Genomic DNA, 101,119 nt, shown 5'->3' with positions numbered 1-101,119 from the left:
GTACAGAATTCGGTTCGGTCAAACTAACTTCTAAAAGCCGAAACGCCCTATTTTTCGTTCTCACTCTTCCTTGTCTACTGGTCTACCTGTCTTCCTTGTCTTGCCTAAACCCCCATCTTAAAAAACCTACCCTTGTGAGCTGGGGGTGAGGGGGTTGTGGCTTAAGTTGATACAGATACACGTTGGTAAAGGGCGCACGTCGGTGCGCCCCTACGGAAGACCACTGATTTTCAACACGTCACTCAGGGTGGGACAGTACGTGGGTAAACCGAATGTTTGGGGATTCACTGGGTTTTGATAGGTAAAATGGCGATAGTTGAGGCAAAATCGATCCCACGCCGCCATCTGAATCCGGAATAAGATAATTAATAGATTCGCTAGTCCAATCGATAAGGGGACGCGAACATAAATTTTTTTACCTAAATACGCACAGACTTCTGCTACCGCTTGGTTAACAGTGAGGCGCGGATTGCCTAAGACTAAACGATTCGTCGATAATCCTTCACCCGTTTTAGTGGTCAACTCGTGACTAGGAGGATGATCAACCAGATAGCGCACCACTTGAGCGATATCCTGGGCGTGCATAAAGTGGAAACTGCCATCGGCTTTGAACCAACGAATCAAGTCCATCCATTTGACTACATCCTTAATCCCTGATGAAATATGGGAGTAAGGTTTGCGCTCATCTCCCCCCAATACCAACGTGGGAAACACTGTAGTAATTTTAGGCGCGATCGCGAGTTTTGAGATTTGCCGCAAACAGTCATATTTGGAACGGATATAGTCAGTTCCCAGTTGACCAGCTTCCTTGAGTAATTGGTTCTGTTGATTTAGAATGCTAGCGGTGGAAAAGTAAATCACTTGTTCACAACGTTGAGTATCCAGCAAATCCAGCAATCGCAGGGTTTTGACCACATTAATATCAAAAACTTCCTGGACTCCTCCCCAAGCTGTTGCTGCCAAAATTGCTACATCTACCGTTTTGAGTAAATCACCAAACTGATCAATCTGCCGTAAATCGGCTTGACAAATCGTAATACCCGAACGAGCATGATAGTCAAATCCTAATTTATCGGGATTTCTGACCAATAAATACAACTCGTGATCCGTGTGTTGAATTAAACTTTCGGCGACATACTGACCGATGCAACCACTAGCACCAGTCATGAAGATTCGCTTGGGAGTCATTTGATTTTAGATTTCTTGGTAATCTGATCCTAACTCAACCGATATTACATTATGTAAATATTAGGCTTGTAGTAAGGGCTTTAGCCCTAGATTCCGTTGGGTAACATGAGTCAACCCAACCTAAAATCTATTCCACGATTTTATCTGTATGATCCACCTGAATTTGTGTCCGGGGCGGATTGAGTCACATCTGGGTGATGGACGAAACGACAATAGTGAAATCCCACCTCTACATTGGGAAAGGGCGGGTTTTGAATAAACGTTATCATCAATAGCCACACGAAAACCCATAAACCCGCCCCTACAGACGCGCAATGTCCGACAGACGTAGGGGTTCTCGCATTCGTTTCCAGATGTATCGGTTTTCTGTCAACATACCAGCACGAAGGCTTCACCCAATCTCCTGTTTCCCAATCTCTTACGCATGAACGGTCAACAATTGATCAACCTGTTTCGCTGTTTCAAAGAAGAACCTAACATTATCTTCTGGGGTTCCCGGTAAGACACCATGACCCAAATTAAAGATATGACCTCGGTTCCCAGCTTTACGAATTGTATCCAAAATGCGATCGCGGATAAAATCCTGTGACCCAAATAACACCCCTGGGTCCATATTCCCCTGAACGTTCATTTTATAGCCTAACCGCTGTCGCGCTTCTGCCATATCTACTGTCCAGTCTACGCTGATAATATCCACACCGGATTTACCCATACGCTCTAAGATACCCGCACTCCCACTGATATATAAAATCAGAGGGGTATCAGGATGCGTGGCTTTCACCTGCTCAACCACGCGCTGCTGATAGGGTAAGGCAAAGGTATCGTAGTCTTGGGGACTCAGTTGACCCGCCCAAGAATCGAACAGTTGCACGACTTGGGCACCATTATCAATTTGATAGCGTACATAAACCGCGATCGCATCAGCGATTTTCCCCAAAAACTCATGTAGCATGGCGGGTTGGGAAAATGCCATCCCTTTAATAATCGAGTAATTCTTGGAACTTTTGCCTTCAATCGCATAAGCGGCTAACGTCCAAGGCGCACCGACAAAGCCTAAGACAGCGGCTTCGTTCCCGACTTCCCGCCGCAGCGCTTGTAATATCTCCCCGACAAATGTTAATTTTTCTAACTCTAAGGGATGAAGCCCGTCAATTTGTGCTTGAGAGCGAATCGGCGGATCTATAATCGGACCTTTGCTTTCAACAATATCAAAGGGAATACCGACTCCGGGTAGAGGCGTGAGGATATCCGAAAATAGAATCACCCCATCTGGACGAAACGCCTTCCAGGGTTGGAGAGAAATTTCAATAGCAATTTCGGGAATTTCGGAGCGTTCCCGGAAACTGGGATACTTATCGCGTAAATCCCGATAGGCTTTCATATATCGACCCGCCTGTCGCATCATCCACACCGGCGGACGTTCTAATTTTTCACCACGAGCGGCTCGTAATAAATAAGGAACCTGGGTTAACCCAGCCATACTAGACCTACCCTATATAAAGTTTTCAGCGCACTTGTTAGCTTACCATTCCGGATTGACAATTATTTATGAAGTTTTCCAACATAATGTTCCCTGATCCCCATCCAGTTCAACCCAACTTCCCACAGGCAAAGCGGCGTTGACCCCATCGTGACCAAAGGGCAACTCGGATACAATCGGGATATCAAGATCGGTTAAGCGATCGCTTAATACCTCTTCAACCGTCCAACTTGGAACATTTTGGGGAGGATGGCAGCGACTAAACCGTCCCAAGGCAATCCCCTTAACCTTTTGTAACATGCCACTCATCCGCCACTGGGTCAACAGGCGGTCAATCCGATAAGGCGCTTCTGTCACATCCTCTAACGCCAGAATTGCCCCATCTAGCGGTGGTAGAATCGGCGTACCCAGTAAATGAGTTGCCACAGTCAGATTCCCTGGCAAAAGCCACCCCCTAACCTTACCCCCGCCCCAACCCTTCCCGGTTAAGGGGGACAGAGGACGCCCTTCTACACAGTCAAATAAGCGATTGAGTGACCATTCCGGTTCATTGGCTAATGTGGTTAAGACTGGAGCATGAACACTGCTAATTCCCACCCCAGCTAGACTCCAGAGGAGACAGGTAATATCAGAAAACCCAATCAGCCACTTGGGGATAGGGGATTTTGGCTCAAGACTCCTTTGATCAATTTGATTGACCTGTGCGCCGCTGCGCCCCTGTTCCCCAAGCAGGGCGGGTTTAGTCAAGTTATCGGTTTCTGGGGTAGCGTTATCGGTCAAACCCGCCCCTACAACCTGGGGCGATATTACTGGAGAATTCCACGTCCAGTCTTCCAGAAGACGGGCGCTACCATAGCCGCCTCGGATACAAAGAATTCCCCGACAGTCTGGGTCATACCAAGCGGCGGCTAACTGCTGACGTCGTTGGTTATCTGTACCCGCTAGGTAACCCTCTCTAGCATCCCAATTGGCTGGCAATTCAACCCGATAGCCTCGGCGACGCCAAATTTCTACTCCCTGATGGAATGCGTCAACCTCTCTTAACGCCCCACTCGGAGCAATCACCCGGAGCAAATTACCTGGTTGTAAGGGACTAGGTTGATTTATGTTCACCAAATTTACCTCCCTGTAGAGACGTAGCATGCTACGTCTCTACACATCCCCATCATCCCCATCATCCCCATCATCCCCATCTTCCCCATCTGTTAATACCCCCTAACTCAACCGCGCCGTGCATTCAAGAATAAACTTTTGATTAATTAAAGAATAGGGTTGAATGTCCAACGCCCTGCGAAAGGCTGTAATTGCCGCTTGATAATCTCCTAACGCCATATAACACAATCCCAAACCATGCAGCGCCCCAAAATGAATGGGATTGAGTCGGACAACCTGCTGACAATCGTCCCTTGACTTTTGATACTGTTTAAGTAGGTAGTAAAGAACGGCTCGTCGATTCCACGCTTCGGCAAAATCAGGTTGCTCTCTAATAATCTGGGTCAGCAGTGCTTCAGCTTGAGCGGTTTCCCCACGTTCTAATAAAATCTGTGTCCGCCCTAGCCGTTCCATGCCGGAGATGCCCTTTTGATAGAACCAGATACGCCAGAGTTCTTCGGTTGCCTGCTTGCGGACGTTTTCATCAGGGTTTTTTAGGTTCTCCAGTAAGGAATTGATGGATGATTCACTCATCTCTTGTCCTCTTAACTATTGTGTAACGGATTACTCAAATTTATCGGCACTCCCCTATTTTCCCGCCAAATTTGAATAGAGTGCAGATTGCTGCGAGTAAAGATTCCATAAACTTTGCGGATGTACCAGTCTTATGACTGCATTTTGTAAAATGGGCAGACTGATACTGAGTTTCCTTACGTTGTTAATTTTCGGTGAAAACATAGCTAGGAGAGTCATTCTAGCTATTGCACCACTCCAGTAAGGATGTTGAACAAACTAAAATTCAAGCAGTCAGTCCAAATCTCCCACAAGGGAATGTGTCTCCGCCGCTAGGAGGTTATATGAGTCCTTCTGTGAATCGGTCTACCGACTCACCCCAGTCTTCTGGTGAAAATCTGCCAGAAGCATCCAGTGTGCAACCGCCACACTCAGCCCCACCCAATGGCAATTCTCAAAACGTGACTAACTCATCTACTACAACGGATTCAACCGGGACAATGCCATCAGATGTCCAACGACAACAACCTATTCCTCCGCCCAGTGAACCCATGCAGTACCGAGCAATCGGGCTGATTCGGGGAAAATATATGCCCTCTCAAGAGCAATTGACAAGGGGTACTCTACTGGCAGATGACGGTACCTTAATTGATGCCGTCTTACTGGGTCGGGTGATGAGTTTGGTGAAAAACCATCTCGATTTAGCTCTATCCCATCTTTGGGTAGTTTACCCTCGCACGAGACAACAAGACGGAAATTTGCACGTCCAAATTGTCGGTGTTTGGGAACCGGAAACACTCAATCAAGATCAAACGACGGCTTCAGAATCAACCGACTCGCCACCGGAAGAGTCAACCCCTGAGGCACAAACGTCTCCAGATCATCCTCAACCTAAACCAACCGAGCAATTACCAGAAGGTTATTTTTCAATTCGGGGTCAAGTCATTTACCAGTCGCGGGAGAATGAAGACGTTATTGTCAAAATCAAGCAGTCTCCCCGCAGAGAATCAGAGAAAACCAAATTTTTCAAGCTTCAGCTCAAGGGATTGCTGGGGGAAAAGGTGATTAATCACTTTTGGGATTTGCACGTCAAACTGCATACCAATACCCTGATGATTGAGGAAGGCAATGATATTGGTATCGTTCATGCACCCAAAAGGCGATCCAATAAGTTTCGTCCACGCAAAGGGTCAAGACCTAAAAAGAGTTTTCCCCATCGTGGTTCGGGCGAAGATCGTTCGACAACAGGAAAAAGAACCTCACCCAAGCGTTCAGAACCCTTATCCAAACCAGTTCAACGTAAGGACAAGCCGGGTAAAGATAATTCCTAAGAGAGATTCTTGATTAGGACTTGAGCCTGATTCCGCCGCCCATCCTGCGCTTCACCGATGAGGTAGAAGCGGTAGTTAGGGGCGGCTATGAGGAATTACCAATAAAGTGTTAATATAACAAAGGACAAATGACAGATGACAGATGACTGCTAATCCCACGACCTAAAGTTGTGGGATTAGTTTACTCTATACTCAGTTGAGAACCCCAGCGGTCTTGAGGCAGAAAGGAACGATCCATGGGAATGGATGCTACGGGTTCGGTGAGCGTAAACTCGCCCCGTTCAATCCATTGCTTTAATTCCAAAGCAACTTGCCGTGAACGAAATACACTTGCCAAAGGTGCTGTCCGCACAGAGTTGCCGTCAATAGTAATCCGCCCCTGCTTTAGCTGGGCATAGCTGACTAATCCGAAGGTGGGACGAACGCGACGGGGAATCGAGAAATCAACCACTGGGGCGACAATATCCTGATCCGATACAGCACAATGCTGAACCACCTCTTCACTCAAAACAGGTAAGGGTACACCAACGCCCAACATCAGAGACGGACCATAATTTTTAAAGTAGCAACCCCGTACCCACTTGGGATTCATCTGCTTGGCATCTCCAATTAACGCCAATGTAGCGGCTGGACCAATGGGGGTATGATTGGGTAGGCGTTTCTGGAGGGGAAAATGTTGAGTCCCTTCCCAAGCGATGTACCCAATACCCCCACCCAAGAAAATTTGCGTACCAATCCCAATCAGCTTAAGTTCGGGATCGTTAAGTAGCGGGGAAATTGCTCCCGGATTGGAGTAGACTGCATTGCCTAATCTGGGCTGGAGCGGACCAAGATAAGTGTACAAGAGGCGATCGCCCCCATTGACGCCGACGATAAAATTTTGATAGAGATTGCGCGGATTGTAGAGATAGAACTGGTTAATCGTTTCGCGAGTAATCGTCGTATCACAAGAGGCTCTAGGATAACAGTCAGTCATCTGTCCAATCGCCCGCAACTGCACGGGTTTACCAGCAATCAAGTCTTCAATTACATGAGAACCACCCCGTTCCCTAGATTCCTCGATCTCTAGCAGATCTCCCATATCGGTAGAGTCCACAACTTGAGTCGCGCCTAAATACAAATCCACCGCACCAAAGCCAGCATAAGCAGGTACACCATCTAACCAGCATTTACGAATCTTAATCGGGGGGTCTGTGTGACCTAAATTAATAATCGCGCCCGATGACTCCATTGGCTCAAATGTACCTGTGGTAATCACATCGACGTTCTTAGCCGCCTGGGTGACACCGATATCGGCGACTCGCGCTTTTAATTCCTCGACCGTCCAGACGACTGCACGACGATGGTGAATTTTATCATTGATATCAGCTAAGGTTCGCACAATCAAAAAGGGAACAGGGAACAGGGAACAGGGAACAGGGAACACCTCGACTTCGCTCGGTGTGTCACAGGAAAGAGGAAACAAGGTAGAGTTTTTAGTTAACTCACAACTCCCCCATCTCCCTCATCTCCCTCATCTTCCTCATCCCTTACCATATCAGCAGTGGGAGAGACAGCAAATGTTGTTGCCACAGATTGAGCATCCTTGTGACTCGGATGATGCCATTGGTCAAGAATATCGTTAACCAGAACCTCCTTGAGCCAAACCTGAGCCACCACTGTTAGGGGAAGGGCTAATAATAATCCTATAAATCCAAAGAAGGTGACGAAAAATAACTGGGCGAGCAATGTTATAGCGGGTAAAAGGGATACCTGTTGCGCCATGACTAACGGTGTGAGTAAATTACTTTCAACCTGCTGAATCACAATATATAGAATCAATACAGCAATGGCTTTCCAGGGCGAATCCAGCAGCGCGATCGCAATAGGTGGGATCACACTCACCACGGGTCCAAGATTGGGAATAAATGTTAAAATACCCGCTAACGTAGCCTGTGCCAGTGCCAGGGGAATTCCCAACAGCAGCAAGCCGAAAAAACTTAACAACGCAATGACTGCCATGTTAAACAGAATACCGGCTAGCCATCCCCGTAACGATTCATTACACCGCTGCAAAATTTCATCAACTCGACGCCGATAGAATGACGGAAAAAGGCGAACAAAGCTTTTTTGGTAAGGGTGAGGATCGGCAAGGAGCATCAATGTTAATACCAGGACAAGTAAACTATTCAGGAGGACACCCAAAGCATTATTGAAAAACGTGAATCCGCCCCCTAACACCCGATTGATTAAGGGAGGAAGCTGTTGCAGCAACTGGTTAATATCTGGGATATACTGATCGAGCAATCCCGATGAAAAATCTGCTTCTAAAGCTTCTATCCACTCGCTTAATTGTTCTATACCCTGAGGAACTAACTCACTTAGTTGTAAAAATTGTTCGGCAAAAGGAGGGACGATTAAGAAGTAAAATCCGACCAAAATGCACAGTAGGAGAAAAAGCGACAGCAGAACTGCAAAAAATCGCTGCATTCCAGATCGCTGGAATCGCTCTACCAGAATATTTAAGGCATTAGATATCACAATTGCGGCAAATATAAGCATGAGAATCTGCCGAATTTGCCACAAAACAAATAGTGAAATGATAAAAACCAGTATGCCAATCCATTTACCCAGACTCACTGCCCAGCCTCCAAGCTACTCGGGTTTGATCCTGCTGCAAAATGGGAAAGGTAAAGTTTTGACCCTGGGGTTCGCTCCAGGAAACCTGGTTGTATGGAGGGGTTATTTTCACTATTATCGTGGTCTCACCAGGAATGCGACTCAACTCGCTCCGACTCCCCATCTCTCTCATCTACCCTATCTTCCCCATCTCCCCTATTATCAATACAGACTGAAACAACAAAACTATTTTTGCCATGCTGCACTAGAACACCAGTTCCCTAAATGTAATACAAATGTCTGTAAAGTACTTTTTTCTATCCGATGGCTGGACTGTGGGACGAGTTTGGGAGTTTGGAGGACTTTGGAATGTCAATGCTTGGCGACGGGAACCCGAAATCATCCGCCTCAACCTTTGCATCTTGGAACAGGGGGAAAAGTTATGGCTATATCGGGTTGAGGATGCGGTATTGATGGTAGAAGTTAAACCGACACCGGATGCTTCACCCCAATCCGCCAAAACTATTGGTCAAGTTGTCCTCAAACGCTTAATGAGTGCAGAACAAGTGGTTGAGCGATTGACCACAGCGCCGAGTGTTTTGAATCTCTCCTCAGAAACTAGCGATGGGTGATCAGCGATTGGGTAGAGACGTAGCATGGTACGTCTCTACGTTACGTTGGGTCAAAACGTCCCCTGTGCTTGCAATCGTTTCTAACAAAAGTTACACTTCTTTAAAGTCAAGACTAACCCGCCTAGCTGTTTGGAACATGAAGAATAACCGGAAAAGGTCATCGGTTCACGCTTTTAGGCGGGTAAGATCAATTTCTAACATCTTTAGCAAAAGAAGCGTCAAAGTAGAAACTCTATCTCTAGGAGGAGCGTAGTCGATGGGACTACCGTGGTATCGAGTACATACAGTCGTCCTGAATGATCCAGGGCGTCTGATTGCTGTGCATTTGATGCACACTGCCCTTGTGGCAGGCTGGGCTGGTTCGATGGCTCTATACGAACTAGCCACATTTGATCCGAGTGATCCAGTCCTCAATCCCATGTGGCGTCAAGGGATGTTCGTGATGCCGTTCATGGCGCGTTTAGGGGTCACTGAATCCTGGCGGGGTTGGAGTATTAGTGGCGAAACAGCGACAGATGTCGGCTTTTGGTCATTTGAAGGCGTCGCCGCTGCTCACATTGTTCTGGCAGGTCTGTTGTTCTTAGCCGCCTGCTGGCATTGGGTTTACTGGGATTTAGAACTGTTTAGAGATCCTCGCACGGGTGAACCGGCGCTGGATTTGCCAAAAATGTTTGGCATTCACCTGTTCTTGTCTGGTCTTCTCTGCTTTGGCTTTGGGGCGTTTCACCAGACTGGGCTTTTTGGTCCGGGAATGTGGGTATCTGATCCCTATGGTCTAACAGGTAGCGTTCAACCTGTAGCCCCAGCCTGGGGTCCAGAAGGATTTAACCCCTTTAACCCAGGCGGTATCGTTGCTCATCATATCGCTGCGGGTATTGTCGGAATTATTGCTGGGTTATTCCACTTGACGGTTCGACCCCCAGAGCGACTGTTTAAAGCGCTGCGGATGGGGAATATCGAAACAGTACTCTCTAGCAGTATTGCCGCCGTATTCTTTGCGGCGTTCGTGGTGGCGGGTACAATGTGGTACGGTTCTGCGGCTACGCCGATTGAACTGTTTGGTCCAACCCGGTATCAATGGGATCAAGGCTATTTCCATGAAGAAATTGATCGCCGTGTGGAAATGGCGATGGCAGACGGAGCCAGCCCCTCAGAGGCGTGGAATCAGATTCCAGAGAAGCTAGCGTTCTACGACTATATTGGCAACTCTCCGGCTAAGGGCGGTTTGTTCCGCACTGGTCCCATGGATAAGGGTGATGGTATTGCCGAAGCTTGGTTAGGTCATCCAGTATTTACTGATGGCGAAGGTCGAGAATTGACGGTGCGCCGTATGCCCAACTTCTTTGAAACCTTCCCCGTTGTCTTAACCGATGCCAATGGTGTTGTTCGGGCGGACATCCCCTTCCGACGGGCTGAGTCGAAATATAGCTTTGAGCAAACTGGTGTTACAGCGACATTCTACGGCGGTCTTTTGGATGGTAAAACCATTGAAGATCCTGCTGTTGTTAAGCAGTATGCCCGTAAAGCTCAATTGGGTGAACCGTTTGAATTTGATCGTGAAACCTTAAACTCCGACGGGGTATTCCGTACAAGTCCACGGGGTTGGTTCACCTTCGGTCATGCGGTATTTGCGCTGTTGTTCTTCTTTGGTCATATCTGGCATGGTTCCCGGACTCTGTTCCGAGATGTATTTGCTGGGGTTGATCCTGACCTAGACGAACAAGTCGAATTCGGTCTGTTCCAGAAAGTGGGTGATAAGACCACTCGGAAAAAAGAAGCGGTCTAAATATTGCAGTAGAGACGTAGCATGCTACGTCTCTACCATAATCATGGAGGGCAAGAGAAAACTTTATTTTTCTTTTGCCTCTTTCGCTATTGTGGTTGACTGAGCAAGGTAAACTGGTAGTACAGCAGATAATTGGGTAAGTTGTGATATGGAAAGCCTCATTTATATCTTTGTTTTGATTGGCGCTCTAGGCGTTCTGTTTTTTGCGATCGCGTTCCGGGAACCGCCTCGGATTGAAAAGTAGATCCCTGTGGCGCTGTCTTCTCTCCTGGAGAGCGCCATCGTTTAGATTGATCGTGAATTTGATCAGCTCTCTAGGATACTCTGAGCCTACATGAGTCTATCTGATTACTTTTGCCGACAGGGATTCGAGCAGGAAGACATTAGATAGACTTGTATCGGCTCAATTTTCTGTATTTAACCAGTCGGAAAAAACTTGCTATTATGCGATGCCCCTATTGTCAGCACACCGACAGCCGCGTTTTGGAGTCCCGTTCAACAGAAGCAGGACAAAGTGTTCGGCGTCGTCGGGAGTGTTTGCTTTGTAAACATCGCTTCACGACTTATGAGCGGATTGAATTTGTGCCGATTACTGTCCTGAAGCGGGATGGTAAGCGAGAATCCTTCGACCGTTCTAAGTTATTACGGGGAATGGTGCGAGCTTGTGAGAAAACAGGAGTTTCCCAACGACGTCTAGAAGCGATAGTCGATGAGATTGAAGCTGAAGTTCAGCAGCACTATGGGCGGGAGGTTACCAGTGATGAAGTGGGTGAGTTAGTCCTGCGCTACCTACGACACGAGAGTGAAGTAGCGTATGTCCGGTTTGCCTCAGTTTATCGGAAGTTTCAGGGCATTCGCGATTTTATCGAAACCCTAGAGCATCTCAGAAATAATACTGAACTCGATAATCCAGAGATATCCCCGATACCACCAGCTATCCCCAACGAGTCGGATGATTCGGAGACATCAGCCTCCTTAATCACTCCTGCTTCAGAGGAGCAACAGGTTTTACAGTAAGGGACGCCCAATCCTTAGCAGACAGCAGTTTGATCAGTTCGCGATTTAGGATAATCTATCTTTATAAAGTTTTGTGTAATTCTCGATCTCAACAGGGGTTAGAAGCTGTTCGGTAATTTCTACCCAGAACTAGACCAAACTCCCAGAACGTCTATATATTGAGGTAAGTCATTAACTTGGTAGGCATTATGGATGATTTATCTCAATAAAATGAATGGTTATGAAGACTTACGCAACCGATCAATTCCCTGTCATTCTGCAAAATTTCATAGCTGATTACAGCGAGGTTTATCGGTTTGCGTTGATCTTCACTGTCAATCAGCGTCTTAAAGGTTCCAGCAACAAATCAAAGCTAAACACACTAATTCAACAGACTTTCAAAATCAACAAGCGTCAAGCCGGCGCGGTTATTGCAGATGCAGATGGGAAAATTAACTCTGCTAAGAAATGCCATGTCAACCACATTAAGCAACTCGAAGGCAAGCTCAAATCGGCTAAAGACTGGTTACGCAAGGCTGAAAAGTCGTTAAAAGACTCTCGTAAGCATTACTCTGGCAAGTGGCAAAACAAAAAGCAATCGACAAATCTAAAACTGTTCTGTTACCTTGATACGCACAGAACCTCATGGCAAAGTAAGCGATTTGCTATTCATCACAAAAAGCGATACATCACGCACCTAGAAAGTCAAATATCAGCATTAAAAACAGCTCCGATTCAAGTCACTATCAGTAAACAACCTGACTGCCTCTTTCTCGGTTCCAAAGGTGAAACCTGTGGTAATCAGGTTTTTCAATTCGATGGTGCTACCCTCAAGCTCCGTGTTCCAGAATGCCTAAAAACAAAGTATGGTGAGATATTAGAATGTTCGGTTGATCCGTTTCCTTATGGTCAGGACAAACTAGAACAAGCATTGTCAACGCCTGGATTCACCACGAATAAGAAGACCGGATATCAAGCGCCAATCCGCTACGGCGTGGCAATGACGCACCGATTCTACACCAAGGATTTGCGCTGGTTTTGGGCAGTCACAGTTGACCTGAGTATACCTAAGCGAGTCACCAAACCTCGGCAATATGGTTGTATTGGGATTGACATCAATCCAAAATCTATTGGCTATGCTGCGGTAGATCATGACGGGAATTTGGTTACTAAAGGACGTTTATCGTTTGATGTCAGTTCTAAACGGCGCGGTCAAACCATCGCCATTATTGCGGATGTTTGCAATTCATTGGTAAATCTGGCTTTGTACTTTGGAGTGCCAATTTGCTTTGAGAATCTCGACTTCAACACTAAAAAAACACAATTACGTGAGCGTGGTAAAAAGTATTCTCGAATGTTGTCAAACTTTGCCTACAGTCGATTTATAGAGCAATTAGTGTTGCAATGTGGGAATGCAGGAATTGAAGTCATTCGCCGTAATCCAGCATGGTCTAGCTTCTTAGCTTTGGTGAAATATGCTCGAATGTATGGTATGGGGAGCAATGAAGCTGCCGCATTAGTATTGGCACGTAGAGCCATGAATTTGTCTGAACGATTACCCCGCTCCATAACCGCCTTGCTCGGAGTGAATCCGCGTAAGCACGTATGGAGCGGGATCAACCAACTGAATAAAGTCCTCACTGGGATGTCACGCCATAACTTCTACAGTGTCTCTAACTGGGAGTTCAAGGTCAAGCCTCTGATTGAGTCTGTAACTCAGATCGAGTCAGAGGCAAGCCGTCAGGCACTTTGAACAGGCAATAGCATCTAGCCGCTAGGATGCGATATGGTCAAATTATCTAGCTTCGGGTAGTTTTGTCTATACACGAATGAGCGGTAATCCAGATTGAGTTATAATTACCTGTCTGGACTTTATTAAATCTTTTAAAATAAGGTTGAGACAAAGCAATGTAGGTGTAGGTGGCACAATACCGACGTGCGAGTACATCGACAGGAGGCATAGTCATTACGGAGATTAAACAAGGAAACACAACGCACATGCTCAGTCAGAACACAAATACAATAGATATTGGCTTCACTCACGACGATTTTGCCGCCCTCCTCGACAAGTATGATTATCACTTTAGCCCTGGTGATATTGTCGCAGGTACAGTATTCAGTCTGGAGCCAAGAGGCGCTCTGATTGACATTGGTGCTAAAACCGCCGCTTATATTCCCATACAGGAGATGTCAATTAATCGGGTTGACGCTCCCGAAGAAGTATTGCAGTCAAATGAAACGCGAGAATTTTTCATTTTGACAGACGAGAATGAAGATGGACAGCTTACCCTTTCCATTCGGCGTATTGAGTATATGCGGGCTTGGGAGCGGGTGCGCCAGCTTCAAACTGAAGACGCGACCGTTCGTTCTTTGGTTTTTGCCACAAACCGAGGTGGGGCGTTGGTTCGCATTGAAGGGCTACGAGGTTTTATTCCCGGTTCCCACATTAGTACTCGCAAACCGAAAGAAGATTTAGTCGGCGAAGAACTGCCCCTGAAATTCTTAGAGGTAGACGAAGACAGAAACCGTTTGGTTCTCTCTCACCGTCGCGCTTTGGTTGAGCGCAAGATGAACCGCTTAGAAGTCGGTGAAGTGGTCGTTGGTTCGGTACGGGGTATTAAGCCTTACGGTGCGTTCATTGATATTGGTGGTGTGAGCGGATTGCTACACATTTCAGAAATTTCTCATGATCATATTGACACGCCTCATAGTGTGTTTAATGTCAATGATGAATTGAAAGTGATGATCATTGACTTGGATGCCGAACGCGGTCGGATTTCTCTGTCAACGAAGCAGTTGGAACCTGAACCGGGAGATATGATCAACAATCGGGATCAAGTCTACGATAAGGCAGAAGAAATGGCTCAGAAGTATCGGGAGAAGATGCTGGCACAACAGGAAGGCGTTAATCCTGAATCTCAAGAAGAGGGGATTGAAGAAGAAGAGTTTGTGTCAGCGACGGAAGAGTAATTCCGGTGTCAGGACAGGTTTATACATCCAAAAATTTTTTGGGTTTGAACAGAGGGTAAATCCCTCTTTTTTTTTAAAGATAGTTTTGTAGAACTTCAACCGTTTTCTGTCCAGTTTTTGCCCAGCTAAATTGACGGGCGCGTTGGAGTCCGAGGGTGCTAAGGCGCGATCGCAGTTGGCTGTCGGTGGCGATAGAGTGCATCGCTGCGGAGAGTTCTGAGGTGTTGTAAGGGTTCACTAGGATAGCCGCGTCGCCTGCTACTTCCGGGAGGGCGGAGAGGTTGGAGGTGATGACGGGAGTCCCACAAGCCATGGCTTCCAGAACCGGGAGTCCAAAGCCTTCCCAGAGACTGGGAAAGATGAGTGCGATCGCGTTATTGAGAAGTATGGGTAGTTGGTTGTAGGGAACATAGTTGAGAAATTTAACCTGATGGCTTAAAGCGAGGTGGTTGGCTTGGAATTGAAGTTTAGGGGTGTATCGTTTGTCACTTGACCCGGCGATCCACAGTTCATAGTCGCCACAGTTAGGCAAATTAGCAAAGGCGTCGATCAGTCGGTGTAGGTTTTTATAGGGATCATGGCGTCCGATGTAGAGGAAGTAGGGATTATGGTTAGCTGGAGTTGCTTCATTGGGCTTTTTGAGAAACGCAGAGGGGCGCAGAGGTTGGCGCAGAGGGGCGCAGAGGGGGCGAAAGTGGTTGGCGTCGTAAGCTAGGGGAATGGGCGTGATTTTGGCGGCGGGGATAGGGTAAAAGTCGGTAATGTCTCTGGCGGTGGCGATGGAGTTACAGAGGATATGTTGGGCTTGGGTAAGAACTTGGGGGATATAGTAACGGAAGTAAGGGGTGAGAGGGGAGTTAGGTTTGGGAAAGCGTAGCGGGATTAGGTCATGAACCATTACGACATAGCGACACTTGCTATTAAGGGGGGCTTCAGGGATGGGAGAAAAGAGGAGGGAAGATTTTAAGCTGTGGTAGAGGCGGGGAAGTTGGAGTTGAGTCCATAACAAGCGACGGAAGTGACCTTTTGTTCCGTGGGCGGGGCTAAGATTGGCGGGAACAGGGTAACCGATAAAGTCAGAGGCGAGGGGGAAGTGGTTCGACGCGACGGGTGAAATGAGCAGAGTGGGATTCAGGGGTTTTAAGTAGGGGAATACGTTGGCAGCATACGTGGCGATGCCAGTGGGTTTGGAAAATAGAATGGAGAGGTTGATTAATAGGGGAGAAGACAAGGTTGAATAAGCGATTGAATAATTTATTAACTGAGTAGAGATTTATAGGCGTTTAGGGTTTCTTGCGCCGTTCTTTCCCAAGAGAATAGTTTAGCTCTTGCTTTGCCCTTTTGAATTAAGTCCTGGCGGAATTGGGTGTCACTGATAATTTTTAAGATAGCCTCAGCTAATTGGATTGGGTCATTAGGGTCAATGAGAAGGGCTGCATCGCCAGCGACTTCCGGGAGAGAGGAGGTATTTGAGGTAACAACAGGTGCGCCTAGGGTCATCGCTTCGAGAACTGGAAGACCAAAGCCTTCGTAGTGGGAGGGATAGACAAAAACATCCGCCTGTTTATAAAACCAAGCTACATAACTGTCACTGAGATAATCGAGATGATAAATTTCCTCGTGCCAGGGCGAATGCGCGATCGCACTCAAAATCGGCTTATATTTCCAGCCTTTCTGACCGATTAACACTAATTGATGCTCAATCTTATATTTTGCTTTGAGATAGTTAAATGCCTCAACAATTGCAATAATATTTTTACGCGGCTCTAGCGTACTTACAAACAACAGATAAGGTCGCGAAAAATCATAAGCGACTTGGGGATGTTCGAGTGACGCTATTCCCTCATCTTTTCCAGAATAGCGGCTCGCCAAGGGTGTTATCCAGATGCGCTCAGGCTTGACTTTCAAGTAATCAACAATATCTTGTTTAGCACTCTCGGAAATAGTTAATACTAGATCTGTCCACTGAAGACATTGTTTAATACGTTTGAAATATGTTTTCACCACAGAGTTAATATACTGAGGATACTTAACACAGGTAAGATCGTAGATAGTCATTACCTTTAAAGGCTGTCTATAAGGAAAAACATTATAGTTAGTTCCATGAACAATATCGATAGAGCGTACATAATTATCTAAATAGATAGGGAATAAATTAGGAAAGTAATCAAGTAAAACGTTAGATATTCTGACAGGTATAGGGAGTAAATGATAGTTAGAATACTGATCAAGAAAGTCAGGGATATCTAGTCTGCCTTGCAGCCAAGTTTTAAAGCCAGGTTGATAAATTATACCTAACTGAAAACTTTCTCGCGTTTGTTGGGAAACAAGAAAGTGGATTAAATTCGCTACATAGAGACCTACTCCACTAGGTTTGGGAGCGAGGGGAGTTGCATCAATCAAAATTTTTAGCATTAATTGAATTTAAATTTGCTTAAAGTCCTCTCATAAATTGAATATCTTGCCAATCCCATAGTCTTTCTGGAAATTGGTCAACACTCACTGGAATAGCATTCCAGTAATTAACCTGATAATGTGTAGCTCCTCTGTAGTGAATAAAGAGGCTAACTATGGTAAAAAGGACAAAAATACTAACTATAACTCTTTTGTTTATATTATGATAAATTGTCTCTATTCCTTGCATCATTCGTACTAAGAAATACATGAAGTAAGGTATCATATCTGAGAAAAATCTTGGACCAAATGAATATCCAGCCCACCAATGAGGAAAAGAAGAAATAGAAAGCCAATGTAAAATTAAAATCGCAAGTAAGCAATAGTCCAAGGCACTGATTCGCTTGACTTTAAAAAGCCAAATCACGCCTCCTAGAGAAAAAAGGAATATGGGAGTGAAGATAAATAACCCTCTAGATGGACTAATGAGATTTCCAAGGAGCGCTTCCAGAAAATAAGGACTAGAAGCAAGCCGAGAAGGTTGATAATACGGAGATAGAATGTGGTGATATATAGACAAATTGTACATTAGGAAAGGAATACCGATGGTTAACCCCCACGCAACAAAATGTAAAAAGTACCGCCTATACTTAATGAATATAAAAACTGAGATCGCTATGATAGATAAACTATTGGTTGGTCTAACTACATAGGAAAATGCTAGAGGTATACCAACGAATTGAATTATCCAAGGTTTATTTTTTGCCACCAGTAGCAGGTATAGACAAATAGATAACATCAACATTGATGGTCCGTGTTGCCAAAGAGCGCGACTAGCTGTTGACCAAGACGAGGTGCAAAAAGCAAAGATAAAAGTTACAGCCAAAGAAGACCAACTATCGAGAAAAAAATTGGATATTAAATAAATAAATAGAGCTGTAACCGTTACAAAAAAAGACGCAACAAATATTTGAAGTTCGGGATTGAAGGCTAAAATACCAAGTTTTTCTGAATTAATAATCTCATGATGGGCTTCATAATGATCTCTAATTGATGGAAAAATTACAGAAATAAAATTGGATTCTACAAGTAAATCTATATTCTTATCAAAAAGATAAACTATAGGAAAAATAACAGGAACAGATAAAAGTGAAGTGCCGATTGGAAATATTGTATATTGATGTCCATTAATATTTTCAATAGCATATTGACCTCTGGCTAATTCACCACTATACTCATCTAAGTTAGTATTGCCTTCTTTAATAATACTTACTGATGTATGAGCAGCCCACCTTGAATCACCGACCTGATTTACAGGGCTGCAAAGATGAACTGTGAATACAAGAAACAAAAGTAGTCCTAATACCAAATAACGGATAGTTTTGCTTTTGAATGATTTCATAATCTCATACAACTAAGGGTGAATTAAAAAGGTTCTTGTGAGTCGTTAGGCTAAGGATTCTAAGTCGCTTAACCAAGCCTCAAGGAGATTAAGTTCTTCTGGAGCTATGACAGAAAGATTTACCAGACTCTCATAGCAAGTCCGCATATTATCCATCAATTTATCTGTGCCAGGTTCTAGTTGCAATTTTGCCAGGGTTTGGCAGATTTCGCGATTTTTTAGATACCCATCTATTTCTTGGCTAAAATCTTTCATTAAGTTATGGTGATTTCTATCCTGCCACACAGTTGGTTCGTGAAATAAAACTGACCAACCATTTACCCAAGCAATTGCCTGAGCAATGAAACTACGCCAAATATCAGTCATACGAAAGGAACAGTATGCTGGTAGATACAATAATGGGTAGGCATCAAACCACCAAGTTGTATTCTGGCTATTAAATGGACACCAAGAACCCTGTGCTAGTGCTAAGCGTCTATCTTTCCTGAAGTATTGTGGCAAGGGTAGTGTTAAACGATATATTGCGTCAACGTCAGGATTGCCATCTGCAAGCCCTTGTTGGATGGGACAATCTACCTGTGAAATTTCAAAGGAATCCCAATCAAGTTGGTTACCCAGAATAGAATCTAGTGGAAAACCTCTTGGCCAAATGTTAGCTTCTGTGAAATAACTGTAGGCATTTATCCATCCCATGTTGCTCGCGGTAATAACATTTTGTTTTCTTGTCCGATATTGCCAGAATTCTTCACGAGGCATATTGTCATCATCTGTCTCGATAATGATTGATGCTTTATTTTTTATGGCGAGAAGATAGCCAATGTTTTTCCGAGCATAATGTCGGGTAGGACATTGTTGAGCAAACTTAAATTCACTGGCTAGCTGACGTTCGAGGCTATAAAAATCACATCCTTTAAGATTAAAATCGGACGGGCTATCTAAATCTCCAATAAGGAGAAAATCCCATTTATTTTTATTACTTTCTGAAGCAAGTCTGGATAAAACTTTATTGGGTTTTCCAATAGATGTAACAACAACAGCTACTTTTTCTTTATTAGATATATACATGGATCTATTTACTCAATTATTATTGGATTGAATTTTTAATTTTTTAGCCCCTTTAAACTGTCTTTCTAAAAAGAGGCGTCCCAGATTTTTAAACGCATCATGAATAGCTGCCCTATGGACGCTGGGACTAGCAGCTTGGTAATGAATAGGCGCTTCAGCAATTTTTAATTGACGACAGTGGAATTTTATTTCTGTTTGAAAGAAATGATATCTAGATTTAATACCTTGACTCAGAATATACTTGAGACTTTGTTGGGTAAACATTTGAAATCCACTGGTCATATCAGTAAGTTTTGTTCCTAGGAGTAGGTTGGTTATGATAGTTCCTCCTCGGCTAATCAAACGACGACTTAGGGGACTGTTTTTTATGCTTCCTCCCTGACAAAATCGACTTCCAAAAACACAGTCAAAACCTTGAAGCATTTTGGGAAAAAATTTTTGGATATCTGAGGGCTGGTGACTAAAGCCAGCATCAATTTCTAAAATCCAATCACATCCAGCATATATCGCTTCTTTGTATCCTCTAACATAAGCATCAACAACACAACGATTTTCTGGCGCCCAAACTACATTCAATCGAGATTCCGACTCCGCCAAAATTAGTAAAATATCTAGAGTATCATCAGTACTAGCACAATCAATAACGGCGAAAAAGGTAACAGAGGCAAATCCTTCACATTGTCCTAAAGTTTTTTTGACAAACGTCATCGCTAAATCAGCTTCATTCGCCATTGGGCAAACTATACCTAAATTGAGTTTTGCAATACTACTATCAATCAATTCCTTCATAATCATTTAATTTTTCATTAATAAGCTGTTATGCATTTAAATTGGGAATGGGCAGTGACCAAGATGGTTGCACCACAAGGATTTCGCAGTTCCTAACATTATGGTTTAAATGCCGAACAGCTTAATAAATTGAATCTATTATATCTCACAAAACTTGTTTGTATTACCTACTTTTAATAATACACAAGTATTTACTTTCTATCGCTTCCCCAATATACTCATTTTTCACGAAATTTTGTCCTTGAACTCCTAATTGGTTCATAACCCGTTCATCCATTATGTCCAGAGCAACTTGGAACTCATCTGCACTACCGTACCACAATCCACCGTTTGCCCTCCTACACTGTCCCACCAATACATCACAGTTACCATTAACTAAAGCAGGTTTTTGCACTGCCCATGCCTCTAATAAAGCGATAGATAGACTTTCATATGGCGATGGCATAACTAAAATATCACAAGCAGCTAGTGTATTCCACTTGGTTTGCTCATCCACAAACCCTAAAGCGAGGATATCTGGATGTTGGGGAATCGGCATGGTAGGCTTTCCCAGCAAGACTAACTTTCTGGGTTTTGTTTCCTGCGATCGCAACTCGATGAAATAGCGAAACAACTCCTCGCATCCCTTAGACGGATCGATTCTGCCAATATACAACAAAAATGGCTCATCAATCTTATATTGACGCCGAAACGCTGTTGCACTATAAACATCGGGGGGTTCCACCGCCACTCCCACAATTGGTCCTTCACAGTTAGCATTGGGAAAGCGTGCTTGTATCAAATCCCGTTCTTCCGGTGCATTAAAGATAAAACCGCGAGGTTTCTCAAATAACCTATCCCACATACTCAGATATAGCGTCCACTCATTATGAGCTAAAGGCGCTAAATATGCTTTTTCAGCGACCCAGGGTAAGATAAAGTAAGTCGTCGCGTATAAATACGTGAAAAAAATAAAGGCATCATAATCACCTTGATACTGTTTGACATAGTTTATCAGATCAGGTGACCAAGGTCCCTGAGCTTGCATCCACGCTTCCTGTTCTTCGAGAGATACAGTTCTGATCTGAGAATAAATTTTATCCGATAATCTATTGAAACTAGCGACGTCTCTCGGTTGTGCCACCTCAAAACGCCTAATTTTCACTCCCAAGATTTCGGAAACTCCTGGTGAATAGTAATTCTGCCAAGTCATATACTCCAAAGCACAAGTTGTCAGGATTTCTAAATCCCAATACTTAGACATCCTTTGGGCAATCTGAAGACAGAGCGATTCTGCACCCCCATTAACCTCCAATCCGCAGCGCTGAACAACAAAGGCAATTTTAGGCATTACTCTAGCTGATCGTCAGGATAACTTCGGTATAAAAAAGCAGGCTTTTTCTTCCCGGCTTTTTCCTGGTTGAGCGCCCGCACAAAAATATATTGTCCCAAATCGAGTTCTCGATGCTTTAACAAAGATTCTAGCTGAGCGATTGAGCAGTAATGATTGGCATGATTTTCATGGACATCAGCCGTAAACATCGATTCGATTGTAAACCCCATATAATTGAGTAACAACTGTAACTCGTGCTTATTATATTCTCGGTTGTGTCTGCCATAATATCCGTAACCCGAATAGGGATCATAAATGTTAGCTCCAGCAATCATTTTACTAACGTTTTCTAATCGGCTGACATTGGGCGTTGTCACGATTAGCACACCATTTGGCTTTAATACTCGTTTTATTTCCTGGATAACGGCGACAGGGTCTATCAGCAAGTGTTCGATGATTTCACAAAATAAAACAACGTCAAATTCTTCATCTTTAAAGGGAAATAGATCTCCTTCTATGTTAAAGTGAAATGATTTAAGTTCTGTTGAATATTGTTTGCCCGTGTAAAAATCTTTGTAGTTTACGTTTTGAACAATGTGATCGGTAATATGAGAACCAAAATAGTTAGCTAAAACTAATTCAAGTTGAGTGAATTCTTTGAGTAGCAGAGTTGTGAAATAGGGATTAGCACCTAATTCTAAGCACTTACCCGATATATCTTGGGCTAACCCGTATGTATAGACAAATCGTCGAAAATCTTGGTCGCAATAATTCGCCATTTCTTGAGGAGGAGCATCAGCAACTAAGACCGATTTTAAATATTTACGAAGTTCATCTTCACTCACCCCTTTTGGGAGCGGTAATTCTGGGGTTAAAGAAAAAAAATAACTTGGCGTTTCCTGCCCTTTATTTTTAAGTTTATGCTTTATTGTTTTAGCCGCTTTAATAATTATATTCATGGGTTAATGTTTGTTTTTTTAAAATTTGGCACAGATATTAAGTATATTTTTATTAACTATAGTCTGTAGAAAACTATCTCGTCTTTTCTGTTGAGCTTTAAGTACAGTCCTGCGTAATCTCCAATCTTTGACCAGTAACTTGGCTAAAGCAGCGACTTGAACCAGATCGTCCTTACAGGTAAATAGAATACCTGCTTCGCCCAATGTTTCAGGGACAGCACTGCTTTTATATGCCAAAACCGGAATATCAAACCATAGTGCTTCAACTAATGGCACACCAAATCCTTCATGCTCACTCATTGACCAGAATAAATGTGATGTACGATAAAAGGCAAGCAATTGAGGTTCGCTCACGAGTCCTGACACTAAAACATAATCCTTTAAACCGAGTTCTTGTATTCTATCCAGGAGGTGACAGTAATAGGGATCATTGGCATCTCCCCATCCAGCCAGAATTAACCTTGCTTCCTGATCCATCGTCAGGTAATGGTAGAATGCTTCTATCAGATGAGTCTGGCATTTGTTTGGAGAAATACGACCAACAAAGAGTAAATTTGATTTTCCATCCTGTAATTGATCCATCAATGTAGCATCGGCAGGCATATCCCATTTGCTGGGGTCTACGATTATCGGCAACACCCCTGGCTGATGAAACCCAACGGCTGCGAGTTCTGCGGCATTATAGGCAGAATCACCTACGGATAAGGGAAAGTATTGAGCTAATTGCTTGAGTTCAGCACGTCCTTTTTCCAGCAGTTGTGCAAATTCAGGTCTATAGGGGCGAAAAAACTCCGCTGGTGTGATATTATGATAAATTAAGCACTTAGAACCGGAATGGGCGATCGTATAGTCGGTAAGTTCTGAGCCAATTGAATGGTGGTAGATGATCCCAGCTTGCTCGCTAATAGTATTTGGCTTAAATATTTTTGCTTCATGGGCAACTCGCTCATCGATATAGCGAACAAAAATATCGGATTGATAACCACAGCGACGCAGATAATCTCGAATGGCTAGTGCCTGATTCGAGATAGCATCACCATAAGCTAAATTTGGCAGAAGTTGATGGATTTCCTTAAGCTTTCCTCGTCTTGTTGGCGGGTTTAAACCTTTGACTGGCTTAGATAATCCTAGAGCGACTTGATAACGTTCAATAACTTTATCCCATACTGCATGTTCTTTCGCATAAGCTTGACCCCTAGCCCCATAGCTTAACAATTCTTCCTCTGCCATTTGATCAACTTTGGCAAATAATTCTGCCCATTCTACCTCACTTCCTGCTAACCAACCCCCTTGACTGGCTTCCACCGCCATCGCCGTTGCTAAACAGTCTCGATTCGCCGCCACCGGTTTCCCGTAAAACCAGGCTTCCATGATTACACGGGAGAAGCTTTCGTTACGGCTGGGTTGAAATAAGGCGATACAGTTGGTGAGTAATGCTGCTTTTTCCGGTTCATCGACTAAACCCAAATCAATCACACCCTGTTCTAAGTAATCATAGGATTGATTACCTGAACCAGCCAGAACTAATTTCAGGAGCGAATTCGGATAATTCTGTTTGAACCTGAGATAAGACTTGACTAAAAAATGTGTGTTTTTTGTGGGATCACGACGCCCTAGGTAAAGAATAAAGCGTTCTGGGTATTCTTTGTCTTTCCTATTGGTTAAATGCTCATCCTGACTAACTTCTATCCCTTCCCCAACGACTACACTTTTGGGAATAATCCCGGAACCATATAACCGTCTCGCCAGTTGAGATTCACCGTCGCTATTGAATAATAAACCCTTTGCCTGATGAAAAATAGTCGCAATTTCTGGCAGATAAGCATAAACCTCATCATGCAAACAGGGCTGCAAAAACGCTTTACTGGCAACAAGAGGCAACCCGTTTAAGATTACTCCATAAAGATAAGGAATAAATAGAAACGCTTGATAGAGTTGGGATTTTTTGGACAAATAATTCAGCAACTTGGGAGAATTAATATTTTCCGAGCAGAAAATAGCCGATTCCCAGGATTTAACCGGATTAACACCCGGTTTAAGCCCAGAAGCAGGTAAACTTAGCATAACCCGATTCACCTGATCAAACGCCGCGCGATCGCGACGAGTCACTGGAAACCGCCGAATGAGTAACCCAGACTCCCGACTAACTCCTGCTTTAAGATGGTTCACAGCCCAGTCGTCATGAAAGGAACGACAGCAGGTGGTTAGCACTTCAACTTTGTAACCACGACTCGCCAAACGGGTAGCCACTTGCCACGCTTGTTGCTCTGCCCCTCCTGTTAGATTCTTACCAAACCAAGGTGTTACGATGGCTAAAGGTTTCAGGGGTTTCATGGTTTGTACCCAATCACTGCATAATCTTGTGAACCATAGAAATACTCATTAAAACGTTCTGCTACTGGAGAACCACTCAGTTTAAACGATTTGTCATAAGGATGAAGATTGATAATATCCACTTGCTCAAATCCACTGTGTTCTAGCATAAATTTTACCAATGCACTAGGTAAGGGTTTCAGATGGCTGGGATCAATGTAAAAATTATGCGTTCCCACTAAGGCATTCTGAGGATTTGGAGTTTCAAAGATTACTAACCCTCCTTGCTTTAATACTCTGACACTTTCCTCAATCAAGTTTATTAAAACAGAAAAAGGCAAATGTTCAATCAAGTGAAATCCTGTCACCGCACCCAGGCTCGCATCGGGTTGAGATTTCAGATAAGTCAATGCATCAGATTCAATAACGTCTAGATATTTAGTATTACATTGATCTAGCATTAGCTGATTAATATCTAACCCGCGTGCCACGTATCCCTCATCTCGCAACAACTCCAACCATTCTCCCCGCCCACAGCCTAGATCGAGAATAGGCAAGTTTTTGGTGTCAATTTCAGCTTGTGCAATTCGGGGCAAGTAAACCTTTAATCGTTCAATGATTTCCTCTCGACTCCCCCGAAACTTGTCTTCTAGGGCAACATAAAAAGCATCAACTAATCCTGTCTTTTGATTGATCAATTTTTGCAGTTGCTCTGACTTCAAGAGTTCAGGCAATCGGCATTTAACCTCATCTAAAATACAATCAACAAGTTGCTGCTGTTGAGCCAAATCATTTTTGATGTCGATGTGATTTTTGACATAACGCTCATCAATCGACTTGAGTTGAGATTGAAGATCCGCGATTTGCTCACTCAACTGCTGATTTAGTGCAAAAGACTCTCTTAGCGCTTGAATTAAAGAGAAGTTAACAGCGCGTTGTTCCTTAAAAAGAAAGGCATATAGTCTTAAAACAAACTTCTGGAATCGTCTACTGAGTGTAAACGGAAAACGATTCAGCTTTTCGGGAAACTCTGTGCGAACTTGAGACTTGGATTCCGCGTTATTGAGAAAGGCTTGTATCTGGTGAGCAAGAAGAGGATTAATGCCAATGCTAGGTTGCCGATTGGAATTTTCTTTCGTGAACGGTTTAGCTTGACGTTTAGCTACCTCTTCCCGAACTTTCTCCATTAAATCATCAACATCAATTTCTGGGTTATTTGCTTCAATCATACTTACGAGCTAGAAAAATTGAGGGATCTTTAGGAGATTTTCTTGAACTTATGGAGTTAGACAAAAAACGGCATCAGCTTTGATTTGGACATCAGCTTGCAAATCAACAACACCTTCACAATGACTGCCATTAATTACTTCAAACACGACTAAATCATCAATCCAATCATAACTTAATCCTTCTTGTGAATGAACTCCTATGGTTACAGTATAAATACCCTTATGTAAGTTACAGGGAAGTTGAAATTCTACAGTCAATTTTTGTTCCCTGTCAAGCTGGGGTAATTTACAGTTCAATAGTTGAGTATTCGTGCCATAGATAACCAACCCCATTAAATTCCTAATGGAAATGCCGATAACTAGATCGGACAGTTTGGTATGAGCGGCTAACTTGACCTGAATGTTGAACTGAGACCCCGTTTCTATTGTTTCTACCTTACTGTTATCATTCTTGGTAATATTGACCTCATCGATTACGGCAATTCGGTTACCATGTCTGTATTCATGTAATCTAGGTAGGGTTCGGTTTGATGAAGTTTCCGGTTGGCAATGATTGAACTCTAGCCTTTCTCTAGGCGAAAGAACCTCTTGATAATTACGGGGGTTGTCTGAACTCAATAGCGCTGTATAATGATTAATAACTTCTTTTGGCTGACCCACCTCACTGAGGGAACCATAATTCATCAGGGCAGCACGAGTACAAAGCATTTTAACGCTGGCTGAATCATGGGAGACAAAAAGGATAGTCACCCCTTGCTCTTTAAGCTGGCGAATTCGTTTCATACAACGTGCTTGGAACCGGGCATCACCAACGGCTAAGGCTTCGTCTACGATTAATATCGTGGGATCGATATTCGCTACCACGGCAAAGGCGAGGCGAACTACCATGCCACTAGAATAGGTTTTGACTGGTTGATCGAGGAAATCACCGATATCAGCAAAAGCGGCAATGTTATCAAACTTCGCTGCTATTTCTTCCCGACTTAATCCCAGAATTTGACCATTAAAAAAGACATTTTGCCGTCCGGTAAACTCTGGGTTGAACCCACTTCCAAGTTCCAGCAAGGCGGAAACTCGACCATTAACCCACACCTCACCTGTCGTTGGTGTCAGGGTTCCGGCAATGATCTGTAGCAGGGTACTTTTCCCTGAACCATTCTGTCCCACAATGCCCAGAGTCTCCCCTGGGGCGACTTCCAAGTTGATATCACGCAATGCCCAAAACGCTTGGGCGCGGCTCTTTCCTGGCAGTACTATTTCTTTGAGTCTATCGAGGGGACGGTTATAGCGCCTATAGCACTTGGAGACATTTGTCAATGAAATCGCTATCTCACTCATCACACCAGTACGGTTTTAGTAACCTCTAGAGGACATCAGCTCACGCTAATCGCGTCGCTGTTCAATTCACACACCACACTAAAACAGTATCAAATAAATCACAGTTGCTACACGCGACTGCTTCACCGATTGACCTTTCTGGGTAATATCAGGTTCCGACAAGGCGAGATAAGTTGCCGAAGTGAACAAAACATCCGGTTTCAGAGGTTCTCTTAGGGTAGGATAAACTAAACTAGCACTGTCTTAACGAATACACGGTATATCAAGTGAGTCAGCCTAGATTACGATGGCAGCTGCTTAGCATGGGATTGATATTAGGAATCGTTATCGTATTCCATTTGCTTGTTCCCATCAATCCCGACCATACTCTCCCCGCGATACCTGAGCTGGTGGGAATAGCGCTGTTGAGTGGTATTCTTTCTGGTAGCTTGAGTTTTGGCAAAACACTCCAGCGACGCGATTGGTCATTTCGACGGGGTGAGAGCGTTGTCTTGAGTTTCGTGTGGCTAAGTGTAGTGGGTGTGATGGGATTACGGGCAGTTTGGTCTATCTTTCACACACCCAATCAATCTTGGATACCCTGTCGAATTGTTCCGGGTATAGCTACCAAACTGGAGTGTCTGTTGCAGGCGAGTATCACTCAGCACTATGGGTTACGGACATTTTTTATGCTGTTGACGGCGGCGATGATAGGAACCCTAGCGTTTCTGATTGCCCGGATTGTGCGTCGGGGTTGGCCGTTACTCTTCGGGGCTGTAGTTTTTGGTCCGGTGCTGGTTACGGGGGTTGGGTTTTTGTGTATCGGGTGGGGAATTGAACAGGTGTTGCCCAAGAGCTTACTGCATAATGCTTATGGGTTTGAACGGCTGACTCAAATTTTTGGCAATCCCGGTTGGGTGTGGCCCTATTTCACACCCGGACTTGCCATTACTTTATGGGCAACGATTGCAGCATCGACTTGGGCAAGTCGGCTGATTGGGGCGGGAATCTCTACTTTATTGATTCTAGGCGTTCTGGCTACACAGCAACGGGGCGGACTGTTGCTCTGTATGGTTTATGTGACCATCTGCCTCTTTTATTGTTTAGCTTGTGGTTTGAAACGCAGAAGCCTTTCTATCTTGGCACTTGGGGGAATCTTGTTGGCGGTTTTAGGTAATGTTCTTTACTCTCTTTTTAACCATCAGGAGGGTTTACAGGACATCGCTCAGTCCATTGGCTATAACTGGAGAGCCAATCCTTTATCTTTGGATACAGCAAGACTGGACATCTGGAAAGCGGGGTGGGAGATATTCAAAGAAGCACCGATTTGGGGACATGGATACGCGAGTTGGTTCCAAGTGATTTCAGACTATGGGTCAAAACACAACATGACGTATGTGTTGGATACGGCTCACAACTTATTCATGCAAATGCTGGTAGAACTTGGGTTACTACACAGCTTAATTGTTCTGGGTATTTTGAGTCTGATTGCTGTAACAGTCTGGCAAAATTCCTGTTTGCTCCCTAGAGGCAAATTACTGTTCCTCTTGGCACTAAGTTCTTTTATTATCCCGTCACTGGTACAAGAAATTGACTATATCCGCCCGGTTTTTTACCTGCACGCTCTTTTCTGGGGAACTCTAGCTGGTTTACCGTTTTGCCCCGATTACTCGCAATCAAACTACTTACCAGTGATTCACCACTCTGAATTAAATGTTTGTCATGAGCGTTTAAGCGCTGGTGGCACTAAAGTGCCGACTACAAACCCAAATTATGTCGATACCATTCAACCTAACTTTGATGGTGAGGTAGGGAGTAGATTAGCAAAAAAGGCTCAACATCAGTGGCGTGAAAGACTGGATCAATTCTGGTGGCAAAAAGAAGGGTTAGTGAATCAAACAGGTTTTATTTTTAGAGGGACTTTTCCGGGGTTAGCAGGGATTTGCCTATTTTTAATTTTCTTTTGTACGTTGACCTTTAGCTTTGGCGGATTTCCGTTTGAAGCTAATTTGACACAGCCTAGTTCAAGTCTAATCCGTTGGTTAGCCCCCTCTGTCAAGCTGGCAGCTTTCGCCACGCCAGAGGGAAAAACCTATTCAGTTTTTACCACACATCCCGTCGAGAAACCCATAAGCGTAGATTTTATGGAGTCTGACAATCAATTCCGGATTACGGTGAATGAAAAGGCTGAACTCGGATTGCCCCTGGCAAATGGGAATCGGTATTTGCCTAGGAAACATAAATTATCCTTCTCAACGGCTCAACCTGATGGCACTCGTTGGATCAGTACCCAAGTCTTTTATCCCCCTGTACAATCTAATCTGGGTATAGGGTGGTCGAGAAATATGTATGATTGGGAAACAAATTCAGGGCGGGCTGGACGGTGGTGTGATAAAAATTGTACATTTCTCGCCAAGAGTTGTGAACGGCGCGATCGCTTAGACTTTACGGTTCAAGCTTCTAGACCTGACTATTCTCAGGATCAGCCTCTATCTTTCCAGATATCTGTCTACAGTTTGACAGACACAAGTGAGTTTTCAGCCCAAGTTTTACAGAATTTACCTAAGCCCCTGGCAACTGTTAAAGCACAGTTAGAGACGCCGGATGAGGAACAGCATTTTCAGTTCCACAGTACACCACAAAGCGTTTGGTCTTTGGTACAGATTCAAGCCAACTCAGTGTTCAATCCCAAGTCAAAAGGCTTTTCCCAAGATGATCGGAATCTGAGCATATTTGTTGGTGAAGCTGATTGTTCCTAATACAAAAATTCAGACGGCAGATGGCTGCCAAGACGGACTATTTCCATTTATATTTTTTTATTTATTATGAATTATTAATGTTTTGGATGATTCTAGAATCGAGACAACATCTTGTGCCAATAACCATAATTTATCAGCAGGTAGGTGATTATTTTTTGTCTCTGAGAGGGTTTTAATAACTGTTAGGAAACCTTCAGTTGATGGCAAGGTACTGGATACTTGCAAAATTTTAGGATGATCGGTCGGCGTCACTTTTTCATGAGAATTCACTAACGATTCATGCAGTTTCTCGCCGGGACGCAATCCGGTAATCTTAACCGGAATATCCAGTTCTGGCATGAAACCCGCCAACTGAATCATTTGTTGTGCCAAGTCTAAGATTTTTACAGGTTGACCCATATCTAAAATTAAAGTTTGACCGGATTGTCCAACCGCAAGGCTCTGAATCACAAGCTGAGAGGCTTCAGGAGTGGTCATGAAATAACGGGTCATATTGGGGTCAGTGACGGTGACAGGACCGCCTCTGGCAATTTGTGCCTGGAAAATTGGGATCACACTACCGCGACTCCCTAAGACATTGCCAAAGCGTACCACAAGAAAGCGGGTTTGGCTTTTGGCGGCGCAGGCTTTAACCAAGAGTTCAGCTAAGCGCTTGCTTAAACCCATAAAGTTACAGGGATCAACGGCTTTGTCGGTAGAAATGAGGACAAAGGTATCTACACCCTGTTGTTCCGCCAGTTGTGCCAGGTGAGCCGAAGCCAAAGCATTGTTTTCTAGGGCTTCAGTGGGGTTATGCTGCATTAAGGGGACATGTTTATGAGCCGCCGCATGGAAAACAATTTGAGGTTGCCAGGTTTGGAAGATGCTCTGGATACGACGTTGATGGCGAATATCGGCAATAATTGGCGTCGCTTTCAGGTTGGGGAAATCGCGGCGTAGTTCTTGCTCTATGTTGAAAATACTATTTTCCCCGCGTCCCAGTAATAGGAGATGTTGGGGTTCGAGACGAGCAAGCTGGCGACAGATTTCTGAACCAATCGTACCGCCTGCACCCGTAACTAGAACCGTGCGCTGATAGACTTGCGATCGCGCGGAGGGAAATTGCTGATTAAATTCATCGGCAAAGTCCAGTTTAATCTCCGGGCGTCCCAAGATATCCTGGATTTGGATGGGTCTAGCTTGGGGGGTCAGAGAGCGATCGCACAAGAGTTCGGCTTGTCCGGGTAACACTTTCAGCTTCAAGGCACTACCCTGGGCGAGATCCACCAATTTACGGATTTGGGATGCCTTAGCCGAGGGCATAGAAATTAGTACTTCATCGGCGTTGAGGCGTTTGGCAATGGGTACAAGCTGGGATGTCGCACCGAGAACCGGTATACCTTCCACTTTACGTCCCATCTTCGTCGGATCATCATCCAGAAAGCCGAGAATTTCCAGGTTAAGCTGGCGATTTTGGTTGACTTCCTGGACAATTTGTGATCCAGCCCGCCCTGCACCCACTAATAGTACCCGCTTGGGATCTCTAGGTGAAGCCGTGCGATCGCGTGGATGGTAACGGACAAACCGACGACGGGCGTAGCGCAGGGCGATCATCCCCATCACACAAAAACTCCAGTCAATCACCGCCACACCCAAGGGAAGACCCGAAAAGGAGGTAAAACGGGGAATCAGTAAGCGAGTGATGACTAGAATTAGTAAGGAATAGAGGGTGATCGACTGACAAAGGGTAGTGGCATCTTTAAGTCCAAACAGACGCCAGACTTGCTTATACAGACCAAAACTGGCGTGAAACAGCAAACGCCCTGGAATCGCCAAGAGGGGAAGCATCCAAGCTAGGGTTTGGTGAGAAGCGGGAATATGACCATCAAAACGGAACCAAAAAGCAAGGCTACAAGCTGACCAAGCTACAAATCCATCGAGTCCGAGTTGTCCCAATCGATATGCGGAAGGAAAGAGCCTTTTTTGGGGCATGAACGGCACCTCTAAGGCAATACTGGCTGCAACAAGGTATGATACATTGGCTTTAACGTCCTGGCTAGGATCACTTTTGTTCCCCACAGATAAGCATATCAGTGGCACAAAAGGTTGGCGGTGGCGATCGCTCCGGGAATTGAACCTCTACCCTATTGGTAGGGAACATGTCCATGGGTATCAACTTAAGCTCAAACATTTGTTGTAATACCTTGATCTGACCCCTCCCTAACCCTCCCCTTATCAAGGGGAGGGAACCGAGTTCGTAGCGAGAACTTTAGTTCCAGCCTGCTAGCTACTTTTTCTGAGATAACTCATCCTTGAGGCGTCTGGCTTGATCGCGGATAATCGCAGCGAGGATGGCAACCATGAAACTAGCGATCGCAGCCAGTACGGCGATTTGTACTAGGGAGCGCGTTGGTTCAACTTTGGATTCGCTTAAGAGTTGGATAGAGATGATTTGAGAGGTAAACTCGGCTAGATTTTCCTGAGCGGGTTCGAGATACTGTTTGTCAAATTCTAGGCTAGCAATGCGAGCTATAACGGCTGCTCGTTGTGTCTCTAGCGCCTCCAGCCTGAGAGTCGTTCTAATCCGTTCGGGATCGATACCATTGGAGTCACGAACTTGAGCAATTTGTTGTTCGAGCTGTTCCAGAACCTGTTGCTGTTTCTGGATTTCCATGTCAGTGCTGAATAGACTGTTGGCGATCGCTTGACCAAATATGGCTTGAAACTCCTGCTGGAGCAGGGTAGAGACTTGAGTTCCAGCTTCAGCTAAGAAACCAGTATCAGGCGATCGCACGGTGATGTCGAGCTGCTGGGTTTCCGTGTTATAGGTAGGCTTAACCTCAGTTTCGTCGATTTTATCGTAGTGATTCTCTAACAGTTTCACCGTTTTGTTACTGGCTTGCTGGATATCAACGCCAGGGATACCGGATACAGAGATAGGAACCGGGGTGACTGAGAGGGTGAGCTGTTTCTGGTATTGTTTGGGCATTAGTAGGGAGAGCGCGATCGCGACGGCTGAGAGTCCCAGCGTTCCCCATGCCATAAACCGCCAGTTGCGGCGGAAAAACTGAATAATATCGAGTAAGGAAATTTCATCTTCATCCTCAACCGTTCTCAGTTCTGTGTTTTGTATCAATTCCGTTGCCTCCTACACCGATAAGCATGATTACAATTAGCATACAGCGTCAAACTGTAGCGTCATGAGATTGAACTCAATGACTGATGTCAATCAAACCTTTCTAGACTGACAAGGGAAAATCCGTAACCCTGGTGTCATTGTTGATGGGGTAGGATATGAGGTTCTACTGGACTGGCACAGCTAAAATGGTGGAATAGATTTTACCATTGAATCGGGCGCAAAGCTTTGCGCCCCTAAGGTTTCGGGGCGTAATTCTATTTCATCAAATAAGGTGTGCTACGCCACTACTGGCGTGACCCAGCTAAAATGGTGGTGTCAACTTGAGGATGCTTCGCTTTTTTTGCACGGAAGGGGGAGCATCAAAGCCCCTTCAAATAAAAAAATATATTCCGCTTCCCTCTCCTTTTCCCTCTCCTTGTAGGAGAGGGCTAGGGGAAATGCCACTGACTTAAAGATGGTGGGCAATGCCCACCCTACGGTATATCAAAGGTTTAGATTAATCCATCAAATCTAGATTAGGCAAGCCAATGGAAGAATTACTAGAGTTGAAAGGTTTACTCCTCAAAGGTGATATTTCTGGGGCATTGGTCATTGTTGAAGAATTGGAGGAAATGAGCAAAGACGACAAAATCAATAATATTCGTAGCTACGCCAAGATTTTGCTTGTCCATTTAATCAAACAACAAGCTGAAAACCGCACCACCCGCTCTTGGGATGTCTCTATTCGGAATTGTGCCCTAGAGATACAGAGCAAAAATAAACGACGCAAAGCAGGTGGTTATTATCTTAAACCGGAGGAATTGCGCCTCGCCCTAGAAGAAGCCTATGAACAAGCCCTCAATGGCGCATCTCTCGAAGTCGCTGAAGGACTTTATGCTCCAGAAACGTTAGAGAATATGATTGACCGCAACAGGATTATTGATAGCGCCATGACCCTCATTTTACCTAACAAAGTCTAAGAAACACAAAAATCAGGTTTTCATGGCACATCAGATGGGTAATCGTGGCTAAAACCATAGAATTATTGCTGGGGTTTTTATCGATTTTTAGGTAATTTTATATAATGGGAAAATGTGCTGTCCTATATGTCCTATAGAACCAAATCAAGCGTGACCCGTAGGGTGGGTTAGGCGGTATTAAATTTAGGAAATAAACTGTTCAATGATACATCCGCCGTAACCCACCAAGTTATCATTGATTCCCGATGAAAATTAAAATACCTACGTTGAGGTCATTCAGATGCCTTCTCCCTTTCCAGGCATGGACCCTTATTTAGAACATTCCGAATTATGGGCGGAGGTTCATAGTCGGTTAATCGTGAACCTAGCCGATTTTTTGGGTCCGCAACTGCGCCCTAAATACCGAGTCGCTGTCGAAAAACGAACCTACACTGATCTGTCAGACGCCGCGTTAGTCGGGCTTCCTGATGTGGCTGTTGTGTCTAGACGTTCAACTACAAATCAGAACTCATCAACGACTTCATCAACGGCGACCGTGTTGACTCAAAGTGAACCTGTAACGGTTAGAATACCGATGCCGGAAGAAGTCAGGGAGAGTTATTTAGAAATTCGAGAAATTGGCACGGGGGCGGTGGTGACAGCCATAGAAATCCTGTCTCCGAAAAATAAGCGTGCGGGTGTGGGGCGTCAGGCTTATTCTCGCAAACGCCTGGAGGTTTTAGGCAGTTTTACCCATTTAGTCGAAATTGATTTGTTGAGGCGGGGAAAGCCGATGCTGATTTGGGGAGAAAGACCACGCGGTGACTATAATATCTTAATCAGTCGTAGCGACAAACGACCCCTAGCTCAGTTGTATCGGTTTGGGGTTCGTGAGAAAATTCCGGTTTTTCCGCTACCTTTGACGTCAACTGATGTGGAACCCATCGTGGATTTACAGGAGTTATTCACCCAAGTCTATGACAGAGCCAGCTTTGACTTAGCTGTGGATTATGGGAGTGAACCTGTACCCCCTCTCAAGGCAGATGACGCCGCTTGGGCAGCTACCCTGTTGCAAGAGAGTGGATGGCGATAATTGTCAACAAGAGTGTAAGCTGTCACGCATTTAAATTGGGAATGGGTAGCGAACAAGATGCTCGCACTACAAGGATGAGAGCCATTGTTCTATATCATGGGAAAATGTACCATCCTATAGACGCTAATCAACCGTGACTCGTAGGGTGGGTTAGGCGGTATTAAATTTAGGAAATGAACCGTTCAATAATAAATCCGCCGTAACCCACCAAGTTATCATTGATTCCAGAGGAAAATAAAATACCCAGTCGGATTTATACCAGCTAAAATAGTATTTTATACAGCCTGATCGACAATTTGAATTGTGCCGATTAGACGACGGCTAGAAAATAGATTTATATTGATTGGAGCATGAGAACGATGAATATAGAGGCTGAATACGATCTGGACTTCTATGCTTGGATTCGTAAAAATGTAGAATTACTGCGGCGAGGCTGTTTGTCCGAAATTGATGTGGAGCATATTGCTGAAGAGCTAGAAAGTATGGGCAAGCGTGACCTCCGTCAACTTCGCAGCCGCTTACAGGTTTTAGTCATGCACCTGCTCAAGTGGCAATATCAACCCGACAAACAAAGCAAAAGTTGGCTAGTGACGATTGATCATCAGCGTGATGAAATTGAAGCCCTATTGCTAGATAGTCCGAGTTTAAGAGGCGAGTTGGAGCAGGGATTGGCAAGGGTGTATCCGAAAGCTGTGCGAGATGCCTGTCGAGAAACGGGTCTTCCTGAGACGACATTTCCCTTATCCTGTCCTTTTGAGATAGAAGAGATTTTGGCTCAAAATTTTCTGCCGGATTGTGGTTAGTTTTCGTAACTACTGTGATGAGGGGGAGGAGAAAATGGAAATTAGAACAGAGCGTGTAAATGGAAACTCCGATTGGCTACTTAAAATACCTAAGTTGAGGTAATTCAGACCTACACTGATCTGTCAGACGCCGCGTTAGTGCGTCCTATAGACCCCAATCAAGCGTGACCCGTAGGGTGGGTTAGGCGGTATTAAATATAGGAAATCAACCATTCAATAATAAATCCGCCGTAACCCACCAAGTTATCATTGATTCGGGGTTAACAAAAGATTCGGGTTCCTCAATAAAATTAATGGATTTGCCCGTAGTATTGGCAAGGAGGAACCAACAAGGATAAAAAGGCACTTGGGTCAGATAGGAGTCTCCCCTACAGACGGTCGGGTCGCCCGCTGATTGTGGAAATCCAAATAGATAGTCGAGGAAAGAGGGGAATAAACACGAAAATGGAAGAGCTAAAAATCAAATACCCAGCCGGATTTGAAAATGCTGTGCAAATGACAAAAGATGAGATGGAGCAGCATATCCGTTTAATGGCTGCCCTGAAAATGTTTGAACTGGGAAAGGTTTCGGCGGGAAAAGCGGCTGAGTTAGCGGGAATGTCAAGACTCGATTTTTTTGAGACTTGCAGCCGATATCGAGTCAGTGTTTTTAATTATCCACCAGAAGAGCTGGAATTAGAACTGGAACAGGATTTAGAACGGCTTAGGAACGCCAGCTAACGATGAAACTTGTTGTCAATACAGGTCCGATTATTGCCTTAGCCAAAATTGGAAAATTGGTTTTACTCAAAGAGCTGGCTCCAGAAGTATTTATTCCCCCTACCGTTTACCGAGAATTATTGGCGAAATTTGGAGCCGAATCGGAGCAGATTGAGCAAGCTGTTACTGATTTTATTCGTGTTCAGATGGGTAATCGCGGCTAAAAAAATAGAATTAGGGATTGACTTTTTCTCGGATTTTAGGTAATTTTATATCATGGAAAAATATGCCGTCCTATAGACCCAAATCAAGCGTGACCCGTAGGGTGGGTTAGGCGGTATTAAATTTAGACAGTGAGCCATTCAATAATAAATCCGCCGTAACCCACCAAGTTATCATTGATTTCTGGTTAAAAAAAGATTCGGGTTCCTCAAAAAATTAATGGATTTCCCAGTCGTATTGGCAAGGAGGAACCAACAAGGATAAAAAGACACTTTGGTCAGATAGGAGTCTCCGATCGCACCCATTTAGGGATGATCCGAAACACCTGTAGTCAGGTAGAGGCGATCCGCTGGCACGAATGAACAACTCCAGAAACAGGGCGGGTTTACATAAGTTACCAGTTTTGAAGAGAATGTTATCAAACCTGCCCCTACAGACGGTCGGATCGCCCGCCCTCTCCTCTACTGGCTGGAGCAGAGGATTGATTGGTGCGACCAAGATATCCTGAAGGTGTGACGCTTACGGGAGGGAGCATGAATCCGGCTAGTCTTGACCAACAATTAATTCCTGCTTTGGAGAATGGCGATCGCTTGAGTCGTGCTGAGTTTGAGCGACGCTATAATCTGATGCCTGATCTGAAAAAAGCGGAGTTAATCGAAGGAGTCGTTTACGTGCCATCACCTCTGGGCTACAACCGACATGGTAAACCCCATAGTAAAATTATTGCTTGGCTGGAAGTTTATGCGGCTTTGACACCAGGGGTTGAGGTGGCTGATAATGCGACGGTACGCCTGGATTTAGACAATGAACCGCAGCCGGATGCTTTGCTGCGTTTAGATGAAGAGAGTGGGGGGCGATCGCGAATTAGTGAGGATGACTATGTTGAAGGAGCGCCAGAGCTAATTGTTGAAATTGCCGCCAGTAGTGCGTCTTACGATCTGCATGATAAATTACGGGCTTATCGGCGCAATGGGGTGCGGGAGTATTTGGTGTGGTTGGTGCAGGATAGAGTGTTTCGCTGGTATATTCTGGAGCAGGGGGAGTATCGACAGCAGCAACCGGATTCGTTGGGGATGTTGACGCTTCGGCTCCGCTCAGCGTCAACACCGAGCGGAGCCGAGGTGTTGAGTAGTCCGTTTTTGCCAGGGTTACGGTTGGATGTGCAGGCACTTTTGCGGGGAGAGATGTCGCGAGTTCTGACTGTGCTACAGGAGGGACTGGGTTCCCCAGAGCATCAGGCATTTGTGGAGGAATTATCTAGAGCGTCGCTCTAGTAACCGTTAAACTGAATGCCGTCCTATAGACCCCGATCAACCGTGACCCGTAGGGTGGGTTAGGCGGTATTAAATTTAGGCAATGAACCGTTCAATAATAAATCCGCCGTAACCCACCAAGTTATCTAACAACTGGGCGGTTGAAACCGCAGCTACACAAACCAAACCCGCCTGCGCGGGTTTCATAACCCCTAGAGTGTCGGCTCGTGAAACCCAACAGGAGGTTCGTAGTGGGAACTTTAGTTCCAGCCCGCTCTACTGGCTACTTTTTAGGCAAAAATTCATCCTTGAAGCGTCTGGCTTGGTCGCGGGTAATGGCAGTGAGGATGGCAACTATGAAACTGGCGATCGCATCCAGTACTACTATTTGTACTAGGGAGTGGTTCTAATCCGTTGGGGATCGATGCTGTTGGAGTCGCGAACTTGAGCAATTAGTTGGTCTAGCTGTTCGAGAACCTGTTGCGGCTGGTTGATTTATAGCTCGATGGGGCATAGACTATTAGCGATCGCGTGACCTAATGGGGCTGGAAACTTCTACAGGAGGAGGGTAGAGACTTGGGAGGCGGCTTAAGCGAGAAAACGGGTATCGGGCGATCGCATGGTGATGTTGATCTGCTGCGTTTGGGTGTTATAGTTGGATTTGACCTCAATCTCGTCAATTTTGTCGTAATGATTCTCCAACAGTTTTACCGTTTTGTGACTGGCTTGCTGGATATGGATACCAGAGATACCGGAGACGGAGATGGGAACCGGGGTGACGGGGTGACTGACAGGGTGACCTGTTTCTGGTATGGTGTGGGTTGGAGTAGGGACACAGCAATCACGCTCGCCGAGATTCCCAGAGTTTCTAATGCCATAAACGTCCAGTTGCGGCGGAAAAAGTGAATCATATCGAGTAAGCAAATTCCATCCTTATCCTCAATCGTGCTCAATTCTGGATTTTGCATAAAGTCCGTTTTTCTCCTACACCGATTAACATGATTAAAACTAGCATACCGATCCTAGCTGTAGCGCTATATTCTTGAATTCAATGGTTGATGTCCATCAAAGATTTATAGACCTGCAAGGAAAAATCAGAAACCATAAATTTTTGTCAACTAATAGTAGATGATCAAGAAAGTAAGTTGATCGGTAGACGTAAGTGCTAAAAAATGGATTTTACAATGTATTAGGCGGGACTATTCGTATGGGACTGTCCGTACTGACTATTCCCCTACTCATACGTTTCATTGGTGTTAAGGAGTATGGTTTGTGGACGCTTGCTTCATCTACAGTTGGGATTGTCACTTTAGCAGAGGCTGGTCTTTCTGTATCTACCACTGTTTTCCTATCACGAGACTTAGCCAATAATGATGCTGATAGTCTCTCTCAAACGCTAACGGTGACAGTGGGAACTATGTTGCTATTAGCAACTACAGCAGCAATTACTTTGTGGATAGGTGCTCCAAAGTTAGTTGAATTATTTGGCTTGCTAGAGCGATCACAGTATATAAAAGCAGTGCAGGCATTGCGAATTGGTGGGGTAGTAATCTGGGCGCAACTGCTTCAAAAAGTTATTGTTGGTGTTGAACAAGCCTATCAACAATACGGAGTGATGAATGTTCTCAGTACACTCCAGCTAGCACTGATTAACCTAGGTCTATTGCTGGTAGCGTGGTTTGGTGGAAAGACAGCAGAACTAATGCAGTGGCAAGCTGTTATTAGTGTAGGCATGTTAGTTGCTCATTGCTGGGCTGGATGGATTTTACTGGGTCAATCAAAAGTGCATATAGCTTGGGAAGTTGGTAGAGGATTAGCCATAGCACACTATAGTTTAATGACATGGATGACATCAATTGGCAGTGTAATTTTCGGCCAAGTAGATCGATTGGTTGTAGGAGCTTTACTAGGTACAGAAAAACTTGGAATATATGCAGCAATTACCACCATCGCAAGACAAATTAATACTTTTTCTGCATTACCAGTGCAGCCTATTTTACCCTCTCTAAGCAGTGAGATAGAAAAAAAAGGAAACAGTCATAAAAAAATTAAAAACCAAGTAATAAAAGCACTCCAAATTAATGGAATAATTGCTTATAGTTTAGGTGCTATATTCCTTGCATTTGCTCCATTTATTATGGAAGTGATGATTCCAGATGTTAAAGACAACAATTATATAAGAGAATTTAATATTGCCGTTATTATTTATACTCTATACTCTACTAATGCAGTAGGCTATTATACATTGCTCAGTGCCAAAGCGGTGAAATCGTGTATGTTGATAGTATTAGCTAGTGGAACCATTTCACTACTTTCAATTAGTGCAGGTGGATGGCACTTTGGTTTAATAGGAGCTATTCTAGGCAATGCTGGATACGTTTTTTCATTTTCTCTAACACTATTTGCTTTAAATAAAATAGATGTTACTATAAGTGAATATGCAAATTCTATTAAGTATCCCATGGCATTTTTCCTGTTGGTTCTTACCTGGTCTATAATGAATTTTTTATAATGTACAAAACAATGATAAAATTAATAGCAAAGGAATTAATAAACGTATATTCATCAATTGGTTATCCCCTACTGCCAATTACCAAACATATTCGTGAAGCCCTGCGATGGTATTACCACCAAAATCCATTACTAAGGCATGACAGCAGATTTTATTTAAAGCCTGCATTACTGAAACTATTTCACCGTCTACTTGTTGTTGAACATCCTCAGGACTTTACAATTTATCAAGATAAAATAAAATTTCGTTCCTTTGGTAGTTTAATGTCAGTACATGGATATTATGTAGGTGAAATAGAATACCATCTTGTACAATACATTGTTAGTCAAATTTGTCCAGGATTTGTCATGCTCGATATTGGTGCTCATCATGGACTATATACGTTAATTGTTGCTTATGAATTGAAAATGCGTGGCTGGAATGGTGTGATTCATAGCTTTGAGCCAGATCCCAGAAATTACAAACTTCTTGAGTATAATATTTGCCAGAACGAATTAGACAACTATGTCGTAATTCATAAAGAAGCAGTGACTAATATAGAAAGTGAACAAACATTATTAATTTTTGATCAAGAGAATAGTGGAAATGTATTGGAGACTTGTAGTTATGTGTATAATTATAAAACTATAGAAACAGCCTTGCCTCAGTCCATAAAAACTGTGTCATTAGATAGTATTTCAAGCCAATTGCCTAAAATAGACTTAATTAAGATGGATATTCAAGGAGGTGAACACTTAGCCCTTGTTGGAGCTGAAAAAATAATTATGAGAGATAGACCGACGATAGTGGTTGAAGCAGTTCCAAAATGGGAAACAACTAATGCTGTTAGCGAATTTTTGATTAATCATAATTATGAAATATATGGTGTTAATGCACAAGGAAAAATTTGCGAGCTTAGTAGTTCTGATATTTTTGTTTCTTGGGATTGGATTGGCTTGCCCGTAGTAAATTTATAGCATTACTCCCTTCCCACTATAAGATTAGGTAACGTTAATGGCTGAAATCCTTATCAGTGCTAGATTTTAGTTCCATAGTTTTATGCCGGAATGGGAGTAGCTCAGAAAACTAAAACTCATGGCTAATTTATTAAATTATGATTCCTGTCTCCTGTCTGCTAAATGATTGTCTCGTGTGAATTACACAACTCAAACAAAAATGCTATATCGACAGTTGTTGAAATTAATTTATATAATATGACATGACCAGTAAACTAGCTAAAAAATACCCATTAGTATCTGTAACAACAGTGACATTAAATGCCGCAAATTTTATTAAAAAAACAATTAAATCTGTAATTAATCAATCTTATCCTAGTATTGAATATATTATTGTAGACGGTGGATCTAGCGATGGCACATTAGACATTGTTAAAGAATATAGTAAATTTATAGCTACTTGGCAAAGTGAACCTGATAATAGTCTATTTTATGCTATAAATAAAGCATTGTTTGTTTCAGGGGACTGGATTGGAGTACCTGCCTGTATGAATAGCCAAAATTTATTTGCTCTTCGTCTACACTCTCTTGTAAATTACCTTGCCAATCCTAGGCTTTTGAACTTGCGTTTACGTGGAGGTTCAACTACAGCTATGTTATATCTGTCACTTAACAAAACTTGGTTGCATAGCCTCCAGATAGCAACGATTTTTGATATTGGTGCACATACTGGACAGTTTTCTATCGCTATTAATGCGCTCTTTCCAAATGCTCGTATTTATTCTTTTGAGCCACTACCCGATTGCTTCAATAAGCTTCAAAAAAGAATGGAAAATAAAAGAAACTTTGATGGGTTTAATTTTGCTATTGGTGATCAATCCCATGAAGTAGAATTAAAATGCAGTTCTTTTACCGCATCTTCTTCATTTTTAAAAATGACTGATGTGCATAAAGCAGCATTTCCTCATACTCGTAAAAATGTTCCATTAAAAGTCAAAGTAGAATCCTTAGATTCTATAGTAGCAAAAGAGAAAATTTCCATAATAGAGCCTTGTTTGATAAAAATAGATGTACAAGGTTATGAAGAATATGTTTTACGTGGAGGTGAAAATACAATTAAACAGGCTACAGTGATTATTATTGAAACTTCATTTGAAGAGCTTTACCAAGGACAACCATTATTTAATGATATATACTCTTGGTTGAGACAATGGGGATTTACTTACAAAGGGTCACTTTCTCAACTCTTAAACCCACAGAATGGGGAGGTGTTACAAGCCGATAGTGTTTTTGTCAAACATTCATGATAATTTAGAACAAGCAAGTGTTATTTTCCTGTATGCTACTGATGTCTCAATCGAATAAAATAGTCAAGACATCCCTATACTTACCGTTTCAAGGTGAGCCGAGACAAGAGGGGGGTTTAAGAACTCAAGGATTATTCAAGCAAGCGAGTAAAAATCAAGCATTAATTTCAATTATCACAGTAGTTTTAGATGGAGGAAAATATATTGAACAAACTATTAAATCAGTTATTAGTCAATCTTATAAAAATATAGAGTATATTGTTATAGATGGAGGATCTCAGGATAACACTTTAGATATCATAAAAAAGTATGATCATCAGATTGATTACTGGATAAGTGAGGCCGACAAGGGAATATATGATGCCATGAACAGAGGCATTGGATTAGCTACAGGTGAACTCGTAGGAATCCTGAACAGTGATGATTGGTATGTCCAAAATGCTATTGACAAAGTTATAGATATCTATACAAAGAATCGCTCAAATGATTTACTAATTATTACGGGTGCAATGTATCGAGTTAATGTAGAGCAAAAAATTAAATTTAAGTTGCTAAAAAATGAAGCGGATTTAAAAAATAGAATAAATCTAGGTATGCCAATTAATCATCCAGCTACTTTTGTAACCAAGGCTACATACCAAAAAATTGGTAAATTTGATCCAAAGTATCGTGTTTGTGGTGACTATGAATTTATTGTTCGAGCCTATTATAGTAATGAAGTAAGATTTATTTTTACAAATGATGTACTGACTTACATGAGGTTAGATGGGATGTCAGAAAAATTCAATATTTTGTTTATTAGAGCTAAAGAACAATTTTATATCAGACGGGATAAAATACCAATTATTTCTAATTTTAAGCTTTTTTGTAAATTTATACTAATACAAATTTTCAAGCATTTGTTGAAAACATTTACAGGGAAATTTTTGTTAAAGAAATACTATAAATGTCGCCATCATGAATAAGGTTATATTCGCCAACAAAAGTTGCCCAGCATATATGTTTTCTAGAAAACTGAAATTTAGAATTACATCAATATTTACACTAGCCATATCCTTATTTGCTTTTCTTATTATAAATACCCCGAGTGCAAAAATTATTTACTCAAGTGAACTCATCAATATAATAGGTGTCATTGGAGTCTATAGTCTAGGCATCTATGATACTTTGTTAGTTAATAAAAGTCCAATGACGAGAGGGTGTTATACAAAGTCTTTCTTTTTTCTATGGACTATTCTATGGATAGTTCTTTTGTACTATGGTGTAATCGGGTCAGAAGTTACCTTATCAAACCGACTCATATTGAGATATGTCGGTGTCTATTTGACAGTAATCGGCGTACTTGCTTTTGTATCAATTAAACATTTGTACCCGATTCTATTCTTACAAATTATCTGGGGTACTGGTCTAGCTGCTGTAGAAGTTATACATGGTGTGCCGCTAAGCGAGGATTTAGGACAACATTACATAACATTAGGAGTTCCTATTGGAGCGAGCCTTGTAGCTGCCTTTGGGTTGATTATTTTTTCCTCTTCAAAGTTTTTTTTGTGCAAAAGAATAAAATCAATGTTATTATTTAAACTAATTCTATATATATGTATTGTTCTGGATTTAATTGCGATATGCAGTCTATTTGGTAGATCTCCTGTATTAGCTTCCAGTCTTACTATTTTAATGTTTATAATTTTGAAAATAGGGTTTATGGAATCGAAAATAGTTACGAAATCAAAGCAGTTTATATGGTATTTATTCGTGATAATGTTATTATCTATTGTTGCTACTCAAGTATTATCGGATTATTGGCTAAATCGTCTACTTAGATTTTTTAATAATTATGAAGAAGAGCCAAGAATGCTTCTGATAAAGCCAGCTATGGAGTTTATATCTGAAAACTGGTTGGGTTATGGTTTAAACTCATCTGATTTTTTGGTTGGTTATCACCCACACAATATTTTTATAGAGGTTACGTTGTCGGCTGGAATTATTGGTTTGTCATTTATGCTTTTATTAGTTTTGCTTTATGCTATATGTATGATGAAAAGTATAAACTTAAATCCATCGATTACCTCTATGTCGATGGTTGCATTATTTCTGTTCTTGGTTTGGATGACCTCCTATAGCCTTGCTCACTCTTATATTTTATTTAGCGCAATAGCTATGGTTATCAAGACTGTAGATGAAGGATTTGTACCACAAGAATCAATAGATTGACTAAACTGTTATCTAATAGAGAAAGAATTATGAAAATTTCTGTAATTATACCTACTCAAAATAGACAATTAGATCTAAAGCGTGCTCTGAGGAGTGTGTGTTCACAAACTAGACAGCCAGACGAAATTATTGTTGTCGATGATGCATCGGAGATACCTATTGATATTAAAATAGCAGGAGAAATTGAATGTGATATACCCTTGAAAGTAAAACGCCTTAATATGTCAGTCAGGCAAGGTAGAGCACGCAATATAGGTGCAAATATTGCAAAAGGTGATATTTTAATGTTTTTGGATGATGATGATACTTGGGAGCCAACAAAGGTAAGCGATCAGTTAGTTATATTTGAGCAAGAGCCAGATACGGGATTGGTGTACTCTGGAAGGTTAGTAGTCAATGAATTAGATCGAGAAAAAATAGTTTATAGGATTAAACCCCAGAAGTCAGGCTATCTGTATCCAGATATTCTCTATAAAAATTTTATTGGAAGTTCTTCTTCAGTCGCTATCCGAAAAAGTATATTCAAAGAAGTGGGTTGCTTTGAAGAATGTATGGCTTGGGAAGACTATGAACTATGGATAAGGTGTTGTAAAAAAACAATTGTAAAACATGATAATTGTTGCAATGTAAGATATACAATTTCAAATAACTATCATAAGCAGAGTAGTAGAAAATCGTATAATAGACACTTAGAAGCAGTACATATATTACAAGAAAAATACAGTTATGAAATAAATTCTCAAGGTTTATGGAATGCACGAAAAATTTATGCAGAAAGGTTATTTGCACTTGCAAAATCAATGCGATATCAAGGATTAAATCATTCTTTGCCTTGGATACTACGAAGTCTATGGCAGTTTCCTAAATTGAAAACAATTGTCCTGTTGTTGCCGCCAAATATGATACAATTAACTCAAAGTATTTTGCACAAGGAATAGATGTAAATATCAGACACTTTGAAAATATTAACCTATAATGTGAGACATATAAAATAAATGGATTTTTCTAAACAACCAGATTTCAATAACCCTAGACAAGTCGGTATGAATTGGTTAATTACAGGAGGTTGTGGTTTTATTGGCACTAATCTAATTAAATATTTAGTACATCAAGGGAATCATTGCATTCGCATAGTTGATAATCTTTCGGTCGGTACAACTGATGATCTAGAAAAAGTTTGTGCTTTCAAATATAAGAAAGTAGAGGATTTAAGTAACAGTTTTGGAGAAGGTGAATATTTGGTTGAATTTATCAAAGGCGACCTGTTAGACGAGCAGCTATCTCTTAAGGCAGCTCAAGGAGCTGACGTTATCATTCATCTCGCTGCCAATACTGGCGTTGCTCCCTCGGTCAAAGATCCTCGCTTTGATTGTATTACCAATGTAATTGGCACTCTAAACTATCTAGAAGCGTCCAGACATAACCAGGTTAAGCGTTTTGTTTTAGCGTCTAGTGGTGGTACTGTAATTGGCGAATGCAAGCCTCCAATCCATGAAGAGATGGTACCTCATCCTGTATCGCCCTATGGTGCCAGCAAGTTAGCCGCCGAGGGTTACTGTTCAGCCTATTTCGGCACCTTTGGTATTGAGACAGTTGCCTTGCGTTTTAGTAACGTCTATGGTCCAGGTTCCAGTCACAAAAATAGTGTTGTTGCCAAGTTTATTCGGCGAGTCTTAGCAGGAAATTCTTTAGAAATCTACGGCGATGGAACGCAGAGTCGCGACTTCATTTTCATTGACGATCTGGTGAAAGCAATTTACAATGCCGCTACGGTTCCTAATATAGGTGGAGAAGTATTTCAGATTGCAACTAACCAGGAAACAACAGTTAATGAATTAGCCAAAAAACTAAAATCCGTTTTTACTGCTCTGAAGATTGAGAACATTAAAATAGATTATACAGATTCAAAACCTGGAGAAATTAAGCGAAACTTTTCTGATACTTCTAAGGCGCAGGAAATTCTGAACTGGCATCATGAGGTAGAACTTGATGATGGGTTGAAACAAACAGTTATTTGGTTTTTAGAAGAAATCAATAAATTCAGATCAAGTAATTTGATTAATAATGGATAATAAAAATACTTACTATCCTGGAGTAACTGTTGGTATTCCTTTCTACGCTGGAGTAGAAATAGAACACCTACGTATAGCAGTTGATTCAATTTTTTCTCAGAGTTTACCTGCCAAAGAAATACATTTAATTCAAGATGGTTCAGTATCCAAAGAAGTCGAAGAATTAATTAGTATCTATATCCAATCCCATAAAAATGTAAAACATTTAATGATTGAATGCAATAGAGGTTTACCTTATGCACTTAATCTATCAATTTTATCTACTTCAACAAATTACTATGCACGAATGGATGCAGATGATGTTTCACACCCCGATCGATTAAAAAAACAAGTAGAGTTTTTAGAAAAAAATCCTGATGTTGATATACTAGGCACTTGGGCTTTAGAATTTGAGCATGATTATAAAAACGAAACTGGTTTTCTGAAAAAAGTGCCAACTGAGTCAAATCAGATTCAGGAATGGCTTCATTACCGCAACCCATTAATCCATCCATCTGTCATGTTCAGACGGAATGTTTTTGCAAAAATTGGTCTGTACGATGCAAATTCTAGTACGGGAGCAAAAGATTTACAACTTTGGATCAGAGCAGTTAAAAGGCAAGTGGTTATCAAAAACTTATCTGAACCATTGCTTTACTATCGCTGTAGTGGTGCAATAAACAGACGATCCAGGCTAGATCGAGTATTACGGCAAGCTAAGGTTCGTTATCAGTACCATACTTTGTCTCCTAAACTTAATCTTTTAAAAACTTCAGCTATCCTTTTTAGACTTATGCCCCAAGTTATAAGGGAGTGGGGTTATAAGAATTTAAGACGTTAGGAAATTAATTAGGCGTTGTGTAAAAAATTAACATCCACAGAGTTGGTTATTTATTAATCTATGAAATCTATTTTAATTACTGGTGCTACAGGCTTTATCGCCAGCCATCTGCTTCCCGATATCACCCAAAAGTCTTACCAATTAACTGCTGCTATTCGTCATTCTTATCAAGAATTTACTCCCAATATCAAAACTATTAAAATTGCTAATATCGACAGAAGCACTAACTGGGAAAAAGCACTGCAAAACATTGGATTTGTTATTCATCTTGCTGCTCGCGCCCACATGTTGCAAGACAACACTCCTAACCCTGAAGCAGAATTCCTTAAGGTAAATGTAGAGGGAACTGCCAATCTAGTAAGGCAATCAATTGCCGCAGGTGTAAAACACTTCATATTCATCAGCTCCATCGGTGCTATGGCAACCCTCAGCGACCATCCCCTCACGGAAACCTCCCCTTGCCAACCGGATACTCCTTACGGACACAGCAAACTCCAAGCCGAACAAGCCCTAATCGAACTTGCCAGCCAAAGCAGCATGACCTGGACTATTCTACGCCCTACCTTAGTCTACGGTTCTGGCAACCCTGGCAACATGGAACGCCTAATTAAACTCATCAATCGAGGCTTACCCTTACCCTTCGGTCTAGTTAACAACCGCCGCAGCCTTCTCTACGTCGGTAATCTCGTTGATGCGATCGCGACTTGTCTAACTCACCCCAACGCCAAAAACCAAACGTTCCTGGTTAGCGATGGTCAAGATCTCTCCACACCTGAACTAATCCGCAAGATAGCCTACCACTTAGAACGCCCTTGTCACCTCCTCCCCGTACCACCCAGCATGCTCAAACTAGCAGGTCATCTAGGAGATACCATCGAGCAATTCACCAAACGCCCCCTACCGCTCAATACTTCAACCATTGACCGCCTGCTAGGTTCCCTCGTTGTAGATAGCAGCCACATCCGAAACACCCTCAACTGGGAACCTCCCTACACCATTGACGAAGGACTCTCAAAAACCTTGCGCTGAGACACCCCTATACCGGAACTCACCAGAAACCAATAGGTCATATAGTAGGAAAAGTGTGTGTGAGAAGTGTAATAGACAAGCATGTTAACTGTTCTTGCGGCTGCCAGTGTTCTGGCGAGTATCCTCCTGACTAATATCATTAAACGACGCTTCAGCAACCACTTACTAGACATCCCCAACGATCGCAGTTCCCATACCCAACCCACTCCCCGTGGTGGTGGCTTGGGTTTCATCCTAGCGTTTGCCATAACGGGATTAATTGCCTCTCTATTCGCCAGTTATTTCCCTCAACTCCTATCCCACCCCCTAATTAACCCCAACCCAACCTTCCTGTGGCTGATCCTCACCCCCCTAGCCATCATTGGTATCATTGATGACCGCCAAGGGCTTCCCGCCAGAATACGCTACCTAGTGCATCTGTCCGTCGCCAGCCTCGCGATCGCGTGTTTCGGTTCCTTCCCCCTACCCTGGCTCCCTAACTTTGGTCTAGTCGGTCAAATAATCGCGATCGCACTTACCCTAATTGGCATCACCGCCCTAATTAACTTCTACAACTTCATGGATGGTTTAGACGGTCTAGTTGCCAGCGTCACCGCCCTCCAGATGGCATTCCTAGCACTTTACCTCAACCAACCTCTATTCTGGCTGCTTACCGCCGCCCTCCTGGGTTTTCTCTGGTGGAATTGGTCTCCGGCAAAAATCTTTATGGGCGATGCAGGTAGCACCGTCCTGGGAGCCAGTGTCGCCATCGCCCTGCTCAATACCAATAACCCCGTACAAGCCTGGTCTGCTTTGGCTGTCACCCTCCCACTCACCGCTGATGCCATCTACACTATTATCCGTCGCCTCATCCGCCAGGAAAACATCTTTAAAGGGCATCGTAGTCACATTTACCAGCGGCTTCAAAAATCCGGTTGGACTCATCGCCAAGTCGCTCTCACCTACCTGATTGCCACCAGTATAATTGTCCTATTCATCACCACTCTCGGCACTCTGGGGAGTTGGTTCAGTTTAGGCGGGATACTAATGGCGATCGCGATCGCGGAAATTTATCTCCAGGCGACAAGCGCGATCGTTTAAAATGTCGCGGCTAACATTCCCCTTAATCCCAGCCTCCTTTGCTAACCGACGAATAACCCGATTCACGATCGAACGGTGTAAATGCCCATAGCCATGAACAGCGGGAAACACCCAACTATCATCGGGCTTACCCTTGCGCCATGCCAACAGTTCATTCCCAATAGAACCCGACTGTCTTAGTACCGCTATAAAATGTAAAAACCCCAAGAGTGCGATCGCATTTTGCTAATATATTCGGGATGCTAGTGAGATTGTCTCACTAGCATCTACCCAAGGGTGCGATCGCGTCCTAACACTAGCCAACAGATGCGGAGCAAATCCGGCTATACACCGGATGGTTCAAATCAAATCCGACCCGCGATCGCCAACCATGTTCACTTTTTAAAAACCGATTAAGGACACTCCCTTGGTTTGTCCGCTTCCGGTTTTTTTTAAGTGAAAGCCCCAAAATATGGGGATAGAGCGTTTGTAAATGACAGCAAAACAGAGTGAAGTCATTCGTCTGACCCAGGAGCAAATGGGTCAGGCTCAAGAGGAAATAATGGGGACAAGAGCCAAATTTTGGTTTGACCATCCTCAATTAGGTCGTTGTCTGTTCAAATATATTCGCCCAGGTACAGGAGAAGATTGGTCAGAAAAAATTGCCTTTGAGTTGTGTCAGATTCTAGATTTACCCTCGGCTCGATATGAGTTGGCAGAAACGGCGGATAAAAAGAGAGGGGTTATTGGAGTCAATTTTTTAAGGAGGGGTGAATCTCTAGTACATGGTAATGAAATCCTTAGTGGCATGATTTCCAACTATCGGGCTTCTGGTAGCTATAAAGTCTACCAGTACACAATTAAAGTTGTTATGGAGGCAATTCAAAAAAAATCTGTCGGTTTCCCCCCTAATTGGACAGTACCTCGCAGCTTTAGAGATGCTAGAGACTTGTTTGTTGGTTACTTGCTGCTAGATGCTTGGATTGGCAACGGTGATCGCCATCATGAAAATTGGGGATTTATACGTGATCAAAACTTTCAATCAAGCATTTATCTAGCTCCGACTTACGATCACGCCTCTTGTCTTGGTCGCGAACTCTCTGATGCTCAACGTCAGAATAAGTCTGTGGAGTCTTACGTAAATCGGTGTCGGTCAGCTTTTTATCTGAACGAAAACGACAGCAAGACCCTGAAGACCCTAGATCTGTTTAAATATACTGTTAACCAATATCAGATAGCTTCTCAGGAGTGGCTCAGTCGTCTTGAGGCAATCTCGGAGCAACAGATAAACTTGATTTTACAAGCACTCCCAGCCGATCGCTTCTCCGAGGTAGCATCTGACTTTGTAAAAAAAATTTTGCTCACTAATAAAGAACGATTACTCTCTCTCTAAAATTCATGAACACTACTCCCCGAAAAATCTTATTTCTAGCTTGGCAAGATTATCAAAGTCGGTCGTGGTTCCCGGTGGGTCGGTTGACGTTTGACGGAGAATTTTACACTTTTATTTATATAAAAGGGGCGATTGCGGCTCAACAAAAATGCGGGTTTGAACCTTTAATGTCTTTCCCTGAGTGGAGTCGAGTTTACCGTTCGACGGAGTTGTTTGCGTTTTTTGCCAACCGGGTTATGCCGCGATCGCGTCCAGATTACCAGAGTTACCTAAGTCGGTTCAATTTATCAACCCAGACTTTTGATTTAATGGAGTTTTTGGGACGCACTGAGGGAGAGCGGCAAACAGATAATTTTAAGGTTTTTCCTTGCCCACAGTCCGATAACAATGGGCAATACCACATTTTTTTCGTAGCGCATGGTCTGCGGTATTTACCGGAGTGTTCCCTGCAACGTATGGAGCAACTAGAGGTGGGCGAACCTCTGTGGTTAGCTCACGAGTTTCATAATCGTTATGATACTAAAGCTTTAACGCTCAATACAGAGGATCATCATATTCTAGGATATTGCCCTCGCTACTTAGTGACGAATGTGTTTGATATTTTGATGCGCGATCCGAAATTGGTAGAGGTGAAAGTAGCAAAGATAAATTTGCCTCCTTCACCGATCAAGTCTCGGTTATTGTGTAAGATGACCTATTCAGGATTTGAGGGATATGAGCCGTTTAGTCAGGAAGAGTATCAGCCGTTGACGGAAGAAGATGAGGCGATTGGTTTTGCCACAAGCGTTGGCGATCGCACCTACGGCAGATAAAGACTGCTGTTATCGTTAGCGAGAGGCACACCTTAATTGGCGGATGAGAATTGTAGGGACGCACCGACGTGCTTATGTGTCAACTTAAGGTGCAAACTAATACTGACAAGGTTTTAAGCTGTGTCTGTCTACTCCTCGACATTTCCCCCTCATCCCCTAACCCCAACTCCGGACCGTGGGGAGAAGGGGAACCGGATCTCTTGCTCCCCTCTCCCCGGCGTGGGAGAGGGGCTGGGGGAGAGGGGTTGAGCTTAAGTTGACACGGATGACCGACGTGCGCCCAATTTCACCGTCAAATCTATGCCACCATTTTAGCTGTGTCAGTCCAGTAGGCTACGATAGCAGCTCTGACAAGGGTGTTGTCTGGTTCTCCCCAGGTGGTGCGATCGCCAATCCCAGCTTAGATCGAAGCACAAAGCAAGGTGTATGAGCGAGATTTTCAAGCGTCCTCTTGCTCAGACAGATTTAGATGATCTCTGGGACTATCTGATTTTTTACTTACCCCTGACGAATGGAATTGAGGTGGTGCGTGTGCTTTATGGGAGACGGGATATAGAGCGTATTTTCGCCGAAGAAGGGGAAGAGGAAGAAATGTGAAGATCTAATCGTAGACTAGGCGGCGTTCCGTCACCGTAGGTTAATGTTGGCACAATCCAATCATTGTCCTCAGTCGAATCGCACCCTGATTAAGACTGGTGGGCAATGGCAAACATACGGTATATCTCGCTATCCGCTCAACACAGGACAACTGTGGACAAGATAGCCATGACTGAGGCTTAAAAGCCTACGTTAAAGAGGTCAAGACACCTACGAATGCTTTCCAGTTTGTAGCCCTGTCGTCAAGGATTAAACAGGTTTATTGAGCTAAGCCAGTGTCTTTGACAGAACTTGCCTCTTTAACTTTGTCGAGGAACACGTTACCGGAGCAATCCGAGATTAAAACTTATGCGAAACCTTGCTCCCCAGTATACTGTCGGCAACATCATTGTCCTAGGTCATTCTCACTCAAAGCATCTGGATCAATCCCCAAAGCCCGCAACCGTTCTGCCAACCGCTCACTTCGCTGACGCTCCTGCTCTAACTGGATTTCCAATTGCTCCGCCCGTTGTTGTTCCTGCTCAGCTTGCTCTACAGGTTTAGGTATCCACCGATTAGTCCGATCATACCAACGTAACCATAATCCCGTAGTCTCCTCAAACACCCCTTGCCAAATGCCTAACCCTAGCTGTAATTCTTCCAACCACAGCCGCTGATTTTGTAGTGATAACTCCTGATAACGAGTACCCGATAAACAAAAAGCCCTAAACTGATTAATATACCGATCAAACACCACATAATAAGGAATACGCAAAATTCGCTCGTAGACCTCCCACTTCGTCGGCGGTTGGTTCACCTCCCGCAATGTTTGCCCCAAATCTTCCGGTGTTGTACCGGGGGAGAGCAACTCAACCACGAGCAAAGGCGTAACCCCCTCTTGCCAAATCACATAACTCCAGCGCAAATCCTGTTGCTGGGTAAATCGGCGCACCCCAAGAACAACAAACCAATCAGGACGCTTGTACCAACGGGGATGACGCGGATCATAGTAAAGGTTCAAGTCACTGGCGACAAACACTTGATCCATAGGCTGATTCGGGGGTTGGCAAGTTTGGCTCAGCAAGTCAGCCTGCAGTCGGTGAAACTCATCGGGCAAACCTGGTTCCTCCACCATTTCACTGGGTAGATCATACATGGTGGGTAGGGTTTCCTGAGGAGGGCGGGGGGGATCGGTTTGATACATAAACGGTGGTGCGTTCAAACGTTTTGGCAAGGAAACAGGTCGTACCAATTCTCTATGGTATGATGCTGCGCCCTATCCGACGGGAGCCTGTCATCTTAAGTCAAATGTCACTGACTTAAACTGGGTTCGTAGTAGGCACTTTAGTGCCAGAAGCGCTAAAGCGCTTACTACAAACTCTAAAGTCAGTGTCAGTGGCATTCATCTTAAGTCAAAAGACACACTCCTTAAGGTTGGTGGGCAATGCCCACCCTACGGTATATCCTGACTTTTCACTTTTTTTTGCACAGAAGGGGGAGAATTCAAAGCCTCTCTCCTTGCAGGAGAGAGGTTGTCCAGATCCCGTGAAAAGTAAGGCGGTATATCAAGGGTGGAGGCGATCCCGAACAGTTCGTGTAGGGGCGACCCGCACGGCACCAATCAACGCCTGTATCCACTCAATGGGATCGGGTCGCCCTTTACTCAACCAAAAATTCCAAAATTGCCCACGCTACCCATTAGGATGAGCAATGGGATAATTGATCCTGACATCCAGATTAACTGCCATGCCATCTCAAACCCTAAAATACGCTTACTTTCCCGGTTGTGTCGCCCAAGGCGCTTGCCGAGAATTGTACCAATCCACCGCCGCCCTGACTCAAGCCTTGGGCATTGAACTGATTGAACTGAAAAAAGCTTCCTGTTGCGGTTCTGGCACCTTTAAGGAAGATTCCCGATTACTGGAAGATACCGTAAATGCCCGTAATATTGCCTTGGCGGAGGAACTGAATCTACCCCTGTTGACCCATTGCAGCACCTGTCAGGGGGTTATTGGTCATGTTGATGAGCGCTTGAAGGACTTTCAACAGACTGATCCGGGCTATATTGATCAAATTAATGGCTTACTGAAAAAAGAGGGTTGTTCTCCTTATAAAGGAAACAGTGAGGTCAAGCATTTGCTGTGGGCGTTAGTCACCGATTATGGACTAGACGCCATACAAGAACAGGTTACCCGAAAATTAAGCGGGTTAAAATGTGCCGCGTTCTATGGCTGTTATTTGCTCCGAGGACAAACCACAATCCCTTATGACAACCCGTTTCACCCCGAATCAATGGAAAATGTATTCCGATCCGTTGGCGCAACTCCGGTCTATTATCGGGGACGAACCCAATGTTGTGGTTGGCCCATTGCCAGTTATGCGACCGAGCAATCCTTCCAAATGGCAGGAAAACATATCCAAGAAGCCATTGACGCCGGAGCAGATTGTATGGTAACACCTTGCCCATTGTGCCACCTGAATCTTGACTCTCGTCAACCGGAAGTGGAAAAGGTAATTGAGCGTAAGCTGGGATTACCTGTATTGCATTTACCGCAATTGGTGGCTTTGGCGCTAGGGATTCCGCCCAAGCAGTTGGGGTTGAGTAAGCATATTGTATCTACGCGACCTGTTTTAGAGAAATTGGGCTTCTAATCCATTCCCCTACCCGATCCCCGACTTCTTGAAGGTTGGGGATCTAAATTGAATGTCACTGACTGGTATGCTGGTGGGCCCTTGCGAAGTCGAAACCCACCCTACGGTATATCAAAGGTTTTGGCGATATCACAATGCTTATTTGAGTGCCATTCGATCTAAATTCGCGATCGCATCCGCAACGGATGAACGAAACATTTATAATTCTCCTGTAGGGGCGACCCGCTTGACCTAATTCACAACACCAGTCCATTCAATGGGGTCGGGTCGCCCTTTACTCAACCTTAGCGATCGCGCCTCAACTGCTGCACCACCTCAAGACTCAGCCCTGTCGTTTGACTAACCGTTTCTTCATCCAACACATCCAGTAGTCGCCGCGCAATTTCTACTTGTTTCTGCTTAACCGCTTGATTAACCGCCTTGGTAATCGCATTCCGCTGATCATGTATCCACATTTCCCGCTTTTGCAAATCTTCCAACTCTTCCCGACTCAGATTCGCTTGATTCGCTACCGCAAAGGCTTGCTTCATCTCCGGGACTTCCTCCATGGTTTCCGGTACACTATCCAAACTCCTGGCATTCTTGATGAAATAAATCCATTTATCGGTCAGCGTCTCTAATTCCTCCAATCTCTTATTAAATTTAGGTAATTCCACAAAGACCAACTCGATATCATAACTTAAATAATCAACCAGAAATTCTTTTTCCTTCAAAACAAACCGCGAAATCGCTGACTCCAGACTATCAAACATCTCAAAATCCGTAATCGTCAAAGCAATCACTGGCTCTAAAAGCTTGTAATCCTCTCCACTATCCAGTTGAATTGAATAAGCCTTGGCAGCATTGTACAAAATCCGCTTCTCAAATCCCTCCACATTCAACACCTGCATCTCGATAATCACAGTCGTGCCGTCTTTGAGCTTAGCTTTAACATCTAGGTAAGTATCTTTGACACCACGTATTCTGGGCGCTAGATAAGGATTAAGGATTTGTAAATCTTTAATGACAGGACGCGCTTCATAAAGGAGAGCATTTAAAAAACTAATTAAAATATCTTTACTTTGGTCAGAACCAAATATTTTTTTAAAGGCAAAATCGGTCTTAGGATTAATAAAAATCATGGCATTCCCACCTAAACAACAATTTTGTTGAACCCGATTTAGATAAAAATATAATAAGCTGAACAAATCAGCCCTGATCCTATTCGTTTTGTATTGACAAAAACAACGATTTATGCATTCAGCTTGGGCTTCCTCGCTGTCGTCTGATGAATGGGGATGAGGTATGGTAGAAATAAGCACAGGCAAAAGCCATCCCAATCCGGCGTCTAAGCCTAAATCCGGGTTGACTACCCCCCTTTATAATCTAGTCCCCGTAGACGGACTTTATGGGAGCATGTCAGTTGGGTTTCGTTTTGTTGGGTTACTCTTTGAGAAGGCTCCGCCTACGTTCCTCAACCCACCTACAGCTTTATAATTCAGTCCGCGCAGGCGGACGCAAGTTTGTGTAGCTGTGACTTCCAGTCGCCAGGATACTTCCTCCTCGCCAGGATACTGTATGGATATTTTAATCGTTGAAGACGAAGCGGAAATCGCCAAACTCATCCAACTTACCCTAGAACGGGAAGGATTCACCTGCTACTCCTGTCGCGATGGACTAGCTGCCATGCAAGCCTTCCAAACTCAGCAACCGGATGTAATTATTCTCGACTTAATGCTACCCGGATTGGATGGACTGGAAGTTTGCGCCCGAATTCGCCAAAAACCGGGACCCAAAGACCCCTATATTCTAATGCTGACGGCGAAGGGAGAGGAAATTGACCGCGTAATTGGGCTATCAACAGGTGCCGATGATTACCTGGTCAAACCCTTTAGCCCTACCGAACTGGTGGCTAGAGTCCGGGCGTTATTGCGGCGTAGTTTGCGTCACGGTGGACAGTCCCTCGTCTATCGTACCCAACATTTTACAGTGGATGTAGATCAACATACTGCCAGTCGCCAACTCGATTCTGAGGAATCAGAACCCCTAGATTTAACCACATTAGAATTTAATCTGTTAGCAACCTTTACCAGTCAACCGGGTCGAGTTTGGAATCGCACGCAACTGATTGATAAACTGTGGGGGAATGACTTCTTTGGCGATGAACGGGTGGTTGATACCCATGTCGCCCGATTGCGGAAAAAAATAGAACCAGACCCCAGTAATCCGACCTTTGTTAAAACCGTTATTGGTGTTGGTTATAAATTTGAAGATAGCCCCAGCCTGTAAAGAAACACCAAAGCAGGCGATCCGACCGTCTGTAAGGGACTCTTCATGAAGAATTACCTACTAGGCTAGGGTCTTTCAACCCGTTTTAACGGGTTTTAGCTTTTAGCCCGAACTTTAGTTCAAGGCTTCACTAGAGTCTTTCAACCCGTTTTAACGGGTTTTAGCTTTTAGCCCGAACTTTAGTTCAGGGCTTCACTTAAGCCTTAAGCCAAGCCAGCAAAGCCCACATTTTATCGAACCCCATGAGTAAAACTGGTTTACGCCGCCGCAAATCCTTACCCTTAGTCTCGCGCCTGTTTCTCTCCCATTTGTTGGTGATGATTGTCGGCGTGGGTTCCCTGTTAGTTATTAGTAAAGTGTCTTCGCCGCGCTTCTTTATTTTGCATCTGCAACAATTAGAAGGCAAAGGCGTTATCTTTCGCGTTGCCCGTACCTCCCTATTACAAGGATTTCAAAGGGCTTGGAATCGCGGCACATTTTGGTCGGTTATTGTTGGCACGACGGCGGCTGGGGGACTCAGTTATTGGTTATCTCGTCGCATCGTCAAACCCCTGACTCAAATCGAAGACATTACTCAACAATTTGCAGCAGGTAAGCTGGATGAACGACTTCCGCCCAGTGAAATCCCCGAAATTAATCAACTCGCCACCAGTTTTAACCAAATGGCAGTGAGTTTAGAAGATGTGGAACAGCGACGACGAGATTTAGTCAGTGATTTGACTCATGAACTGCGAACGCCTTTGACGGTACTAAGGGGTTATTTAGAAGAACTGGCTACAGAACGGATGGACGCAACGCCTGCGATGTATCAGCAATTGGCAAAAGAAACGCGGCGGTTGGAACGGTTAATTAACGATTTACAGGAACTCTCCAAAGCCGAAGCGGGTTATCTGCCGATTAAAGTGGAACCCGTAAATGTGCGTCCCCTGTTAGAATCACTGGTGCAAAAATTTGCGGATCAGGTGTTGGAAGAAGGTCCTGTCTTGCAGTTAGATTGTCCGGATAAATTGCCACAAGTTTTGGCAGATAGTGACCGATTAGAACAGGTATTGGTAAATCTTTTAGGCAATGCGATTCGACATACTCAAACAGGTGCGATTACGGTTAGGGTATGGGTAGAACGGGATGGACGAAAAGGTATTATTCCTCGGTTATGGATTGCGGTAACTGATACGGGTATGGGTATTGCCCCAGAGGATCTCCCTCATGTGTTTGAACGGTTCTGGCGGGCGGAAAAGTCACGCAATCCGCACACTGGGGGAACAGGAATCGGGTTAGCGATCTCGAAGCGATTGGTGGAATTGCAAGGGGGTGAGATTGAGGTGGAAAGTCAGTTAGGGGTAGGCAGTACGTTTCGGTTTTATCTGCCTTTAGCATAAGTTGTCAAAAAAAGCAATACTCGGGTCGCGATCGCGAAGGGGCGGGTGATCCTCTGATCCGCTTGCATCCGGGCTGTTTGATGCTGGGAACCATTGGGAAACAACAGCCCAGGGAAAGTGCGGGGATTTATACTCCAATCCTGAGAAAATCATTTTATCTTGACAAAAGATTAATCAAAACACTATCATCTGGGCTAGGACGAATCAGTTAGCGAATTTTTCCCATTGGGCAAGGCTACATAAAACCAAATTATACCGGAAATAAAAAAATGAAAATAAGCAAGAGTTTTCTAGAAAACTGGCAACAAGTAAAGGGACAAAAAAAAGAAAATATATCTCATCCGAGTGAGCCGTTTATCTATCAATTGATGAAACAAGGCAAACAACTCTCCCAACTTGTTGCCCGATCATGGATGGGAGATGAGATAGCGCTACACCTCAAGAACATTTTTATTGATCCTCGAGGAGATGATGGTTCGGCTGACGGTAAATTAAAACAGTTGTTAGGCGATGACGGAACGGGAGAGTTCGGAAAACTCATGCTGGCGATTTTTCATGACTATGAGTTACCGATATTTGATGAGTATGAATTAACGAAAGTTTATAGCTTCTCGATAAGCTGGGAAACTTGGGAAGGTTCTCTCGATGATATAAAACAGCCGTGGATCGATCAAGGACAAGGCAACAACTTTTACTTTAATATCGTTATCCCCTATCCGCCACGACCAGAGTTAGGGGAATCAACAGTTACTTTAGGACAATTAGAAGATTGGGTGGCGCAAGATGTTACAGACCAACAGGGTCACTTGCTAATCGGCGAACATGACGGTAAAACCTATACCGTCTTTCCTCCTTATCCTTATATCCCACCAACATGTTGCTAGAGCGTAACTTGGTTGAATCTAATTAACGGAAGGAGTCTGTAAAGAGGTGGCACTCTACCTCTTTACGAAGTCTAAATTTAAGGGATTTGTGGAGAAAACATAATTGGCTTAAATCGAACAAAAATATGTTAAAAAAGCCGAAGTTTAAAGCTCATTATTTAGTTAGAAACGGCGAGAAAGAAACTGTATTTTTTTTATCAGAAAGAGGCTCTTTTTGGCTTCACGACAACCTCATTCAACAGCTAACACCTTGGCTAGATGGAAATCATACGACCGAGGATATTATTGAGAAAATTCAACTCCAGCTATTACCAGAGGAAGCATCTCTAGCAGAAGCGGCAACCTTTTTTCAAGATACTCTCAATGCCAGCGTCAAAAGTCGCTATGTCTTGATGCAGATGGCTGAGAAGGGTTACATTGTAGACAATGATCAGTCCCTACCATCTGATTTTACGATCTTCTGCGAACATTTGCATATCGATCCCAAAGCAGCCTACCGTCGGTTACAAACGACGAAAGTAGCGGTAAAAAGCTTTGGGGATAATCTGCCAACATCGGAATTCATTTCCACTCTGGAATCCCTAGATATTAAAGTAGCTGAAGACGGCGATATCGAAGTCATTTTAACCAATGACTACCTCCAAGAAGGACTAGAGAGTTTCAATCAAAAAGCCTTAGAGCGATCGCGCCCTTGGATGCTAGTCAAACCAGTAGGAACAATCCTTTTGGTCGGTCCTATATTTTATCCGGGAAAAACTGGGTGCTGGGACTGTCTAGCGCAACGATTGCGAGGGAATAGACCCGTTGCTGAATTTATCCGAAGACACAACGATATTTCTCATCGCTTAATCCCCCCACTTGGTTCTCTTCCCGCTACCTTACAAACTGGGTTGGGAATGGCAGCCACTGAACTGTTTAAATGGATTGTCCAGGGAGAGAATAAACGATTAGAAGGCGTATTAGTCACCCATGATCCTCTCTCTCTGGAAACCAAAAATCATATTCTAGTTAAGCGTCCCCAATGTCCCAGTTGTGGTGTAATCTTAAATCGGTTTAAGGGTAAACCCTTGCCCATTGTCCTGGGACACCGCAAAAAAACATTCACCACAGACGGCGGACATCGTTGTTTTTCTCCCGAAGAAACCCTGAGAAACCATCAACATCAGATGAGTCCCCTGACAGGAGTGGTACGAGAACTCCGTAAACTCTACCAAGGGTCAGAGGGTTTAACCCATACGTATTTGGCGCGGCATCATTTTGCCACAATGTTTGATGATTTGAACAACTTACGCCAAAATATTGGAGGTAGAAGTGCGGGGAAAGGTCGAACCGATATCCAAGCCCGGGCAAGTGCGTTTGGCGAAGCGATTGAACGGTATTCTGGTGTCTTTCAAGGAGACGAAATTCGGCAAACATCCAGTTACCAAAAACTGGGGGATAAAGCGATTCATCCCAATGCCTGTATGAATTTTAGCCAACAGCAATACGACAACCGCCAGGAATGGAATCAACGCTGTTCAGGTTGGTTTCAAAAGGTTCCAGAACCCTTTGACGAGGAACGAGAAATTGAGTGGACTCCAGTTTGGTCATTAACCAATCAAGGGTTTAAATATCTGCCCACGGCTTACTGTTATTATGGCTATCCCAAACCTGAAAAACCCGATTGTTGGGCAGACTCTAATGGTTGTGCGGCTGGCAATACGATAGAAGAAGCAATTTTGCAAGGGTTTATGGAGTTGGTGGAGCGGGATTGTGTTGCCTTGTGGTGGTACAACCAGATCAATAGACCCCAGGTTGATTTGGACAGTTTCAGCGAGCCTTATTTTAAACAGCTTCAGGACTATTACCAAACCCTGAATCGTGAACTCTGGGTTCTGGATATTACCAATGATTTGGGTATTCCCGCTTTTGCCGCCATTACTCGCCGTACCGATAGAGACGTGGAAGATATTGTTTTAGGGTACGGCGCTCATTTTGATCCGAAGTTGGCAATTCAAAGAGCCTTAACCGAACTTAACCAAATCCTGCCTGGGGTTTTATCGGCAAATGCAGATGGCAGTACCCAATATCCGGCGGCGGCTGATCCTTTGGCTCTAAACTGGTGGAAAACCGCGACAGTGAAAAATCAGTTTTATTTAGCGCCTGATGAGCAGGTTGCGACAAAAGTATGGGCGGATTATCCCCAAGTTAGCAATGATGATCTGTTAGAGGATATCATCACCTGTCAGAAAATTGTTGAGCAACAGGGGATGGAAATGCTGGTACTGGATCAAACTCGTCCTGATATTGGACTCAAAGTAGTCAAAGTGATTGTTCCGGGAATGCGCCACTGGTGGAAACGCTTAGGTTCAGGACGACTTGATCAGGTTCCTGTGCAATTGGGTTGGTTATCAGAACCGCTTCTGGAAAATCAGTTTAACCCGTTTCCGATGTGGATGTAATGCAAATTACCTAAGGTAGAGGCTTATGTTTAACGGATATCAAATCGTTGATGTTGATTCTCATATAACCGAACCCCCCGATATGTGGGCGAAGTACCTGGAACCGGCATTTAAAAGTTTTGCACCATCGCCGGACATGAAAATTAAAGGTGAAGCCATTATTAATAAAATACCGGATCACTTTCGCCAGGAAGCCACACAGCAAATGATGGAGATGCATCCGATGGCTGTACTCAATGGTTTTGACTCAGAATCTCATGTCCGAGCCATGAAACAGATGGGGGTTGATGTCTCGTTTGTGTACCCAAACTCCGGACTGTGGGTTTTTGGGGTTGATACGATGCAACCGCAATTGGCTGGCGCATTGACCCGCGCTTATAATAATTGGTTACGAGATTTTTGTAGTTATGATCCGCAACTTCTTCAAGGTGTGGGAGCGATTAATCTTCATGCTCCTGAAGCCATGGTATCAGAACTGGATCGCATCGCTGAGTTTGGCTGGAAAGCTGTCTTTTTGCACCCTACCCCAATTAAGGGGCGACTGTTAAGTGATCCCGCCTACGAACCGTTTTGGACAAAGTGTGAACAATTAGGAATAGCTGTCGGTTTACATGCGGCGGCTCATAGTCGCCTGTCGGTTACTGGAGTGGATCGATTTAACACGGAATTTGGTATACACGCCTGCTCTCATCCCATGGAACAGATGATGGCAATGTTGGCTCTGATTGAAGGCGGCGTGTTAGAGCGTCATCCCCATCTCAAAGTAGGGTTTCTGGAGTCTGGTTGTGGTTGGCTCCCCTACTGGCTATGGCGACTGGATGAAGAATATGAGAATCTGCACTGGGAGGTACAAGATAATGTGAAGATGAAGCCATCGGAGTATTTTCGTCGCCAGTGCTTTGTCGCGATTGAACCTTCTGAACCTTATCTGGATTGGGTGATTCAGTCTATCGGCTGCGATAACCTCCTGTTTGGTACAGATTACCCTCATATTGATCATCAGATGAATATTGTGGAGAAAATGCTGGCGCTGGAGGAGCGACTATCTCAGAAAACCCTAAAACAGATCCTCTGGGATAACCCCGTTCGTTTTTACGGACTAGAATAAGACAATCTGTATAACTACAGGTGAGGGTGCGTTAAGCTGTTGCTGACGCACCTTGTTTTATCTTAGCAGGGGGTTTGGGGGAGTTGTAAGACCCACGCTGTAATTTTAATTCAGCGTTGGGATACACAACTCCCCCAAGTGAATTTTAGGGATTCAATATCCCTGAAATTAACATTTAATAGTACGCCACTAACTAATAAATGTTATATAATAGAGGTATGCTGACATTTAACTATTGTTACCGAATCTATCCAGATACCTCTCAAGAACAACAGTTGATTGAGTGGATGGAAACTTGCCGCAGTGCCTATAACTATGCATTGAGGGAAATAAAGGATTGGTGCAATAGTCGCAAATGTTTGATTGATAGATGTTCCCTGGTGCATGAGTATATCATCCCAGCAGATACCCCATTTCCCGGTGAACTAAGGGAACTTAACAATTTGCCAAAGGCTAAGAAGGAATACCCCAAATTGAAAGAGGTTCCCTCTCAAGTCCTGCAACAGGCAATAAAGCAACTGCATAAAGCTTGGGACTACTTTAAATCTCGTGAATTTGGCTTTCCTCGGTTTAAGAAGGTTGGGCAGTTTAAGTCATTGCTATTCCCTCAATTTAAGGAGAACCCAGTAACGAACCTTCATATCAAGCTGCCAAAACTAGGGACAATCCCAATCAACCTGCACCGTCCTATTCCATCTGGGTTTACAGTAAAACAGGTGCGAATTATACGCAAAGCCGATAAATGGTATGCGTCAATCAACATTCAATGTAATGTCAATGTCCCTGACCCAAAACCTCACGGACACCCAATTGGGGTAGATGTGGGACTAGAGAAGTTTTTGGCGACCAGCGACGGCGTTGTTGTCAAACCACCTAAGTTTTTTAAGACACTACAAAGCAAGCTTAGATTGCTGCAACGTAGACTGTCTAGGAAACAGAAGCGGTCAAAAAATCACGAGAAACAACGGCTCAAGGTTGCTCGACTTCACCACCACATTGGCAACATTAGAAAAGACTTTCATTTCAAACAAGCTCACACCCTTTGTGATGCTGGCGATATGGTTTTCATGGAAGATTTAGACTATAGAGTTAGTGCCAAAGGGATGTTGGGCAAGCAGATGCTTGATGCTGGTTTTGGTCAATTCCGCACCATTACCCAATATGTGTGTTGGAAACGAGGGAAGTTTTTTGGTGTTGTTAATGCCAGAGGCACTTCTCAGGAGTGTCCTGAATGTAAAGGTGAAGTCAAAAAAAACCTAAGTGTCCGGGTACATGATTGCCCTCACTGCGGCTACAAAACCGATAGGGATATTGCTAGTGGTCAGATAATTAGAAACCGAGGAATAGAGCAAATTAGTACCGCAGGACTTGCGGGAAAGGAAACTGCCTGTGCAGTCGATCTACCGGGGGTTGAGGCAACTCAATCTAGGCAAGTGGCGAAATCCCAAAAGGGAGTAACCAGGAAATCTTCAAAGTGATTTGAGGAAGCCTACACCATAATCTTTGATTTGGTGTAGGAGGATGTCACAACATCTATAACCACACATCTGCTGCAACTCCCACGATGAATACCCTTACTGGTTATCAAATTAGCGCCCAACTCTACGAAAGTGCAAATTCCTTAGTCTATCGAGCTATCCGCGATCGCGATCGCCAACCCCTGATTCTTAAGATTCTTAAAGCCGATTATCCTACTCCAGAAGAATTGACCCGATATAAACAAGAATATGAAATTACCCGTTCTCTGAATCAGGAGGGTGTGGTGAAAGCCTATCACTTACAACGATATCAGAATAGTCTCGTCATGCTGTTGGAGGATTTTGGCGGTGACTCCTTAAAGTTCTTGACGAGAGAGCGCCAGTTTCCACTGGACGAATTCTTGACTATTGCCATTAAGATAGCTGAGAGTTTGGGCGCGATTCATGCGGCTAATATCATCCACAAGGATATTAACCCATCTAATATTGTCTATAACCCCAAAACGGGACAGCTTAAAATTATCGATTTTGGGATTTCTACGATTTTATCGCAAGAGAACCCCACCAACCGCAATATCGATCACTTAGAGGGAACGTTAACCTATATTTCTCCGGAGCAAACCGGAAGAATGAATCGATCCATTGATTACCGCACAGATTTTTATTCCCTGGGTGTTACATTCTATGAACTGCTGACTCACCAACTCCCCTTTGAAACAAAGGATGCTATGGAATTGGTACATTGTCATATTGCTAAGAAACCTGTGCCACCCGATCTTCTGGACAGGGGTACAGGGAAAATACCGAAAGCGGTTTCAGATATTGTCATGAAACTGATGGCAAAAACGGCAGAGGATCGCTACCAAAGCGCTTGGGGACTAAAGGCAGATTTAGAAACCTGTTGGCATCAACTATGCACTAGCGGTGAAATTTCCCAGTTTTCTCTCGGTCAACAGGATATTTCCGATAAGTTTCAAATCCCGCAAAAACTCTATGGTCGGGAGGCGGAAATTCACCAACTTTTAGATACCTTTGAGCGAGTTAGTGAAGGGGCAACTGAGTTGATCTTAGTGGCGGGTTATTCAGGTATCGGTAAGTCAGTGTTAGTGAATGAAGTGCAAAAGCCGATTGTCCGACAGCGAGGCTATTTTATTTCCGGTAAGTTTGACCAATTTAAACGCAATATTCCTTATGCGTCTTTAATTCAAGCCTTCCAGGAATTAATTCGCCAGCTTTTGACAGAAAGTGACACCCAAATAAAAACTTGGAAGCAGAAGTTGTTAGATGCCCTAGGGCGTAATGGTCAAGTGATCATTGATGTCATTCCTGAAGTCGAACGGATTATTGGCAAACAACCGCCAGTGCCTCAGTTGGGGGCAACTGAGTCCCAAACCCGTTTTAACTTAGTTTTTCAAAATTTTATTGGTGTTTTTACGAAGAAAGAACACCCCCTGGTTATTTTTCTCGATGATTTACAGTGGGCAGATTCAGCATCGTTGAAGCTAATTGAGTTACTGATCACTGACCCGGATAGCCAATATTTATTGATGATTGGTGCCTATCGCGATAATGAAGTGAGTGCCACTCATCCGCTGATGGTGACCTGGGAACAAATCAATAAAATGGGGGCAAAAACAAGCACTATTACCCTTTCTCCTTTACAGGTTAATCATGTCAACCAGTTGATTAGCGACACCCTTAACTGCTTGCCGGAACGGTCAACACCTCTGGCTGAGATACTGGCAAATAAAACCAACGGCAATCCATTTTTCTTGACGCAGTTACTTAAGTCTCTGCATCATAAAAAACTCTTTCTGTTTAATTCAACGTTGGGGTGCTGGCAGTGGGATATTGAACAAATTCGCGGGATTGGAATAACGGATAACGTTGTTGAATTAATGATTGATAAAATTAAAACGTTTGATAATCATACGCAAACAACATTGAAGTTAGCCGCCTGCATTGGTAATAAATTTAATTTAGGGGTTCTCTCTATTGTCCATAAAAAATCATGGTCAGACACGGCAAAAGACCTTTGGACTGCCGTTCAGGAAGGCTTGATTGTGCCTCTAAGTAAGGATTATAAAATTCCTCTGCTTTGGCAAGACAATCATGAGTCGAATAGAGAGTATGAATACTTATCGGCTATCCGCGACCAGGATATATCCTCCACTGCTTATAAATTTTTGCATGACCGAGTTCAACAAGCCGCTTATGCATTGATTCCAGAAGCCCAGAAAAAAGAAGTTCACCTAGAAGTGGGCAAATTATTACTGGAAAATACAAATCCAGAGAATTTAGAAGAAAATATTTTTGATATCGTTAATTCACTGAATATCGGTGCTGAATTAATTAGTCATCAGGCAGAACGGAATAATTTAGCGCAATTAAATCTAATAGCTGGAAAAAAAGCAAAGGCGGCGGCGGCTTATGAACCTGCCCTAAGTTACTTAGAGATGGGTCTAGGACTTCTGGCATCCGATAGCTGGACAAATCACTATGACTTGACTTTAGAACTTTATGTAGAAACTGTGGAGGCGAAGGTCGTAAATACCCAATTCAAAGCCGCGCAAAATATTGCTAATATTGTCCTAGAACAAGCCAAAACAATTCTCGATCAAGTTAAGGTATATGAGCTAAAAATTCAATCCTATCATGCTCAACTTCAGTTTCAGTCGGAGATAAATACAGCCCTTGATGTCTTGGCAAAGCTTGGCATATTTTTTCCCAAAAAAACAAGTCACAAAATAATTAAATATGAACAGAAATCCATAGAGTTACTGTTGGGTGATAGACAGATTGAAGACTTAATAAATCTACCAGAGATGACCGATCCCTATAAACTTGCAGCCATAAGAATTTTAATCGTTGTCACCGATGCTGTAATTGTTACCAATCCTCTATTGTATCCGCTGATAACCTTAACATCAGTCAAGCTCTGTATCGAATATGGCAATCCTCATTTAGCGGCTGGCGTCTATATTTTTTATGCTCAGCTTCTGTGTGGCGCGATGAGAGATATTGAGACTGGATATCGGTTTGGTCAATTGTCCTTAAGATTGTTGGACAAATTTAATGTTCGAGAACTTAAAGCACTAACCACCCATTATAATAACGCATTTGTTCGGCATTGGAAAGAGCCGTATAGGGCGATAAAACTTGAACAAATACAGGAAGGTGTTCACATCGCCCTAGAAGTTGGTGACCTACCAACTGCTTGTTATCATGCCGTGAGCTGTTGCCTATTTCCCATATTTTCTGGTTACAATTTGGCAGAGTTTGAGTCTAACTACATAGAGTATCATGATTTGATTGTGCGACTCAAGCAAGATTATTCTATCTATTACATAAAAGCATCGATAAAAATTGGCTTGGGTTTCTTAGAAGAAGACCCAAGTAAATGGGGAACCATTTTCAGCAATTCCCATCAAGACGATGATACTCTATTGCAAGAATGGATTCAGAGTGAAAACCACTGGCTAATTTTTATTACCTGTTTAGCCAAAACAGTTTTATTTTATGGCTTCAATCAGTACAATCAGGCATTTAAAGCAGCAGAACAGGGGGACCCGTATGGCGAAAGTTCATCCGCCTATCTTATTTATCCCCAACACAATTTCTACTATTCTCTTACCCTTTTGGCTCTTTGTCTTCAATCTGACGAACAGAAAAAACAAGAAAAGCTAAAGAAAGTTTTATCCAATCAAGCACAGCTAAAAAAATGGGCTGAATATGCTCCAGCTAACTATCACAATAAATACCAACTCGTGGAAGCGGAAAAAGCGCGAGTTTTGGGTCAACAAATTCCCGCAATGGAACGTTACGATCGCGCGATTCGTGGTGCTAGGGAACAAGGGTTCATCCATGAAGAAGCCATCGCTTATGAACGTGCGGCGGAGTTCTATTTCTCCCTAGGGAGAGACGAAATCGGTCAATTCTACCTAAAAAACGCCCACCATTGCTACACGCGCTGGGGTGCTAAAGCTAAAGTCAAAGCCTTGGAAGCAGACTATCCGCAAATTTTAGTCGGTGCAACCCATCGAACTGAAAGTAAAGGGATTAGCACCCGAACTTCTACATCGGGGGGTAATGCTCAAGCCTTAGATTTGTCAACGGTGATGAAAGCTTCGCAAACCCTTACCAGTGAAATTGTGCTGGATAAGTTACTGGCTAAACTGATGAACATTGCCATAGAAAATGCAGGCGCACAGAAAGGGTTTCTGATTTTACACTCCCAAATTGAGCCAGAGAGTGAGCCAGGGAAATGGGTAATTGAAGCCGAAGGTATCGTCGATTCAGAAGCCATTAATATCTTGCGATCGCGTCCTGTAGATGCTGTTGATCCTGACACCCAATTGCCCCTGCTGTCAACCGCTATCATCAACTACGTCATCCACACCAAGGAGAATGTTGTCCTCAATGACGCCACCCATGAAGGACAATTTACCCGCGATTCCTATATTGTCACCACTCACCCCAAATCCATCCTCTGCACCCCCCTCCTCAATCAAGGCAAACTGACAGGTATTCTTTACTTAGAAAATAACCTCACCACCGACGCCTTTACACCCGAACGAGTCGAAACCTTAAAAATTCTGTCCGCCCAAGCCGCCATCTCCATCGAAAATTCTCGCCTCTACCAACAACTCGAAGCCTATAGCCGTAACCTGGAAATTAAAGTCGATGAAAGAACCCAGGAACTCCAAGACAAAAATCAGGAACTCTCCGTCACATTGAAAAAACTAAAAGCCACCCAAGTTCAAATTATCGCCCAAGAGAAACTCGCCTCCCTCGGTGCATTAACCGCCGGGATTGCCCATGAAATTAAAAATCCCTTAAACTTTGTTAATAACTTCGCCGAACTCTCTGCCGAGTTAACTGAAGAACTCTTAGAAGAACTTGATAGTCAAAAAGAACGATTAGATCCGGAAAGCACAGAATACATCGAAGAAATTCTCAGTGACTTAGAACAAAACGTGAAAAAAATTAACGAACATGGCAAACGCGCCGACAATATTGTGCGCGGGATGCTGATGCATTCACGGGGTCAAGGGAACGAACGACAACTTACTGATATCAACACACTTCTAGCCGAATATGTTAATCTAGCCTATCACGGAATGCGTGCCAAAGACTCCTCATTCAACATCACCATTGAAACCCACTATGACCCTACCATTGGTCAAGTTAATATTGTGCCACAGAATATTAGTCGAGTCTTTCTCAATGTCATCAATAATGCCTGTTATGCTGCCCATGACAAGAAAAAAGCTGTTGACACAGACTTTACCCCTACACTCTCCGTGACTACCAAAAATCTAGGCGATAAAATCGAAATTCGGATTCGAGATAATGGCAATGGCATCCCAGCGGAAATCCGAGATAAAATATTCAACCCCTTCTTTACCACCAAACCCACAGGTCAAGGCACAGGTTTGGGATTATCCATTAGTCACGATATCATTGTGGGAGAGCATCAAGGGGAGATTAAAGTAGCAACCGAATTGGGCGAGTATACCGAGTTTAAGCTGATTTTGCCGCGATAAGTCTAGCCATGGCGCGTCTTGAAGGGCTAAAGCCCTGACTACGAACCCAAACTACCCTATAATTAATTCAGGTTGTCCTTTACTCTCAGCCTTTAAGCTGTTATGTATTTAAAGTGGGTAGAGGTCGTGAGCAAGATGCTTAGTAACGATCAAGATGCTCCCACGACAGACAAAAATTTCGCAATTCTTGAGATTAAGGGTTTAATGCCGAACAGCTTATCTTAATCCATATTGATTGAGAGGTAAAAATGATGAAAGTCATGGTAGTCGATGATGAAAAAGATGTTTTATTGTTGTTTCGACAACGATTTAGAAAAGAGATCAGACAAGGCAAAATTGAATTTCACTTTGCTTTCTCAGCCAAGGAAGCCCTCTACTATCTTGAAATGGAAAGTAAAAAACAAAATTGTGTTGTCTTGATTCTTTCAGATATTAATATGCCAGAGATAAACGGCTTAGAATTACTTAAAACAATCAAAAACAAATTCCCAAACTTAAAAATTTTCATGATTACGGCTTACGGCGACGACGAAAACTATCGCCTTTCCCAAGAATACGGAGCCGATGATTATATTCATAAACCCGTTGACTTTGACCAACTTAAGGAAAAAATCTTTAATTTATCCACAAATTAGCAGACTGAAAACCAATGCCAGCCAAAATACTGGTTGTCGATGATGAACCCGACATAGAACCCCTAATCCGTCAAAAATTTAGAAAAAAGATTCGGCGACAAGAACTCCAGTTTAGTTTTGCCTGTAATGGTTTGCACGCCCTGGAAAAGCTACAGGCTGACTCTGATATTGATATGGTTTTAACCGATATTAATATGCCCAACATGGATGGGTTAGCTTTGCTCATGAAACTGGCGGCGGACTATCCTATGATTAAAGCCGTGATTTTGTCCGCCTATGGAGATATGGACAATATTCGAGCGGCGATGAATTTAGGGGCATTTGACTTTCTCACCAAACCCATTGATTTTCAAGACTTAGAAATTACCACCTACAAAACCCTTCAGCACGTTCAGCAAATCAAACAAGCATTAGCCCAAGAAAATTATCTCAAGCGTTTAGAAGCCGAAAACCTCCGCCTTAGCACCGAACTCGATATTACCCGACGACTGCAACAAATGCTGTTGCCTACAGAGACAGAACTGCGTCAAATTCAGGGACTCGATATCGCTGGGTATATGCAACCAGCAGATGAAGTCGGGGGAGACTATTACGACGTACTGCAACACAATGGCAGGGTGAAAATTGGCATCGGCGATATCACGGGTCATGGGTTAGCCAGTGGTGTCCTGATGCTGATGGTACAAACAGCGGTGCGGACATTGCTGGTGAATAATGAGACAAACGCGGTTAATTTTTTAAGTACCCTCAACCAAACGATTTACCACAACCTGCACCGAATGCGCTGCGATAAGACCTTAAGCCTCGCCTTAATTGACTATCATCAGGGGACTCTAACGGTGAGTGGACAACATGAACAAATGATTGTGCTACGCTCTGAGGGTAGGATTGAGCGAATTGATACGATTGATTTGGGGTTCCCGATTGGTTTGGCAGAGGCGATTGCCGACTTTGTGGCGGAAGCAACCGTAAAATTGTATCCCGGTGATGGAGTTGTCCTTTACACCGACGGGATTACTGAAGCCGAAGATATCAATGGGGTGCAATATGGACTAGAACGGCTGTGTCAAGTCTTAAGCAACAACTGGCACAAGTCAGCCTGTGAGATTAAACAGGCAGTGATTGACCAAGTGTGGCAGCATATTGGAAACCAGAAAGTTCATGATGATATTACCTTACTTATTCTTAAGCAGCAGTGATTGGTTATTGGTCAGGGAACAGGGAACAGGGAACAGGGAACAGGGAATCGGGAATTGGGAACAGGGAACAGGAAATGGGCAATGGGCAATGGGCAATAGGTAAGGTAGAGTTTTGAGTTAACTTACTCATCTCCCCCATCTCCCCCATCTCCCCAGACGCGCCATGGCGCGTCTCTACAGTCAATCCTTATCAGGCAAAAACAATGCCAGCAAAAATACTGGTTGTCGATGATGAACCTGATTTAAAACTCCTAATCCGCCAGAAGTTTAGAAAAAAAATTCGGCGTCAGGAACTCCTGTTTATTTTCGCCCAGAATGGTGTAGATGCTTTGGAAAAACTGCACGCCCAACCGGATATTGATATGGTTTTAACCGATATCAATATGCCCGAAATGGATGGGTTAACCTTGCTGACACACCTCGCCCAAGATTATCCCACCACTAAAGCTGTGATTCTTTCTGCCTATGGGGATATGGAAAATATCCGCAAAGCCATGAATCTGGGCGCCTTTGACTTCCTGACTAAACCCATTGATTTCCAAGATTTAGACATTACCACCCATAAAACCCTAAACCATGTGCAACAGCTCAAAGCCGCGCAACAGCAGGAGTATTTGGCACAGCAGGCACAAGCCGACTTATTAGAAAATCTACGCCAAGAAGTCATTGAGCGCAAGCGCATCCAAGAGGCGTTACGGGCGAGTGAAAGACAGTTGGCACAATTTCTAGAAGCTGTACCCGTAGGCTTATTTGTCGTTGATGCTGAGGGTCAATCCCACTATGCAAACCAACGGGCGCAACAACTTGTCGGAAAAGGGATGATACCTGGTATAACGGTTGAAGAGTTGTCCCAAGCTTATAAAATCTACGTCGCGGGAACCAATCAACTCTACCCCACCGAGGAAAACCCCATCGTGCGAGCCTTACAGGGGGAACAAGTCACCGTGGAGAATCTGGAAATTCATCGCGGGGATCAAGTGATTCCCTTGGAAGTCTGGGCAACTCCCATCTATAATGAACAGGGTGAAATTGTTTATGCGATCGCGGCGTTTCAAGATATCAGTCTCCACAAGCAAGCTGAAGCAGAACGGCTTCAGTTTACCCAAGCCTTAGAACAACAAAATGCGGCGTTGCAGCGCCTAGACCAACTCAAAGATGAGTTTTTAGCCAATACCTCCCACGAACTACGGACTCCCCTGAATGGCATTATTGGTATTACTGAATCCCTCATCGACGGGGCGGCGGGTTCCCTGTCTCCAGTGCAAATCGCGAATCTGGCAATGGTTGTTTCTAGTGGGAAGCGCCTGCAAAGCCTCATTAATGATATTTTGGATTTCGCCAAACTGAAAAACCACGATATCGAATTACACCGCAAATCGGTGGACTTTCGCCAAATCACGGAAGTGGTACTTACCCTATCTCGCCCCCTGATTCAGGGTAAATCTCTTGAATTAAACAATGAAATCTCCACAGATTTCCCTGGCATTGATGGTGACGAGAATCGGTTGCAACAAATCATGTACAATCTAGTGGGAAATGCGATTAAGTTTACCGAATCAGGTTCCATTACCGTGTCAGCCACCCAGCAACAAAATATGGCAGAAATAACGGTGGCGGATACGGGGATTGGTATTGCCCCGGATAAATTCGAGGATATTTTTAAATCCTTTGAACAACTTAATGCCTCGGTTTCCCATCCCTCTAGGGGAACAGGATTAGGATTAAGTATTACCAAACAACTGATTGAACTTCACGGCGGTAGGATTCGAGTTGAGTCAGAATTGGGTCAAGGGTCGCGATTTGTTTTCATGCTTCCCCTCAGTTCCCAACCGATTGCATCTTCATTAGAATACAAGACGGACATCACTAAAGTGCGGGACTATAGCAATCCTTTTCCCAGTGAACCGTTGCCCCTGATGTCTAAAACTGGTGAGTTCACGATTTTAGTGGTGGACGATGAACCGATTAATTTGCAGGTGGTGACTAATCACTTATCTGTACACAATTATGCCATTGTTCAAGCTACCAGTGGGATGGAGGCTTTAGCCAAAATTGAGCAGGGATTTAAACCAGATCTGGTGATTCTAGATATTATGATGCCCAAAATGTCAGGCTACGAAGTCTGCCAAAAAATCCGCCAACGCTTCCCAGCCACTGAAGTACCAATTATTATGTTGACGGCGAAGGAACAAGTCTCAGATTTAGTGGAAGGGTTGAGTTTGGGAGCGAATGATTATTTAACTAAACCGATTTCCAAGCATGAACTGATTGCCCGGATTAAGACTCACCTACATCTATCGAATATCAATAGAGCCTATGGGCGCTTTGTTCCCCAGGAATTTCTCCGCTTTTTGGGCTATGAAAGCATTGTGGATGTGCGGTTGGGGGATCAGGTGCAGCAGGATATGTCGATTATGTTTGCGGATATTCGCAACTTTACGACTCTATCAGAAAGTATGTCTCCCCAGGAGAATTTTAACTTTCTCAATTCTTATTTAAAACAAGTGGGACCAATTATCCGTAAGCATCAGGGATTTATTGATAAATACATTGGCGACGCAATCATGGCACTGTTTCCCCAGACTGCTGATGATGGCTTAAAAGCGGCGATTGAAATTCAAAAACAAGTGACACGCTATAACCGCGATCGCGAAAAAGCAGGGTATCCCTCGATTACCATTGGCATTGGCTTACATACAGGCAGTTTGATGTTAGGAACCATTGGGGAACAGCAGCGCATGGAAACTACAGTCATTTCTGATACGGTTAACCTAGCATCACGCTTAGAAGATTTGACCAAAATCTACGGGGCATCAATTTTAATTAGTGGTTATACTTTGTTTTGTTTAGAGGATCAAAGTCAATATCACTATCGATTTATCGGTCAGGTACAGGTTAAAGGCAAAAAACGTTTGGTTCCAGTCTTTGAAATTTTTGATGCAGAACCGGAGTATATTATCCAATTCAAAGAAAATACTAAAACCACATTTGAAGCAGGAATCGTTAATTTTAATCAAAATAAAATTGATGTAGCCTTGAAAATATTTGAACATATTGTAGCAATTAATTGGCGCGATAGAGCGGCGCTTAATTACATTAAACTTTGTAAAAGGACACGACCACAATAGCGTTAATACCAAGTTGCAGTCTAAGGTTGAATCTGTTATTCTGAGTAGAACCCTTTACGACCTTCGAGGGCATGGCGCGTGAGTTTTGAATGTAGGGGCAGGTTTAGGGACAATTGTAGGGGCGGGTTTAGGGACTGTAGGGGCGGGTTTAGGGACAATTGTAGGGGCGGGTTTAGGGACAATTGTAGGGGCGGGTTTAGGGACAATCGTAGGGGCGGGTTTAGGGACAATCGTAGGGGCGGGTTTAGGGACTAAAGACAGCTATCCACCAATAACGGAAAAACAAAACCCGCCCTGCCTCACCAATAACGGAAAAACAAAACCCGCCCTGCCTCACCAATAACGGAAAAACAAAACCCGCCCTGCCTCACCAATAACGGAACAACAAAACCCGCCCTGCCTCACCAATAACGGAAAAACAAAACCCGCCCTGCCTCACCAATAACGGAAAAACAAAACCCGCCCTGCCCACCAATAACGGAAAAACAAAACCCGCCCTGCCCACCAATAACGGAACAACAAAACCCGCCCTGCCTCACCAATAACGGAAAAACAAAACCCGCCCTGCCTCACCAATAACGGAACAACAAAACCCGCCTTTATGTATAATCTAATCTCAACCGTTAAATTTAATTTTGTCCACCCACTTAAAAGAAACAGAGAACCGATTTCAGCCTTACAGCGGAATCAGTTCTGGAAAATTAACCAACAGTTGTTCATCGGTCAATTGATCGCCAAATTGAGCCGGAGAAAAGTGAACTTGGATCGCTCGCAAGCGTCCCTGGTAATGGAGATTAATTAACGCTTTGAGACCCTCTTCTAGTGCCTCTATATCTGCCAAATTGGTTTCCAGTTCCGGCACTTCTCCCTCAAACGCAACAGTAATCATCACAATTAAATTACGAGTGACGGGTAAAGATAGCGCTTCATTCTCCGATGAACACCCATTGAAATCAGGCTCACTCAAATACCGTTGGGCAGAGTCAGTAAATAATTCACTCACAAAATCTCCCGCCTCCCCTTCATCCCAAAACACATCCCCTTCATTCGCCGCCGATTGCCAATAGGTATTGTACTGTAAGAGGTTCTGGCAAATATCCACCAGTCCTTCACCGAGAACGCCTAAGTCTCCGTCGGATTCAACCGCATCTCGCGCCGCCCGATTCAGCACTCCCAATAACGGTGCGACTTCTGTACCACTTAAATGAACAAACAACCGACAGACAACAAGTCGGGTTTTGCCACTTAGTTTATTGAAGCGATCGCGCCAAGAACTCATAGACTGCTCCTCTACCAACTTCACAGGAAATTACATGTAACATTTATCGATTAAGATGGTAACATAAACTGCCCACTGTTCCATTTTTAACGTATTATTTATTAAGCCTCTTTTGTTTTAACGTTATGACACCGAGTCTACTCTTTACCATCGCGAATCTATTCGTTTTACCCTTCTGGTTACTGATGATTCTGCTTCCTAACTGGGGGATTACCCGAAAAGTTATGGAATCCTATCTGCCGTTTGTCCCATTAGTGGGGTTGTACATCTACTTCTTTGCCAACAGCCTTACACCCGAATCTGCCCAAGCCTTATCCAATCCCCAGCTTGCTGATATTGCCCGCTTCTTTGGAGACGAAATCATCGCCGCCGCCGGATGGACTCACTTTTTAGTCTTGGATTTGTTTGTGGGGCGGTGGATTTACTGGGAAGGGCAACGGACTGGGTTGTGGACTATTCATTCTCTGGTTCTCTGTTTATTTGCTGGACCCATTGGATTGTTGTCTCATATTTTGACAGTTTGGATTACCCAGAAATTATCGACGGGTTCGGAAACAGAATCGACGACTGCCTCAACGCCTAGTTCATAGATTAAGTAGTCGTACATCAATTTAACTGTATTAAGTTTCATGAACATGCCCAATCGGTGCGCTTTCAGCGATCGCTGACTTTTGCAAAAGTTGCCACAGCGCACCGTTTACTTTTGTCGGACTACTTCAGAGAGACCTAATCCCTATCAGAGAGACATAATCCCATTTTCATTGCATCATGCAATTAATGAGGTGATGAAGAGATGAGGGAAACGGAGCAATGAAGCGAATGATAGGTGACGTGCTTTCTTGAAAATCGTCTAATTCTTCCATTCATATCCCAATTCTTACCTGGCTTCAACCTCCTAAGGTCGTATTTTTTCTTTATTCTTGAACCAATAGGTTTGTAACTTATTGTATATTTTTCGTCTATATGCCACTAAAGTTGGATCACTTATGCCGAAGATTTAGATTAAATCGAATTAGTACAACGCGGCGGAACTATATCAAAATAAATGAAATATCGGTAAGACAAGCATTTTAAAAATTGAATTCCGTGCAGCGGTATGAGTTGATAATTTTTCAAAATCTCATGAAGCAGCAAAAAATGAATAGATACCTTATTCCTAGTTTTGCACTTGGGACATTCGTGTTTGGTGTGGGTCAAGCTCAAGCCGCCCAGGTGACAATTGACGATTTTAACACGTTTGATCAAAGTGTCGAAGTCCTGGGTAGTCCTGATACTATGGCTATGAACACTATGATGAATGGAGACAACAACATAATTGGTGAAGAGCGCAAGATCAAATTAACAATAGATGAGAATGAGTTTGACGACCCGGAGCTGGGTGCGATTGTAAGCATAGTAGACGGTTTTGCAACCATTAGTAACGATGCTGGAATTGAAAGTACGACGGTGTTTACATGGGATGGAACCGACACTAGTCCTCTGAATATTGATCTAACTGGGGGAGGTATGAATCAGTTCTTCCGTTTAGATATTGACAGTGTCGATTTGACGGCAAAGCTAGCATTAGACGTGACAGACAGTGACGGTGATATGGCAAGCCTGACGAAGACAGGACTGAGTGAAGGGAGTGCTATCTTCAATTTCAATGCGTTTAACAATTTTGCGGCTACAGATTTCAGTAGGGCAGAATCAGTATCCTTGACGGTTGGAGGACCCCAAGAGGTTGATTTTGCGGCAGATTCTCTTGTCGCTACCGTCCCCGAACCGCTGACTATCCTGGGTTCAGGTTTAGCCCTAGGATTTGGCGCCTTGTTTAAAAAAGAGTCTTCCAGAAAGCGCCAAAAAGCCCAGTCCAAGAATTAAGGCATAGACCAATCAAGTAACGTACTGGTTTTCTTGTCCTTAAGTTCCCCCATCTTCAACATAAGTTGTCCTAGCGCCAAAAACCGCGATCGCAACGCCTCCTAATAGAACGGCTGCACCCACTAGCACAAAGCGTCCGGGGAGTTCCTGAAAAACGAGATACCCCAAAAAACTAGAGACAACGGGTTCCCATAAAATCGCTAGGGTAACCAAGGTGGGAGACACCCAGCGCACTGCCCAGTTAAAGCTAGTATGCCCAACTAATTGAGGCAATACTGCCATTAGCAAAACATAAAGATAAACGGCACGCGGATAGCCAAGGTAGCCAACACCAAAGATTAAGGGTAGGGGCAATAAAACCAGTGCGCCAGTGCTATAGGCGATGGCTATATAACTACCAATTCCCAAACCACGCCGCTGTGCTTCTCGACCTAACAATAAATATAAACTAACGATTACAGCACCAATTAAGGCAAGACTATTGCCCAAGGCGGGATTAGAACTCATGTTAACCGTTTCTTGATCCCCTAATGCAATGAGGACACCGCCGATAAAGGCAATACCAATTCCCAGTAGGGTTAACCGAGAAGGTTTTTCCTTAAACCATAGCCAAGATAGCAAAGCTACCCAAATGGGATTGGTGGTGACTAGAGTCGTAGAAGCGGCAATTGACGTGAAGGATAGAGACGTAATCCAGGCGGCAAAATGCAGGGCAAGACAAATCCCAGCCCCCACAGCATAATGGAAGGCACCGGGACTAAGCTGATTAGATCCTAGGTTTCGCCAAGCGGGTACTATTAATAAAGATGCCAGAGTTAGGCGAGAAGCCGACAGAAACAGGCTAAATCCAACGCCACTCAAGCCAGCCGCCGTATTCGCTAAACGAATAAAAATGGCGGCACTGGAAACTGCCAAGACACCAGCGACTAACACCAGTCCCACCTGCCACGGTAACGGTTGCTTGGACGTTTTCACAATTTGATGCTCCCGATTCCATACTTGGAGTTTAGAGCAAGAGTGACGCTTTTTTGGCATCTACGGCAAAAGGCAGAAGGCGTCAGGGCAGCAATAAGCTGTTCGGCATTTAAACCTTAATATCAATAATGGCGAAATCCTTGTAGTGCGAGCATCTTGCTCGCTACCTATTCCTAAACTTGTGTTATACCGTTGAATGAGTGTGAGTAATCTATCTGAACTCAAGTGACAAGCGACGTTTATCGGCATAAGCAAAAGCTCTTTGATCGGTGGGCACCAAACTACGACCTGCTGTTTACCACAATTTTCTACCAAGCCGTTCACCAACGGTTGTTGGAGTACGTCGAACTACCGGAAAATCCGAATGTGCTTGATCTCGGTTGCGGTACGGGTCGATTATTGCATCGCCTTGCCACCCAGTTCCCGACTCTCCAGGGTACAGGACTTGATTTATCCTCCCAAATGCTGCGTCAAGCCCGACAGCGCAATCAGCATCGACCGCGACTTATTTTCAAACAGGGAAATGCTGAGTCTTTACCCTTTGCTGAGGGTCAATTTGATGCGGTGTTTAATACAATTAGTTTTCTGCATTACCCTCAACCTCAACAGGTATTCTCCGAGGTGAATCGAGTTCTGCGACAGGGGGGACGTTTTTACCTGGTTGACTACATCGGACACCAAAAAACAGTGACCCTTTCTATTCCTTTATTTTCTAATAACCTTCGCTTCTATAGTCGAGAGCAACGCGAACAATTTGGTCGGGTAGCCGGGATGGAATACTTGGGACATCATTTTCTTTTAGGACCTGTGATGCTAACGATTTTTCAACGCATTGGTTGAGGAGACTGAATATGGAACGTCGTCGCACTTTTTCTGGAGTGAGTTGGGAAGGGAAAACAGGGTATTGTCGCGCTATCCGGATACCCTATACCCTGTCTCCTTTTTAGCTATCTCGTCACCCCCTAAGTGCCTGTTGCCTTATCCCTACTCATAAAGGGAGTAGTTAACCCGGATTTGGTATTAAATCAGGGATTCCGCACAGGATATGAGAAAATTCAACAAGCAGTCGGATTGTCCGAGCGTAAATTTATGTCCCACGAGTCCTCAGAACAACTCAGTCTCTTTGACCAGTCAGGGCTGACATCTTCTACCCCTAATGACTTCAAACCGGAGTTAATTCCGACAGATGCCAAGGTTCCGATTCCGCCTGGCACTTACGACTCCATGGAGTCTTTGGCGGATCATTGTAATGGTTGTCAGCGCTGTGAATTAGCCGCCACTCGCACCCATGCTGTAGTGGGACGGGGTAATGTTCATGCTCCGATTATGATCATTGGGGAAGCCCCTGGACAAAATGAAGACGAGCAAGGTTTACCATTTGTCGGTAGAGCCGGACAATTGCTGGAGAAGATTCTCGCCGCCGTCAAACTGGATAGTGAACGGGATGTCTATATCTGTAACGTGAATAAATGCCGCCCTCCTGGTAATCGAGTACCGACTCCTGACGAAGTTGCAGCTTGTAAACCGTATTTACTCGAACAAATTCGCTTAGTTGATCCCAAAATTATTCTGCTCACAGGTGCAACGGCGGTTAAGGGGTTAACGGCTGAAAAGCGCGGCATTACTAAGATTCGTGGCACTTGGATGGAATGGGAAGGACGACTGTGTATGCCAATCTTCCATCCTGCCTACCTATTGCGGAATCCGTCACGAGAGCAAGGTAAGCCAAAGTGGTTTATGTGGCAAGACATCCAGGCAGTGCGTGCCAAATTAGATGAACTGCAATCCGAAAATGCCGTTTAGGTAACCCCAGTAAACGGTTATACAAAATAGATTTGTTTAATTTTTATTCCATTTTTGTTTTGGGAGAGTCTCGCCTAGAATTTTATGCACTTTAGAAACACGCAAAAGAACTCATCAATCCCTGAAGTTAATCTGATTCCTTTAATGGATGTGATGATGTCAGTGCTAACATTTTTTATTATCACATCAATGAGCTATACAGGTCAGCGCTTAGGGAATATTAATCTACCTGGTTTACCGGGTTCTGGAACCGCTAGTGGTGAGTCAAATACTAGAAACACTCTGGTTATTGGCTTAAATCGCCAAGGCGAGATTTTAGTGGATAATCAAGTGATTACCGTTAACCAGGTGTCTGAAACAATCCAGTCATACCTAGAGCAAAATCAAAATGCTACAGTTGTTTTAAAGGCAGACCGAGACTTACCTTATGAAGATGTGCAAAAACTGTTAAAAGAAATGACAATAATTGGGGGCGATCGCGTCTCTCTTGCTATTGAACGTCGTTAAAATAATTTACCTATAAACAACCTGTAGGGGCGACCCGCCTACCATTGGTGTCAACTTAAGCTCAACCCCTCTCCCAAGCCAGCCCTCACCCCCAGCCCCTCTCCCAAGCTTGGGAGAGGGGAGCAAGAGGGGAGATTTAAATCGTTAAACAATGCGTTTTAGAACCCAGCGAACCCAATCATCAATACCGTCCATTCAATTAATCCCTATGCTCAATGTGATCATGGGAGTTCTAGCATTTTTTGTAATGACTTCCATGCTGTTAACCACTCAAGAAGGCGTCAATGTTCAACTGCCTAATACTGAAAATACTCAAACTCAGCCGCCGGAAAAGCCCACTCCTTTAATCGTACAATTGAAGTCACAAGGACAACTGGTCATCGGTAATCAATCCGTCAGCCAAGAGCAATTGTTTGAGCAAATACAAACCTATTTATCCCAAAATCCTCAAGGGGTTATCTTCTTGCAAGCCGATAGTCAATTGCCCTACGAGCAAGTGATTCAGGTATTGGCTCAAATGCGGGATGTGGGAGGCGATCGCGTTTCCTTAGCTATTGAGAGTGGAACTTAAATTCTTTGAGAAACTAAAAGGAGAAATCATCTAAACTAATAACGGCTGTTCCCGATTCATCTTGTGTGGGGATGAGTTGGATAAAGCCCTTAAAATCATTTTTTTCTACACTGTAAATTATCCCCTCTTCTCCCAAAGGAAACACTTGAGGAACCTTAAAGCCCTTTTCTTTAATTTTGCTTTCAATTTGATCGCCTAACTGTTCGGTAGCTTTTGCATAAACCGTTCCCAAATAATTATATTTACCATCGCCTAATTTTTTCTTGACACCTTCACTTAATTTTTTTTCGTACTCACCTGCAATAATAATTTGTTCTACCGTCTCTTTTAATTCCCGCTCTTCGGCTGTTTCCGCTGCTAACTCAGGTAAATCTGCCCGGTCAAGTTGTGTTTCCGAGAGAAAAATTATAGTATTTTCTCCATTAAAAATTAAGTGCAGATATTGAGATATATCATCTTGAGACACTTGATAAACTTTGAAGTCAGGTTCATCTATACTCGGATTAGCTAGAGTATAATTGCGCTCAGGTAGTTCCTTGCCATAGTATTTAATCACCTGACCTAAGGGTTGCTGGATATGACGAGCCGATGTATCTGCCTCTCCAGTAAGTTCCCCTAACGAACCTATCGCCGCCTCTTCCGGAAACGGAAAATTTGTCAGGAATTTTTTCAGCGGATCTTCCACATTGTCATCATTGGGATCAATTCCAGAATTTATGGTCTGATCAGTATTTTTTGTATTTTTTTCTTCAATCGTCTGAGTTTCATCCTTAGAACTAGAGGGTGATGGAGAGGGTGACGATTGAGGATTTTCCAAAATTCCTGGAGAAAATTCAATTGTAGGACTAAGATCAGGAGTCGGTTGGATAGGGTCAGGAAATGAGTTAATCGTAGGTTGACTAGAAAAGGCTGAGACGAAAGGAGTCGGTTGATTTGGCGTTGGACTCGTTTCCCCTGTGGGTTCCTCAGCGGAATTTACTGAAGACTCAGGTGATGTAGAAAGAGAAGGTAACTGTGTCACCTTCACTTGTTCTTCGGGTTCCGACTTTTCCCAGGTAGAAGGTACGGGTAGAATTAGTACAATACCGTGCAACACCACAGAAATCAGCAGCATAGGTCGCCACACCTTCTGTACAGAAGTCGGTAAGTTTTTCAGCAACTCAGGCGATTTCATACAAGCCTAGTTAAAAGCAGCAAGGATTTAATCTCAATTGAGTTTCATTTTGACATATTGGAACTCGGCGGATTTTCAGCCTGCTTAACCCATTTGTCGTATAAATCAGGGCGACGTTCCCGGGTTCTCTGAATCTGTTGGTCTTTGCGCCACTGGTCAATTGCCTGATGATTGCCCGATAATAAAACATCTGGGACGTGCAAACCGCGAAATTCAGCAGGGCGTGTCCACTGCGGGTAATCCAATAATCCGGCTTCAAAACTTTCTGATTTAAGGGATTCCACTTTCCCCACGGTTCCAGGACGTAATCTCACCACCCCATTAATTAGGGCGAGTGCGGGAATTTCACCGCAGGTTAAGACAAAATCCCCTAACGATACCTCTCGCGTCACTAAATGTAAGACTCGTTCATCGACACCTTCATAATGTCCACAGATGATCACAATCTGGTCATAACCCGTCGCCAACTCCACCAACAGAGGCTGGTTCATCGGTTGTCCTTGGGGCGTCATTAAAATCACCTCTCGTCGAGGTAATGTGGGCAACGACTCCACCGCCGCAAAAATTGGTTCGGGTTTCATTAACATCCCCACGCCACCCCCATACGGTTCATCGTCAACCCTTCGGTGTTTATCGGTGGCAAAATCACGAGGATTGATTAGGTGCACTTGGGCAATTTGTTTGGTCAATGCCTTACCCAGCAGTCCTGACGCCAGGGGAGAGGTAAAGAAATCCGGAAACAGGGTGACAACATCAAAGCGCACAAGAATTGGGTAGCTGTTAAGACAAAAAGGGTCAATAGTAACTCATAGTATAGGTAATTATTGGTATAATTTGCCATGATGATGGGGAAACAGCCGATTTCCTCTGAACGGCTCAGTGTCGTGAGTGAGCCTTCTTTGGCAGCTAAACAAGTGACCATTTCCATCGATTCACCGTATCGAGGCGGATGTAGCGTGCATCTGAATCAAAGCCAAGCGCGATGGTGTTTAGTTGTGGAGAAGCTTGCCCAGGACAGCCTCAACCAGTAGTTGAGCTAGAGTCAAAATCGTAATAAAGTGACAGTTCTAGCCAAGCGCGATACTCAAGTATTGAACTCACCTTATGCCCGAACTCGACATCGACAGTATGCTGCAGTTAGACTCTCAATTCCAAGCGACGACAATGCCTCAATCGACAAAAACCGCCATCATTGTTATTGGTGGTGCGGAAGATAAAGTTCATGGACGGGAGATCCTGCAAACCTTTTTTCGTCGATCGGGTGCAGGTGAGGCGCGAATTGCGATTATTCCATCGGCGTCGCGAGAACCCGCGATTATTGGCGATCGCTATCAGCGGATTTTTGAGGATATGGGGGCTAAGGAGATTAAAGTCCTGGATGTGCGCGATCGCGCTCAAGGATCGGATTCCTATTTACAAGAGTATGTGGAAACCTGTACGGGTGTATTCATGACCGGTGGGGATCAACTGCGTTTGTGTGGTTTACTCTCGGATACCCCGTTAATGGAAAAAGTCTGCCAACGGGTACATTTAGGGGAGATTACCTTAGCGGGAACCAGTGCAGGTGCGGCGGTGATGGGTCATCACATGATTGCTGGCGGCGGGAGTGGTGAATCCCCGAATCGCTCTTTAGTGGATATGGCAACAGGTTTGGGAATTATTCCGGAAGTGATCGTTGATCAGCATTTTCTGAACCGGAATCGCATCGCCCGCTTAATTAGTGCGATCGCCACTCACCCGGATCGCTTGGGGATCGGCATCGATGAAGATACTTGTATCATCTTTGAGCGAGATGGTTGGTTACAGGTGATGGGCAAAGGCACGGTGACGATTATTGATCCCGGAGAACTGTCTCACACCAATCAAGTGGATATTGGCAGCACCGATCCCATTAGTCTACATAACCTCCGAGTCCATATTTTGTGTCATGGCGATCGCTATCATGTCTATAAACGAGCATTAATGCCCATCAATAATGTATGACGGCAAGAGCAGGGATGTAGAGACGTAGCATGTTACGTCTCTACGAAGGTCAAAAATCGCCAATCGTTTCCAAAAAATGTTTATGATGAACAGTTTGATGGCTTTGAACAGTCGGAAACTAGATAAGATGTCCCATCCACTCAAAACGGGTGAATCCAATCAGGGCAAGAGTAGACTACTCCCCCGATTACGTGGAGGACTTCTGAGAACTGGCAAAAATGTTGAGACACTGTAAGTCGCGATACTTGAGAAGTCTACGCTCTAATCTGGAGATCCAGGGTAGGAGGATGTCACGTAATGTTAAAGAAATTCCTAAAATAGATTTTGCACAATCGCTAGTTTGTGCCTCCTTGCCGACATTGTGAACCATCCCCGATTTCATCACTAACTATGAGAATTCTAAAAATCCAGACGTTACGCGGTCCCAATTACTGGAGCATTCGACGCCACAAACTCATTGTCATGCGTCTTGATTTGGAGGAACTCATCGATAAACCCTCCAATGTACTTCTGGGATTCTACGAGGGACTGGTAGAGACGCTACCCAGTCTAGAAGAACATTTCTGTTCTCCGGGTGTTCGGGGTGGGTTCTTAAGTCGGGTCAAAGAAGGCACGATGATGGGGCATATTATCGAACATGTGGCGCTGGAACTCCAGGAACTGGTGGGAATGCGCGTTGGGTTTGGTCGGACTCGGGAAACCGGGACAGCCGGAATTTATCAAGTTGTTTTCGAGTACATTGACGAGCAGGCGGGTCGCTATGCGGCTAGGGCGGCTGTGCGCTTGTGCCAAAGTATTATCGATACCGGAACTTATCCGCAACGGGAGTTAGATCAAGACTTAAAAGACCTGAGCGAACTCGCTCGCGATGCGGCGTTAGGACCGAGTACCGAAGCCTTGGTCAAAGAAGCCGACGCCCGAGGCATTCCCTGGCTTCCCCTAAGTGCCAGAGCCATGATTCAGCTTGGCTACGGGGTGCATCAGAAGCGAATTCAAGCCACCTTGAGTGATTACTCCGGAATTTTAGGGGTGGAATTAGCCTGTGATAAAGAAGGGACGAAGCAGATTTTGCTTGATGCGGGGGTTCCGGTTCCCCGAGGCACAACGGTGCTTTATTTGGACGAATTAGACAGCGCGATCGAGTATGTAGGCGGTTTTCCGATCGTGATTAAACCCCTGGATGGTAATCATGGGCGGGGGATTACCATTGACATTCGCAACTGGGACGAAGCCGAAAAAGCGTATGATCGCGCTAAAGATATTTCCCGTGCGGTGATTGTCGAGCGCTATTATCCCGGCTTTGACCACCGCGTCTTGGTGATTAACGGGAAATTTGAAGCCGTCGCCCAGCGGATTCCGGCGCGTGTGATTGGGGATGGTAAGTCCACGGTTGAGGAACTGATTGAACGGACGAATCGCGATCCCAATCGAGGAGAGGGTCATGATAACGTCCTGACGAAAATTATCGTTGATCATACGAGTCTGAGCATCTTAGAACGTCAGGGTTATAGCTTGGATACGGTTCTCAAAGAGGATGAGGTCTGTTATTTACGGGCAACGGCTAATCTGAGTACGGGGGGTGTGGCGATAGACCGCACGGACGATATCCACCCGGAAAATGTTTGGTTAGCGGAACGGGTGGCGAAAATTATTGGTCTGGATATTGCTGGCATTGATATTGTTACGCCTGATATTACCCAACCCCTACGGGACATTGACGGTGTGGTGGTGGAAGTAAATGCTGCACCAGGATTCCGGATGCATGTCTGTCCCTCGGAAGGCTTACCGCGCAATGTCGCCGCCCCGGTGATGGATATGCTGTTTCCACCGGGACAAGCCAGTCGGATTCCCATCCTGGCGGTGACAGGGACGAATGGGAAAACCACCACCACTCGCTTGCTTGCCCATATCTATAAGCAAACGGGTCATGGGGTTGGGTATACCACCACCGATGGGATCTACATTGGCGATCATCTGGTCGAACAAGGAGACACGACTGGACCCCAAAGCGCTCAAGTGATTCTCAAAGATCCCACGGTTGAGGTGGCGGTATTGGAAACAGCACGAGGTGGGATTCTGCGATCGGGGTTAGCCTTTGATACCTGTGATGTGGGCGTTGTCTTAAATGTCTCGGCGGATCATTTGGGCATTGGTGACATTGATACCCTTGACCAGATGGCGCATCTTAAGAGTGTAGTGGCTGAATCCGTGAGTCCAGCAGGTCATGCCGTTCTCAATGCTGAAGATCCTCTAGTCATGGCGATGGCACAGCGCGTCAAAGGTCATGTGGCGTTTTTCTCCATGAATCCCGACAACGAGGTGGTGAAAGCGCATACCCGACAGGGGGGTTTGGCGGCGGTGTATGAAAATGGCTACCTGTCCTTAATCCGAGGCGAATGGACGCTGCGGATTGAGAAGGCGGAACATGTCCCTGTGACCATGCGGGGAATGGCACCGTTTCAAATTGCGAATGCCTTAGCCGCGAGTCTCGCCGCCTTTGCTCAAGGGGTTCCGATTGAGGCAATTCGTCATGCGTTGACCACATTCCGGGCGTCTGTGGCGCAGACACCAGGACGGATGAATTTATTTAACCTAGGTGAGTACCATGCCTTGGTGGATTATGCCCATAATGCTGCCAGTTATGAAGCCGTGGGTGGCTTTGTCCGCAATTGGTCTGGGGAACGGGTTGGTGTTGTCGGTGGACCAGGCGATCGCCGAGATGAGGATTTCATTAACCTGGGACGACTCTCTGCGGACATTTTTGACCGGATCATTATTAAAGAAGATGCGGATTTACGGGGACGTCCCAGTGGTGACGCGGCGGAGTTGATTCGCAAGGGAATTCTGGAGACGAAGCCGGATCGGGAGTATGAAATTATTCTCAATGAAACCGACGCAATTAATACGGCGTTAGACGGCGTGGCGTCCGGTGGTTTGGTGGTGATTTTCCCGGAAAAGGTGAGTGGGACGATTAGCTTGATTGAGGAACGACGCCCTCTGCCAGAAAATGGTTATCAGCCTGTGGGTGAGACTCAAGCGGATTTAAAGCCATCGGTGGCGAATCCTAGGTGATGGGAAGGGGAGTATGTCAGGTTTACACGTATAGCAATCCTATTTAGGTTGTGGCAATTTTCAAAAATGAAACCCTTGCTATACCTGGGTTTCGAGCATTTCGCTTGTTGCATCCTATTTAGGATTGCCGACTGGTGTGGCACAGCTAAAATTGTGGGATAGGTTTTATGGTTAAATTGGGCGCACGTCGGTTAAATTGGGCGCACGTCGGTTAAATCGGGCGCACGTCGGTGCGCCCCTACGGTTTCTTTGTCATAATTCTCAATCATCAAATATATAGCAGTACGCTCTCGCGTAGTTACAGTACAAATGTTCTAAAGCACTCCTGAAATTGGAGGTACACCCTTGAACGGATTTGGACTTTGGCATAATGGCACAAACAGATACTAGCAGCCTAGATTGGAAGTAGAACCGTCAGACATAGTTGCACCACACAAGTTTGCACCTGATAAATCCACATCATTCAATTTTGCCTCACTGAGATTGGCATTGCTTAAATCTGCACCGTCTAGTAAGGCATCTTCCAAGTTGACCCCTGTCAAGGTCGCATTTCTCAGGTTCACATTACGTAGGTTAGTGTAAAATTTTGTCCCTCTGTTGCTAATAGGAAAACCAATTGCAAGATCAAGCAAAAATTCACCAAAACTGTAATTACCAGGTATATCCTGCAAGCGAATTGAAATATCGCTGAGGTTTGCTCCTTGCAGATTTGCTCCTTCTAGGTTGGCTCTTTCCAAGTTTGCACCTTGAATGTTGGCATCTTCCAAGTTGGTATTTCTTAGATCAGCATCTTGTATCAAAGTAGGTGCAATCAATTTGGCTCCCTTGAGATTAGCCAGTTGTAGATTAGCACCTTGTAGATTCGCAGCACTCAGGTCTGCACCTTCCAAGCTCGACTCAGTAAGCGAGGCTAAGGTGAGATTACTTCCTGTGAGAACCGCTTCAGCGAGATTAGCTTGGCTGAGGTTCGCGCCAACCAGGTAAGCTCTCACAAGTGTGGTATCTTGTAGATTGGCTCCTTGCAGACTCGCACCTTCCAAGTTAGCCTCATTTAAATTAGCACCAGCCAAGTCAGCACCGCGTAGATCACACCGTATACATTCTTTAGTTTCTAATAATCGCTGTACTGGAGAAGAGGAATTTGAGAGAGTGTTTACTTGGCTCTGGGATAAGAGTTCTGCGGATGTAGGAGTTAGACTGAGTTGAGTGTTTAGAGAATTTGGGAGGTTTTCATTGGTGAGAATTGTCAGAAATTTGGTGCGATTGCCTTGATTGGAATCGGGTTTCACAAGGTAGCCAAATTCTAACCTGTGAACTTTATTCCAAATTTGGTAATTCTGAGCAAAGACAGTCTCAAAAAGGATTTTAATCTCTAAACTGGGAAGTTGGTTATCCAAAAACTCAATGGGTTCTCCTTCTTCATCCTCCAGGTATACAGTCAAACTTTCTTCTGTTGCCACTACCTTGCACTTCCCACTTTGATTACTATTGCCAGAAAGTAAGGAACAGCCAGCCTCTTCACCACTGCGTTCATCTAAGGGAATGGGAATTTCCAGTCCTTTACATTGAGAATTGAGGGGGAATTTTGAGCAAAGAATGTATAGTTCCCGCCGAGAAGTTTCTTTATTCTGAGCAGATGTAGGATAGGCAATGAGGATGGAAGCTAAAAGTATGACAGATGCAATTTTCTTATGTTTCATGGAATGTAGCCTGTTGAATACTAGTATCAGGTAATTTATCATAACCACTCTAGAAGAGCCAAGAGGATTTAAGTATGATACTACAAGTTGTTCTAGATTTTTATTGCCCAGTCTTTTATTGCAACAATTGCTAGGTTTAACAAATGAGCTGAATGTCTCATTAATAGCATCAATAAATCGTCTTTTCATTTGCCGCATTTTCGTATTAGCAGGATGCTGTTGAGCTTTGATGGCTAGCTCTGCCTGAGTTCTTTATTGAGTTGCTGATTACCCACCATAATATCAAGACACTCGAATCCCTATAACTCGGGTTGATCAAATCATCTGCTTTGATCTAGTAGTCGGGTCAATGGTGAGACGATTATGCCAAACTCCCGTTTTTGTTACAAAACTTAACACTATTCCCTGCCGATGTCCGCGTTGTGGAAAGCTGGCGATCAAAACTCGGTTAACGTCATATTTCAATGGTAGTACGCGAGTGACTCTGCGTTATAACAATTGTTTTTATTATCGCAAATTGGAAAAAGTCGGTGGTGGCGGCGGTGGTGGTTAAACTGATGTGCCACACCAGTAGGTTGGGTTGACCCAAGGAAATCTAACGGAATATAGGGTTATCGTATCACTGACCTTCAGTATTAAGTTTTGTTTCCAAAATTCCTCTTTGGCATAAAATAACCCTTAACCGTCAGAATTAATAAACGAAGGTTGAGCAAATAAAGAAGTACTATCCGTTACTATGACTCGAACTCGCTTATTTCCCCCTCGCTTATTTTCCCAACTCATGCTGACGGTTATTCCCAGTTCCTTAACTATTGGTATGAGTGTTGTTGGGTATGCCTTCCCGGCATTTGGTGTTGGCTTCTTTGGCGATACCATTGACGCAAAAGTAAATGATGTACTTAACCCCAACTCACCTCATATTGATAGTTCAGCTACTGTCGGAGATGGGGTCGAGTTCACTAGCTCATCGTTATTTGGTCGCAGCTACTCGTTAGATATTGCAGAGTCCTCATTTACCTTAACCATCTCCAAGCCCTTCCCCGCCGGGAATTTTACAGGCATCTTTGGGTCAATAGTCTTGGACAATATCGATAAAGAGATTACATCTGTAACATTTGATAGCGCGGCAAGTAGTACATTTAGTTTCGGCTTCCCGCTTGCAGTTGACTTGAGTACACCAGGTCGAGTTGTATTAAATTGCACTCCTCATATTCGATGTGATGCCAATACCCCAACCTCAGCATTAAGCCACTCCTTTACCTGGAATGTAGCGTTTGCTACTGATGATATTTCCCCAAAGCCAGTTCCAGAACCCCTAACTATAATTGGTTCAGTAACAGCACTAGTGCAAGAAGGCAGAAATAACTGAACAGCTAATATCTCCCCCAGCTTCCCCAGCTCCCCCAGCTCCCCCAGCTCCTCCACACCTACAAAGCTGCTCACATATTTCCGCCGCGCTGCACTAGGCTTTGGAGTATTACTCAAGCGAGAGCATTGCAAAAAGAAAAACAAAAGCTAAGTCAGAGGGGTGACTCTCCGGCTTAGGTTAACAGATCTACGCCTATCAACAAAACCAGCCCATTCCAGGTTTTGGCTTTACAAAATTTTACGTCGAGTTGGGCAACAAAAATTTCTCTTTGGCATAAAATTACTCTTGACAATCAAGCTAATTACCAGGGAGTATGTTACCTTGACATACGCATACGCTTGGCACTAAAACAACAGGGCAGATCAAAGCCTGTAAATAGGGTGTTCATTGTGTGATTATAAACACTTAGTTGCCAACCTAATATACATTTAGTTACCACATTAGATAGATGTAAAGGAAAACATGAATAGTTTAAAATGGAAAAACCTCAAAAAATTAATATTAACAAGAATTCTAGTAGTTTTCAGTACCATAATACCCCTATCTGGAGTTAAGCTGTCATGCATTTAAATTGGGTATTAGTAGCGAGCAAGATGCTCGTACTACCATGCTTTCGCCATTATTGACATTAAGGTTTAAATGCCGAACAGCTTATGCTATGGCAACAATGGTGATAATGGAAAGGAATTGTGGAGATTTGACGGCATTTCTGCTTCTTTAATACAAGATATTAGACCAGGACACCGAGATTCATTCATACTTTTTTTGACTCCGTTCAATGGCGAACTATTTTTCGCTGCTACCGATGGCACTAATGGATGTGAGCTTTGGAATTTTGATGGCACTTCTGTTTCCTTAGTAGCAGATATTAATCCGGGCAAGAAGGGTTCCTTTCTAATAATTTTACCCCCTGGCATTAGACCATAAAAACACCCCTTCAGCCCAAAAAAGGAGTGATACAGAGGTGAGGAGCGATCGCGACTTTCCCAAAAAATTGAAACACTGTCTGGTTGTGGGTTTGACGGGTTTTGGGAGTGCGATCGCCTAAAAGTACACTTTGCCTTTAAATAATTTATAGACTCTCAATATCAAAGAGAAATTAAAGATGAATTTTAAAAGACGAATTGAACATTGGTTTAATCAGAATTTTGATGTAGTGCAACGCCATAAATTTAACTGGGAGATTAGACCCAAGTCTGCTCAAGGTTGTGTTTCTAGCTGTTTAATATTTGGGCTGATTTTTTGTGCATTATTTTGGTTCACAATCAAATTTTATTCGATTGTGTTTTCGCTCGTAATGACTCGCTTAGGCATTGCACCAAGTTTAGGAATCCCTTTAATCATTACGGTTTTTTTCGGATGCTTCATCAACCTGCCGCTCTATCTGGTATTACAATGTCAGGGTCGCAGATACTATAAATTACTGCCAGTATTGATATCGCTTACACCCGGTTCTTACATCCGTTCTTACATCGGCTTAAATGTATCAGGCGGTTTGATTCCCATCGTTTTGGCGCTCTATCAATTTCATCGCACTCAACCTTTAGCTATTTTAATCGTGATGACAATTGTTGCACTGATTAGCTATTTTTTTGTCACTGTATTACCAGGAATAGGGATTTATTTGACTTTCTCAGGTTTTTGGATTATAACACTCATAGCTGTTTTTGCATCAATGATATTCATAGCTGCTTTTACAGAAATGGGATTAGTGACAAGTGGTGTTGCTCGTCTTGATGTTCCAGTTGCTTTTGCTGGAGGTGTCTTAGGAACAACTATTGGGTGTGATCTACTGCATCTAAAAGATCTTCATGTTAATAGGGTGGCAAGTGTACTAAGTATTGGTGGTGCTGGGTTAGACGATGGAATCGCCAAGTGTGGTATTTCTGCTTTAATTATTGCTGAATGGCTTCCGGTTGTCGGTGAATTAATTTCCTTTAACTGAGGTTGTTCACTACCTCAGTGCTTGAGGAGGTAATGGTAATTTTCGCCCACCATTGCTTTTCTCCACAACGGATGCCCGACAAGGATTACAAAACTTCATACAGTGCCGTTTTCTTCTGTGGCATTATCCTAACGGTTTAGCACACTAAGTACGGAAGACCCGTCTTTTTTGGCTTGAGTCAGGTTTTTGCACTGGCTAGCATAGGTGGGTGCTGGTTTATCGGCTGGTATGATGTACTCATATTGAAGCGAACAAGCGTTAACTTGGCGTGGCACTTCAGTTTAACCACCACCACCACCACCGCCGCCACCGCCGCCGCCACCGCCGCCGCCACCACCACCGCCACCACCACCGCCACCGCCGCCACCGCCGCCACCGCCGCCATCACAACCACCACCGCCACCACTACAGGGGATAGTTACTTCAAATTCGCGATGGTAAAAACAGTTGTTACAATCCAGAGTCACTCGCTTTCTACCCTTATAAGAGGTTGGATAAACCAAGACTTGAGACCGAGTTTCGAGCGCCAGCTTTCCACAACGCGGACATCGACGGGGAAGAATTTTCATGATGGCTATACCAATAACTGGCAAACTCCAAAGCATATAGACGAAAAATTCTTGAATATCAAACCTAAATTGCTGCCATTGAGGTTTAGGAAGATTCAAAACCGATGAGGGAAAAATGATTTGTACTTCGAGTTCATCCCCAGGTGGCAATGCTTGACTGGCGACAAATTCAAAGGTTTTACCATCAAGAGTGCGACGAGTAGCGGGAATTCCATAGGATGTGTAGCTTTTGACTTGACCTGAGAGGACTTCGGGTAACTGAACGGTAACTGTACCTGATAGAACAGGTACTTGGCGCTCCGCAAAAATGGCTTTCCAGTAAACCTGGGTTTTGTCACCATTGACTTGTATCCCACCGATAACCCGATACTTGAGTACAAAAACATGAGATTCAGGTGGGTTGAGAGGATGTTGCCAGCGAATCCAAAGTTGATTGTTTTCAATTCCTGTCGTCGTCGCTAAACGTTCCCCATTCTCTGTAACTGTAACATCGGTAATTTCATCCACCTTGTTCAGAGGGATGTAGCGATATCGTTCGTTGGTGTAATCATCGGTAAAAACATAATGCTGTGTTTCTGTCACCCACATATCACCATTGGGTTGAACATCCATTTCTACATTGATGGAATCCCAGTAGAAGGGAATGTCTGATGCAGTTGAATGGGTGATGGGAATTAGAATCGTCACGAAAACTGCCATGATTACAATGGCGATTCGGTGAAGTTGTCGAGACTTAAACATAATCCGAGATTAATTGATCTCAAGCAGCGAATAACACACAGTACTTACGCAGCTACACCACAGATGGTGGTAAAGGTGCGTTACGCTTCGCTAACACACCCTACTCATAGAGTCTTTGCGTAAGTCCTGACACAGTAGGGGTTGGGTTACCAAACCCCTTCTATGGTTCTATTCGTCCCAGAAACCACTTTTTTCTGCACAAGGGTGAGAAAATGGGGAGGAAATCAGGAATAGTGTTAAGCTTTGTAACAAAAACTGGAGTTTGGCATAATTGTCTCACCATCGACCCGACTACTAGATCAAAGCAGATGATTTGATCAACCAGAGTTAAAGGGATTCGAGTGTCTTAACATTATGGTGGGTAAGCAGCAATTCAATGAAGAACTCAGGAAGCTAGCTATAAAAGCTCAACAGCATCCTGCCAATACAAAGATGCGGCAAATAGCGCTAACCCGGTTAGTCAATGCCATTCAGCGTTCCGGTCAACTTTGTCGTCCCTATTCGGGTCAGTTTCCTGGCTTGTATGAGGACATTTATACTTCTGCCTGCAATCGCACGTTTCTTTATATCTGTCAAAATATTGATGGGTATGAGCCGAATCGGGGAGAAGTAATAGCGTGGGTTAATTTTATCATGAAAAGACGATTTATTGACGCGATTAATGAAATATTAAGCTCCTTTGTCAAACAAAGTCATTGTTCGACTAAAAGACTGTGGACTGAAAACCTAGAACAGCTTGTAGAATCAGAATTAAATCCTCTTTTATCCTCAGAGATCATCTTCTGGATCAAAGAAGATCCAGACGGTCTTTTTCAAACCACACACATCTCGAATCATACAGAGGTAAATTTTCAATATTTAGTGATCAAGAGAATTGAAGGATATTCATGGCGAGAATTATCCGAGCATTTAAAAATCCCACTGTCAACTCTCAGTCGATTCTACGACCGCTGTTTGACTCGGTTTTCTTCCCATTTGCGAGAATATTTGTATTAATTATATTAGGAATTAGTTCAAACCATTAATCATGAATGAAATAGTAACAAAATCAACATTCAGTGTGGCGTTAACTCAATCCGTACATCGTCTAGCGAACCAGTTGGCGAAACAGCAGTCTAATCCCGAAAAAATGGAACAAATTTATCTCAATACTTTAACTGTACATGCTGTAAATTTTTACTGTCAATGTATGGGAATTGAGACAGATTTACAAGAAATAAATAGCCGAAATTTAGTGAAATCAAATCCTCCAGACGTTGCCGATTTATCACTCAAAAAGCTAGGGACGCTAAAGTGCCTTCCGGTAGGCTCAGAGTCCCAGGTGGTTAAGATTCCTTCTGGGGTTAGGAAAAACCCGATTGGCTATTTAGTTGTGCAGTTCAATGAATCCCTCACAGAAGGAACATTACTGGGATTTGTCAAAACGGTGAAAACACCAGAGTTACCGTTGATTCAGTTAGGTTCTCTGGAAGATTTCTTAGACCAGATAGAAACTCTGATGACACTAATCAACTTAAGCCAGTGGTTTGAGAATATTTTTGAAAAAGGGTGGCAAAATTGTACCGAAGCATTTAAACCCTCAGCACTACAAACCGCATGGCGTTTTATGCCAAATCCAAGTCAAGTCACCCCTTTTTCCCATAAAAATAGGCAAAAAAGAGATGAAGGAAGTTTTCCAAGTCAATTGGGGATGAGGAAGCCTAGAGTAACAGGGCTTAAACCCATAAACTTAGGTACAAACCAGACGGATTACGCCCTAGACTTAGTTGTTAGTTTAACCGAAGCCGTTGAGGAAAAAATTGACATTGAAGTGCAAATTCATCCCCGCGATCGCGAAACACTCCCCCTGGGTCTAACCTTGAGCATAATTGATGAAACCGGACAAGTGTTTTCTGAACGTTCAGCCGAAATCAATTCAACTATGCTCACCAAACGATTTCGCGGTAAACTCAAAGAACAGTTTACGCTAAAATTATCTTTGGCAGAAGCCAGCTTCACCGAAAACTTTGCAGTCTAACGGCGTCGAGAGTGAAAGGAGTCAGCAATGGGTCGAGCGGTATATTTAACCCTTGATGGTGACTTAGACAGGGGAATTCGAGTCATCCTGGAATGGGGGGAAGAAGGTTACTCATCCGAAGGGAGAATTAGCGGACGTTTACTGGCTAACCCTGAGATTACCCAACTCTATCAACATTGGCAGACCAATTATCGCCAACTTGAGGAAATTTACCGCAGACCCCGCTTAGAAGAACTCCCTGATTACAATACCTCTAGAGAGGACTGTCAACAATTCGCGGATCAGTTGAAAGAGAAGATCAACCAATGGCTCAACGCTACATCCAATGAATTTTATCGCATTCGGGAGAATTTAGCCGTTCAGTTAAATCACTATAATGACATTCGCGTCTTGATTCAGACTGACAACCCTCAGCTTCAGCAATTACCTTGGCATCTCTGGGATTTTTGGGAACGTCAAGGTTCTGTTGAGATTATCTTAAGCACGTTTGAGTATCAGGCAATTCGACAGAAACAACTAAAAAACAAAATCAGACTCTTAGCGGTTTTCGGCAAAAATGATGGAATTAATATTACCTTTGACAAACAAGTTTTACAGAAAACACCGGGGATAGAGTCCTGCTTGCTCCCGGAACCGACACGGGAGCAGTTAGAAAATAGGCTTCACGATGAACAAGGGTGGGATATCTTCTTCTTTGCAGGTCATAGTTATACGGAAGGGGATGGTAGCACAGGTAGACTTTATCTGAATGAAACGGAAAGTCTGACCGTTGATGAGTTACGAAATGCCCTCTCAACTGCTATAAAAAAACGTTTGAGTTTAGCTATTTTTAATAGCTGTGACGGGTTAGGGTTAGCCCAGGTGTTAGCGGATTTAAAGATTCCCCAAGTCATTGTGATGAGAGAACCCGTACCCGATGAAGTCGCCCATAAATTCCTGACCTTTTTTATCGAGAAATTTTCCCAAGGAGCCTCCCTCCAAAAGGCAGTCAATACCGCCAGAAAAAGACTAGAATCGATAGAGGATCGACTGCCTTACGCGACATGGTTACCCGTGATGTATCAACATCCAACTGCCGCTTCTTTTACCTGGACTCCACCAAGGAATAAGTGGCAAAGGCTTGGTTTAAGATTTGGCTTGGGATTAGCCGTCGTTTTATCTACACTGATGAGCCTTGATAAACTTGCCATAGAACCCGGGAGAACTTGTCCTGCCAATCAGGGAGACTTTATCAGTTGTGGAGAAGAAATTTTGCTGCAACGTTTACCCCCACGCTTAAAGGAAAGGGGCGTCGAATTATTGGCGGAATCGAAGTATACAGAAGCGATTGAGTTGCTTAATAAATCATGGCAGAAAGAGAACAGAGACCCGGAAACATTAATTTACTTAAACAATGCGCTGCTGCAAGCTAAAGGCGCAAAATTCTACACCATTGCTGTTGCCGTTCCCGTGATTCAAAGGCAGAATGAATCTACATCCGTAACCGATTCAGAATTAGCTCAAGAAATATTAAGAGGCGTTGCCCAATTACAAACGGAAGTCAATTTGGGACTCTTTGAGGGTAAGGAAAAACTCGTTGAGAACTTTCCCGGCTATAAGTTTCTGCCCAAGCAAGCGATTAAGAATCAGATAGGTCTGAGAGTTGTTATAACTGATGATAGTAATGATACAGAAGCCGCCAAGCAAAGGGCAAAAGCACTGGTGAAACAGCAAGAGATTCTGGGTGTTGTCGGACACTACACTAGCGAGTCAACGGTAGCCGCGATTGATGTTTACCAAGAAAACAAATTGGTCGTGATATCTCCGGGTACGACTACTGAAGAACTGACAGAAGAGCCGAAAGATGTTTTTTTTCGGACTGTTCATAGTAATCGAGTGGAAGCCAAGTATTTAGCTGATTACCTACGTAACGAAGCGGGTCAAAAACAAGCGGTTATCTTTTACAATCCTAATAGCCCCTTCACCAGCTCGCTGCGACAGGAGTTTGAAACTAGGTTTAAAGAGAAGGGCGGAACGGTTGTTAACGTAAAAGAGTTTAATTTGTCGAAGAAGAATTTCAATGTCGAAAAAGCTATTACTGAAGTCAACCAACAAGCTGGGGAAACAGCGCTGGTTTTACTTCCAGATGGTCAAGTGACGGATTCTCTTTTCCATGCCATTGATTTGGTCAAGGTTAATAATGGTGATAATTGGATAGTAGGAAGCTGGTCTCTCTACGGTCCAAAGAGTCTCGCCATTGCCGATTTAAAACCCTTTGACAAGTTCGTTTTGTTTTCTCCCTGGCTTGGCTTGAGTAGCCCCAATCAAGAATTCATTCAAGACGCTCGTGATTTGTGGGGAGGAGAAGTTAGTGCGAGAACAGCTCTCACCTATGATGCGGCTCGTGCCCACAAACAAGCTTTAGTCATGCAAGATAAACCAACACGCATGGGTATGCAAGAAACATTAATGGCTCCTGATTTTAGCGCTGAAGGAGCAACCGGAACCATTAAATTTGAACCGAATGGTAATCGCTGGAATCCGCCAGGATTATTAGTACAGGTTGCACCCTGTAGTAACCGACATTACGGTTTAGCATTTGTTTCCATTGAGTCTCCCTATTGTCGGTAACCCGATTAGTTAGAGCGCATCTAACTAGGATCTGCGGCAGGGAGTATTGACACAATCACAGAAGCAACAGGACTTACTAGAGAAATTGAGGAACTGTAGCGCTTCTAGATGAAACTAGCGCTTATTGGAAGCGGGTTAAATTATAGTAGACATTATACCCACCAGTTTTTTGGGCGAGGTAATATAGACATAGCTGTTCCAGAGTTATGGATATGATTTCGGATTCTAATGGGCAAGCGGCTATCATTCGTACAGAGAGGGGACTAACGATCTCAGGAACCCGTGTTACTTTATATGACGTGATGGACTATGTTACAGAGCAATACCCACCAAAGTTCATCCGTGCCATGCTGAGTCTTACAGATGAACAGCTAAGTTCTGCGCTATCTTACATAGATTCCCATTGGACTGAAGTTGAAGCAGAATACCAAACCATTCTCAAAGAAGCTGAAGAATTGCGACAGTACTATGAACAGCAAAATCGTGATCGTATTGCTCACATTGTTGCAAAACCCCCAAGACCAGGCACAGAAGCAATTCGGGCAAAGCTTCAAGTAGAACGAGCCAAGCTTGAATCGCAAGCATGAACATTCTGGTTGATCATAATTTACGTGGACACTCTGTACTCCTTGCAGGTCGTCTTGCTGCAAGTGGCTGGCTTGAACTAATTTCCATTCACTTTATTCTCTTTGAAGAGGTAGGGTTAGAAGTTAGTAGTAGCGATCGCGTGGTTTGGCAATGTGCCCAAGCTAACGAGATGATTTTACTCACTGCTAACCGAAGCATGAAAGGAAAAGACTCGTTGGAACAAGTGATACGCGAAGAGAGTACCCCAATATCGTTGCCTGTCATCACAATAGGAAATATTGATCGGTTGCTTGTTGAACCGGAGTATCGGGATCGTTGCGTTAATCGCTTGGTCGATATCATCGTTGACATTGAAGACTATCGAGGTTCAAGGCGAATTTTCATTCCCTAATGCAGTTACAGGCAAGAGAGTAAGCTTGCATTATCACCACAAGTACGGAAGACCCGAGATTTTTCAGGGTTAACTAACAGTCCGTAAATATCTAGACAATTAGTGACATAACTAGACATTTTCTATGATATAGTCAGGCAATGTCTAGTTTAACCCCCCAAGAAGCAGCCACTCGACTAGGTGCCACGGTCTTGCACTTTGCACTGA

General features: G+C 43.8%; 87 protein-coding genes. 58 read left to right on the top strand and 29 right to left on the bottom strand.

Annotated elements, in window-relative coordinates; genetic code table 11:
* Positions 1-210: 210 nt before the first annotated feature.
* The 4 genes from RIC07_RS15115 to RIC07_RS15100 all read right to left on the bottom strand — a co-directional run bounded on the left by RIC07_RS15115 (position 211) and on the right by RIC07_RS15100 (position 4,354).
* Entirely contained in the window at positions 211-1,188 is a 978-nt protein-coding gene (locus RIC07_RS15115) for an NAD-dependent epimerase/dehydratase family protein (protein ID WP_446395248.1), read from the bottom strand.
* Between the two features lie 418 nt (positions 1,189-1,606).
* A complete protein-coding gene (gene hemE, locus RIC07_RS15110; RefSeq protein ID WP_446381745.1) occupies positions 1,607-2,668 on the bottom strand; it encodes a uroporphyrinogen decarboxylase in 1,062 nt (353 codons plus the stop codon).
* 66 nt (positions 2,669-2,734) lie between these two features.
* Positions 2,735-3,811: a S66 peptidase family protein gene (locus RIC07_RS15105; RefSeq protein ID WP_446395247.1), complete on the bottom strand. Its 1,077-nt coding sequence runs from the start codon at positions 3,809-3,811 to the stop codon at positions 2,735-2,737.
* A gap of 72 nt (positions 3,812-3,883) precedes the next feature.
* Positions 3,884-4,354: a tetratricopeptide repeat protein gene (locus RIC07_RS15100; RefSeq protein ID WP_446345698.1), complete on the bottom strand. Its 471-nt coding sequence runs from the start codon at positions 4,352-4,354 to the stop codon at positions 3,884-3,886.
* Between the two features lie 323 nt (positions 4,355-4,677).
* Between RIC07_RS15100 and RIC07_RS15095 the strand changes: the two genes are divergently transcribed.
* Positions 4,678-5,664 (top strand): hypothetical protein, encoded by a 987-nt coding sequence (locus RIC07_RS15095; protein ID WP_446395246.1) that lies wholly within the window; start codon positions 4,678-4,680, stop codon positions 5,662-5,664.
* 181 nt (positions 5,665-5,845) lie between these two features.
* Here the strand turns inward: RIC07_RS15095 and RIC07_RS15090 are convergent, their stop codons facing one another.
* Entirely contained in the window at positions 5,846-7,045 is a 1,200-nt protein-coding gene (locus tag RIC07_RS15090; protein ID WP_446395253.1) for a homocysteine biosynthesis protein, read from the bottom strand.
* A 98-nt stretch (positions 7,046-7,143) separates the two neighbouring features.
* Entirely contained in the window at positions 7,144-8,283 is a 1,140-nt protein-coding gene (locus tag RIC07_RS15085; protein WP_446395245.1) for an AI-2E family transporter, read from the bottom strand.
* A gap of 275 nt (positions 8,284-8,558) precedes the next feature.
* On the opposite strand from RIC07_RS15085, the gene RIC07_RS15080 reads away from it, so the two are divergent.
* The 6 genes from RIC07_RS15080 (at position 8,559) to RIC07_RS15055 (ending at position 14,646) form a co-directional block, all read left to right on the top strand.
* A complete protein-coding gene (locus RIC07_RS15080; RefSeq protein ID WP_044210415.1) occupies positions 8,559-8,894 on the top strand; it encodes a hypothetical protein in 336 nt (111 codons plus the stop codon).
* A gap of 256 nt (positions 8,895-9,150) precedes the next feature.
* Complete coding sequence (gene psbB, locus RIC07_RS15075; RefSeq protein ID WP_446395244.1) at positions 9,151-10,680, top strand: photosystem II chlorophyll-binding protein CP47; 1,530 nt, start codon at positions 9,151-9,153, stop codon at positions 10,678-10,680.
* A gap of 148 nt (positions 10,681-10,828) precedes the next feature.
* Positions 10,829-10,924 (top strand): photosystem II reaction center protein T, encoded by a 96-nt coding sequence (locus RIC07_RS15070; protein WP_063712032.1) that lies wholly within the window; start codon positions 10,829-10,831, stop codon positions 10,922-10,924.
* A 200-nt stretch (positions 10,925-11,124) separates the two neighbouring features.
* On the top strand, positions 11,125-11,697 hold the full coding sequence (gene nrdR, locus RIC07_RS15065) for a transcriptional regulator NrdR (protein WP_446395243.1): 573 nt from the start codon (positions 11,125-11,127) through the stop codon (positions 11,695-11,697).
* Positions 11,698-11,917: 220 nt separating this feature from the next.
* Positions 11,918-13,429: a hypothetical protein gene (locus RIC07_RS15060; protein ID WP_446395242.1), complete on the top strand. Its 1,512-nt coding sequence runs from the start codon at positions 11,918-11,920 to the stop codon at positions 13,427-13,429.
* A 245-nt stretch (positions 13,430-13,674) separates the two neighbouring features.
* Positions 13,675-14,646, top strand: a complete 972-nt coding sequence (locus RIC07_RS15055) for a 30S ribosomal protein S1 (protein ID WP_446345060.1) — start codon at positions 13,675-13,677, stop codon at positions 14,644-14,646.
* Between the two features lie 73 nt (positions 14,647-14,719).
* Here RIC07_RS15055 and RIC07_RS15050 read toward each other — a convergent pair whose 3' ends face one another.
* From RIC07_RS15050 to RIC07_RS15005, 10 genes are all read right to left on the bottom strand, one after another.
* On the bottom strand, positions 14,720-15,877 hold the full coding sequence (locus tag RIC07_RS15050) for a glycosyltransferase family 4 protein (RefSeq protein ID WP_446395241.1): 1,158 nt from the start codon (positions 15,875-15,877) through the stop codon (positions 14,720-14,722).
* A gap of 26 nt (positions 15,878-15,903) precedes the next feature.
* Positions 15,904-17,061 carry a glycosyltransferase family 4 protein gene (locus tag RIC07_RS15045; RefSeq protein ID WP_446395240.1) on the bottom strand — a complete coding sequence of 386 codons (1,158 nt, stop codon included), beginning with the start codon at positions 17,059-17,061 and terminating at the stop codon, positions 15,904-15,906.
* Positions 17,062-17,080: 19 nt separating this feature from the next.
* Positions 17,081-18,442, bottom strand: coding sequence for a hypothetical protein (locus RIC07_RS15040; protein ID WP_446395239.1), 1,362 nt, complete (start codon positions 18,440-18,442; stop codon positions 17,081-17,083).
* Between the two features lie 45 nt (positions 18,443-18,487).
* On the bottom strand, positions 18,488-19,507 hold the full coding sequence (locus RIC07_RS15035) for an STELLO glycosyltransferase family protein (RefSeq protein WP_446395238.1): 1,020 nt from the start codon (positions 19,505-19,507) through the stop codon (positions 18,488-18,490).
* Between the two features lie 12 nt (positions 19,508-19,519).
* A complete protein-coding gene (locus tag RIC07_RS15030) occupies positions 19,520-20,302 on the bottom strand; it encodes a glycosyltransferase (protein WP_446395237.1) in 783 nt (260 codons plus the stop codon).
* A 157-nt stretch (positions 20,303-20,459) separates the two neighbouring features.
* Positions 20,460-21,626, bottom strand: coding sequence for a glycosyltransferase family 4 protein (locus RIC07_RS15025; protein WP_446395236.1), 1,167 nt, complete (start codon positions 21,624-21,626; stop codon positions 20,460-20,462).
* Entirely contained in the window at positions 21,626-22,567 is a 942-nt protein-coding gene (locus RIC07_RS15020; RefSeq protein WP_446395235.1) for a methyltransferase domain-containing protein, read from the bottom strand. The genes RIC07_RS15025 and RIC07_RS15020 overlap by 1 nt, the downstream gene beginning before the upstream one ends.
* An 18-nt stretch (positions 22,568-22,585) precedes the next feature.
* Positions 22,586-24,892 (bottom strand): glycosyltransferase, encoded by a 2,307-nt coding sequence (locus RIC07_RS15015; protein WP_446395252.1) that lies wholly within the window; start codon positions 24,890-24,892, stop codon positions 22,586-22,588.
* A gap of 5 nt (positions 24,893-24,897) precedes the next feature.
* Positions 24,898-26,109, bottom strand: coding sequence for a class I SAM-dependent methyltransferase (locus tag RIC07_RS15010; RefSeq protein WP_446395234.1), 1,212 nt, complete (start codon positions 26,107-26,109; stop codon positions 24,898-24,900).
* A gap of 48 nt (positions 26,110-26,157) precedes the next feature.
* A complete protein-coding gene (locus tag RIC07_RS15005) occupies positions 26,158-27,450 on the bottom strand; it encodes an ABC transporter ATP-binding protein (RefSeq protein WP_446395233.1) in 1,293 nt (430 codons plus the stop codon).
* 299 nt (positions 27,451-27,749) lie between these two features.
* On the opposite strand from RIC07_RS15005, the gene RIC07_RS15000 reads away from it, so the two are divergent.
* Positions 27,750-30,185, top strand: a complete 2,436-nt coding sequence (locus tag RIC07_RS15000) for an O-antigen ligase family protein (protein ID WP_446395232.1) — start codon at positions 27,750-27,752, stop codon at positions 30,183-30,185.
* Between the two features lie 57 nt (positions 30,186-30,242).
* On the opposite strand, the gene RIC07_RS14995 is transcribed toward RIC07_RS15000, so the two are convergent.
* The gene (locus tag RIC07_RS14995) at positions 30,243-32,156 is read right to left on the bottom strand and encodes a polysaccharide biosynthesis protein (protein ID WP_446395231.1); all 1,914 of its coding nucleotides are present in this window, start codon (positions 32,154-32,156) and stop codon (positions 30,243-30,245) included.
* A gap of 46 nt (positions 32,157-32,202) precedes the next feature.
* Here RIC07_RS14995 and RIC07_RS14990 point away from each other — a divergent pair, with 46 nt between their 5' ends.
* Complete coding sequence (locus tag RIC07_RS14990) at positions 32,203-32,364, top strand: hypothetical protein (protein ID WP_446395230.1); 162 nt, start codon at positions 32,203-32,205, stop codon at positions 32,362-32,364.
* Between the two features lie 87 nt (positions 32,365-32,451).
* Here RIC07_RS14990 and RIC07_RS14985 read toward each other — a convergent pair whose 3' ends face one another.
* Positions 32,452-33,300 (bottom strand): hypothetical protein, encoded by an 849-nt coding sequence (locus RIC07_RS14985; RefSeq protein WP_446395229.1) that lies wholly within the window; start codon positions 33,298-33,300, stop codon positions 32,452-32,454.
* Positions 33,301-33,830: 530 nt separating this feature from the next.
* Between RIC07_RS14985 and RIC07_RS14980 the strand changes: the two genes are divergently transcribed.
* The 7 genes from RIC07_RS14980 (at position 33,831) to RIC07_RS14950 (ending at position 38,708) form a co-directional block, all read left to right on the top strand.
* Entirely contained in the window at positions 33,831-34,262 is a 432-nt protein-coding gene (locus RIC07_RS14980; RefSeq protein ID WP_446381699.1) for a DUF29 family protein, read from the top strand.
* 280 nt (positions 34,263-34,542) lie between these two features.
* Positions 34,543-35,334, top strand: a complete 792-nt coding sequence (locus tag RIC07_RS14975; RefSeq protein ID WP_446395228.1) for a DUF4058 family protein — start codon at positions 34,543-34,545, stop codon at positions 35,332-35,334.
* 359 nt (positions 35,335-35,693) lie between these two features.
* Positions 35,694-36,137: a DUF29 domain-containing protein gene (locus RIC07_RS14970; protein WP_446395227.1), complete on the top strand. Its 444-nt coding sequence runs from the start codon at positions 35,694-35,696 to the stop codon at positions 36,135-36,137.
* Positions 36,138-36,581: 444 nt separating this feature from the next.
* Positions 36,582-36,857 (top strand): UPF0175 family protein, encoded by a 276-nt coding sequence (locus tag RIC07_RS14965; RefSeq protein ID WP_446355435.1) that lies wholly within the window; start codon positions 36,582-36,584, stop codon positions 36,855-36,857.
* A 2-nt stretch (positions 36,858-36,859) separates the two neighbouring features.
* Positions 36,860-37,060: a hypothetical protein gene (locus tag RIC07_RS14960; RefSeq protein WP_446395226.1), complete on the top strand. Its 201-nt coding sequence runs from the start codon at positions 36,860-36,862 to the stop codon at positions 37,058-37,060.
* Between the two features lie 531 nt (positions 37,061-37,591).
* On the top strand, positions 37,592-38,332 hold the full coding sequence (locus RIC07_RS14955; RefSeq protein ID WP_446395251.1) for a Uma2 family endonuclease: 741 nt from the start codon (positions 37,592-37,594) through the stop codon (positions 38,330-38,332).
* 196 nt (positions 38,333-38,528) lie between these two features.
* Positions 38,529-38,708, top strand: coding sequence for a hypothetical protein (locus RIC07_RS14950; protein ID WP_446395225.1), 180 nt, complete (start codon positions 38,529-38,531; stop codon positions 38,706-38,708).
* Between the two features lie 191 nt (positions 38,709-38,899).
* Here RIC07_RS14950 and RIC07_RS14945 read toward each other — a convergent pair whose 3' ends face one another.
* Positions 38,900-39,235 carry a hypothetical protein gene (locus RIC07_RS14945; RefSeq protein ID WP_446395224.1) on the bottom strand — a complete coding sequence of 112 codons (336 nt, stop codon included), beginning with the start codon at positions 39,233-39,235 and terminating at the stop codon, positions 38,900-38,902.
* Positions 39,236-39,473: 238 nt separating this feature from the next.
* Between RIC07_RS14945 and RIC07_RS14940 the strand changes: the two genes are divergently transcribed.
* The 10 genes from RIC07_RS14940 (at position 39,474) to RIC07_RS14895 (ending at position 50,277) form a co-directional block, all read left to right on the top strand.
* Complete coding sequence (locus RIC07_RS14940; protein ID WP_446395223.1) at positions 39,474-40,823, top strand: lipopolysaccharide biosynthesis protein; 1,350 nt, start codon at positions 39,474-39,476, stop codon at positions 40,821-40,823.
* Positions 40,823-41,779, top strand: coding sequence for an FkbM family methyltransferase (locus RIC07_RS14935; protein WP_446395222.1), 957 nt, complete (start codon positions 40,823-40,825; stop codon positions 41,777-41,779). The genes RIC07_RS14940 and RIC07_RS14935 overlap by 1 nt, the downstream gene beginning before the upstream one ends.
* 242 nt (positions 41,780-42,021) lie before the next feature.
* Complete coding sequence (locus tag RIC07_RS14930; protein ID WP_446395221.1) at positions 42,022-43,065, top strand: FkbM family methyltransferase; 1,044 nt, start codon at positions 42,022-42,024, stop codon at positions 43,063-43,065.
* A 41-nt stretch (positions 43,066-43,106) separates the two neighbouring features.
* Positions 43,107-44,030 carry a glycosyltransferase family 2 protein gene (locus RIC07_RS14925; RefSeq protein WP_446395220.1) on the top strand — a complete coding sequence of 308 codons (924 nt, stop codon included), beginning with the start codon at positions 43,107-43,109 and terminating at the stop codon, positions 44,028-44,030.
* A 337-nt stretch (positions 44,031-44,367) separates the two neighbouring features.
* Positions 44,368-45,276, top strand: a complete 909-nt coding sequence (locus RIC07_RS14920; protein ID WP_446395219.1) for an O-antigen ligase family protein — start codon at positions 44,368-44,370, stop codon at positions 45,274-45,276.
* 29 nt (positions 45,277-45,305) lie between these two features.
* On the top strand, positions 45,306-46,214 hold the full coding sequence (locus RIC07_RS14915; RefSeq protein WP_446395218.1) for a glycosyltransferase family 2 protein: 909 nt from the start codon (positions 45,306-45,308) through the stop codon (positions 46,212-46,214).
* A 57-nt stretch (positions 46,215-46,271) separates the two neighbouring features.
* A complete protein-coding gene (locus RIC07_RS14910) occupies positions 46,272-47,348 on the top strand; it encodes an NAD-dependent epimerase/dehydratase family protein (protein WP_446395217.1) in 1,077 nt (358 codons plus the stop codon).
* A complete protein-coding gene (locus tag RIC07_RS14905) occupies positions 47,341-48,168 on the top strand; it encodes a glycosyltransferase (protein ID WP_446395216.1) in 828 nt (275 codons plus the stop codon). The genes RIC07_RS14910 and RIC07_RS14905 overlap by 8 nt, the downstream gene beginning before the upstream one ends.
* 60 nt (positions 48,169-48,228) lie before the next feature.
* Positions 48,229-49,197, top strand: a complete 969-nt coding sequence (locus RIC07_RS14900) for an NAD-dependent epimerase/dehydratase family protein (protein WP_446395215.1) — start codon at positions 48,229-48,231, stop codon at positions 49,195-49,197.
* Positions 49,198-49,278: 81 nt separating this feature from the next.
* Entirely contained in the window at positions 49,279-50,277 is a 999-nt protein-coding gene (locus RIC07_RS14895) for an MraY family glycosyltransferase (RefSeq protein ID WP_446395214.1), read from the top strand.
* Here RIC07_RS14895 and RIC07_RS14890 read toward each other — a convergent pair.
* Positions 50,221-50,484, bottom strand: a complete 264-nt coding sequence (locus RIC07_RS14890) for a hypothetical protein (protein ID WP_446395213.1) — start codon at positions 50,482-50,484, stop codon at positions 50,221-50,223. The genes RIC07_RS14895 and RIC07_RS14890 overlap by 57 nt on opposite strands.
* 265 nt (positions 50,485-50,749) lie before the next feature.
* On the opposite strand from RIC07_RS14890, the gene RIC07_RS14885 reads away from it, so the two are divergent.
* The 3 genes from RIC07_RS14885 to RIC07_RS14875 all read left to right on the top strand — a co-directional run bounded on the left by RIC07_RS14885 (position 50,750) and on the right by RIC07_RS14875 (position 53,058).
* The gene (locus RIC07_RS14885; RefSeq protein ID WP_446395212.1) at positions 50,750-51,649 is read left to right on the top strand and encodes a HipA-like protein; all 900 of its coding nucleotides are present in this window, start codon (positions 50,750-50,752) and stop codon (positions 51,647-51,649) included.
* Positions 51,650-51,654: 5 nt separating this feature from the next.
* Positions 51,655-52,461, top strand: a complete 807-nt coding sequence (locus tag RIC07_RS14880) for an HIRAN domain-containing protein (protein WP_446395211.1) — start codon at positions 51,655-51,657, stop codon at positions 52,459-52,461.
* A gap of 426 nt (positions 52,462-52,887) precedes the next feature.
* Positions 52,888-53,058, top strand: a complete 171-nt coding sequence (locus tag RIC07_RS14875) for a hypothetical protein (RefSeq protein WP_446395210.1) — start codon at positions 52,888-52,890, stop codon at positions 53,056-53,058.
* A 385-nt stretch (positions 53,059-53,443) separates the two neighbouring features.
* On the opposite strand, the gene RIC07_RS14870 is transcribed toward RIC07_RS14875, so the two are convergent.
* Entirely contained in the window at positions 53,444-54,241 is a 798-nt protein-coding gene (locus RIC07_RS14870) for a Uma2 family endonuclease (RefSeq protein ID WP_446395209.1), read from the bottom strand.
* A 542-nt stretch (positions 54,242-54,783) separates the two neighbouring features.
* Between RIC07_RS14870 and RIC07_RS14865 the strand changes: the two genes are divergently transcribed.
* The gene (locus RIC07_RS14865; RefSeq protein ID WP_446395208.1) at positions 54,784-55,689 is read left to right on the top strand and encodes a CoB--CoM heterodisulfide reductase iron-sulfur subunit B family protein; all 906 of its coding nucleotides are present in this window, start codon (positions 54,784-54,786) and stop codon (positions 55,687-55,689) included.
* 284 nt (positions 55,690-55,973) lie between these two features.
* Here RIC07_RS14865 and RIC07_RS14860 read toward each other — a convergent pair whose 3' ends face one another.
* Entirely contained in the window at positions 55,974-56,810 is an 837-nt protein-coding gene (locus RIC07_RS14860; RefSeq protein ID WP_446395207.1) for an Rpn family recombination-promoting nuclease/putative transposase, read from the bottom strand.
* Positions 56,811-57,246: 436 nt separating this feature from the next.
* Here RIC07_RS14860 and RIC07_RS14855 point away from each other — a divergent pair, with 436 nt between their 5' ends.
* From RIC07_RS14855 to RIC07_RS14815, 9 genes are all read left to right on the top strand, one after another.
* On the top strand, positions 57,247-57,957 hold the full coding sequence (locus tag RIC07_RS14855; protein ID WP_446381653.1) for a response regulator: 711 nt from the start codon (positions 57,247-57,249) through the stop codon (positions 57,955-57,957).
* A gap of 242 nt (positions 57,958-58,199) precedes the next feature.
* The gene (locus tag RIC07_RS14850; protein ID WP_446395206.1) at positions 58,200-59,336 is read left to right on the top strand and encodes a sensor histidine kinase; all 1,137 of its coding nucleotides are present in this window, start codon (positions 58,200-58,202) and stop codon (positions 59,334-59,336) included.
* 269 nt (positions 59,337-59,605) lie between these two features.
* The gene (locus RIC07_RS14845; protein WP_446395205.1) at positions 59,606-60,220 is read left to right on the top strand and encodes a hypothetical protein; all 615 of its coding nucleotides are present in this window, start codon (positions 59,606-59,608) and stop codon (positions 60,218-60,220) included.
* A gap of 125 nt (positions 60,221-60,345) precedes the next feature.
* Positions 60,346-62,661 carry a TOMM precursor leader peptide-binding protein gene (locus RIC07_RS14840; RefSeq protein WP_446395204.1) on the top strand — a complete coding sequence of 772 codons (2,316 nt, stop codon included), beginning with the start codon at positions 60,346-60,348 and terminating at the stop codon, positions 62,659-62,661.
* A 25-nt stretch (positions 62,662-62,686) separates the two neighbouring features.
* On the top strand, positions 62,687-63,769 hold the full coding sequence (locus RIC07_RS14835) for an amidohydrolase family protein (RefSeq protein ID WP_446395203.1): 1,083 nt from the start codon (positions 62,687-62,689) through the stop codon (positions 63,767-63,769).
* A 218-nt stretch (positions 63,770-63,987) separates the two neighbouring features.
* Positions 63,988-65,247, top strand: coding sequence for an RNA-guided endonuclease InsQ/TnpB family protein (locus RIC07_RS14830; RefSeq protein WP_446341723.1), 1,260 nt, complete (start codon positions 63,988-63,990; stop codon positions 65,245-65,247).
* 86 nt (positions 65,248-65,333) lie between these two features.
* Positions 65,334-70,793: a trifunctional serine/threonine-protein kinase/ATP-binding protein/sensor histidine kinase gene (locus tag RIC07_RS14825; RefSeq protein WP_446395202.1), complete on the top strand. Its 5,460-nt coding sequence runs from the start codon at positions 65,334-65,336 to the stop codon at positions 70,791-70,793.
* A gap of 251 nt (positions 70,794-71,044) precedes the next feature.
* Complete coding sequence (locus RIC07_RS14820; protein WP_446395250.1) at positions 71,045-71,428, top strand: response regulator; 384 nt, start codon at positions 71,045-71,047, stop codon at positions 71,426-71,428.
* Between the two features lie 14 nt (positions 71,429-71,442).
* Positions 71,443-72,627 (top strand): SpoIIE family protein phosphatase, encoded by a 1,185-nt coding sequence (locus tag RIC07_RS14815; protein WP_446395201.1) that lies wholly within the window; start codon positions 71,443-71,445, stop codon positions 72,625-72,627.
* Between the two features lie 4 nt (positions 72,628-72,631).
* Here the strand turns inward: RIC07_RS14815 and RIC07_RS14810 are convergent, their stop codons facing one another.
* Complete coding sequence (locus RIC07_RS14810; RefSeq protein ID WP_446395200.1) at positions 72,632-72,757, bottom strand: hypothetical protein; 126 nt, start codon at positions 72,755-72,757, stop codon at positions 72,632-72,634.
* Between the two features lie 73 nt (positions 72,758-72,830).
* Between RIC07_RS14810 and RIC07_RS14805 the strand changes: the two genes are divergently transcribed.
* Both RIC07_RS14805 and RIC07_RS14800 read left to right on the top strand, forming a co-directional pair.
* Positions 72,831-75,755 carry a response regulator gene (locus tag RIC07_RS14805; RefSeq protein WP_446395199.1) on the top strand — a complete coding sequence of 975 codons (2,925 nt, stop codon included), beginning with the start codon at positions 72,831-72,833 and terminating at the stop codon, positions 75,753-75,755.
* A gap of 85 nt (positions 75,756-75,840) precedes the next feature.
* Complete coding sequence (locus tag RIC07_RS14800; protein WP_446395198.1) at positions 75,841-76,098, top strand: hypothetical protein; 258 nt, start codon at positions 75,841-75,843, stop codon at positions 76,096-76,098.
* Positions 76,099-76,431: 333 nt separating this feature from the next.
* On the opposite strand, the gene RIC07_RS14795 is transcribed toward RIC07_RS14800, so the two are convergent.
* Entirely contained in the window at positions 76,432-77,034 is a 603-nt protein-coding gene (locus RIC07_RS14795) for a DUF1517 domain-containing protein (RefSeq protein WP_446395197.1), read from the bottom strand.
* 125 nt (positions 77,035-77,159) lie between these two features.
* Here RIC07_RS14795 and RIC07_RS14790 point away from each other — a divergent pair, with 125 nt between their 5' ends.
* Both RIC07_RS14790 and RIC07_RS14785 read left to right on the top strand, forming a co-directional pair.
* Entirely contained in the window at positions 77,160-77,624 is a 465-nt protein-coding gene (locus RIC07_RS14790) for an ABA4-like family protein (RefSeq protein WP_446381633.1), read from the top strand.
* 532 nt (positions 77,625-78,156) lie between these two features.
* On the top strand, positions 78,157-78,897 hold the full coding sequence (locus tag RIC07_RS14785) for a PEP-CTERM sorting domain-containing protein (protein WP_446395196.1): 741 nt from the start codon (positions 78,157-78,159) through the stop codon (positions 78,895-78,897).
* Positions 78,898-78,936: 39 nt separating this feature from the next.
* On the opposite strand, the gene RIC07_RS14780 is transcribed toward RIC07_RS14785, so the two are convergent.
* Positions 78,937-79,872: a DMT family transporter gene (locus tag RIC07_RS14780; RefSeq protein WP_446395195.1), complete on the bottom strand. Its 936-nt coding sequence runs from the start codon at positions 79,870-79,872 to the stop codon at positions 78,937-78,939.
* A gap of 225 nt (positions 79,873-80,097) precedes the next feature.
* On the opposite strand from RIC07_RS14780, the gene RIC07_RS14775 reads away from it, so the two are divergent.
* The 4 genes from RIC07_RS14775 (at position 80,098) to RIC07_RS14760 (ending at position 82,753) form a co-directional block, all read left to right on the top strand.
* Positions 80,098-80,712 (top strand): class I SAM-dependent methyltransferase, encoded by a 615-nt coding sequence (locus tag RIC07_RS14775; protein WP_446395194.1) that lies wholly within the window; start codon positions 80,098-80,100, stop codon positions 80,710-80,712.
* A 249-nt stretch (positions 80,713-80,961) separates the two neighbouring features.
* Positions 80,962-81,675, top strand: coding sequence for a uracil-DNA glycosylase (locus RIC07_RS14770; RefSeq protein ID WP_446395249.1), 714 nt, complete (start codon positions 80,962-80,964; stop codon positions 81,673-81,675).
* Positions 81,676-81,759: 84 nt separating this feature from the next.
* Positions 81,760-82,182: an ExbD/TolR family protein gene (locus RIC07_RS14765; RefSeq protein ID WP_446395193.1), complete on the top strand. Its 423-nt coding sequence runs from the start codon at positions 81,760-81,762 to the stop codon at positions 82,180-82,182.
* Positions 82,183-82,333: 151 nt separating this feature from the next.
* The gene (locus RIC07_RS14760) at positions 82,334-82,753 is read left to right on the top strand and encodes an ExbD/TolR family protein (protein WP_446395192.1); all 420 of its coding nucleotides are present in this window, start codon (positions 82,334-82,336) and stop codon (positions 82,751-82,753) included.
* 13 nt (positions 82,754-82,766) lie between these two features.
* Here RIC07_RS14760 and RIC07_RS14755 read toward each other — a convergent pair whose 3' ends face one another.
* Together RIC07_RS14755 and trmD are read right to left on the bottom strand one after the other, a co-directional pair.
* Positions 82,767-83,927, bottom strand: a complete 1,161-nt coding sequence (locus tag RIC07_RS14755) for a hypothetical protein (protein WP_446395191.1) — start codon at positions 83,925-83,927, stop codon at positions 82,767-82,769.
* A gap of 44 nt (positions 83,928-83,971) precedes the next feature.
* Entirely contained in the window at positions 83,972-84,691 is a 720-nt protein-coding gene (trmD, locus tag RIC07_RS14750) for a tRNA (guanosine(37)-N1)-methyltransferase TrmD (protein ID WP_446395190.1), read from the bottom strand.
* Positions 84,692-84,766: 75 nt separating this feature from the next.
* On the opposite strand from trmD, the gene RIC07_RS14745 reads away from it, so the two are divergent.
* The 3 genes from RIC07_RS14745 to cphA all read left to right on the top strand — a co-directional run bounded on the left by RIC07_RS14745 (position 84,767) and on the right by cphA (position 88,982).
* Positions 84,767-84,958, top strand: a complete 192-nt coding sequence (locus RIC07_RS14745; protein ID WP_446395189.1) for a hypothetical protein — start codon at positions 84,767-84,769, stop codon at positions 84,956-84,958.
* 97 nt (positions 84,959-85,055) lie between these two features.
* Complete coding sequence (locus RIC07_RS14740) at positions 85,056-85,910, top strand: cyanophycinase (protein WP_446381613.1); 855 nt, start codon at positions 85,056-85,058, stop codon at positions 85,908-85,910.
* Positions 85,911-86,300: 390 nt separating this feature from the next.
* A complete protein-coding gene (gene cphA / locus RIC07_RS14735; protein ID WP_446395188.1) occupies positions 86,301-88,982 on the top strand; it encodes a cyanophycin synthetase in 2,682 nt (893 codons plus the stop codon).
* 386 nt (positions 88,983-89,368) lie between these two features.
* Here the strand turns inward: cphA and RIC07_RS14730 are convergent, their stop codons facing one another.
* Positions 89,369-90,682 carry a pentapeptide repeat-containing protein gene (locus RIC07_RS14730; RefSeq protein ID WP_446395187.1) on the bottom strand — a complete coding sequence of 438 codons (1,314 nt, stop codon included), beginning with the start codon at positions 90,680-90,682 and terminating at the stop codon, positions 89,369-89,371.
* Between the two features lie 736 nt (positions 90,683-91,418).
* Between RIC07_RS14730 and RIC07_RS14725 the strand changes: the two genes are divergently transcribed.
* From RIC07_RS14725 to RIC07_RS14715, 3 genes are all read left to right on the top strand, one after another.
* Positions 91,419-92,051 carry a PEP-CTERM sorting domain-containing protein gene (locus RIC07_RS14725; protein WP_446395186.1) on the top strand — a complete coding sequence of 211 codons (633 nt, stop codon included), beginning with the start codon at positions 91,419-91,421 and terminating at the stop codon, positions 92,049-92,051.
* 639 nt (positions 92,052-92,690) lie between these two features.
* On the top strand, positions 92,691-92,978 hold the full coding sequence (locus RIC07_RS14720) for a hypothetical protein (protein ID WP_446395185.1): 288 nt from the start codon (positions 92,691-92,693) through the stop codon (positions 92,976-92,978).
* A gap of 178 nt (positions 92,979-93,156) precedes the next feature.
* On the top strand, positions 93,157-93,996 hold the full coding sequence (locus RIC07_RS14715; protein ID WP_446395184.1) for a DUF1614 domain-containing protein: 840 nt from the start codon (positions 93,157-93,159) through the stop codon (positions 93,994-93,996).
* A gap of 281 nt (positions 93,997-94,277) precedes the next feature.
* Here RIC07_RS14715 and RIC07_RS14710 read toward each other — a convergent pair whose 3' ends face one another.
* Entirely contained in the window at positions 94,278-95,306 is a 1,029-nt protein-coding gene (locus tag RIC07_RS14710) for a DUF2207 domain-containing protein (RefSeq protein WP_446395183.1), read from the bottom strand.
* Positions 95,307-95,660: 354 nt separating this feature from the next.
* Between RIC07_RS14710 and RIC07_RS14705 the strand changes: the two genes are divergently transcribed.
* The 5 genes from RIC07_RS14705 to RIC07_RS14685 all read left to right on the top strand — a co-directional run bounded on the left by RIC07_RS14705 (position 95,661) and on the right by RIC07_RS14685 (position 100,912).
* A complete protein-coding gene (locus RIC07_RS14705; protein ID WP_446395182.1) occupies positions 95,661-96,302 on the top strand; it encodes a sigma-70 family RNA polymerase sigma factor in 642 nt (213 codons plus the stop codon).
* 31 nt (positions 96,303-96,333) lie between these two features.
* Complete coding sequence (locus RIC07_RS14700) at positions 96,334-97,323, top strand: DUF1822 family protein (protein WP_446395181.1); 990 nt, start codon at positions 96,334-96,336, stop codon at positions 97,321-97,323.
* Between the two features lie 27 nt (positions 97,324-97,350).
* Positions 97,351-99,933 (top strand): ABC transporter substrate-binding protein, encoded by a 2,583-nt coding sequence (locus tag RIC07_RS14695; RefSeq protein ID WP_446395180.1) that lies wholly within the window; start codon positions 97,351-97,353, stop codon positions 99,931-99,933.
* A 212-nt stretch (positions 99,934-100,145) separates the two neighbouring features.
* Positions 100,146-100,520 carry a DUF433 domain-containing protein gene (locus RIC07_RS14690; RefSeq protein ID WP_446351400.1) on the top strand — a complete coding sequence of 125 codons (375 nt, stop codon included), beginning with the start codon at positions 100,146-100,148 and terminating at the stop codon, positions 100,518-100,520.
* Entirely contained in the window at positions 100,517-100,912 is a 396-nt protein-coding gene (locus tag RIC07_RS14685) for an ACP S-malonyltransferase (RefSeq protein WP_446351401.1), read from the top strand. The genes RIC07_RS14690 and RIC07_RS14685 overlap by 4 nt, the downstream gene beginning before the upstream one ends.
* The last annotated feature ends 207 nt before the right edge of the window (positions 100,913-101,119 follow it).

Origin of the sequence: Coleofasciculus sp. E1-EBD-02 (genome assembly GCF_040218245.1) — a bacterium.
In the GTDB taxonomy this organism is placed as follows: Bacteria; Cyanobacteriota; Cyanobacteriia; order Cyanobacteriales; family Coleofasciculaceae; genus Coleofasciculus.
This window is presented reverse-complemented; position numbering and strand designations above follow the sequence as displayed.

Excerpts from the sequence above, each read along its gene's own strand:
- RIC07_RS14765 (WP_446395193.1), top strand. The coding sequence starts at position 81,760 with ATGCACTTTAGAAACACGCAAAAGAACTCATCAATCCCTGAAGTTAAT.
- RIC07_RS14850 (WP_446395206.1), top strand. The coding sequence starts at position 58,200 with ATGAGTAAAACTGGTTTACGCCGCCGCAAATCCTTACCCTTAGTCTCG.
- RIC07_RS14980 (WP_446381699.1), top strand. The coding sequence starts at position 33,831 with ATGGAAGAATTACTAGAGTTGAAAGGTTTACTCCTCAAAGGTGATATT.
- RIC07_RS14885 (WP_446395212.1), top strand. The coding sequence starts at position 50,750 with ATGACAGCAAAACAGAGTGAAGTCATTCGTCTGACCCAGGAGCAAATG.
- RIC07_RS15030 (WP_446395237.1), bottom strand. The coding sequence starts at position 20,302 with ATGATTATGAAGGAATTGATTGATAGTAGTATTGCAAAACTCAATTTA.
- RIC07_RS14860 (WP_446395207.1), bottom strand. The coding sequence starts at position 56,810 with ATGATTTTTATTAATCCTAAGACCGATTTTGCCTTTAAAAAAATATTT.
- RIC07_RS15115 (WP_446395248.1), bottom strand. The coding sequence starts at position 1,188 with ATGACTCCCAAGCGAATCTTCATGACTGGTGCTAGTGGTTGCATCGGT.
- RIC07_RS14755 (WP_446395191.1), bottom strand. The coding sequence starts at position 83,927 with ATGAAATCGCCTGAGTTGCTGAAAAACTTACCGACTTCTGTACAGAAG.
- RIC07_RS14740 (WP_446381613.1), top strand. The coding sequence starts at position 85,056 with ATGCTGCAGTTAGACTCTCAATTCCAAGCGACGACAATGCCTCAATCG.
- RIC07_RS14720 (WP_446395185.1), top strand. The coding sequence starts at position 92,691 with ATGCCGAACAGCTTATGCTATGGCAACAATGGTGATAATGGAAAGGAA.
- RIC07_RS14855 (WP_446381653.1), top strand. The coding sequence starts at position 57,247 with ATGGATATTTTAATCGTTGAAGACGAAGCGGAAATCGCCAAACTCATC.
- RIC07_RS14795 (WP_446395197.1), bottom strand. The coding sequence starts at position 77,034 with ATGAGTTCTTGGCGCGATCGCTTCAATAAACTAAGTGGCAAAACCCGA.
- RIC07_RS14805 (WP_446395199.1), top strand. The coding sequence starts at position 72,831 with ATGCCAGCAAAAATACTGGTTGTCGATGATGAACCTGATTTAAAACTC.
- RIC07_RS14690 (WP_446351400.1), top strand. The coding sequence starts at position 100,146 with ATGATTTCGGATTCTAATGGGCAAGCGGCTATCATTCGTACAGAGAGG.
- RIC07_RS14685 (WP_446351401.1), top strand. The coding sequence starts at position 100,517 with ATGAACATTCTGGTTGATCATAATTTACGTGGACACTCTGTACTCCTT.
- RIC07_RS15045 (WP_446395240.1), bottom strand. The coding sequence starts at position 17,061 with ATGCTAAAAATTTTGATTGATGCAACTCCCCTCGCTCCCAAACCTAGT.
- hemE (WP_446381745.1), bottom strand. The coding sequence starts at position 2,668 with ATGGCTGGGTTAACCCAGGTTCCTTATTTATTACGAGCCGCTCGTGGT.
- RIC07_RS15055 (WP_446345060.1), top strand. The coding sequence starts at position 13,675 with ATGCTCAGTCAGAACACAAATACAATAGATATTGGCTTCACTCACGAC.
- RIC07_RS14835 (WP_446395203.1), top strand. The coding sequence starts at position 62,687 with ATGTTTAACGGATATCAAATCGTTGATGTTGATTCTCATATAACCGAA.
- RIC07_RS14820 (WP_446395250.1), top strand. The coding sequence starts at position 71,045 with ATGAAAGTCATGGTAGTCGATGATGAAAAAGATGTTTTATTGTTGTTT.
- RIC07_RS14910 (WP_446395217.1), top strand. The coding sequence starts at position 46,272 with ATGGATTTTTCTAAACAACCAGATTTCAATAACCCTAGACAAGTCGGT.
- cphA (WP_446395188.1), top strand. The coding sequence starts at position 86,301 with ATGAGAATTCTAAAAATCCAGACGTTACGCGGTCCCAATTACTGGAGC.
- RIC07_RS15060 (WP_446395242.1), top strand. The coding sequence starts at position 11,918 with ATGAAGACTTACGCAACCGATCAATTCCCTGTCATTCTGCAAAATTTC.
- nrdR (WP_446395243.1), top strand. The coding sequence starts at position 11,125 with ATGCGATGCCCCTATTGTCAGCACACCGACAGCCGCGTTTTGGAGTCC.
- psbB (WP_446395244.1), top strand. The coding sequence starts at position 9,151 with ATGGGACTACCGTGGTATCGAGTACATACAGTCGTCCTGAATGATCCA.
- RIC07_RS14875 (WP_446395210.1), top strand. The coding sequence starts at position 52,888 with ATGAGCGAGATTTTCAAGCGTCCTCTTGCTCAGACAGATTTAGATGAT.
- RIC07_RS15095 (WP_446395246.1), top strand. The coding sequence starts at position 4,678 with ATGAGTCCTTCTGTGAATCGGTCTACCGACTCACCCCAGTCTTCTGGT.
- RIC07_RS14865 (WP_446395208.1), top strand. The coding sequence starts at position 54,784 with ATGCCATCTCAAACCCTAAAATACGCTTACTTTCCCGGTTGTGTCGCC.
- RIC07_RS14840 (WP_446395204.1), top strand. The coding sequence starts at position 60,346 with ATGTTAAAAAAGCCGAAGTTTAAAGCTCATTATTTAGTTAGAAACGGC.
- RIC07_RS14830 (WP_446341723.1), top strand. The coding sequence starts at position 63,988 with ATGCTGACATTTAACTATTGTTACCGAATCTATCCAGATACCTCTCAA.
- RIC07_RS14995 (WP_446395231.1), bottom strand. The coding sequence starts at position 32,156 with ATGCCCCAAAAAAGGCTCTTTCCTTCCGCATATCGATTGGGACAACTC.
- RIC07_RS14710 (WP_446395183.1), bottom strand. The coding sequence starts at position 95,306 with ATGTTTAAGTCTCGACAACTTCACCGAATCGCCATTGTAATCATGGCA.
- RIC07_RS14870 (WP_446395209.1), bottom strand. The coding sequence starts at position 54,241 with ATGTATCAAACCGATCCCCCCCGCCCTCCTCAGGAAACCCTACCCACC.
- RIC07_RS14700 (WP_446395181.1), top strand. The coding sequence starts at position 96,334 with ATGAATGAAATAGTAACAAAATCAACATTCAGTGTGGCGTTAACTCAA.
- RIC07_RS14810 (WP_446395200.1), bottom strand. The coding sequence starts at position 72,757 with ATGAGTAAGTTAACTCAAAACTCTACCTTACCTATTGCCCATTGCCCA.
- RIC07_RS15025 (WP_446395236.1), bottom strand. The coding sequence starts at position 21,626 with ATGCCTAAAATTGCCTTTGTTGTTCAGCGCTGCGGATTGGAGGTTAAT.
- RIC07_RS14725 (WP_446395186.1), top strand. The coding sequence starts at position 91,419 with ATGACTCGAACTCGCTTATTTCCCCCTCGCTTATTTTCCCAACTCATG.
- RIC07_RS15100 (WP_446345698.1), bottom strand. The coding sequence starts at position 4,354 with ATGAGTGAATCATCCATCAATTCCTTACTGGAGAACCTAAAAAACCCT.
- RIC07_RS15035 (WP_446395238.1), bottom strand. The coding sequence starts at position 19,507 with ATGTATATATCTAATAAAGAAAAAGTAGCTGTTGTTGTTACATCTATT.
- RIC07_RS14975 (WP_446395228.1), top strand. The coding sequence starts at position 34,543 with ATGCCTTCTCCCTTTCCAGGCATGGACCCTTATTTAGAACATTCCGAA.
- RIC07_RS14895 (WP_446395214.1), top strand. The coding sequence starts at position 49,279 with ATGTTAACTGTTCTTGCGGCTGCCAGTGTTCTGGCGAGTATCCTCCTG.
- RIC07_RS14955 (WP_446395251.1), top strand. The coding sequence starts at position 37,592 with ATGAATCCGGCTAGTCTTGACCAACAATTAATTCCTGCTTTGGAGAAT.
- RIC07_RS14790 (WP_446381633.1), top strand. The coding sequence starts at position 77,160 with ATGACACCGAGTCTACTCTTTACCATCGCGAATCTATTCGTTTTACCC.
- RIC07_RS14730 (WP_446395187.1), bottom strand. The coding sequence starts at position 90,682 with ATGAAACATAAGAAAATTGCATCTGTCATACTTTTAGCTTCCATCCTC.
- RIC07_RS14745 (WP_446395189.1), top strand. The coding sequence starts at position 84,767 with ATGATGATGGGGAAACAGCCGATTTCCTCTGAACGGCTCAGTGTCGTG.
- RIC07_RS14760 (WP_446395192.1), top strand. The coding sequence starts at position 82,334 with ATGCGTTTTAGAACCCAGCGAACCCAATCATCAATACCGTCCATTCAA.
- RIC07_RS14905 (WP_446395216.1), top strand. The coding sequence starts at position 47,341 with ATGGATAATAAAAATACTTACTATCCTGGAGTAACTGTTGGTATTCCT.
- RIC07_RS14705 (WP_446395182.1), top strand. The coding sequence starts at position 95,661 with ATGGTGGGTAAGCAGCAATTCAATGAAGAACTCAGGAAGCTAGCTATA.
- RIC07_RS14900 (WP_446395215.1), top strand. The coding sequence starts at position 48,229 with ATGAAATCTATTTTAATTACTGGTGCTACAGGCTTTATCGCCAGCCAT.
- RIC07_RS14925 (WP_446395220.1), top strand. The coding sequence starts at position 43,107 with ATGTCTCAATCGAATAAAATAGTCAAGACATCCCTATACTTACCGTTT.
- RIC07_RS14965 (WP_446355435.1), top strand. The coding sequence starts at position 36,582 with ATGGAAGAGCTAAAAATCAAATACCCAGCCGGATTTGAAAATGCTGTG.
- RIC07_RS14770 (WP_446395249.1), top strand. The coding sequence starts at position 80,962 with ATGTCCCACGAGTCCTCAGAACAACTCAGTCTCTTTGACCAGTCAGGG.
- RIC07_RS14695 (WP_446395180.1), top strand. The coding sequence starts at position 97,351 with ATGGGTCGAGCGGTATATTTAACCCTTGATGGTGACTTAGACAGGGGA.
- RIC07_RS15080 (WP_044210415.1), top strand. The coding sequence starts at position 8,559 with ATGTCTGTAAAGTACTTTTTTCTATCCGATGGCTGGACTGTGGGACGA.
- RIC07_RS15020 (WP_446395235.1), bottom strand. The coding sequence starts at position 22,567 with ATGAATATAATTATTAAAGCGGCTAAAACAATAAAGCATAAACTTAAA.
- RIC07_RS14930 (WP_446395221.1), top strand. The coding sequence starts at position 42,022 with ATGACCAGTAAACTAGCTAAAAAATACCCATTAGTATCTGTAACAACA.
- RIC07_RS14880 (WP_446395211.1), top strand. The coding sequence starts at position 51,655 with ATGAACACTACTCCCCGAAAAATCTTATTTCTAGCTTGGCAAGATTAT.
- RIC07_RS14970 (WP_446395227.1), top strand. The coding sequence starts at position 35,694 with ATGAATATAGAGGCTGAATACGATCTGGACTTCTATGCTTGGATTCGT.
- RIC07_RS15070 (WP_063712032.1), top strand. The coding sequence starts at position 10,829 with ATGGAAAGCCTCATTTATATCTTTGTTTTGATTGGCGCTCTAGGCGTT.
- RIC07_RS14960 (WP_446395226.1), top strand. The coding sequence starts at position 36,860 with ATGAAACTTGTTGTCAATACAGGTCCGATTATTGCCTTAGCCAAAATT.
- RIC07_RS14845 (WP_446395205.1), top strand. The coding sequence starts at position 59,606 with ATGAAAATAAGCAAGAGTTTTCTAGAAAACTGGCAACAAGTAAAGGGA.
- RIC07_RS14915 (WP_446395218.1), top strand. The coding sequence starts at position 45,306 with ATGAAAATTTCTGTAATTATACCTACTCAAAATAGACAATTAGATCTA.
- RIC07_RS15000 (WP_446395232.1), top strand. The coding sequence starts at position 27,750 with ATGGGATTGATATTAGGAATCGTTATCGTATTCCATTTGCTTGTTCCC.
- RIC07_RS15105 (WP_446395247.1), bottom strand. The coding sequence starts at position 3,811 with ATGCTACGTCTCTACAGGGAGGTAAATTTGGTGAACATAAATCAACCT.
- RIC07_RS14785 (WP_446395196.1), top strand. The coding sequence starts at position 78,157 with ATGAAGCAGCAAAAAATGAATAGATACCTTATTCCTAGTTTTGCACTT.
- RIC07_RS15010 (WP_446395234.1), bottom strand. The coding sequence starts at position 26,109 with ATGATTGAAGCAAATAACCCAGAAATTGATGTTGATGATTTAATGGAG.
- RIC07_RS14825 (WP_446395202.1), top strand. The coding sequence starts at position 65,334 with ATGAATACCCTTACTGGTTATCAAATTAGCGCCCAACTCTACGAAAGT.
- RIC07_RS15040 (WP_446395239.1), bottom strand. The coding sequence starts at position 18,442 with ATGAAATCATTCAAAAGCAAAACTATCCGTTATTTGGTATTAGGACTA.
- RIC07_RS14815 (WP_446395201.1), top strand. The coding sequence starts at position 71,443 with ATGCCAGCCAAAATACTGGTTGTCGATGATGAACCCGACATAGAACCC.
- RIC07_RS14715 (WP_446395184.1), top strand. The coding sequence starts at position 93,157 with ATGAATTTTAAAAGACGAATTGAACATTGGTTTAATCAGAATTTTGAT.
- RIC07_RS14935 (WP_446395222.1), top strand. The coding sequence starts at position 40,823 with ATGTACAAAACAATGATAAAATTAATAGCAAAGGAATTAATAAACGTA.